The sequence below is a fragment of the Mycobacteroides saopaulense genome (assembly GCF_001456355.1).
Classification (GTDB): domain Bacteria; phylum Actinomycetota; class Actinomycetes; order Mycobacteriales; family Mycobacteriaceae; genus Mycobacterium; species Mycobacterium saopaulense.
Window position 1 is genome coordinate 3,917,368 of sequence record NZ_CP010271.1, and the last position, 113,061, is coordinate 4,030,428.

Here is a 113,061-nt window from a genome sequence, read left to right on the forward strand (position 1 = left end):
CTGGCCGCGTCCCTCGGGGCCGAGTCGCTCCCACGAAGGCTGCGCCTTGGCCAGCTGCGCGACGATTCCGGGGATATCCGACGGATCGGTCCAGTTCACCTGGCCGACAACCTGCCCATTCGCGGGATTACGCACGTCATGGGCGGTGACGCGGGAGGTGCCGGAGAGATTTTCAGACGTCGTTGTCATTGGTCGAGTCTAGGCACGAGGTGACCCACGTCGCATCCCCACTAGTTGGTTGGGATTATCCCCCGCAGGTAGGCGGCCTGGCCCAGATGCTGGGCGCAGTCATCCACGATGCTCACCAGCCGCACACTGGCGGTGACCGGCGGATCCCAATGCTCGTCGACCACGCGTGCGAGTTCGGAATCGCTGAGGGTGTCCACGTACCCCAGGGTCATCTCATGCACGTCCCGGTAGTAGCCGCTCAGCTGATCTCCGGTGGCGACCACCTTGGCCACGTCCTCGGGTGTGTGGCCGTAGCCATTGGAGTCGGCCGGTAGATCGAGCCCGAATCGGCGCTCCCAACCGCGGGCCGTCCACACCGGCTCGGAACCCGTGATGGCACAGATCTGCACATCCTGGCATCGCGCCGAATGCCAGATCAGCCAGGCGATGCTGTTCGCGTCGGGTGTGGGCCGGTAGGTCAACGCCGAATCGGGAAGGCCAGCGGTCACCTCACCGACGTGTTCGATGATCCGGGTAAAGCTGTCACGCAACAGCTCCCGCGCCGACGCGGCCGCCGCGACATCGGTATCCGTCATGGTTTGACGGTACGCCCGGATTTGCGGTTCGGGTCAGCCGCCGGCGTGGAAATCGCAAGCGCTCCCGCGGCACAACCGCAGATCAGCACCGCGAAGACCGGCAACACCAAAGCGGTGTTGAGAGACAACGCATCGGCAAGCCAGCCGATGAGGGCAGGGCCGCCGAGCACCGCGACGTAGCCGGTACCCACCACCCACGAAAGGACCCGCCCTTCGTGCTGTTCGTCGATATTGCCCGCGACGGTGAACACCTGCGGGACGCCGCCGGCGAGCCCGAGACCCACCGCGGCCCAACCCGCCATGGTGAGAGGAAGCATCGGCGACGAGATGACGACGAGGAGACCGGCCGCGGCCAAGGCGCAACCCCAGCGCAGCACCGCCACTCGCCCAATCCGTTCAACGAGCTTGTCCACGGTGAAACGACCTACCGTCATCGCCGACATGAACACTCCGAAGGTGAATGCTCCCCACGAATGGGAGGTGCCCAGGTGTTCCTGCGCGTGCAGACTGCTCCAGTCCGTCGCCGATCCCTCCGAGAGCATCAGCAGCAGTGCCAGGAGGCCGAGCAGGAAGACCTGACCGCGGCGGCACGTGACGGCGGGCGGCATCGTATACGGCACCGTATCGGGCGCCTCCGCCTCACCCGCTCGCAGCTTGTTCTGTAACAGCACACTGGCCGAAGACCCCAGCAGCGCCAGGCACAGCACAGTGACACCCAGGACGGTGACGATGACCGGCACGTGCAACGCGAACGCGACCGTTCCGATGCCGGCACCCACCACGTTGCCGACGGAAAACACTCCGTGGAACGAGGCCATGATCGGCCTGCCGTAGAAACGCTCCACGTCCACTGCGGCGGCGTTCATCGCGACATCGGTGACGCCGACCGTGATGCCGCACAGAAACGCGCCCGCTCCGGCGACCCACACGTTAGTGGCCGACAGCGGGATGTTGACCCCGAGCGCCATCGCGGCACCACCGGCGACGGCGATGGGCCCACTCCCGAACCGATCGACGAGCACGCCGCTGATCAGCATTCCCACTAGTGCGCCGCAGCCCAGGATCAGCACCACCACGCCGAGTATCGACGAGGACATCCCCGCGGCCTGCTTCATGGTCGGCAGATGTACAGCCCAGGTGGCTACCACGAGCCCGAACGACGCGAATACACCGATAACGGCCACCCGCATACGCAGCGGTTTCGTCAAGAAATAGTCCTCACCTCGGCGTTGATACGGCGATCCGCGCCCTCCGCCAACTCGGCGAGCAGCACTCACCGGTACCTGTTGACCACAGTACTGACCACGGCCACACCGAACCGCAGCGCCACACAGGCCAAAGCAGATATATCCCTTGCTATTCATATGAACATATGGTGATATAAGTCTGTGGACGCCTTCGCCGTGATCGCCGATCCGACTCGCCGCCGGATCATCGACACCCTGCGCGACGGGTCGGCCGATGTCACCACATTGATCGAACGGCTCGATCTCTCGCAGTCGCTGGTGTCCAAACACCTCGGCGTGCTCCGCGACGCCGGCACGGTTCGCGTCGAGGTCGCCGGGAAACGCCGCGTCTATCACCTGGCCGACGATCCATTGCCCGCCGTGCTCGCCTGGGTGACGCCGTATCACCGCACGTGGGCCAATGCCCTCGACCGCCTGGCATTTCTCATCGACAGCGATGCCGACCTCCAAGACCACACGAAATGAGGACCACCGTGACCAATCCCCTGGATGCCACTCTCGCGCCGTGCGATGACCACGCGGACAAATGGGTGCTCACCATGTCCCGCAACCTGAATCACCCGCCGGAGAAGGTGTGGCCCTGGCTCGTCGATCCGGACCGGCTGCGCCAGTGGTCACCGGCCATACCCGATCGCCCACTGGATTCCCCGGGGCCCGCACAGGTTCAGGAGACCGCGGCCGATCCGGTACTCGACGGCGAGGTGCTCACGGTCGACCCTCCACGCGAGCTGATCCATCGGTGGGGTCCGGACGACATCCTGCGCTGGCGAATCGAGCCCACCGGAAACGGATGCCGCCTGACCCTTGAGCATTCGATGTCCGATCGCGGCAATGCCTCCGGAAACGCAGGCGGTTGGCACATCTGCCTCGACACCCTCACTCTCGCGGTCGACGGCACCCCCCGAGGTCGCGTCGTCGGCATGGACGCCATGGAACATGACTGGCAACGACTCAACGACGGGTACGCAACGATGCTCGGCTGAGTTCCCACAGAGTTTGCGGATCAGTCTTCACCTCCACTGCTGGACACCAGTTAATCTGAGTACTGAATCGTACCTGAATTCGCAGATCATCATGCACTATGTGCGTAGTGGCCAATGTATCCAAATCGCTCGCTACGAGGCGTGCGGGTATAGCGGAATTGCTTTGCTCAAACTACTCTCATGCCACGCATTCGGCATCGGCGCCGAAGGCTGGCACGGGGAGGGCCGTCATGGCTGTGCGGTATTCGGTTTCGGGGAAAAGTCATTCACTCAAGCGTTCGGTCGCCACGGCGGCCGCGGTCGCGGCGACGTGCACTGTGCTGGCCCCCATCGCGATGGAGTCGAAAACCATCGCCGCGACACTGGCCTCATATGTCATCGGAGTCGGCGGCCGGGGCGACGGTCCGAGTGCGAACATCCCCAACAAACTCAATGGCCTCGACGGCCTCACACCCGCCGGAGCCCAGTACGTCGGCGTCAACTATCCCGGCACGATGTGGCCGATCGACGGCATTCAGTCCGCCACGTTCCGTCAATCGGTCACCGCGGGGCACACCGAACTCGACAAACAAATCGCCTCGCACGAGGGCGAGGGCATCACCATTGTCGGGTACTCCCTCGGCGCGGTAGTCGTCAACGAGTCCCGCAGAAATCTGAACGACAAGTATCCCGACGGAAATCCCAACATCCAGTTCGTCACGATCTCTAACGCGTACAAGCCCAATGGCGGCATCCTGGCCCGCTTCCCGGGTATTTGGATCCCGTTCATGGACATCAACTCGACCACCCCGTCCGCGCCGGGCCTCTTCACCACGACAGACGTCACCAATGAGTACGACACCATCGGAGATTTTCCCGCGTACTTCAACCCGCTCGCGATCGCCAATGCCCTTGTGGCATTTCCGTACACCCATCCAGATCAGTTCTATGACAACACCGATCTGACGAAGTACGACGATGCCGACGCCATCCCGGGCAAGACACAGACGGACGGGGACAAGACCACGTACTACTTCGCGGACGGCACCACCAAGACCGTCATCACCAACGCCAACAGCACCAAATCCACCTATTACGTGGTGCATACCGAACATCTGCCGCTACTGCGGCCGCTGCGCGATCTCATGAACCCGATAGGCGCGTCCTTCGTGCTCGACGCCATCGAACCCACCCTTCGAGTGTTCATCGATATGGCTTACGACCGCCAGATCAGCCCCGACACCGTGAAACCGTTCAGCTTCTTCACCCCGGCGAAGAACGTCGCCGAGGGGCTCAACAAGCTGCCGGGCGCCGTCGAACAAGGCGCCGAGAACTTCCAGGGCGGGTTGCCCGGCGCGGCACCCAAGCGACCGGCAACCGCCGAGAGGCCTGCGAATCCTCCTGCCACCGAGCCAGATCCCACGAAGTCGACATCTACCCAGGTCCACGCGCCCACACCCGAGGCAACCAGCGAACCGGCACTCACCCTCACCGCACCCGGGCCGACCGCTCCTCCCGCCCCGACCAAAGCCCCGGACCCCACCGCCATCGCCGTCAGCGCCAGCACCGGCACCGTCGCCGCTCCTGAACGCCGGCCCGAGGCAAATACTGACCAAAAGCCGAAGAACACCGTGAAGTCCACCCTGCGACTTCCCAAGCTTGCGGCGTCACAACCCGGAACCGCACCAAAGACCCCGAAGGTCCCGTCGCTCAAGGACCATCTCAGGTCGATCCCGGGCCTTGGCCAGAAGAAGCAATCAGCCCCGGAAGCACCAGGCACACCATCGGAGTCCACGAGCTCCTCCACCCATACCGGCGACAAGAATTCGACACACAACTCCGAAAAGCACAGCGACGCCGCGTGATCCGGATCAACGACCGGGTGGTGGTCCGGGCGGCTGCGCCCTACCCTGCATAGTGGTGGTGGGTCGGCCACGGAAGCAGCTCACCGAGTATGGATAGTCCGGAGTCATCACGTAGTGATAGGTCCGAACATCCCGGCCATCCATGCGCACGGCGCTCGTGATGCCGTGACATTCATCGAGATCCCTTGTGGTGAGTCCATTTCCGTCACGCACCCGCGCTCCCGTGATGGGAAAGCCGTCAAGCGCGTAGCCCACCACCTCGGCGACGTCTGCCTTCGCCAGACAAGGACTGGGCGTGTGGTAGTGGTAGCTGCCCGTCGGTTCCGGGTGGCCCGAACAGTCATCCTGCACCTCCCACGCCCCCGCGTCGCGTCCACCGGCGTCTAGGGCACTGAACAACACGACGCCCGAGAGCATCACCCCCACCTCGTGGCCGATGCACTGTGGGACGCCATAGGTGGGCGCGGCGGCCAACACGTAGGTCAGCTCCTGCGCGGTGATGGTGTTCGGGTTGCGGTCGTACTGGTACGCGGTGTCATCGGTCGCGACGGGAAACCGCCCGGTGGTGTGGTTCCGGGGTAGGTCATTGGTCTTGATGACCCGAACGCCCTCGGACGTGGTCTCGGAGAACGCGCCGTCGTGTTGTACGTGCCCGCGCACGTGCGCCTTCCGGTCCGGGTAGTACCACCGACCGTCCTCGGAGAACCAGGGTCCTGGGACCCCTGCGCCCGCGGCGGCACCGGCCGCGAAGCTCGCGGCGTAGCGCGGGCAGGCGTAGACATATCCCACGCGCGGACCCGTGGTGGCGATCTTTCCGTCCCCAACCGGCAGCCTGCCGTCGGCGAACAGATCGCCGTAGTTGCGAGACAAATCAAGTGTCAGGGGCTTCGGCCCCTCCGGCCGGGGCACCGCGCAGGCCCCCACAACGGCCACACAAATCAGCCAGATCACAACCCCCAGGTGCCGCACGGGGACAAGTCAAACATCACCCCTGCGGATAGAAAAGGAAAAGCACACATCCCTGTTCCGACTGCGGAATGTGCCAGGAACCGGCCGGCGCATGCAGGAAGGTACCCGCTGGATAGTCGTTGACTCCGTCGTTCAGCACCCCGGAGACGACATAGACCTCCTCCGGCCCGGGCCGATGATGGTCCTCTCCGGGCCACACCGTTCCCGGTGCGATGGTTGTGATCAGCGCTTTCGCGCCATTGTCGCCCTCCCAGAGCGGCTTAACGGTCACCCCGGGGAAAGGTTCGATCGGATCGACATCGGCGGCCGATTTCCACGCGTATCCGGGGGCGTTGGGGCCGAACTGAGTGGGATCTCCGTGGGCTGAGTCACCGCCATTTGACGGTCTGCGCATTCCTCGTGTGGGCCGCCGATATCGCGTCGCCTAGAATGGGGTAATGCCAGCCAAGACCGACCCAGCCGCGATCGACGAACTCGAGCCGCTGGCGGACGAGACTGCCCACCAGGCTCAGCGCGTCGTCGCCGCCTACGCGAACGATGCCGACGAATGCCGCATGCTGCTCGCGATGCTGGGCATCGGGCCAACCAAGGTCGACGCGTAACTCGATACGTTTCCCTTCCGAGAAACAACCATGGTGTCTCGAGCCGATGAACGATCGCCGGTAGAGACTGTCACCGGCACCTCAGACTTCGTCGTCGTCGCCAACCGGCTCCCCATCGATTTGGTGAAGCTGCCCGACGGCTCCACCACCTGGAAGCGCAGCCCGGGTGGGCTCGTCACCGCCATGGAACCGCTGTTGCGCAAGCGCCGCGGCGCCTGGGTGGGCTGGCCCGGTGTCCCCGATACCGACGTCGAACCGGTCTCCGAGGACGACATGATCCTCTATTCGGTACGGCTCTCCACCGAAGAAGTCGCCGAATACTACGAGGGCTTCTCCAACGCCACCCTGTGGCCGCTGTACCACGATGTGATCGTCAAGCCGGAGTATCACCGGGAGTGGTGGCAGGCGTACGTCGATGTGAACCGCAAGTTCGCGGAGGCGACGGCAGCGGTCGCGGCGCAAGGTGCGACGGTCTGGGTGCAGGACTACCAGCTGCAGCTGGTACCCAAGATGCTCCGCATGCTGCGCCCCGACCTGACGATCGGCTTCTTCCTGCACATTCCGTTCCCGCCCGTCGAGCTGTTCATGCAGATGCCGTGGCGCACCGAGATCGTCGACGGCTTGTTGGGTGCCGACCTCATCGGATTCCACCTTGCCGGTGGTGCCCAGAACTTCATGTACCTGGCACGACGACTGGTGGGCGCCAGTACATCTCGTGCATCGATCGGCGTGCGCTCCCGGTTCGGTGAGATCCGGGTGGGCTTCCGCACGGTGAAGGTGGGCGCATTCCCCATCTCCATCGACTCGACGCAGCTCGACAGCGTGTCCCGCAGCAAGCAGGTCCGCCAGCGCGCCAAAGAGATTCGCGCCGAGCTCGGTGGTCCGCGCAAGATCCTGTTGGGTGTAGACCGGCTCGATTACACCAAGGGCATCGATATCCGGCTGCGCGCCTATGAAGAGCTGCTCGCCGAGGGCCGCGCCAGCCGCGACGACACTGTCTTCGTCCAGCTCGCCACTCCCAGTCGAGAACGCGTGGACAGCTACAAGAAGATGCGCGGAGACGTGGAACAGCAGGTGGGCCACATCAACGGGGAGTTCGGCGAGGTCGGACACCCTGTGGTGCACTACCTACATCGGCCGGTGCCGCGTGAGGACCTCATCGCCTTCTTCGTCGCGGCCGACGTCATGTTGGTGACACCCCTGCGCGACGGCATGAATCTCGTGGCCAAGGAGTACGTCGCCTGCCGCAGCGACCTGGGCGGCTCGCTGGTGCTCTCCGAATTCACCGGCGCCGCAGCGGAATTGCGACAGTCTTACCTGGTAAATCCGCACGATATCGACGGGGTGAAGGACGGTATCGAGTCGGCACTCAACCAGACCCCCGAAGAGGGGCGGCGCCGGATGCGGGCGCTACGTCGACAGGTGCTCGCCCACGATGTGGATCGGTGGGCGCGTGCGTTCCTGGAGGCGTTGTCGACGCCGGCCACCGGCGAATCAATCGCCCCGGAGCAGCCCGCAGTCCTGGGCGGCGAGCCGCTTTAAAGCGGCGTGATGTAGGAGATCAACCATTTGTCTCCCACCCGCGTGTAGTCCACCTGGATCGATGACGAGTCGTACACCGGGGTGCGCGACTGGTCGGTGATGGTGCGATTCATATAGACCACTACCTGCGCCGAGTCGCGATGTGCGGCAATGATTCCGGTGCCCACAACACTGGTCTGGCTGACAATCTTGCGTTGTTTGGCCTGCGGGATGATCTCCCGGTTGGCCTTGTCTTCGAATTCACGCCGGTACTCGGGGGTCAGTCCGGCGTACTGCTCGTCGAGGCTGCGCTCGACGGTCTGGTAGTCGTATCCGAAGATGCTGCCGACCTGCTTACCGGCCTGCTTGATGAGCGTCTCTCCCGCAGCCCGGCTGGCCATCGTGTCGACCCTGTGCCAGTACATTCCGCCGGCCACAGCAGACAATCCCACCACGGCGCACACCACAATCGCGACGAAAACTCTTGTCAGCCAGCGCATCAGCTCTGCCCGTCCGGCCACCGCAGGTCATAGGCGGTCATATTGCCCTGCTGATCCTCGGCGACGATCATCCGCATGCGATACGACTTGGAGGGCTCGTTGACTCCCGAATCCGCGTTGGTCAGCGTCACACGCGCGGAGATGAGTATCGACGCCTTCTTGCTCACCTCGTCGACACTCTCCAAGCTCGCCTTCTTGATCACCACCTCGGAGCTGGTGCCGGTTTGGTGATACAGCGCCTTGAGATTGGCGGTGTTGTCGGGGTTGAACGTGCCCCGCAGCGGCCCACTGGTGCTGTTGACGAACTGGTCGACGTTTTTGTCGATGCTGTCCGGGCTGTAGGTCATCATGTTCGTCACCGACTGCACTGCGGTATCCACGAAACGCTGATCGCGCGCGGCCCGAAGATCGTCGTTGTGCTGAGCACGTCCCATCAGGGCCAAAGCCACCCCTAATGCGCCGATGAGCACCACCGCGAGCACCGCCGCCACCCTCAGCACGCCGCGCGTGTTGCCCGGTCGACGCGAATCGGCAACGGTGGGCTCGGGTTTCGACCGCAACTCGGTGCGGCCAAGCGACACACTGATCGGCTCGGCGCTGATCTCACCGGTCGGTCCCGCGGGCCGCGCCGCACGCCGACGCGCGGCCTGGGTCGGGCCCTTCGTCTCTTCGGTCATACCGGCTTCGGTCCCAGCATCAGATCTGCCCACGTCTCCGCCTCACTGCCGCGGTCCAGCGCGGGCGCGTACACACTCGGCTGATTGTTGGCGTCAAGAAACACACCATTCTTCGGATCATAGGCGCGTGCCGCCATCGGCTCTGATTTCGCCGCCGCCGGCATCACATCGCCACCGGCCGGCGGCGCTTCCGGAACGGGCGGGGGCAGCGTCGGCGTACCCGGGTCCGGCTCGGCACCCGGTGGAATATTGGGGAATTTGTTGGGCGGCAGGATATTCCGCGGATCCTCCACCGGTGTGCCGTATGGAACCGGCGGACCACGCCACGGGTTGCTCCCGATCGGCACGTACCCGCGCGGGTCACGGCACAACTGGATGGTCGGCGCACGCTTGCCGGGGAATTCCTGGCACGGGTAGTTGCGCGCACCGCGCACCGCACTGGGATCGTTCTGGGCGGTCTTGCAGTACATGTCCCTGGGCAGCTCGCGCAGGGTCTCGTCGGCCGGGGTACGCATCAGCGGGGCCGGCACGAAACCGGTCAGACACGGCGGCGGGTCACCCAGGTTCAACCGGAAGTCCAACTTCGCGCCCTCATCCATGGGTGCACCACCCGCCACGGTCAACAGCGCCGAGAACAGCGCGGGCAGGATCACCAGGGACTGCTCGATCGACTTGTTGTAGATGACGCCGACTCGACCCAAATTCGCCAGGCTGGCCGCCAGCACCGGGAACGACGGGCGGATACCCGCGAACAGCTCGGAGGCTTGCTCGGCGGCCCCCGGCGCCACCTTGAGGAACTGTCGCAGCTGCGGGTCGGCCTTGACGAAATGCTCCGTCAACGCCGCCAGGCTGGACACCGATCCGCGGATGTTGTCACCGCTGCGAATCTGGGCGTCGAGTAGCGGTCCCACCTGATCGATCAGTTTGGTCGTGCTGTCGTAGTTGCCATTGGCTTCCTGGATCAACAGCCGCGACGAGTCGATAAGCCGGGAAAGTTCCTGACCAGATCCGTTGAACGCCTTGAACGCCTCGGCCAGCACCTCGCGCAGCCGGGTGTCCGCAACCGTGTTCACCAGACCGTCCGCCTGGCGCAGCAGGGTGGAGACATCGGTGGGGATGGAGGTGCGATCGGTGCCGATGACATCGCCCGACCGCAGGGTGCCGACGGCACCCGTGGGCGGCGGCGTCAGATCCACGTACTGCTCACCGATGGCCGACACGCTCTTGACGGCGGCCAGCACATTGCCCGGCACCTTCACGTTGTCGTTGAGCCGCATGTTCGCGGTGACTCCCTGCTGAGTCAGTTCGACATCGGTGACGCGGCCGATCTGCACACCGCGGTAGGTGACATTCGCATTCTGGTAGAGGCCGCCGGTGGCGACGAACTGCGCCTTCACGTTGTGCTTTCCGATGCCGAGGGCCGTGGGCACTCTGAGGTAGAAGATCGCCATCAGCGCCACGCTGACCACCGTCACCGCCGCGAAGATCGCCAGCTGTATCTTGATCAGCCTTTCCATCAGCGACCACCTCCCTGCGGCGCGGCGGGCGCAGGCAAGTCGAAGGGGCTGGTTTCCTTGCCGTTCAGGTTGGCCATGGATCCGATGAGCCATTCCGGCGGATTCACGACGTCATTGAAGTGCTGCATGTTCGGGTCGAAGAACGACGTGGTGAAAAGCGTTTCGCCCAAACGCCGGGCGGTCAGATCGAACGTCACGAAGACGTTCAGGTAGTCGCCACGAACAGCGTTGCGCAGATACTTGGTGCTGAACGGGAAGGTGGGCAGCAGGTCGAGGCTGTCGATCAACACGTCTTTGTTCTCCGCGAGCGCCCGGACCACCGGGTATAGCCCCTTGAGATCGGCGACGATGTCTTCCTTGGTCGTCCGGAGCACCCGATCGGTGATCTTTGCGAGATTCCCCACCGAACGGAACGCCTCGACGATGTTGGCGCGATTCTCGTTGAGCACCTTCAGCGCGGGTTCGATCGAATCAATCGCCCGCCCAAGGCTTTCCTTGTGTTCGGCCAGGACTCGCGAAAACTTGTCGATGCCCTCGATGGCCGAGACGATGTCGGCCCGCTGGGAGTTCAGTGAGGCGATCAGCGTGGCGAGCTTGGGCAGCACCTGGGTCAGATTTCCGGTGCGCCCCTTGAACAAGTTGTAGGTCTCATCGGTGATGTCCTGTATCGCACCGAGATTGCCCTTGTTGACCACAACGGACAACGCGGAGAGCACCTCTTCGGTGCTGGGGTACTTGCCGGTTCGACTCAACGGAATGGTGGCTCCGCCGGTCAGCCTGCCCACCGCGGGCTCGCCGGTGGGCGCGGCCAGCTCGATGTGCTGCGAGCCGAGGAGGCTGGTCTGAGCGACCTTGGCGACGGCGTTGGCCGGCAACTGCACCTCGGGCCCCAACGAGACCTTGACCCCGGCATACCACGAGCCATCGGGCTTTTGGAAGGCATCGATACCCGACACACTGCCCACCGTCACGTCGTCCACCATGACCGGAGAGTTCTGCGGCAGCGTGGTGACATCGGGCAGCTCGACGGTGATCGTGTAGGACCGCGATCCGTGCCCGGCCGTACCGGGCAGGTTCAACGAATTCAATCCGTTGAACTGACACCCACTTGCGACGACGGCGACCCCGACACCCATGGCCACGCCGCGCATTACCTTCCGGCTCATCGCGGTCCTCCCGGAATCGGTGGCGGCGCAGCATCATCCGTGGTGACAGGGAAGCCCGGAGGTACCGGCCCCGGCTCCGCCGGCCGTAGCTCCGTACCCGGGGGCGGCGGCGCGTTGATCTCGTCGGGCCCGAGCATCAAGGAGCTCAAATCCTGCGAAGAGGGCTTCGGCGGTGGCGGTGCACCATTGGGCCGAACCCATACCAGATCCTCGCGGGGCGCCTCGGATTTCGCCTCGGTCTCCGGGGTGTCGTAGATGATCTGTCCCTTGTACGCCGAGATCTGGTTGATCGGATGCAGCAGGATCGGCGCGTAGTTGAAGGTCGCGCGACGCAGCACGGGCCCCATCCGTTCACGGCAGATCTCGGCCCGCTTCAGATACTCGGTCTTGGTGCCTGTTTCGAAGACACCACCGCAGATGAACTGCACCGGGTTGGCCAAGTTCGGAATCGAGAGCATGCCGTTCAGAGTTCCGGCCGCCGGGTTGTAGATGTTGTAGAAGTTGGCCAGACCGTTCGGTGCGACGTGCAAGATCTGTTCGACGTCGTCACTCTGGTCGGAGAAGATCTTCACGAAATCGCTCAGCTTGTTCACCGAATCGACGAGCGCAGAGTTGGTGTCTCCCAGGAAACCTCGTACGTCGGTGAGCGCCTGATTGAGTGCACCCAGGGTGGCACCCAGGTTCTCGGTGCTCGCCGCCAGCACCTTCGATACCGAGGCCAAATGGGTACTGAACTGCACGATCTGCTCGTTGGAGTTCGCCAACGCATCCACCAGCACCTGCAGGTTCTTGATGGTGCCGAACAGGTCTGTGCGCGAGTCGCCGAGCCGCCCGGCGGCCTGCGAGAGCTCGCGCACGGCATTGCGGAACGAGTCACCGTTGCCGTCGAAGGTGCTTGCCGCCTGGTTGATGAAATCGCTTACCGGGCCCTTAGATTCGCCCTGCGGGCCCAAACTGTCGCTGAGCTTGGCCAGCTCGGTCTTGACCTCATCCCATTCGATCGGGACCGCGGTCTTGTCCAGCCCCAACGATGCCCCGTCGGCGAGCGCCTGCCCCTCTGTGTACGCCGGGGTCAGCTGAACGAACCTGGCGGTCACCAGATTCGGCGCCATGATGATCGCCTGCGCGCCCTCGGGCACCTTGAACGTGTCCGGCAACTCCATGGTGACCTTCACGTCACCCTCACGCGGCTCGACGGCGGTGATGCGACCTGCCTTCACGCCGAGAATCCGAACGTCATCGCCCGGGTACAACCCGACCGCCGACGCGAAATGCCCGACGATCTTGTAGGTTCCGCGGCTGGGCCACACCCAGTACAGCAGTCCACCCACGAGTGCCACCGCGAGCATCGCGAAGACGCCCTTCTGAATCCAGGGTCTGAGACGGTTCCCTTGTGTTGTCATGGCGATTTCGGCCTCATGACTTGGCGTTCACCGATCAGACCGTTCAGGTAGTCGGAGAGGCTGGCCGGCAGCTTCCCGGGCTGGAAGTAGGTGTCGAACATGACGGCGGTCAGCGTCGCGGGCGGGAAACCGTAGACGTTGACGTGGAAGCCCGGCCCGGAGGACACGACCTCGCCCAGCGCCGTGCCGTATCCCGGAAGACGCTTGAGCGCCTCGCTGATGTGCGCCTTGCGGTCCAGCAGGTCATCGAGCACAAGGTTCAGCTTCTCCATGGTGGGCCGGAACTCCTGACGGTTGTCGGCCACGAATCCACTGATCTGCTGCGAGAGCCCCTGCACACGATTGATCAGCTCACTGATCGCCAAGCGCCGCTCGTCGAGCGCGGCGAAGAGTTGGTTGCCATCGGTGACAAGCTTGTTCACCTGCCCGGCGCGCTCGGAGAGAATCCCGCTCACGGCCTTGGCGCGGTTCAGCAGCTGTTCGAGGGCCGCATCGCGGGCATTCAGTGTGCGCGAGAGGGAGGCGACGCCGTCCAGGGCACCACGCAGCTGTGGGGTGGCATCACGCATCGCATCGGTGATGACCTGTAGCGATTGATCCAGCTGCGCCTTGTCTATCCCGCCCGCCGAGGCACCGAGGTCGCTCAGCGCGCTGTTGAGGGTGTACGGAGTCCTGGTGCGGCCCAAGGGAATCTCGGTGATACGACCCGCGCCGGCCGGCGTCACCGACAGCGACTTCTCACCCAGCACGGTGGTGGTCCTGATCGCGGCCAACGATTGGTCGCCCAGGCGAATCGAACGATCGACGGTGAAGTTCACCCGAACTTGGTTGCCCGCCAAGGACACATCTTTGACCTGCCCCACCTTGATACCCGAGACAAAGACGTTGCCGCCCGGCTCGAGGCCTCCGGAGTCCGCGAAGTAGCCGGTGTATTGCTTGCCCTGCGGCCAGAACGGCAGTCCCGTGTAGCCGAACGCGACCAGTACCAGCATCGCCACCACGGCGATACCGAAGATTCCGGTCCGTACCGGATCTTTCTCCTGTATGTCACTCATTTTTGAAGGCACACCTGCCCTTCGACGGGTCGGGCGGTCCACCGAACGGGATCAGCCAGTCGGTTCCGACGGGCCCGTTGACCTTGATCCGGATGGAGCAGTAGTAGATGTTGAAGAACGATCCGTAGGCACCAAGCGCGTTGAGCCGCAGGTAGTTTTCGGCCAGGTTCTCCACCACGACGTTGATGTCTGCCTTGCGCTCATCCATCCGGGTTGCCAGCTGGCGAGTCTGTTCGATGGTGCCCTTGATATACGGACGAGTGTCCTTGAGCACCGATTCCAGCGATGAGGCCGTCGAGGCAAGCGGCGGCAGCGCTCCGGCGATGACATCGCGCTGTTCTGCCAGGCCGGAGACGAGCTGCTGCAACTGGTCGACGCTCGAGGAGAACTGGCTACTCTTCGAGTCCACGGTGCCGAGCACTTCGTTCAGGTGGTTGATCACATCGCCGATCAACTGGTCGCGTTCGGCCAAGCCCGAGGTGAATGCGGATGTGTCACCCAATAATTGAGACAGCGTTCCACCCTGTCCCTGCAAGATCTGAATGAACGCGTTGCTGATCTCGTTGACCTTCGCGGCGTCGAATCCCTTGAGCACGGGCCGAAGTCCGCCCAGCAGCGCGTCCAGATCGAGAGCGGGCTGGGTGTGCTCCTTGTCGAGCGTTCCACCATCGGGCAGCTTGCGCAGCTCACCGGGGCCCGAGGTGATCTCCAGATACCGATCACCGACCAGGTTCTCGTACCTGATGATCGCGCGACTGGAGCTGTAAAGCTGATACTTCGAGTCGACGTCGAAGGTGACTTCGACATTGTTGTCCTTCGTGAGCGCCACGTCCTTGACGCGCCCCACCGGCACACCGGCGATGCGCACCTTCTGCCCGGACCGCAGGTCGGAAGCCGTGGTGAATACCGCGTGATACCGCTTGCCGGCACCGAATCGGAACTCGCCGAAGGTGATGATCAGCCCGGCCGCCACCAACAGCATCACCACGGTGAAGATGACGACCTTGAGCCGCGTCCCTGTGTTCATCGCTAGAACTCACTTCGCTTCGCGAAGGCGCCGTTGTAGAGGTACTGCAGGGTATCCGGAGCGTTGACTTGCAGCTCCTCCAACGGCTTGTACGGGATGTACGCGTTGTCGGTCACCAGGAAGGGCGATCGGTACCACGACCCGTTCTGCGCCTTGGTGGGAATGTTCGGTAGGCCACGGCAATTGGGGCCACCGGAGCCATTCACGATGGGCAGACTGTCCGGATAGGTGTACACCGGTGCGCCCAGCGGAAAGCTGTTGCTCAGGAACAGGCCGGGACGAACTCCACCGATGAGCGGGGTGAAGGTCACCAACGCCTTGGAGATCGCCTGCAGTGTGCAGGGAATCTCGGGTGAGTACCTACCGAGCAGAGTCGCGGGCGCCCGTAACCGCTGCAGCGCCGCGGTCAGATCCTTCTCGGCTGGAGCCAGCGTCTCGTATCCGTTGTTACCCAACCCAATTGCTGCGAGGAGCGTTGCCTTGAGGTCCTGCTGTTGGTCTACGACGGTACGGCTGAGCGGGGGCAGATTGTCGAGGATGCGCACGATGTTCGGTGCGGCATCGCCATAGATCTGCCCGACCTGTCCGGCCTTCTGGAAATCCTGTTGCAGGGTGGGGAGTTTGGGGTTGAGCTGGTCAAGGTACTGGTCGAGCTCGACCAGCCCCTGTCCGAAGTTGTCCCCGTTACCGCGCAGCCCCTCGCCGACGGCGGTCAGGGTGGCGTTGAGATTGACCGGATCGATCTTGCCGAGCAACCGGGTCAGGTTCTCGAACACGGTGTTGACCTCGAGCGCCACCGCCTCGGCGGTCACCGTCGCGCCCGGCCTCAGCGATGAATCGGATGGCTGTTGCGGGGCAAGAAATTCCACTGACTTGGCGCCGAACACGGTGGTACCGGCGATGCGCACGGTCGCGTTCGACGGAATCATGCGCAGATCCTTGGCGTTGACCGCCAGCTCCAGCTTGGCTTGCTCGTTGGCATAGGAGATCGACGTCACCTTGCCGATCTGCAGACCGTGGAACTTGACCTTGCCGCCCTCCTCCATCACCAGCCCCGCGCGCGGGGAGACGACGGTAATGGGCTTGGTATCGGCGAAGGCGTCGTTGTACGCCAGGTAGGTCAACACAGTCAGCGCCACCAACACGGCGGCGAGCACCGTGCCGGCTAGCCGGACAGACCGGCGCGTGGACGTATCGGACATCTCCTTCCTTATCCCCTAGCCCGAGAGATTGAAGTTGCCGGACCCGCCGTAGACGGCGAGTGAGATGAACAGGGTGACCAGCACAACCACGATGAGCGAGGTGCGCACAGCCTGACCGACGGCAACACCCACGCCCACCGGACCGCCGGAGGCGTTGAACCCATAGCTGGTGTGCACGAGCATCACCACCACGGACATGACGATCGCCTGGAGGAAGGACCACAGCAGGTCGGTCGGCACCAAGAAGGTGTTGAAGTAGTGGTCGTACACGCCCGGTGACTGACCGTTGATCATCACGGTGGTCGCGCGGGACGCGAAGAAGGCCGCCAGCACCGACAACGAGTACAACGGAATGATCGCGATGAGGCCCGCCACCAAGCGCGTGGACACCAAATAGGAAACGGCATGCACCGCCATGGTTTCCAGCGCGTCGATCTCTTCCGCGACACGCATGGCGCCCAACTGGGCCGTCGTCCCTGCGCCGATCGTGGCGGCCATCGCGATACCCGCCACCACCGGCGCGACGATGCGCACGTTGAGGAACGCGGACAGGAAGCCGGTGAGCGCCTCGATACCGATATTGCCCAGCGAGGAATAGCCCTGGACCGCGATGACACCACCGGAGGCCAGGGTGAGGAAGACGGCGACACCGACCGTGCCACCGATCATCACCAGGGCGCCGGTGCCCATGGTGATCTCGGCAAGCACCCGGATCGTTTCCTTGCGGTACTTGGTCAACGCCGCCGGGATATAGCTCAGCGACTGCGCGTAGAAGAGGGCCTGCTCACCGAATTTATCGAACGAGCGTCCCAGACCACGCATATACCGAACGGTATAGGAGGTAAGCGTGTGCGTCGAAAGATACGGTCCGGTCACTAGTGCTTCACCAGAACCCGCACACCGATGGCCGTCATGACCACGTTGATGACGAACAAACAAATGAAGGCGTAGACGACGGTCTCGTTGACCGCGTCGCCGACGCCCTTGGGTCCGCCCTTGACGGTGAGCCCGCGATAACAGCCGACCAGGCCGGCGAAGATGCCGAACAGGAATGCCTTGACTTCGGAGATCATCAGCTCACCCAGCCCGGTGAGCACGGTCAATCCGTTGATGAAGGCGCCCGGGTTGACTCCCTGTAGGAACACCGAGAACACGTAGCCGCCGACCATGCCGATGGCACACACCAGACCGTTCAGCAGCAGCGCGACGAATGTCGACGCCAGCACCCGTGGCACCACGAGCCGCTGGATCGGATCGATGCCCAGCACCTGCATCGCGTCGATCTCCTCGCGAATGGTGCGGGCTCCCAAATCGGCGCAGATCGCCGTGGCGCCGGCGCCCGCGACGACGAGCACGGTAACCACCGGACCGAGCTGGGTCACCGTGCCGAACGCGGTGGCGGCACCCGAGAGGTCGGCGGCTCCGATCTCGCGCAGCAGGATGTTGAGAGTGAATGCCACCAGCACGGTGAAGGGGATGGCGACCAGGAGCGTCGGCAGCAACGAGACCCGCGCGATGAACCAGGTCTGGTCCAAGAACTCCTGCCCTTGGAACGGGCGGCGGAAGATGTTGCGGAACGTGGCCAATGACATGGAGACGAAGCCGCCGACGGCGCGTGCGGGCGCCGCGAGCTGCTGCTTCAACCTTTACTCCTGTCTCACGCATCCCGGTACCGCCGGAGCCTCGCCCCAAAAGAACCGGTTAACGATCGGCGTGTACCTACCACACTGTGAGGCGCACCATACTAACGAGAAAAAATTCTTAGTGTCAATTCATGTACGAATAGACAAATCGCACGCCGTGTCCACTTTGTACTGCGGGTTTGGTGCGATAACTAGAACTCGTTCTATTAAAATCGCACCGTCACCCTCGTTGCTCGTTACTCCTCGGCCATCAGCGCAGTCGCCGAAAATGTGCGCTTCGGATCATGCCCAGCAAAGAAATCAGCCAGCGCTGAATTCAGTGCCGACGGGTCCCATGCGTCCGAATCCGCAGTGAACTTCGCCTCCACAGTAGGCGCCGCCAACAAGGTGACGGTAGGTCCGTAGACGATGAACAGCTGACCGTTAACTGCTTCCGCCGCGGGCGAGGCCAGATACCGCACCAGGGTCACGACATGCTCCGGGGAAAGCGGATCGATGGAGTCCTCGGGCGCGTCACCGAAAACGTCGGCCGTCATCGCGGTACGGGCGCGCGGGGCGATGGCGTTGGCCCGCACCCCGTAGCGGCCGAGGGCCCGCGCGGCCGACAACGTCAGCGCGGTGATGCCGGCCTTCGCGGCGCCATAGTTGGCCTGCCCCTCGGGACCGAGCAGGCCGGCTTCGGAGGACGTGTTGACAAGGCGTCCGTAGACGGGGGCACCCGCGGCCTTGGATGCGCCGCGCCAGTAGGTGGCGGCGTTGCGCGTCAACAGGAAGTGGCCGCGCAGGTGCACGTGGATCACGGCGTCGAACTCCTCGTCCGACATGTTGAAGAGCATCCGGTCACGGGTGATGCCCGCGTTGTTGACCACGACGTGCAGCCCACCGAGTGATTCGGCGGTGGAGATCAGCTCGTCGGCGGTCGCACGCTCACCGATATCTCCGGCAACGGTCACCCCCTTGGACCCGACCGCGGCGATCTCGTCGAGTACATCGCTCTTTTCCAGGGCGGGCGCGATGTCGTTGACCACGACGGTCGCTCCTGACCGGGCCAGACCGATCGCCTCGGCGCGGCCAAGTCCGGCGGCAGCACCGGTGACAATGGCGACGCGGCCACTCAGGTCGGCATCAGCAATCGCGCTCATACAAATTTCCCTTCAGTCCCATGCCTTCGACGCACCCCATCGCACCGGCTCCCGCGCCGTCGAGCGCGTGCGGGGCCGGAGATTTACGAATGCCTCTAGTCTTTGCGAATCAATGCGGCGCGCGGGCACTCCGCGATCGCCTGCTCGACCAGATCTTCCTGATCGGCCGGTACTTCCTCCTGCAGGATGACGACATAGTCATCGTCATCGACGTCGAACACCTCTGGAGCGATCCCGAGGCACACCAAGTTGCCTTCACAACGGTCAGGAACGACACCGACACGCATTGGAAACCTCTTTCCGGCTCCATGAGCCGACTCCGTTGTCTAGCTGGGCTGTATCGCCAGACTACGACACGTGATCGCCGACACAACCCCGGTGACGCCAGGATCTCTGGGCTGAGTTTGTGCGGTGGCGCCGCGTCTGGACTCCCTAGACTAGAACGTGTTACAACTCTTGTGTCAACGTGGGTCACACCTGAGAGCTCACGACACCGGACGGGCAACAGAAGGAACACACATGCATATCGCCTACACGCCCGAGCAGGAAGAGCTGCGCCGCGAGCTACGCGCGTACTTCGACAAACTGCTGACCCCGGAGCGGCGCGAGGCCCTTGCCTCGAATCAGGGTGAGTACGGCAGCGGCAACGTCTATCGCGAGACCGTCGAGCAGATGGGTGCCGACGGCTGGCTCGCACTGGGCTGGCCCAAGGAATTCGGTGGACAGGACCGGTCGGTGATGGATCAGCTGATCTTCACCGACGAGGCCGCGATCGCCGGCGCCCCGGTACCGTTCCTGACGATCAACAGCGTCGCACCGACCATCATGCACTTCGGCACCGAGGAACAGAAGAAGTTCTTCCTGCCCAAGATCGCCGCGGGCAAGCTGCACTTCTCTATCGGTTACTCCGAGCCCGGCGCGGGTACTGACCTCGCGTCGCTGCGTACTTCGGCGGTCCGCGACGGCGACGACTACGTCATCAACGGCCAGAAGATGTGGACGAGCCTCATCGAATACGCCGACTACATCTGGCTGGCGGTGCGCACCAATACCGAGGTGAAGAAGCACCGCGGCATCTCGATGCTCATCGTCCCCACCACCGCCGAGGGCTTCTCGTACACCAAGGTCCGCACCATGGCCGGGCCCGGCACCAGCGCCACCTACTACCAGGATGTACGGGTGCCGGTCACCAGCCGGGTCGGCGAAGAGAACGCGGGCTGGAAGCTAGTCACCAATCAGCTCAACCACGAGCGCGTGGCCCTGGTTTCCTCGGCACCGATCATCACCGCGCTGCGCGAGGTGCGTGAGTGGGCCCAGAACACCAAGGGCCCGGGCGGCCGCATCATCGATTCGGAATGGGTGCAGCTGAACCTGGCACGCGTACATGCCAAGGTCGAATACCTCAAGCTCATCAACTGGGAGCTGGCCTCCACCACCGATGCCGCGCCCTCTCCCGCCGACGCCTCCGCCACCAAGGTCTTCGGTACCGAGTTGGCCACCGAGGCCTACCGGCTGCTCATGGAGGTTCTCGGGACGGCGGCAACCTTGCGTCAGGACTCTCCCGGCGCCCAGCTGCGCGGCCGCGTCGAGCGGATGCACCGGGCCTGCTTGATCCTCACGTTCGGCGGCGGCACCAACGAGGTGCAGCGCGACATCATCGCGATGACCGCCCTCGGCCAGCCTGCGGCGACACGCTAGCTCCTACCCCTAGAAGGGCCCACAACACCATGGATTTCTCCCTTACCGAGGCACAGACCGACCTTGGTGGTCTGACCCGCACCATCGCGTCGGCCATCAGCACCCCGGAGCGGCAGAAGGAACTCGACAAGCAGGACAGCCGGTTCGACTGGCAGCTCTGGACCAAGCTGGTCGAGGCCGACATCCTGTCCACCGCAGCCCCCGAATCGGTAGGCGGCGGCGGTTTCGGCGTTCTGGAACAGTCATCGATTCTCGTCGAGCTGGGCCGTGAGCTGGCCGCCGTCCCGTATCTGGAGTCTGTCGTGCTGGCCGCCGGAGCGCTCGCCGCATTCGGCTCGGAAGCATTGCAAAGTGATTGGGCCGCACCGGCTGTCGCCGGCAAGAAGGTCCTGACCGTCGCGCTCGACGGTGAGCCCGGTGAGGGCCCGGTCGCCGCACGCACGGTGTCCTCGCCGGGGGCCGGCTATGTGCTCACCGGCAACCGCGTCCTGGTGCCGTTCGGCGTCGAGGCCGACGCGTACCTGGTGCCCGCCGAGACGGAGACCGGTACCGCGGTCTTCCTGGTGTCGGCCGAGGACGCCGGCGTCACCCAAGAGACGCTGCACACCACCGGCAAGGACAGCTCTGCTGAGCTGATCCTGTCCGAGGTTGCCGTTCCGGCCGAGCGCAAGGTCGGCGATGCGGAGGTGGTGCAGTGGCTGCGCCTCCGGGAATCTTTGGGACACAGCGCCTACCAGCTCGGCGTGCTGGAGCGGGCCCTTGAATTGACCGCCGACTACGCCCGCACCCGCGAGCAATTCGGCAAGCCGATCGGCGGCTTCCAAGCGGTGGCCCAGCGGCTCGCCGACGGCTACATCGACGTCAAGGGCCTGCGCCTGACGCTGTGGCAGGCCGCGTGGCGCGTCTCCGAAGAACTACCTGCCGATGTCGATGTCGCGACCGCCAAGTTCTGGGCCGCCGATGCCGGGCACCGTGTGGCGCACACCGCGGTGCACGTGCACGGCGGTGTCGGTATCGACGAAGATCACCCGGTACACCGGTACTTCCTGGCCGCCAAGCACAATGAGTTCGCCTCGGGTAGCGCGACGGAGCAGTTGCGCCGCATCGGGCGCGAGCTCGCCGACACACCTGCCTAGTATCGGGTCGTGAGCACGCCCGAAGACGCGACGGTCACCCAGCTGCTGCTGAACCTGGCCGATGTAGACGACCGGGGCCTGCATTTCGAAGGCTCGTTCACCTCGTGGCGTGATCATGTGACCGAAAGCCGCAGGCTCGCTTCGGTGTTGAAGAGCAAACTGGACCCCGGCAGGCCGCCGCACATCGCGGTGCTACTGGAGAACACCCCGGCGTTCTCATATCTGTTGGGAGCCGCGGCACTCGGCGGTCTGGTGTTGGTGGGCCTCAACCCCACCCGACGGGGATCGGCGCTGCGGCGAGACGTGGATCTGGCCGATTGCCAGCTGATACTCACCGACTCGGCGAGTTCTGCCCTGCTGGACGGGATCGACTACCTGGACATCGATTCGCTCGCCGCAGAATTCCAGGGATCCACCACGCCGGTGGAAGTCCCCGACGTGCGTCCGGATGATCTGTTCATGCTCATCTTCACCTCGGGCACCAGCGGCGACCCCAAGGCCGTCCAGATCACCCATGCCAAGGTGGCGTCCGCCGGAATCATGCTGTCCTCGCGGTTCGACCTCGGCCCGGCCGACGTCTGCTATCTCTCGATGCCGATGTTCCATTCCAACGCGGTGCTCGCGGGGTGGTCGGTCGCCGTAGCCGCAGGCGCCTCAATTGCGTTGCGGCGCAAGTTCTCTGCATCCGCATTCTTGGACGACGTGCGCACATACGGCGCGACATACGCCAACTACGTGGGTAAACCCATGTCGTACGTGCTGGCAACACCAGAACACCCCGACGACGCCCAGAACCCACTGAAGATCATGTACGGCAACGAGGCGGCGCCCGGAGACACCGACCGATTCGCCAAGCGTTTCGGCGCCTTCGTCGTCGACGGATTCGGATCCACCGAGGGCGGTATCGCGCTGGGGTGGGCGCCGGGTACTCCGCCGGGCGCGATAGGGCCACTGACCCCCGACGTTCGTATTCTGGACATCGAGACCGGAGAACCCTGTCCGCCTGCCATTTTCGATGACAGCGGCAAGGTGGTGAATGCCGCGGAAGCGACCGGCGAGCTGGTGAATGTCACGGGGCCAGGGCGGTTCACCGGTTACTACAAGAACCCCGAAGCCGATGCCGAGCGCATGCTCGACGGCAAGTATCGCAGCGGCGATCTGGCCTACGCCGACGAGAACGGATACGTGTACTTCGCCGGGCGCCTGGGCGATTGGCTGCGTGTCGACGGCGAAAATCTGGGCACCGCCCCGATCGAGCGGGCACTGCTGCGCCACCCGGATATCACCGAGGTCGCCGTGTACGGGATTCCGGATCCGACCGTCGGCGATCGGGTCATGGCAGCACTGGTCGTACGCAACGGGTTCCAGGCATCGGATCTCGGCGAATTCCTCTCCGCCCAGGAAGATCTCGGTCCCAAGCAGTGGCCGTCGTTCGTCAGGATCAGCACGAACCTACCCCGCACCGCGACATTCAAGGTGATCAAGCGGCAGCTGTCCGCCGAGGCGTTGGAGACCACCGACCCCCTGTGGGAGCGGTCGGGGGGTCGATACACCCAAACCTGATCACGGCGAGTGTGCGAATCCGGTCGAGTTCTCGCCCGAAATCGGCACGATCCGCACATTCGATGCTCAGCCGCGGATCTGATCGAGCCTGTCGACGGTGCTCTCGAACCCGGCCACCAGGTCGGCCACTATCTCGGCGGTTGGCCGGATCTCGTTCATCCGCCCCACGATCTGCCCCGCGGGGAAGCAGACCGTCTCCGGGTCGTGCGCACGATTCATCCGCTCGTGTGCCCCGCTCACCAGAATGTTCTGCAGCGGCATCGGCAACGGAGTCGGTGCGCCCTCCGCGTCCCACGCCTGTGTCCACTTGGTCTTCAGGAGCCGCGCGGGCTTGCCGGTGTAGATGCGGGTGCGCACGGTGTCACTGGAGGTCGCCTTCAACAGCGCCTGCTGAACGACGGAATCGCCACCGGCGGTGACGGTTCCGAGGTCATACTCGGCCGCGGTCAGCCAGATCGAGCCGGTCCACACACCGGAGGCCCCCAGCGCGAGGGCCGCCGCCGCCTGCCGCCCGCTTCCGATACCGCCCGCGGCCAGCACCGGGGCGCTGCCGTCGAGTGCGTCGACGATCTCTGGCCACAGCACCATGGATGCCACATCACCGGTATGCCCGCCGGCCTCATAGCCCTGCGCCACAACGATATCGACGCCGTTCTCGACATGGCGCTTGGCGTGCTCGGCCTTGCCCGCCAGCGCGGCAACCGGCACACCGTGCTCGTGGGCCTGATCGATCACGTCCTTGGGCGGCGAGCCCAGCGCGTTGGCGATCAGCTTGATCGGGTGCTTGAGGGCGACCTCCACATGGGAGCGCGCCACCGAATGCAGCCAGCCCAGCACACCGGTCGACTCACGCTCTCCCGGCAGCGGGGGCACGCCCAGGTCGGCAAGAGTCTTCTCGACGAAGTCCTTGTGCCCCTGCGGGATCAACTTGTCGATATCCACCGCGGTGCCCTCGGTGGGCACCTTGGCCGGCATCACGATGTCGACACCGTACGGCTTGCCGTCGGTGTTCTCGTCCATCCAGTTCAGGACGGCGTCGAGCTCGTCGGGATCGTTGAAACGGACGCACCCGAGCACACCCATGCCGCCCGCGCGGCTGATCGCGGCGGCGACCTTTTCCGAGGGTGTGAAACCGAAGATCGGGTAACGGATTCCGAACCGCTCACAAAGGTCGGTATGCATGACTCAGGCTCCCGTGTTGACGTGCTTGGTGTTCACCAGGTCCACCTTCTCGGTTTCCGAGACCTCCTTGGCCCAGCGGTAGTCCGCCTTGCCCGCCGGGTTGCGCTTGACCGAGTCCACGATCCAGACGCTGCGCGGCACCTTGTATCCGGCAATCTCCTTGCGCGCGTGGGTATCCAGATCTTCGAAGGTCAGCTCCACGCCCTCACGCACCGCGATCACCGCGCCCACGTGCTGACCCCACTTCTCGTCGGGCACGCCGACGACCACCGCGTCGAACACCGCGGGGTGACCCTTCAGGACGCTCTCGACCTCTTCGGGGAACACCTTCTCGCCGCCGGTGTTGATCGACACCGATCCGCGTCCGAGCATCGTCACGGTGCCGTCGGCTTCGACGGTCGCCCAGTCACCCGGGATGGCGTACCGCACGCCGTTGAACGTCTTGAACGTCTCGGCGGTCTTCTTCTCGTCCTTGAAGTACCCGACCGGGATGTGACCGCTCTTGGCGATGAGGCCGCGCACCCCCGAGCCGGGCTGGATCGGGTTGCCTGCCTCATCGAGAACCGTTGTGGTGGAACTGATCTTGACCGTCGGGCCACCGGGGTGCATCTGCCCCTTCGTGACGGTGGACAGCCCGCCGGTACCGGTTTCGGATGCTCCGATGGCATCGGTGATCACCCGGTTGGGCAGCAGCTCAAGGTAGCGCTCCTTGACAGTCTGGGAGAACAGCGCCGCGCTACTGGCCAACACCCACAACGAGGACAGATCGCGAGCGCGGCCCGTCTCGGTGTCCAGCGCGTCGATCAGTGGCCGGCCGATGGCGTCCCCGGCGAAGAAGAGCATGTTGATCTTGTGCTTCTCGATGAGTTCCCACACCTCTTCGGGGTTGAACTCGGGCGCGAGCACCGTGGTGCGCCCCTGGAACAGGGCCATAAAGGTCGCGGCCTGGGTGGCGCCGTGGATCATCGGCGGGATCGGGAAACCAACAAAGGGATCAGCACGGGCGCCATCTTTCGCCAGGTCCCACTCGCCCTCGATGTACTCGCCGGTGACATAGTTGATGCCGCCGAACAATGAGCGGTAGATGTCCTCGTGCCGCCACATCACACCCTTGGGGAAGCCGGTGGTGCCACCGGTGTAGATCAGGAAGATGTCATCGGGGCTGCGCTCTTCGAAGTCACGCTCCGGCGATCCCTGCGCGAGAGCGTCCTCGAAGGTGATTCCGCCGTACGACGAGTAGTCAAGATCCGTCCCGTCTTCGACGACGATCGCGGTCTTGACGTTCGGCGTGCTCGGCAGCACGTTGGCGACCTTGTCGCTGTACCGGCGCTCGTGCACCAGCGCCGCCATATCGGAGTTCTCGAAGAGGTAGTGCAGCTCGGCTTCGACGTAGCGGTAGTTCACGTTGACCGAGATGGCACGGATCTTGACGATGGCCGTCAGCGCGACGACGATCTCGATGCCGTTGCGGCAGTACAGGCCCACCTTGTCACCGGGGCCCACACCCTGGCTCTGCAGATAGTGCCCCAGCCGGTTTGACTGCTCCTCAAGCTCTGCGTATGTCAGCTTTCGGTCACCGGAAATGATGGCAACACGATCGGGCATAGTGTCGATTGCATGCTCAATGAGGTCGGCAATGTTAAGGGCCATGTCCATAAATTAGAACGTGTTACATTTTTAGACAAGCCCCGGCATCTTGGAGGACCTCAATGACCGAAGCTGACGCTCTTCGCGCAAGCGGCTCATCGCACACCGTGACCGAACAGGACGCCCCGCACGCCCTGGTGGAACTCCGCGATCACGTCCTCATCGTGACGATGAACCGTCCGCACGCGCGCAACGCCCTCTCCGGAGAAATGCTGGAGATCATGACGCAGGCCTGGGACCGCGTCGACAACGATCCCGAGGTCCGGGTCTGCATCCTGACCGGTGCGGGCGGGTACTTCTGCGCCGGCGCCGACCTCAAGGCCATGAACAAGCGCGCCCCGGGCGACCAGTTCTCCGACGGCAGCTACGACCCTTCGGTCATCCCCGGTCTGCTCAAGGGCCGCCGCCTGACCAAGCCGTTGATCGCCGCGGTCGAAGGTCCCGCCATCGCCGGTGGTACCGAGATCCTGCAGGCCACCGATATCCGGGTCGCGGGTGAGAGCGCCAAGTTCGGTGTCTCCGAGGTGAAGTGGAGCCTGTATCCGATGGGCGGATCGGCCGTGCGCCTTCCCCGCCAGATCCCCTACACGGTCGCCTGCGACATCCTGCTCACCGGACGGCACCTCAAGGCCCCCGAGGCCAAGGAAATCGGACTCATCGGGCACGTCGTGCCCGATGGTCAGGCGCTGGAGAAGGCGCTGGAACTGGCGAACCTGATCGCCAACAACGGTCCGCTGGCCGTGCAGGCAGTCCTCAAGACCATCCGCGATTCGGAAGGCCTGCACGAGAACGAGGCCTTCAAGGCCGACACCAAGGTCGGCATCGGCGTCTTCACCAGTAACGACGCCAAGGAGGGCCCACGCGCCTTCGCCGAGAAGCGCGCCCCCAACTTCACCGGTACCTAGACCAGCCCGCATAGTGTGGGCGGCGTGACGCCCATGTTCCCGCTGCAGTCGGTATTGCTGCCGGGTGAGCCCCTGCCGCTGCGCATCTTCGAGCCGCGCTATGTCGCACTGGTGCGCGATGTGATGGCCGCCGACCGCACCTTCGGTGTGGTGCTGATCGCCCGTGGCAGGGAGGTGGGTGGCGGAGACGTCCGCCACGATGTGGGGACCGCCGCTCGTGTCCTGGACTGCGAGTCTCTCGGCGCGGATCGCTTCGCGGTGCGCTGTGAAGGTGCACATCGAATCCGCATCACCGCGTGGCTCGACGACGATCCGTATCCGCGTGCCGAGATCGAGCCATGGCCCGATGAACCCGATGATCGGGTGCTGCCGTTGAGCGCACTCAACGAGACGCAGGCGCGCATCGAGAATCTGCTGCGACGGGTCGCGACTGCGCAACAGGTCCGACTCCCCCGCCGATGGTCGATCGCCACCGGTCTACCGAGCGGCGCCGAAAAACGGCTGTACACGTTGGCATCTCGGGTTCCGATGGGTCAGGCCGATCGCTACGCCGTGCTGTCGGCGCCCACGTTGGAAACCCGGGTCAACGCACTGAACGAAGCCCTCGACACCGTCGAGGCGATGCTCGATTTCCGGGAGTCCGAGCGTTAGGTCAGCGCCGAGAGCTGCTTGACGTGCTCGACGCTGCGGCAACCGACCACCAGCATGGTGACCCCGGCGGCCTCCCACACCTTGATCTGTTCGCGCACCTCGGCCTCGGTACCCACGATGGTGGTGTCGAGCACCAACTCGTCCGGAATCGCTTCGGCTGCTTTGTCCTTGCGATTAGTGCGGAACAACTCGGTGACCTCGTCGACCACCTCGCCGTAGCCCATCCGCCGATACACCTCGGCGTGGAAGTTCAGCTCGACAGCACCCATACCGCCGATGTACAAGGCGGAGAACGGCTTCAGCTGATCGAGTACGGAACGGCGATCCTCGGTCACGATCACCTGCGCGGTGGCGGCGATCTCGAAATCCTCGCGCGTGCGCCGCGCGCCGGGGCGCGAGAACCCCTCGTCGAGCCATTCGTTGTACATGTCCGCAAGCCGCGGCGCGTAGAACATGGGCAGCCAGCCGTCGGCGATCTCCGCCGTCAGAGCTACGTTCTTGGGCCCCTCGGCACCGAGAAAGATGGGGATGTCCGCGCGCAGCGGGTGCACGATCGGCTTGAGCGGCTTGCCCAGACCGGTGGCCTTGTCGCTGGTCAGCGGCAGCGGGTAGTGCGGGCCGGCACTGCGCACCGGTGCCTCACGGGCCAGCACCTGCCTGATGATGTCGATGTACTCACGGGTGCGGGCCAGCGGCTTGGGGAACGGCTGCCCGTACCAGCCCTCGACGACCTGGGGACCCGAGACGCCCAAACCCAGGATGTGGCGGCCGCCGGACAGGTGATCCAGCGTCAGCGCCGCCATGGCGCACGCCGTCGGGGTCCGCGCCGAAAGCTGAATAACCGAGGTGCCCAGACGAATCCGGCTGGTGTCCGACCCCCACCAGGCCAGCGGCGTGTACGCATCCGAACCCCAGGCCTCGGCGGTGAAGACGGCGTCGAAGCCGCCTTCTTCGGCGGCGGCCACCAGTTCACCCGCGTTGTCCGGCGGTGACGCCGACCAGTACCCCAGCTGCAATCCGAATTTCATGGCCCGACTTTAACCGGCCGGATATGCCATGACCACCGCCCTTGCGAAAAAAACTAGAACTTGTTCTACTCGGAGGTGTGACAGCCACCCAAAGCAGCACAACCGGGCCTTTGCCGCTTCTGACGGCACCCCTCGAACTGTCTTTTGATTACACCCGTTCGGTCGGCCCCACCCTGTCGAAGTTCTTCACCGCCCTGCGGGATCGGCAGATCGTCGGCACGCGCGGCAGCGACGGCACGGTGTACGTGCCTGCCGCCGAATACGACCCGGTGACCTACGAACCGTTGACCGACGTGGTCCCGGTCTCGAGCGTGGGCACCGTCGAGTCGTGGTCGTGGCAGCCTCAGCCGCTCGAAGGACAACCGCTGGCCAAACCGTTCGCGTGGGCGCTGATCAAGCTCGACGGCGCCGACGCCGCGCTGCTGCACGCGGTCGACGCCGGAGAAGCCAGCGCCATCGAAACCGGCGCACGGGTTCATGTGGTCTGGGCTGACGAGACCGTCGGCGCGATCACGGATATCGCCTACTTCGCACTCGGAGACAAGCCGCAAGCCACCCCCGCGCCCGCCCCGGATCAGGAGCCGGTGACCATGCAGGTGGCGCCGAGCCGGCTCGAAGTTCAGCACATCACCTCTCCCGAGGAGAGCGCCTATCTGCGGGCGCTGGCCGAGGGCAAGCTACTCGGCGGCCGCACCGGCGCGGGTGGGCGGGTGTACTTCCCGGCCCGCGGCGCCGACCCGCTGACCGGTGAACCGACCTCCGACCTGGTCGAGGTCTCCGACAAGGGCGTGGTGACCACCTTCGCCATCATCAACATCCCCTTCCCCGGACAGCGCATCAAGCCACCGTATGTCGCGGCGTATGTGCTGCTCGACGGCGCGGATATCCCGTTCTTGCACCTGGTCTACGACATCGACCCGGCGGATGTCCGCATGGGCATGCGGGTTGAGGCCGTATGGAAACCCAAGGACGAGTGGGGATACGGGATCGACAACATCCAGTACTTCCGACCGACCGGTGAGCCCGACGCCGAATACGAGACCTACAAGGACCGAATCTGATGAGTTCAGTCGCCCCCTCGGTAGCCATTGTGGGCTTCGCCCACTCCCCGCACGTGCGCAGCACGCAGGGCACCACCAACGGTGTCGAGATGCTGGTGCCCTGCTTCCGCCAGATCTACAGCGACCTGGGAATCACCAAGTCCGACATCGGTTTCTGGTGCTCCGGCTCCTCGGACTATCTGGCCGGACGCGCCTTCTCATTCATCTCGGCGATCGACTCGATCGGTGCGGTCCCGCCGATCAACGAGTCTCACGTGGAAATGGATGCCGCGTGGGCGCTGTACGAGGCCTATATCAAGATTCTGACCGGCCAGGTCGAGACCGCGCTGGTCTACGGATTCGGCAAGTCCTCCGCCGGAACGCTCCGCAGAGTTCTTGCCCTCCAGACAGATCCGTATACGGTCGCGCCGCTGTGGCCTGACTCCGTGTCGATGGCCGCGTTGCAGGCACGAGCGGGCCTGGATGCGGGCAAGTGGACCAAGGAACAGATGGCACAGGTTGCCCTGGATGCCTTCGGCCGCGCCGAGCGTGTCGACACCGAGGCACCCGCATCGAGCGTCGAGGAGCTGCTGGCCCGGGAGTACGTCGCCGATCCCCTGCACAAGCACGACATCGCACCGATCTCCGATGGCGCCTCCATCATGGTGCTGGCCTCGGCCGACCGCGCTCGTGAGCTGCGCGAGAACCCAGCCTGGATCACCGGTTTCGAGCATCGCATCGAGACTCCGATCCTCGGCGCCCGCGACCTCACCGTCTCGCCGTCCACGGCCGCATCGGCAGCCGCTGCGACCGGCGGTGATACCGGCTCGATCGAGGTGGCCGAGCTGTACGCCCCCTTCAGTCACCAGCAGCTGATCCTCGCAGAGGCCATCGGGCTCAAGGACTCCACCACCATCAACCCGTCGGGTGGCGCGCTGACGGCCAACCCGATGTTCTCGGCTGGGCTGGAGCGTATCGGCTTTGCCGCACAACATATCTGGAACGGTTCGGCGGGAAGGGTGCTGGCTCACGCAACCAGCGGACCCGTGCTGCAGCAGAACCTCGTCGCGGTGCTGGAGGGCAAATAGATATGGGTGCATCGAAGAACCTAGCTGCCGTCATCGGCACCGGGCAGACCAAGTACGTCGCCAAGCGTCAGGACGTCTCCATGAACGGCCTGGTGCGCGAGGCGATCGACCGCGCCATGACCGATGCGGGCGTCGGATGGGACGACATCGACGCCGTCGTCGTGGGTAAGGCCCCCGACTTCTTCGAGGGCGTCATGATGCCGGAGCTGTTCATGGCGGACGCGATCGGCGCGACCGGCAAGCCGATGATCCGGGTGCACACCGCGGGATCGGTCGGCGGATCGACCGGAGTGGTGGCCGCCAGCCTGGTGCAGTCGGGCAAGTACCGCAGGGTGCTCGCGCTGGCGTGGGAGAAGCAGTCAGAGTCGAATGCCATGTGGGCATTGTCGATTCCCGTTCCGTTCTCGGTGCCCGTGGGTGCCGGTGCCGGCGGCTACTTCGCACCGCATGTGCGCGCCTATATCGAGCGCTCCAAGGCGCCGCTGGACACCGGCGCCATCGTCGCGGTCAAGGACCGGCTCAACGCCGCCAAGAACCCACTGGCTCACCTACATCAACCCGATATCACCGTCGAGAAGGTGATGGCGTCCCCGATGCTGTGGGATCCGATCAGGTTCGACGAGACCTGTCCGTCTTCGGACGGCGCCTGCGCGATCGTCGTGGGAGACGAGGAAACCGCGGACGCCCGTGTGGCCAGCGGTCACACGGTGGCGTGGGTACATGCCACTGCGTTGCGCACCGAGCCGCTCGACTACACCGGGCGTGATCGGGTGAACCCGCAGGCCGGGCGGGATGCCGCTGCTGCCCTGTGGAAAGACGCCGGCATCACCAGCCCGATCGACGAGATCGACGCAGCCGAGATCTACGTGCCGTTCTCGTGGTTCGAACCGATGTGGTTGGAGAATCTGGGATTCGCGGCCGAGGGTGAGGGCTGGAAGCTGACTCAGGCCGGTGAGACCGCGATCGGCGGCAAGATCCCCGTCAACGCTTCCGGCGGCGTGCTCTCGTCGAATCCGATTGGTGCCTCTGGCCTTATCCGTTTCGCCGAGGCCGCCATCCAGGTGATGGGCAAGGGCGGCGATCACCAGGTGCCCGGCGCCAAGAAGGCGCTGGGTCACGCCTATGGCGGTGGCTCGCAGTACTACTCGATGTGGGTCGTCGGGGCCGACAAGCCCGCGGGGAAGGGACAGTAAGCATGAGCCTGGCAGATGAGGCGGGCAAGCGCTCCCGCGCAGCCGTCGAGGCCCGCGACAAGCAGGCATGGGTCGACAACTTCGCCGAGGACGGCGTCGTGCAGGATCCGGTGGGTCCGTCGCCGTTCAATCCCGACGGACAGGGGCATCGCGGCAAGGAGGCCATCGCGGCCTTCTGGGACAACATCATTGCCCCCACCGAGAAGTTGGACTTCATCTTCGACGCCACCTACGACTGCGGCACGCATCAGGCCAATGTGGGCCGGATCGTGACGACCATGAACGGCTATCAGATGACGGCGGAGGGTGTGTTCACCTACGAGGCCGATGCTGACGGCAAGCTCGTGGTGCTTCGCGCCTACTGGGAATTCGACAAGGTCGCCGGGACCGCGAAGAAGATCTAGCTAGACCGAACCAAACATAAAGCCCCCGCGCTCTAGGCGTCGGGGGCTTTATGTCTTCGCGCTAAGAGGCCTGGCGCCCGGCGCTGATCATCTCCTCGCGCGGTACCACTTTGATGCGTTCGCGACCCTGCTCTTCGCCGAGTGCCACCTCGTGAGCATCGAGCCGCTCCCACTCCTCCCAGGTGGTGTAGTCAATCCCGCTTCCCCGCAGGTGCGCGAATATCGCACCGGGATCGGAGATTTCGGCGGGTTGGATACCCGGGAGGTCTGCGAGCAGGCTGGCAATCGTCTCGGCGGCATCGGATTTGGTATGCCCGATCAATCCGACGGGCCCCCGCTTGACCCACCCGGTGACGTAGGTGGACTCGACCGGGATGCCGTCGATATCGAGCACCCGGCCTGCGTCATGCGGGACGACACCGGCGTGGTGGTCGAATGGCAGGTCGGCCAGATGCGAGGAGATGTACCCGACCGCGCGATAGACCGCCTGAACCGGCCAGTCGGTGAATTCACCTGTTCCCCTGACCGTCCCGTCGCCGACGAGCTCGGTGCGTTCGGTGCGCAGGCCCTCCACACTGTCGGTACCCAGCACCGCCGCGGGCGACTGGCACAGGTGGATGTGAATGCGGTGCGGCGCTCCGGTGGGCTCCTGATCCAGGTACTTCATCATGGTGTCGACGACGAGCTTGGTGGCCTTACTGGAATTGATGGCCAGCTGGCTGCCCTCGTCGATCTCGAATCCCTCCGGATGCACGATCACGTCCACACTCGGCGAATGCGACAGCTCACGAAACTCCATGGGGCTGAACTTGATCTGCGCAGGGCCGCGCCGCGCGAAGACGTGCACGTCGGTGGCCTGATTGAGCGCCAGACCCTGGTAGACGTTGGCGGGTATCTCGGTGCCCAGCTGCTCGTCGGCGGGCTTGGCCAGCATGCGCGCGATATCGAGCGCCACGTTTCCGGCACCGAGGACGGCGACGTTCTTGGCATTCAGGGGCCAATCCCTCGGCACATCCGGGTGACCGTCGTACCAGGAGACGAAGTCGGCGGCACCGTAGCTTTCCGGAAGATCGATGCCGGGGATGTCGAGTTCGCGATCGGCGCGCGCACCGGTGGAGAAGATCACCGCGTCGTAGAAGCGCCGCAGATCCGAAAGCTTGATATCCGTGCCGTAGTGCACGTTTCCGATGAATCTGACGGCACCGTTCTCGCCTCGTTCAAATACTCGGCGCAGCGCCTTGATGATCTCCTTGATGCGCGGATGATCGGGGGCCACGCCGTAGCGCACCAGGCCATACGGCGCCGGCAGCCGGTCAAAGACGTCGACCTGCGCCCGCTCGTACTCCTTGGTGAGGATGTCGGCGGCGTAAATACCGGCCGGACCTGCGCCGATGACCGCGACTCGGATCTTCCTCATGCCATCCCCTTGTAATTCGGAAACTATTAGGTAAGGCAAGCCTAAAAAGATTTCAGAGAGAAGTGGGACGCTCGTACAGAGATCCCCGTCACACCCCGATCGGATGCCAGTAGCCTGGTCGCGTGGTTGTCGCCCTGATCGCGATCGGTGTCGTCGTCGCACTCCCGCTCGTACTGTTCACGCTGGTCGTGGCAGGTATCCGCCTGCGGATACGTCCGATTCTCACGGCGATACGCCGGTTCAACCACGCGGTGACCAACCCCAAGATCATGGCCACCGCCGGAACAACCACCACCTCGACCGCCGTGATCCGGCATATCGGCCGGCGCAGCGGCCAGGCCTACGAGACGCCGGTCGAAGCCTTCGACGCCGACGGCGACACCGTCCTGATCCTGCTGCCGTACGGGCCGGCCGCCGACTGGGTACGCAATGTCACTACCCGGGGTGGCGCCGAGTTGGTACGTGCAGGCCGACAACTCACCCTGACCGACCCACGGGTCGTCCCCACCGCCGACGTACGGTCACAGCTCCCAGCAAGGGAGCAGCGGATGCAACGGCTCTTCAACGTCCCCGAATGCCTCCAGCTGACGAAAGCACCGGGACCGGCGTAAGCGCGCTACGTGTCCAAACCGGCCAGGTAACGCTTGCCCAGCTCCTGGTACGCCGCCGGCACGCCCTTGGTCAGGAACTCCGCCGGAGTGCCCGAGATGGGTCCCTTGACCTTGGCAGGCGAGCCCATCACGAGCACGTCCTCGGGAATGTGCGTGCCGCCCAGCACCATCGAGCCCGCGGCCACCATGGTGCGGGCTCCGACGGTGCAACGGTCGAGAACAGTGGCGTGGTTACCGATCAGGACGCCTGCCCCGATCGTCGAGCTGTGCACCAAGCACATGTGTGCGACCGTGGCGCCCTCACCGATGTCGACGGGCACGTCCGGGTCACTGTGCAGCACGGAGCCGTCCTGGACGTTGGCACCCGCGCGGATGATGATCGGCGCGTAGTCGGCACGAAGAACCGTGTTGAACCAGATCGAGGCGCCGGCCTCGACCGTGACATCTCCGACGAGGCAGGCGGTCGGCGCCACAAACGCCTCGGGGTGGACGTTCGGGCTTTTTCCGTCGAGTGAGTACAAAGGCATGCGCAGACCCTAGCCCGGCAGATTCACCCGCCTATCGGGCAGCAACTGATACAGCTCGACACCCTCCGTCGCCGCGGACACATCGACGGCAAACTGCTCGGCGAACTCGGCCAGCGCTGCCGATTCGTGGGGTGGGACGTCCTCGGAGGCCAGCGGCGTCGGGCCCGGTGCGCGCGCACTGATATCGCGCACCGCACGGTTGACACCGGCAAATCCGGTAGCCGATAACGCGGCGGGCCGCGCAACACCGACATCCTCGAGCCAACCGCCCGTGTCGACCTCCGACGTGCTGTTTGTGCTCGTAACGACCACATTTCTTGCGTCCCCGGGCACCAAAACTGTAACATGTTCTAGTTGGAGAAGGTCGCCACAGCGGCCAGCATCGAAACACTGGAGGCAGCCCCGCCATGAGCACAGACACCGCAGGAATCGGCGTTCGCGAGATCGATGTCGGTGAGCTTCCGACGCGTTATGCCCGTGGCTGGCACTGCCTGGGCGTGGCGGAGTCGTTCAGGGACGGTGAACCCCATGCGATCGACGCGTTCGGCACCAAGCTGGTGGTGTTCGCCGATACCCAGGGCGATATCAAGGTGCTCGACGGCTACTGCCGCCACATGGGTGGCGATCTGTCGCAGGGCTCCATCAAGGGCGACAATGTCGCCTGCCCGTTCCATGATTGGCGCTGGGGCGGCGATGGCAAGTGCAAGCTGGTGCCCTACGCCAAACGGACCCCCAAGCTGGCCCGTACTCGCAGTTGGATCACCGACGTCAAAAGCGGTCTGCTGTTCGTCTGGCACGACGCCGAAGGCAACGGTCCCACCGACGACGTCGAGATCCCGGAGATTCCGGAGTACTCCGACGACGGCTGGACCACCTGGGACTGGAACACCATCGTCATCGAGGGGTCCAACTGCCGCGAAATCGTGGACAACGTCACCGACATGGCGCACTTCTACTACATCCACTTCGGATTCCCGACGTACTTCAAGAACGTCTTCGAAGGCCACATCGCCTCGCAGTACCTGCGCACCGTCGGGCGCCCCGACGTGCAGCTGGGCGGCTCCTCGCAGTACACCGGCGAGCAGATCCTGGATTCGGAGGCCTCCTACTTCGGGCCCTCCTTCATGATCAACTGGCTGCACAACAACTACGGCGGCTACAAGGCCGAGTCGATCCTGATCAACTGCCACTACCCGATCGATCAGAATTCCTTTGTGCTGCAATACGGCGTCATCGTCCAAAAGCCCGCGGGCATGGACGAGAAGATGACCGGCAAGCTCTCGCGCGCGATGACCAAGGGTGTGGGGCAAGGCTTCCTGCAGGACGTCGAGATCTGGAAGAACAAGACCCGCATCGACAACCCGCTGCTGGTCGAGGAGGACGGCGCCGTCTACCAGATGCGCCGCTGGTACTCGCAGTTCTACGTGGACAAGGCCGATGTCACCGCCGAGATGACCGACCGCTTCGAACTTGAAATCGACACCACCAAAGCCAACGAGTTCTGGCACGGCGAAGTCGACGAAAACCTCAAACGCCAGGCCGAGGAGAAGGCTTCCGCAGAAGCTCAAGCCGAGGCCGAAGCTCCCGCCGAGGCGACGCAAAGCTAGTGCGATGACCGAAGTTTCAGCGAGGTCTTCCTTGACTGAGAAAAATACCAGCCCTCCGAGCGTGGAGGAGCTGGCTCAGTCGATGCTGGCCTTGCATGGCGCCCACGGGGAAGACGAAGCTCACGGATCCGCTGGATCCGGCAGGCCGAACGGCCAGTGGTCGAAGGCTCCCGCATTCGAACACAACCCAGAGCAGGCCGCACTTCTACACGAGGCGACCGAGAGCGACAAACAGCGATATCTGACCTCAGGCCTGCAAGAAGTCGACTGCCGGTTCTGCCACGGCTCGGTCATGGTGAAGAAGCTCGGCATCAACCACACTGCCGTGCAATGGAATACCGCAGCCTCGGGGCGATGCGCCTTCTTCGCGCAGATGCGGGAGGAAGGCGCCAACACGGCGCGGATACGCGGGTGCCCGCGCCTGTCCGACAGCATCGCGCATGCTGTTGCCGAGGGCTGCCTCGACCCGATCTGCACCGCTCCCCCTCCGGGCGACGGCTGAGCTAAAGCTCCAGCAGCACGGTCACCGGGCCGTCGTTGACCAGTTCCACCCGCATATGAGCGCCGAACACCCCGGCCTCCACCTGGGCACCCAGGTTCCGCAAGGCGTCTGCGAACGCCGCGACGAGCGGCTCGGCGACCTCGCCGGGCGCCGCCGCGTTCCATGCCGGACGTCGCCCCTTCTTGGTGTTGGCGTACAAGGTGAACTGGCTGACCACCAGAATGGGTGCCCCGAGATCCGCCGCGGACTTCTCGTCGTCGAGAATCCTCAACTGCCACAACTTCTCGGCGAGCTGAGCAGCCTTCGCCGCATCATCGTCATGGGTGACGCCCACCAGGGCAAGCAAGCCCTGCCCCGCTTTCGGGCGGATCGCGCCGACCACTTCCCCCTCGACGGTCACGGTCGCGTAGGCAACTCGCTGCACCAGCACACGCACGCTACGACCCTATCAGCGCCGCCAGGGCGTGCGCCTGTGCCCTGATTTCGGCGAAGGCTGTTGTCTCCCAGATGTTCCCACGCCGGAGAGGGCCGAGTGTCCATATCGGCGCATTCCCGGGCAGCAGTCTTCCGTCGGTGTCCGTGTCCAGCCCGAGGTTCAGCGGTCCGGGCCGCGCCAGACCATCGGCAAGCAACTGGCTCCACAACGGATCGGCGCCGGAGGTGACGTCGTATCGCGGGCCTGTGCAGTTGATCACCGCACTCACATCCAAGACCTCACTCGTGGAAAGCGTGACCCGAGACCCAGCGTCCGTGGCCTCGGCACCCGTCAGCTCCGCACGATGAATTCTCAGCTCACCTTCGGCTAGGTAGCCGTCTATCCGAGCGGCCGTCTGCGGAGCCATCCGATGTCGATGAATGTCCCACAGCCTGTGGTACTTCCGCAGGAACTGCCGGTGTTCGTCGGCGGTCATGGCGGCCCAGAGCTCGGCGGCACGAGGGCGCAGTGCGTCCACGGCCGCACATATGTCGCCACCCGTGGCGATCACCTCACGGATGTACCCCACGGAGCGCTGCAGTACCTGACCGTGTTCGGGGACGAAGTCCGGAGCGTCAACCGGCGGCAACGGCTGCGGTCGATGCACCTTGGGCAGCAGTCCACTTCGCGATATGGCATGGATGACCCGATGTGGCCGGGCCAACGTGCATGCCACATCGACCATGGTGAGTCCGGTTCCGACCAAGAGCAGATCGCCCTCGCCGGGAAGACCGTCGAGTGCGCCGACACGCCAGGGGTCACCGACGAAAAGCGTGCCGTCACGCAACCAACCTGGTGCCCATGATGTTCCGGGACCGCTGGGACCCGTAGCCAAGATCGCGGTGTCCGCACGCACACCATCCCCATCGCACAACGCGACCGAGAGCTCGTCGCCCTGCCGCCTCAGCCCGACGGCCCGAGAATGAATACGGGTCACGCGATCGCCACGCGCGTCCTCGAATGCATCGGACAGGTATTCCCCGAACAGCGCCCGCGGAACGAAATCCTCGGCGCTCACACCCGGCAGGCCGTTATCGTGCAGCCAGGTCACGAAATCCAGCGGCGCGACGGCGCTGACGCTGAGCTTTCCCGCAGGAACATTGAGGAGGTGCCATGGATCGGGTGTACGGTACGGAACTCCAGATCCGGTGCGTGCGTCGGGATCGATCACCGTCACGTGCAAGGCACGCGAATCGTTGTGCCGCAATAGGTGCAGTGCTGCCATTGTTCCGGCCGCACCCGCCCCTATCACGGCTACCCGGGTCACAGCCCTGCGAAGCGCTCCATCACCGCTTCCTTGCTCAGCCCGTAATCGGCCAAGGAATAGACGTGCTTCGGTGCACGCGGACCCCTTTGGCTTTCGTCGTTCATCTTCTGCATCTCGACCAGAGCAGACGCCGACAGTTCCAGCCCGAAGTGCCGGTAGATCGACTCGACCGTGCCGATCGGGTCGGAGATGAAGTCGAAGTAGTCGACATCGCAGAACTGCGCCTCGTCGTACTTGGTACGCGCGGACTTGAAGGACTCCAGGCCGCGGGCCCAGGTGTCCAGCTGATCGGCCCCCAGGGTCGCTCCGACAAAGGTCTCCGACCAACCTGCTGTCGCATGCTCGTTGAGCGAGCAGACCGAGGCGATGATGGTTTCGGCGGGGCGGTGCGTCTGGATGACCAGCGCATCCGGATACACCTCCATGAGCGCATCGAGCGCGAACAGGTGGCTCGGATTCTTGAGCACCCAACGCTTTTCGATGTCGTTGAGTCCGATCAACTGAAGGTTTGACTTGTAGCGCCGGTACGCCGGTGTCCAATCCTGCCGAGAGAGCCACTGGGCGTATGACGGCACATGGGCAAGACACTCGTAGGAGACCGAGTGCACCGACTGGCGCAACAGCTGCCAGCATTCCTCGACCTCAGTGGCCGACATGTAGTGCAACCCCATGAACTCCGGGTTTTCCACATGATGTTTCGAGAACTGCGCCTCCAGCTGTTGATACACCGGATTGCTATCCCAAGTGTCCCGAGCCGGGCGTGGCTGCGGGAAATCGGCTAGCCACATCTCCAGCCCCTGGTGCATCGGGTCGGCGTTGAGCAGGCGGTGCAGCGCCGTGGTGCCGGTTCGAGGCAGACCGGTGACAAAGATCGGGCGGTCGATGGCGACCTGCGCATAGTCGGGGTGCGCCTTGAAAGCGGCCTCGCTGAGTAGCCGTGCACCCAATGCGCCGCGCAGGAAAACCCGAGACATCTTGGAACCCAGGGGGGTCAGGCCGGCCTCGCCCTGGTACGAGTCCAACAGGACGCCAAGGGCCTCGCGGTAGTTGTCGACGGAGCCGTCCCCGAAGTCGTCGAGTCCGATGAGCCGGGTAGCCGACTCGTGCAGATCGTCGACGGTGCCGACGCTGGTGCGCTCTGCGCTTGATTCAAAGCTCATGGGAAACTCCTTGGCTAGGCGTGGAACTCGCCGCAGTTGACATCGAGGGCCTGGCCGGTGATACCGCTCGCCAGGTCTGACGCGAGAAACAGCACCGCGTTGGCCACCTCGTCGGTGGTCGGCAATCGCTTCAGGTCGGAATTGGCTGCCGTGTATTCGTAGATCTGCTCGACGGTGCCGCCGTATTTCTTGGCCTGGTGTTCGAAGTAGCCCTTGAGGTTCTCACCCCACATGTATCCGGGCACAACAGAATTCACGCGGACCCCCTGTGGCCCCAGCTCGGTGGCCAACGACTGGGACATGGCCAGCAGTGCCGCCTTGGCGATCTTGTAACTGCCATAGCGAACCTGCGAGTGCCGGATGACCATCGAATTGATGTTGACCACCGAGCCCTTCGCTTGGGCAAGGGATGCGGCCAACTGCTGGGTCAGCCGCAGCGTGCCCACCACGGTGAGCTCGACGCTATCGCGAATGTGCTGATAGTCCGTCTTCTCCAGGGACTTCATCGAAGGAATGCTGAACGCGTTGTTGACCAGAACGTCGATACTGCCGAAGGTTTCGGTCGCGCGCTCGACAAGATTGGCGACGCTGTCTTCATCGGTGATATCCGTGGCCACCGCCAGCGCCTTGCGTCCGGAGGCGGTGATCTGCTCGGCCACGTCATCCAGGCGCGACTGGGTACGCGCCGCGAGAACGACATCCGCACCGGCCTCCGCGAACTTGGTTGCCAGCGCGGCACCCAGGCCCGGACCGATGCCGGATACGACGACAACCTTGCCCTCGAAATTCAGGAGACTCATCAGCCCAACATCCTTGCGCCGATGGCCCGCTGACGCTCCGCGATACGACTGCGCCAGCCCTCCGCGCCGATCTGGTTCTGCTGGTAGTACGGCAGTCTGGTGGGCACGTCACCGATAGCGACCACCTCGACCGTCGGGCCGTCGGCCGCGGTGAGCTGCCGGTCGGCCCGCTGCCAGCGGAACTGAAGGTATGCCCGCCGGTGGCCCAGCGTTTCAATCCAGTTGGCGACACCGGGATTGGCGTTGCTCACCACCATCCGGATGTTTCCGTCCGGGTCGACCTGAGCCTGGCTTGCGTTGAGCGAGGTTTGGTGGTTGATGTAGTCGAGCGAGATGTACCAGAGGCTCCCCAGCTGGAAACCCTGGTACGGCGCATCCGATTTGGGGACGGTGATGATCATCGCCTGGTCGTCGGCCAGGTCATAGTGCCCCACCGAGGAGAACTGCGTGGCCAGACCGCCGGGCGTGAGTCGCGGCTCCGTCATGGTGTTGACAGGCAGGTTGTCGTAGAACCATTTGGGGAATTGCAGCCACGTCTTGACGCGGTTCACCAGCTGTCTACCCGCACTGGCGTAACGCTTTTCGATCTGTTCCCGGGTCAACGGAGGAGGCGCGGTGCCGGCGGTGTCGGCCCGCGCGATGGCGAGACTGCCCCGCTGCTCGCGCCAGTCGCTGTACACCTCGCGCATGACCAGCTGCGCCGGCCCCGGCGCCAAGGTGAAGTAATTGGGTCGCGATTCACTGGCAGATCCGGGGCCGAAGCGAACCTCGAAGCTGCCATCGCTCTCGATGTGGATCTCGCGGTCGTCGAAGGCGATGGCGCTGCCCGGGACGTTCTTGTCGGTGTAGTCACCGCCGCCGAGCACCTGAAAGCTCAAATCAGCAGTGGTGCCGCGCTTTCCGGTGACAACGTACTCGTACTCGCCGTTGACGCGTGCGCCGAAGTAGAGGGTGTCGGGGTTGTCCAGTCCCATCTTCGTGAACGGCCCGGTGCCCGAGAGCAGGAAAGGATGATCGCGGTCGGTGTGAAATGCCATGTGGGTACAGGCCGCAATGCCCTGCGCCAGATACTGAAGCCCCTCGAGGAGGTCGGCCTCTGTTTCTATGTGAGGCGCGGCGACGATCAGCTCCTCGGCTTCCGCGATGGCGGCGGTGAATGCCTGGCTGTACATGGCGCTCCTGACTGGTACAGATTTGTACCGCAGTGGTAGAATCTCTCCAGACATTAGAGCGCCTTGCCAGGTACGTCAAGAATGCCGGGAGCTGCACAGGGGCACAGGAGGTTTCGGTGGTGGTCGAAGATCGGGACAACGGGGCAGGCAGGACGTCGCCGCCCACCGAACGAGTCATGGCCGTGCTCGATTTCCTGGCGCGCCACCGCACCGAGCGCTTCGGACTCTCCGAGTTGGCACGCCGCCTCGGCCTGAGCAAGCCCACCTGCTTGGGCATCGTGACGACCCTGGCCGAGTCGGGGTTTTTGATCCGCGATGACCGCGACAAGACGTACAGCCTGGGCCCGGCACTCATCCGCATCGGTAGGGCCGCCCAGGAATCGCTGCGCGCCAAGCCCGCGAGCCGCGATCAATTGTTGACGCTCACCCGCGAATTCGGACACAGCGCGGCGCTATCCGCAGTGGTCAGCGATCGGGTGACCGTGTTGGAGGTGGTGAGCGATCCCGACCACCCGGTGCGGGTCGAAGTCGGGCAGAGCTACCCGTTCACTCCGCCGGTGGGCCTGATGTTCGTGCTCTGGGACACCGACGAGACCATTGCCGCCTGGCTGGCCAAGGACCCGACGGCCCCCGGCCGCACCGCCGATGACCGCCTGCGCAAGGTGATCGAGGAATGCCGCGCCGACGGCTACCTCGTCGAACTACTGACCCCCGCGGGCCGGCAGTTGTACTCGTTGATGGCCGGCGTACCGGGCGACATCCCCAACGAACTGCGCGCACTCCTCGGCGAGATCGTGTCGGGAATCGGCGAGCGCGTTTACCTGCGCAGCGAGAACTACACCGTCGGCTCCGGCGCGAAAGTGCGTCACCGGGTGAACGTCATGTCGGCCCCCGTCTACGACCACAACGGTAAGCAGGCCATGGTCGCGAGCCTCTACATCGCCGACGATCTCACCGACGCGGAGATCACCACCCGCGCCAAAGCCCTCGTGCGCTGCGCGGACGGAATCACCGAACACATCGGCGGTATCAAGCCCGCCTAGCCTTTCCCGCTCTCCGCCGAGTGCGTGCCACTGACACACACTCGGCGTTTTCGTGTGCTCGTACCGCGAGGCAGCCCGTTGACACCCCATGAGAACACGTTCTACTCTGGGCTGGACCGAATACGAACCGATACGGTACATATTTGGAACGAATGGAGTTGTGGACATGCCGACATCGCCCGATGTTCTTCGCCCAAGCGGCTCATCACCAGCCGAGTCATACGAGTTATCGCACTTGAACGCCCTGGAAGCCGAGGCGGTTTACATATTCCGAGAGGTGGCGGCAACCTTCGAAAGGCCGGTGCTGCTGTTCTCCGGCGGCAAGGACTCCGTGGTCATGCTGCACGTCGCGGCCAAGGCGTTCTGGCCATCGCCGCTGCCCTTCCCCGTCATGCACATCGACACCGGACACAACTTCGACGAGGTCATCGCCTTTCGCGACGAGACGGTCGCTCGCTACAACCTGCGGCTGGAAGTCGGCAGCGTGCAGGACGACATCGACTCGGGTGCGGTCGTCGAGGAGACGGGACCCGGCGCCACCCGTAACCGACTGCAGACCGCCACCCTGTTGCGCAGCATCACCGAACACCGTTTCGACGCGGTGTTCGGTGGCGCGCGCCGCGACGAGGAGAAGGCCCGCGCCAAGGAACGGGTGTTCAGCTTCCGCGATGAATTCGGTCAGTGGGATCCCCGCGCACAGCGCCCCGAGCTCTGGAACATCTACAACGGCCGTCACCGCAAGGGCGAGCACATTCGCGTGTTCCCGCTGTCCAACTGGACCGAGTTGGACATCTGGCAGTACATCGAATCGGAGAACATCGCCTTACCGACGCTGTACTACGCGCACAAGCGCAATGTGGTGGAACGCGACGGAATGCTGTTGGCGGACACCAGGTTCCTCACCCTGCTACCGGGTGAGGAACTCGTGGAGAAGTCGGTTCGGTTCCGCACCATCGGCGATGCCACCTGCACGGGTGCCGTCGAATCTGTCGCATCGACTCCCAGCGCGGTGGTGGAAGAGGTTGCCGCCACTCGCATCACCGAGCGGGGAGCCACCCGCGCCGACGACCGGATCTCCGAGGCCGGCATGGAAGACCGTAAGAAAGAGGGCTACTTCTGATGAGCGCATCGACCACCGAGACCGCCGAACCCACGCAGGAGCTCATCCGCATCGCCACCGCCGGTAGCGTCGACGACGGCAAGTCCACCCTCATCGGCCGCCTGCTCTACGACTCGAAGTCGATCTTCGCCGATCAGCTGGCCGCGGTCGAAGCCAGCAGCAGGGCCAAGGGCGAAACGCAGACCAACCTGGCCCTGCTGACCGACGGCCTGCGCGCCGAACGCGAACAGGGCATCACCATCGACGTGGCGCATCGCTACTTCTCCACGCCCGCACGCAAATTCATCATCGCCGACACACCGGGGCACGAGCAATACACCCGCAACATGGTCACCGGCGCCTCCACGGCAGACCTGGCGATCATTCTTGTGGATGCCCGCAACGGCCTGACCCAACAGACGCGCCGGCACGCATTCATCACCTCACTGCTCGGGGTCGAGCACGTGGTGCTGTGTATCAACAAGATGGACCTGGTCGACTGGTCACCTCAGCGATTCGACGAAATCAAGGAGGAGTTCCGGCGGTTCGCAACCAAGCTGGAACTGCACGACCTCACCGTGATTCCGGTGTCAGCGCTCCTCGGCGACAACATCGTCACCCGGTCAACCAACACTCCGTGGTACGAGGGTCCGTCACTGCTGCACCACATCGAGCAGGTGCACATTTCGTCGGACCGCAACCTGATCGACGCGCGCTTCCCCATCCAATACGTCATTCGCCCACAGGGCGGTGCGGCGGCCCCCGGCGCCGAGCAGATCACGGATCTGCACGATTTCCGTGCGGTCGCCGGAACCGTCGCCAGTGGCGTGTTCAAACCCGGTGACGAGATCGTCGCGCTGCCGTCTGGTTTCACCTCAACGGTCTCCGCGATCTGGGGCCCGGGTGGTTCCGTTGTGGACGAAGCCTTCGCCGGGAGTGCGGTGAGCGTGCAACTGGCCGACCAGCTGGATCTGGGCCGCGGTGACATGTTGTGCCGCCCGAACAACCGGCCGCTGGTCGGTGCGCAGATAGATGCCATGGTGTGCTGGTTCACCGACGTGTCCACCCTCTCCGAGGGGTCACGGTTCGTGATGCAGCACGCGAACTCGACGGTGAAGGCGGCCATCGCCGGGCTCGACTACCGCCTGGATGTGAACAGCCTGCACCGCGATCAGGAGGCAAAGGAACTCAAGCTCAACGAGATCGGGCGCGTACAGCTGCGACTGCAGCGTCCGATCATGTTCGATCCCTACCGACGCAACCGGACCACGGGCAGCTTCATCCTGGTCGACGAGGCCACCAACAACACCGTCGCGGCGGGCATGATTTCCGGTCCGACGCTGCACCAATCCAAGGTGGTCTGGCACTCGTCGGCGGTTTCTCGCGACGAGCGCTCCACCAAGGGCGGAACGATCTGGATCACTGGGCTCTCTGCCTCCGGAAAGTCCACGGTGGCTGTCGAATTGGAGCGCCGACTAGTGGCGATGGGGATCCCCGCCTACCGACTGGACGGCGACAATCTGCGCCACGGCCTCAATGCCGACCTCGGCTTTTCGGCGGCCGACCGAGCGGAGAACGTGCGCCGTGTCGGTGCCGTCGCCCAGATCCTTTCCGACTCAGGCGTTGTCGCGGTAGCCGCGCTCATCAGCCCATATCGCGCCGATCGAGACAAGATCCGTGCCCAGCATGAAAAGGCCGGGCTCCCGTTCGTCGAGGTGTTCGTCGACACCCCGGTCGAGGTCTGCGAGCAGCGCGATCCGAAAGGCATGTACGCCAAGGCCCGTGCCGGTGAGATCAGTGACTTCACCGGGGTCAACGCACCGTATGAGGCACCCGAAAAGGCCGAGCTGGTACTGCGCCCCGAAGAAGGAAACCCGGAACAGCAGGCCGCGGCGATCCTGGATTACTGGCTAGCGGTCTAACGCACGGGCTCCAATTCGTTGACCACCGAGTCCACGACCGCACCCAGATCGCCGTCGTGCTCTTCTGCCACGCGCCGCTGACGCTGGTAAGACCCGCCGTGCCGGTAGATCTGCTCCACCGCGGCCAGCTCCCTCTCGCATTCCAGCAGCCGTGCGATGGGCTGCAGCCGGGTCAGTAGATCGTCGAGGTCCTCGGTCACCAAACGCTCGTTGCTGTCCTCGTCCAGAATGATGACGGCATCGAGACCGTAACGCGCACTGCGCCACTTGTTTTCCTGCACATGCCAGGGCGGCATGGTGGGCAGTGACTCCCCCGCCTCCAGCTTGCGATCCAGATCCACCACCAGGCAGTGGGTGAGCGCTACCAGCGCCTCTAGTTCGGCGACATTGGATATCCCGTCGAAGATCCGCACCTCGACCGTGCCCAGTGCCGGTGAAGGCCTGATATCCCAACGGATCTCGTTGAGCTGATCGATGATTCCGGTCTTCATCTGATCGTCGACGAAGCCCTCGAACTGCTCCCAGGTTTGAAAGTGAAAGGGCAGCCCCGCGGTGGGCAGCTGCTGAAACATCATGGCCCGGTTACTGGCGTATCCGGTGTCCTGTCCCTCCCACATCGGTGAGGAGGCAGACAGCGCCAACAGGTGCGGGTAATAGTTGAGCATCGATGTGACGATCGGCATCACCTTGTGCTTGGAGGAGATACCGACGTGCACGTGCACGCCCCAGATCAGCATCTGCCGTCCCCACCACTGGGTGCGGGCGATCAGCTCGTCGTAACGCGGCGCATCGGTGAGCTGTTGGGCCGACCAGCGGGCGAAGGGATGCGTACCGGCACAAAACAGCTCCATGCCCATCGATTGCACGGTCGGCCGCACGGTGGCCAACGTCGCCTGGAGATCTTGCATCGCCTCGGGAACCGTCCCGCAGATGCCGGTCACCACCTCGATGGTGTTACGCAGCAGCTCTTTGTGCACGTGCGGGGTCTCGCCGATGGCCGCCAGCACCGCGGAGGCCTCATTGGTGAGATCCCGGGTTTGGGCGTCGACGAGCGCGAATTCCCACTCAACCCCCAGCGTGGGTCGCGGTGACCCGCGAAATTCAATCGGACGGGCCACTCTGGCGGCTAGCCCGCGTCGATGAGACCGCAGGCCACGCGCTTGCCCGCGTCGCCCGTCGCCTTGGTGGTGTCGTCGGGACCCGCGGTGCCGTTGGCCTGGGTGTACCGCTCCGGCGGAACGTTGGCGAAGTTGTCCGCCTTTTCGTGGATGATGATGGCGGTGCCGTTGCCGGCTGTCAGATCATCCTTGGTGAACGAGTCCGCGGTGGTAACCAGCTCGCCAGAGCCATCCTTGAGGATGTTCAGCGACACCAGGTCTCCGCTGGAGGGATGCCCGGTGTACCCGGGAACGTTGAAGTGCCCGCCCGCGGACAGGAAATCGCCCGGGGTGCCACCGGTCGGCGCGGTGGAGTTGGGTTCGCACTTCTTGAAGGAGTGGATGTGCAGCCCGTGGAATCCGGGAGTGAGCTTGCCGTTCTCGGTGGTCTTCACGGTGATGGTGGCGAAGCCGTCCTGGAACACGAACTCGGCCTTGGCCACCGGGGTGCCGTCGGCCAGCTTGAGCGTGGCGTTGAGTTTCTCGCCGGACGGGATCGGCTGCTCGCCGCCGCCGTGGCCGCCATGTTCGCCCGCCGTCGACGGCGCGGTGGAACCAGTCCACACCGGCGGCGTGGTGCCCGGCGTGGTGCTGGCGGGCTGATCCGGCGAGCATCCGCTCAGGGACAAGGCAACGGCAGCAAGGGTTCCGGTGGCGAGAACGGCGGGCTTAACCATGGGCCTCATCATGCCATCTCTCCTACAGCGCGTAGCACCCGCAGTGCCGATCCGTCAGATCGATCAGATGGCGACGGCGACGACGACACCCGGAGGCTGTTCGACGAGCTCGGGTGCACGTGGCGCGGCCTGAACGCCGAGCACCTTGGCGATTTCGTGGGCGGCTTCCTCTTCTCCGGCGGTCTTGCCGAAGAAGACGGTCGTCACATTCACATCGGGCATGGGCAGGTTGCCTACCTCGGCGACCTTCCATCCTGCGGCCGCGACCTGGTCGGCGGCACCGCGGGCGAGATCGGGCACCGAGGTGGTGTTGTAGACGCGCACCTCGGGCTTGGGAGCCGGAGGCGGGGTCGTCGACTTGGGGGCTGCGGCGGCGCTGACCGATGTGGACGTCGAGTCGGATGACGCAGACTTGTCGGACCCCAGGGCGTTGAACCCGACGAGCAGGAAGATCACTCCGAGAAACAGCAGCACCATCACCATGGCGCGCAGCGGGAGGCCATGAGAATCGGGTACGCGTTCGTTCATCGTGAATCCACTGTACGGTCCGTCGGCGCCAACACCTATTCAGCTGGCTGTGCCGAGATCGCTACGTGACCTCAAACCCCAGGCGGCGTGCCGCCCGAGCCTTCTGACGGCTGGCGCGCAGTCTGCGCAGCCTCTTGACGAGCATCGGGTCCGCGGCCAGGGCCTCGTGACGATCCACCAGGGCATTCAGCACCTGGTAATAGCGGGTGGCCGACATGCCGAAGAGTTCCTTGATGGCGTCTTCCTTGGAGCCCGCGTACTTCCACCACTGCCGTTCGAAGGCCAGGATGTCGTGCTCGCGCCGGCTCAGGCCAGCGGCGATCTCGACTCCGTCCGAGCCGACGGCAGGCGAATCCTCACCAGCGTTCGCAGCCTTTGACTGCTCAGCTCGCGCCTGGGCGCCGTCCATAAAAGCTCCTAGACCCAACCGGGGCATTCTTATCTGTTGATCGATCGCGATAACTACAACACTGTGGTTCGGCGATATTTAACCACGCTCAAACCGCCGCAGCGGCTAGCCAACCCCGCGCGTCGGCCCTCAATACCGAGCCGATAGCTTGCCTCCATTAGGTTTTACGGATGGCTATTGTTCCCATCCGCATTGTCGGCGACCCGGTGTTGCATACGCCCACCGAGCCCGTTCCGATCGGTCCCGACGGTTCGCTGCCCGCCGATCTGCCCGAGCTGATCGCGAACATGTACGAGACCATGGACGCCGCCAACGGCGTAGGGCTCGCCGCCAACCAGATCGGCGTGCCGCTGCGTCTGTTCGTCTACGACTGCGCCGACACCCGCGGCGGCGGGACCCGCCATCGTGGTGTGGTGATCAACCCGGTCCTGGAAACCTCCGCGATCCCCGAGACGATGCCCGACCCGGATGACGACGAGGAGGGGTGCCTCTCGGTACCCGGCGAGTCCTTCCCCACCGGACGTGCGGACTGGGCACGCGTCACCGGTCTGGACGCCGACGGTAAAGAGATCACCCTCGAGGGCCACGACCTGTTCGCGCGCATGCTGCAGCACGAGACCGGGCACCTCGACGGATTCCTCTATATAGACACCCTGATCGGGCGCAATGCCCGCGCCGCCAAGCGTGCCGTCAAATCCAACGGCTGGGGCGTGCCCGGATTGAGTTGGACACCAGGGCAAGTCGCCGATCCGTTCGGGCACTGAGAACGGCAGTGCGCTGTGCCCCTTCCTGACATCGGGACGCGGGTCGCCATCCGCAGCCGACGGCCTGCCGGTTCGGTACCCCCCTTCACCGACACCGTCGGCGAGCTGTTGGCGACGGGGCCGGTAGTGCAGGTACTACACAAATCCGGTGCGGTGGTGGATATTCCAGCCGACGAGATCGTCTCGGTGCGGGCGTTACCGCCGGTTCCCGTGCTCAATCGGGACATCCGATCGGCGCAACGGGCCGCGGCTTTCGCGTGGCCGGGTATCGAACACGCATGGGTGGACGGATGGTTCGTCCGGGCCGCGGGCGGACACACGCATAGGGGCAATTCAGCTGTACCACTGGAGCATTCGGCATCACCGGGCTCACTCGGCGAGATAATACGGTGGTATGCAGAGCGACGGCTGCCCGCCTTGGTGTGCCTGCCCGATCGCCTGGTGCACCCACCCGACGAATTGGCCACGAGTGACGAGACCGTGATGATGGTGCGGGATCTGGCCCCCGCACCATCCGCGTCGTTGCCCGCCACGCCCTCGACGGATTGGCTTGCCCTGCATGGGGATCACCATCCCCTGGTGGTGCCGGTGCTCACGGCGGTGGTGGACGGCGCGCTGGGATTCGCTTCGGTCTCCCTCGACGGAACCGTCGCGGCCATCGCGCGGGGCGCCGTCACCGCGGGCTGGCTCGGGATCTCGGCGGTGCGTGTGGCCGATGCCTATCGGCGGCGCGGGCTGGCGCGGCAGGTATGCCAGGTGCTGCTGGACTGGGGCGCCGGACACGGCGCGGCCCGTGCATACGTCCAGGTGCGCGTCGAGAACGGTGCCGCACTGGCGCTCTATCCGACGCTGGGTTTCGCCGAGCAACACCGCTATCGGTATGCGCACATCAACGCTGTCGGGCATGAAAAGTAGGGTGACGTCATGCGATTGGCCACCTGGAATGTGAACTCGATCCGTGCCCGTGCCGACCGGGTGATCTCCTGGCTGGAGCGCTCCGGCACCGACGTGCTTGCCATGCAGGAGACCAAGTGCTCTGACAAGCAGTTCCCCATGCAGGCATTCACCGATGCCGGGTACGAGGTGGCGCATGTCGGGTTGAGCCAGTGGAACGGGGTGGCCATCGCCTCGCGGGTGGGGCTCGATGATGTGACCGTCGGATTCGAGGGGCAGCCCGGATGGTCGTCGAGTGAGGATGTCGCGGAAGCCGCCGAGGCCCGCGCGCTGGGCGCCACCTGCAATGGGGTGCGGGTGTGGAGCCTGTACGTCCCCAACGGCCGAACCCTGGAGGATCCGCACTATCAGTACAAACTGCGGTGGCTCTCGGCATTGCGCGACGAGGCTGCCGGCTGGCTCGCAGCCGATCCCTCGGCACAGGTGGCACTGGTGGGCGACTGGAACATCGCTCCCACCGACGACGACATCTGGAGCGTGGAGGCATACCAGGGCAGCACCCATGTCTCCGAGCCCGAGCGCACCGCGTTCACGGCGATGAACGACGCCGGATTCGCCGACGTGGTGCGGCCATTCACTCCCGGCCCCGGCGTGTACACCTACTGGGATTACACCCAGCTGAGCTTCCCCAAGAAGCGCGGCATGCGCATCGACTTCGTGCTCGGCTCGCCGGAATTCGCCAAGCGGGTGGGTGACGCCCATATCGACCGCGAGGAGCGCAAGGGTAAGGGCGCGAGCGACCACGCCCCCGTGGTCGTCGACCTGGACTGACACCGACGCGAACCAGCACGCGGCAAATCCCGCCCGCGCTACCCTCAGAGAACTACTGATCGAGGGGGGTAGCGCATGATGCGCCGGTTCCACGCATTGGCGATCGCTCTGACGCTCGTCATGACCGCCTGTACGTCACCGCCCGACGACATCGAGATCGTGACCAACGGGGAAACACCGATGGGGCCGACGCCGTCGACCACCACCACGACGACAAAAGCGCGGCCCACGGTTCCACTGCCGCCTCCGACCGGCAACATCGGAGACGTCAAGCTGCGGCCACTTTTTTACGAAGCAATCCGGCTCTCCAGCTCGATTGTGGCGCCGACGATCGTCGACAGCCGGTTCAACGGCCCGGGTTGGCCGACTCTGCTCTATCGGCGGGACAAGGCCGAGGAACTGCTCGACTACGGATACGTGACCGGGGTGAGCATCTCGCGCGAGCCGGCCACTCCGAACAACGATGCCACCGCGCTGCTAGGAGCTACCGTCCGAGTCTTCAAAGACGACCCCTCCGCGGCAGCCGCAGCGGAGGCCCTGTTCAGCCTTCGCAACCAAAAGGACCCTGGAGACACCAAACGCGTAGAAACCCTGGAGATTCCGGGCTTTCCGGAAGCCAAGGCGTATGCCACACACAAGAACTACGGCCAGGCTGTCTACGCGGAGGCCGTGGCCTATCTGCAACGCGGCCCACTCGTGGTGCGGGTGGACGTCAGCCAGCAACCCGACGCCGAGGGCGCCGAAATCCTGGCCCGCTACCTCACCCGGCAACTCCAGGAGCTGGAACACTTCACGCCCACTCCGATTGACCAATTGAGTACCCTCACATCACCTTTCGACCCCGATGGATCGCTACTCAAGCTCGTCACCGACAAGACCTCATTCAGCCCAAGTGGATCCGGCGCCGTCTTCGACGCGCACGGTGCGGCGCTGTTTCACACCGACATCCCGGCGTGGCTTGAGACTTATCGCGAGACCGGCGTAGAGAGGTTCATCGTCGAAGACAGCAGTCGAGTGACACGCGCCGGAGATGAGACCGGCGCCCAACGTCTACTGGATGCACTGTGGTCAGAGTTAATGGCCAGGAAGGACTACGGGCCGCTGAACGCGCCGTCCACCGTGCCGAACGCGGAATGCCGTCAGTACACATCGGGGACGGATGACGACCCGCTCTTGACATGCCTATTCCAGCAGGGGCGGTACGTCGCGTGGGTGCAGGGAGCAGTGTCGGTGATCGGCCAGCGGGTCCAGGATCAGCGGAACCGACTCGGCTAACAGAAACCAGCTGCGAACAACCGTCTCGCCGTATGCTTCTGCGCATGGGTGGGGCCGATCCTGTCAGCGAACCTAACGAGCCAGAAAATCGCAGGTTCTTGGACCGCTATTCCCTGAAGCGGCTGCATCAGGTCGCGATCGTCGCGGTGTTGGCGACGACGGCCGCTTTCGGCGGGTTGGAAACGGCTGAGCCGATGACGCCGGTGGCACTGGGGTCGAGCTACTCCAACGGCGTCTACACGATCACGCCGCATCGTGTCACCCAGGTCTGTGACCCATCACGTCTGCCCACCCGAAACCAGTTGTTGTTGCAAAAGGCCGCCAAAGAGCGTCAGCTCGTGGCCCTGTTCGCGACCGTGGAGAACACCGCCGACTCGTCCGGGGTGGTGCTGCACGACCTCAAACCGAGCAACAACGCCGTATTCAGTCTCGCGGGGGACGATGTTCGAGATGAGGGTGCCTATGGGCCGTACGGCCTGGTGTCGGTGCTCCAGCCAGGAAAGGTCCAGGACGTGATCATCGTCTGGTCATTCCCGTTCGGGAGAGCACGGCCCGGAGATGACGTCACCATCAAGATGTCCGACTTCCAACGGGCTGCCGGGGTTGCCAACACCGTCACCACCTGGGGTGCCACCGGCCGTTACGGGGAGCTTCGCACCACCATCGGCAGGTGCGAGTGATGTGGCGAAATCGGGCCGCTGTTGCCGTCCAGGTGATTGCTTGCGCCCTGCTGCTCACGGGTTCGGCCTACCTGTATATGAACGTGCCGAAGCGCACCGATTCATATGCACCCCTCCTGGTCCACGGCACTGCGCCAGCGCCGACTGCCGGCCGCAATCTGTCGGTGACCGTCCATCGGGTGTTCTCGGCGCCCGAAGTTCGCGCGAAGTCTTCGGTGAGCGACTCCAGCATCGACACCTACCAGACCAAAGGCCGCTACATCGCGATCGATCTCTCCTATGAGACCGTCCGCATGCCCGACAGGATCGATTTGCAGCTCGAGGCCGACCACCTCAACATCGACCGGGAGAACTTCGCCGCCACCAAGGCCTTCGGCCAACCGGGTGTCAGCGTACGGAAGACATGGGTGTTCGACGTCCCCGCGCCTCCCAAGTCACTCAATCTTCTCGCAATCATCTTTCCGGATAATGAATTTCGCATGATGCAAGGCTGGGTGGACTCACAACTCCTGATCGCCATTCCGCCAGAGATGATTCACGAGCAGCCGCTGATAACACTCGTGAACGAGAGGGTTGTTCCATGAGTAACTGGCTGCGGCGCAACATCATCGGAGTAATCCTGATGATCGTCGGGGTGCTCACTTTCGGCGTCACGGTGGGTTACCCGTCATGGAAAGAGAACCTCGGTGCCGATGTACCGGCCGCTACCGTGCCAGCTGGTGCCACGGTCAAGATCGATGGCGTGCTGTGGCGGATGCGGGCTCTGGACATGCCCAACCCCACGTACTCCAAATACGACGACCCGCAGCCATCCGGAACCCGTCTTGTGGCGTTCGCATTCGACCGATCCAGGGACGGAAAACCAGCCGCTCTCGATAAGGGGTGGGCGATGTGTCGCGCCACATTTGTCGACCAGAGCTATCGCCACTGGTACGGGCAAATAGGGCTATTGCCGGGATCGGTGTCGGCATGGACACGGAAACAGGGCTACGACACCTGCAACACAGCCGGCGCATTTGCCGCCATCATGGTGGTGCCAGCGGACGCTGACATCACCGCGGTGGACGTCGAGTTCGCACCCGAAAAAGGCAGCGCCAAGAAATACCGCTTCGTGCGGTTCATGCCTCCGTCGTGACCAACGGCCGCGAAGCTCTTTCCACACAATGCCAATACATCGCCACCACAAGGCACGCCCGGAGCGGATCTATCAACGCGCCGATGGCCACCCTGAGGGCCTCGCGATAGGACGCCCACCACATCCACTCATGCGGACCTAACAGCATGGCCACTGCACGCCACATGTATCCATCGGTCACGTAGACGTTGAAGTAGGCGCCATTGGGATCCAGGACCACGGTGCCCATGAACGCAAAGACAAAGAAACAGAACGTCACTGGTCCGGAATGCAATGTAAGCCGGAGGGTGTCTCGCAGTTGATCGGCTATGCCCAGCAAGCTTCGGAAGATTTCGGACGCACGCGTCTGCACGATGATCGGCAGCCGCTGCCAACGGGCCTTCGCCTCGAGGCCCGTCCGGCTCGCTATATCGGTGACACGCGAGCCTTGAAGTTCCCCGAACGCCGCCCGTCCCACGCCGGCCCAGGTGGTGTCAGGCCGAACCGCATAGACGGTTCCCACGATGGCAATCCACGTCACCGCGAGTAACACCGCCAACACGGTCGGCCCCACTGCATCGGTGACCCTGTTCCACGCCTCGCCGAACCAGCCAAAATGTTCCAGCAGCCGCTCCTTCTGGTCGGTGTACCAGACGATAATCTTTCGCTCGGATATCCATTTCGGGCTTCCCACAAGACGATTCGTTGCCGCATTGAGTAACAAAACCACCCACAGGGCCTGTAGATAGACGGCCACCGGCTGAGTCCATGCGGGGAGTTTCTCCGCGTACTTGGTCAGGACACCCCGCGCCACGAACGCAACCAGTATCGCTAGATACGCCCGCCAGTCGCTGGGGGTCATGAACTCCTGGTACTGCGCCAAGGTCCTATCCGGGGCAAGACCAGAGTATTCGGCGTAGGCGAGGTCGGCATTCAACGATCCCAGGTACAACACGTAATCGGCCAAAATGAGCCGCCAGGCCGCGAAAAGCACGAACACCGGAAGAATTGCCTTGAGCACAATGCCCACGAAAGCCTGATATCGCGACTGACCCTCGGTGTTCTCATGGGTGAGGTCCGTTTCCCCACGCATCACCAGGTACATCGAGATATAGGTGACGAGCCTGACCAGCACCGCCAACGGCATGATCAGGTCGCCCCAGAACCCGCCAACGTGCACACCCACGTAGACGGCCAACTTGAACAACCAGTACCTGGCGAGCCAACCCACCAGCCAGATGCCGATCAGCCGTGGCCAGCAGCGCCACCACAAGGACCCGGTGCGGCGCAGCAGATCCACCGGACCGCTCATCCCCCATGTTGCCATGGGCAGATAGTAGCTAGCTCACTCCTCAGCGTGGGCGTACTTGCCGCCCGCACCCAGTGAGGCGAGCGCCGCGACCGCCATCATCAGCGCGGCGGCGATGAAGACCACGACCAGGCCGGCATGGAACGGCTCGGTGATCAGATTCGGGAAGAACGACTGTCCGGTCAGTTCGGCGGTATTGACACCCGGGTGGTCCAGAACCCCTGACGGGGCAAGCAATTCGCCGATCGGGTTGTACCCGAGGAACGCCGCGAACAGGCTGCCCACGGGCGGCATGGTGGACACCTCGGCGGCGGTGGCCGCCGGTACACCTTGCGCGGTCAACCCCGACTGCATCGCGGAGGGCATGGTGGCCGAAAGCCCGACGATCATGAGCGAGAAGAAGATTCCGATAGACAGTGAGCTGCCCGCGTTGAAGAACGTGCCGCGCACGCCCGAGGCCGCACCGCGCTGACGCGCCGGCACGCTGGACATGATGGCCGCGGTATTGGGCGCGGTGAAGATGGCCGACCCCAACCCGTTGAGGAAGATCAACGCCGCAAAAACCCAATAGTTGAAGTTCACCGGAATGGCGATGAGCGCCAGGAAGGTCACCGCCGACAACACCATGCCGCCGGTCGCGAAGGGCCGGGCTCCGTATCGGTCCGACAGCACCCCGGCGATCGGTCCGGCAACCAGGAAGCCAAGCGTCATGGGGAGCAAGAAGATTCCCGCCCACAAAGGTGTGGACTCATAGCTGTATCCGCGCAGCGGCAACCAGATGCCCTGTAGCCAGATGATGAGCATGAACTGCAGGCCGCCGCGGCCCACGGATGCCAACAGATTGGCCAGGTTGCCCAGACCGAAGGCTCGGTTCTTGAACAGCCCGATATCGAGCATCGGGTCGGCCACCCGGGTCTCGATCACGCAGAACAACACCAAGAGCGCGACTCCGGCGATCAGCGATCCGTAGACCAGCGGGTTACCCCAGCCGGTACTCGAATTGCCATAGGGCTGAATGCCGTACGTGATTCCCGTGAGCAGCACGGTGAGTCCCAGCGCCACGGTGACGGTGCCCGCCCAGTCCAGCCTTCCGGGTGTCGGCTGGTCTATCTCGATGAGCGACCGATACGACCAGACGGTGCCCAGCAGCCCCAACGGCACGCCCACCCAGAAGATGGCCCGCCAATCCCATTCCGAGAGCACCCCGCCGATCAGCAGCCCCAGGAAAGAGCCGGCCACCGCGGCCACCTGGTTGATGCCGAGCGCCAATCCACGTTGCGTGGACGGGAAGGCATCGGTGAGGATGGCCGACGAGTTGGCCATCAGCATGGCGCCGCCTATCCCCTGCACCACCCGCCACGCGATGAGCCACACCGCGCCACCGCCGTAGTGGAACGGGTCGAAGGAGAGCACCACCGCGGCGACGGTGAACACCACGAATCCCATGTTGTAGATCCGGACTCGTCCGTACATATCGCCGAGACGGCCGAACAGCACCACCAGAACGGCCGAGGCCAGCAGGTAACCCATGAGCATCCACAGCAGATAGCTCACGTTCCCGGCGGCCAGTGGGTTCAGCCCGATGCCGCGGAAGATCGCGGGCAGCGAGATCAACACGATCGAGGAGTTGATGGTCGCGAGCAGCACTCCGAGCGTGGTGTTCGACAGTGCGACCCACTTGTAGTGCGGATGGTCGCGGTCCACAGCAAGGACACGAGGCCGCGGTCCGCTGTCTTTGATGTCCGCAGCTGTTTCGTCGGTCCGTGTCATCAAGTCAGTCATCGTCACCCTTGTTGCGCGTTTCTCCCCGACGCGGGCAGCTCCGACCGGCCGTCTCTGGATACCACCGTGCACAACTTTAGCAAGGGAAACTATATTCCCAAAACCGCCGGCCCGCCGTCTGTCATGTCGAACTGACGATGCAATCTCCCCGTCACGTGCCACCCGGTAGGGCGGGCCGAGGTAGCGTGGCCAGTGTTCGTCAACGAACAGCCCCACAACACAAAACACGGGAGCGCTCACCAGTGCGCTGAGAGGACGGCTAGGGCCGTCGACCGTATGAACCTGACCGGGTAATGCCGGCGTAGGGAGGAGAAAAATGCCTGATCAGTCACGTACCCCAGAGACCGTCACCACGGGTCCCATCCAGGGCAGCGAGAAGATCTACCAGGAGCTCGGCAACGGACTGCGGGTGCCGCAGCGCCGCGTCAACCTGACCAACGGCGAGCACCTGGACCTGTACGACACCTCGGGCCCGTACACCGATACCCATGCCGTCATCGATCTGCAGAAGGGTCTGCCACCGCGCGCCGGGATCGTGACCGACCGGGGTACCCAGTTGCAACGTGCCCGCGCCGGTGAGATCACCGCCGAGATGGAATTCATCGCCGTCCGCGAGGGTGTACCCGCCGAACTGGTCCGCGTCGAGGTGGCCGCGGGCAGGGCCGTCATCCCGGCCAACCACAAGCACCCGGAGAGCGAGCCGATGATCATCGGTAAGGCCTTCGGCGTGAAGATCAACGCCAACATCGGCAACTCGGCCGTCACCTCCTCGATCGCCGAGGAAGTCGAGAAGATGGTGTGGGCCATCCGCTGGGGCGCCGACAACATCATGGACCTGTCCACCGGCAAGGACATCCACCAGACCCGCGAGTGGATCCTGCGCAACTCCCCCGTCCCCGTCGGCACCGTGCCGATCTATCAGGCGCTGGAGAAGACCAACGGCGACCCGGCCGCACTCACGTGGGAGCTGTACCGCGACACCGTGATCGAACAGGCCGAGCAGGGCGTGGACTACATGACCGTGCACGCCGGCGTGCTGCTGCGCTATGTGCCCCTGACCGCCAAGCGCGTCACCGGCATCGTCTCGCGCGGCGGCTCGATCATGGCGGCCTGGTGCCTGGCACACCACCGGGAATCGTTCCTGTACACGCACTTCGAGGAGCTGTGCGAGATCCTGGCGCGCTATGACGTGACCTTCTCACTCGGCGACGGCCTGCGTCCGGGATCGATCGCCGACGCCAACGACGAGGCACAGTTCGCCGAGCTGCGCACCCTCGGCGAACTGACGAAGATCGCGAAATCCCATGGCGTGCAAGTGATGATCGAGGGTCCCGGCCACGTGCCGATGCACAAGATCGTCGAGAACGTGAAACTGGAAGAGGAACTCTGCGAGGAGGCCCCGTTCTACACCCTGGGACCGCTGGCCACCGACATCGCTCCGGCCTACGACCACATCACCTCGGCCATCGGCGCCGCGATCATCGCGCAGGCCGGCACGGCGATGCTGTGCTACGTCACCCCCAAGGAACACCTGGGCCTGCCCGATCGCAAGGACGTCAAGGACGGTGTGATCGCCTACAAGATCGCCGCACACGCCGCCGATCTCGCCAAGGGGCACCCCCGCGCACAGCTGCGTGACAACGCATTGTCCAAGGCGCGCTTCGAGTTCCGGTGGGAGGACCAGTTCAACCTGTCACTGGACCCGGACACTGCCCGCGAATTCCACGACGAGACGCTGCCCGCCGAGCCCGCCAAGACGGCGCACTTCTGCTCGATGTGCGGCCCGAAGTTCTGCTCCATGCGCATCACCGCCGATATCCGCGAGTTCGCAGCCGAGAACGGTTTGGAGACCCAGGAGGACATCGACGCGATGCTGGCCCGCGGCATGGAGGAGAAGTCGGCAGAGTTCGCCGAACACGGCAATCGGGTCTATCTGCCCATCTCGTAGGCAGCGTATGAGTTCCATATTCCTGCCCCTCTCGGAGCCGGGCGTCACCCCGGTGCGGGCGATGACCATCGCCGGGTCCGACTCCGGGGGCGGAGCGGGCATTCAAGCCGACATGCGCACCATGGCGCTGCTGGGGGTGCACGGGTGCGTGGCGGTTACCGCCGTGACTGTGCAGAACTCGGTGGGCGTCAAGGATTTCCACGAGATACCGCCGCCCGTCGTGGCCGCGCAGATGGAGGCGGTGATCACCGACATCGGCATCCAGGCCGCCAAGACCGGGATGCTGGCCTCGGCCCCAATCATCGAGGCCATCGCCGACACGTGGCGCGCACTTGAGATGGCGGCGCCCTTGGTGGTCGATCCCGTCTGCGCATCCATGCACGGAGACCCACTGCTACACCCGAGCGCGCTGGACGCGCTACGCACACAGCTGTTTCCGTTGGCGACGCTCGTCACCCCGAACCTGGACGAGGTGCGTCTGCTGGTGGACGTGGACGTCGTCGACGAGGAGTCACAGCGGGAGGCGGCCCGGAGACTCCACGCTCTCGGCCCGCAGTGGGCCCTGGTGAAGGGCGGGCACCTGCGATCCAGTGACACCAGCACCGATCTACTCTTCGACGGCACCGAGTTTCACTACTTTCCCGTCGAGCGGGTGGACACCGGACACGATCACGGCGCCGGGGACACCCTCGCGGCATCCGTCAGTTGCGCGCTGGCACATGGACTTTCCGTCATCGAAGCCGTCGCGTTCGGAAAACGATGGATCACCGAATGCCTCAAGGCCGCCTACCCGTTGGGGCACGGCCACGGCCCGGTATCGGCCCTGTTCAGGCTGCACTCGCACGACGAGCCTTAGGCTGGCTGGGTGAGCACCGAGGAACTTCCGGACATCGCCGGAATCGCCCACCACCCCGACGGGCACCCCCACGGTGCGGTAGTACTCACCCACGGGGCGGGCGGCAGCTGCCACTCCCCCATGCTGCGCCTGCTGTGCACGGCGTGGGCCGAGCGTGGCTGGCTGGCGATACGGTTCGACATGCCATTCCGGCGCAACCGGCCAAGCGGCCCTCCCTCGGCCTCCTCCGCCGACAAAGACCGCGCGGGTATCGCCGAGGTGATCAACAAGGCTCGCGTCATGGTGGACGGCCCACTGCTGGCGGGCGGTCATTCGTACGGCGGACGCCAAACATCGATGCTCGTGGCCGAAAAGGGGCCCATCATCGACGTTCTGACCCTGTTCTCCTACCCGCTGCATCCGCCCGGTAAGCCCGACCGGCTGCGCACCGAGCATCTTCCCGATATCCAGGTTCCGACGGTCTTCACCCACGGCAGCTCGGATGCGTTCGGCACCATCGAGGAAATCAAAGAGGCGTCGGTACTGATCCCGGCAGGCGCCACGATCGTGGAGATCACCGGCGCGCGCCACGATCTGGGTTCCAAGACCATCGACGTGCCGACACTGGCCATCGACGCCGCGCTGGCCGCCCTGCAGGGCTAGAAGAACGCCACACTCCATTTTGTGTGATCCGCGTCATATTTTATGACCCGATGTCACAAAACCGACCTGGGCGGGATCTCAAGGGCATCACACCCCGAATGAATGGGAGCCCAGCATGACCGATCAGCACCCACACGTCATAGTCCTCGGTGGCGGTTACGCCGGAACGATGGCGGCCAACCGTTTACAGCAGAACACCGATATCGACATCACACTGATCAACCCGCGCGCCGACTTCGTTCACCGCCTGCGGCTGCACCAGTTCGCGGCCGGGACGGGTATCGCCACGGTCGACTACGCCCCACTGCTAGGAAGGCGCGTGCGACTCGTTGTCGACGGCGCCGCACGCGTCGACGCTCGCGCGCGCATGGTCCGCCTGGAGTCCGGAGACATTCTCGATTACGACTATCTCGTCTACGCGGTCGGCAGCACCGATTCGGCGCCCGCGGACATACCGGGTCTCGCGGAATTCGCTTATCCTCTTGCCGAATTCGAGTCAGCGCAACGTCTGCGCCAAGCTCTTGAAACAGCAGATCACGACGCCCCGATCACCGTGGTGGGGGCCGGCCTGACCGGGATCGAGATGGCCGCCGAGTTGGCCGATCTCGGTCGACAAGTGAGGCTGGTGTGCGGTGGCCGATTGGCGCCGGCATTCGGGGCGCCCGCACGGCGGTCGATCGCCATGTGGTTCGCTCGCCGCCGGGTCGACGTACTGGAGAATGCGACAGTTTCCGAGGTGCTACCGGACTCCGTGGTGCTCGCGGGCGGTGCGGCGCTACCCAGCACGATCACCATCTGGGCAGGCGGATTCGGGGTACCGAGCCTGGCCGCCCACAGCGGCCTGAGCACCAACGCCGACGGCCGGCTGCTCACCGATGAAACGCTCACCAGTATCGACGACGACCGGATTATCGGAGCCGGGGACGCCGTGACCACGTCGAGCCTGCCGACGCGCATGAGCTGCTACACGGCCAACACGACCGGCGCCGCGGCTGCCGACACGGTGCTGAGCCGCCTGTCGGGTGCCGAGCCCGCCGCGTTCCGCCTGGCGTATGTCGGGCAATGCCTGAGCCTTGGACGACACAATGCGGTTCTACAGTTCACGCACCAGGATGACAGTCCAGTCGGGTTCCATACCCGGGGCAGGCTGACGGCGTCGTTCAAGGAATTCGTCCTCAAGAGTGTCCCGTGGGGGCTGCGTCGGGAGGGCCGCAAGCCGGGGGCGAGCGTGTGGTTCAAGAGCCAGGCCCGCCACGCGTCAACCACTAGAGATCAGGCGGAGGCCACCACGTTGTGATCAACACCGACGAACATGCCGAACGATTTGTCCTACTGCGCCCCTTGCTGTTCACGATCGCCTACGAGATCCTAGGTTCGGCAACCGAATCGGACGACGTGTTACAGGACAGCTACCTACGGTGGGCTCAGGTAGACCTGACGACAGTACGAGACACCAAGTCCTATCTGGCACAGCTGGTCACGCGCCAAGCACTGAAGTCCCTGCGCACCAGCGCCCGCCGGCGCGAGGACTACATCGGCCCATGGCTGCCCGAACCATTGCTGCTCGACGAACACGACGGTTCTGCCGACCTACTGCTCGCCGAGTCCGTGTCGATGGCCATGATGGTGCTGCTGGAAACCCTCACGCCCGACGAGCGCGCAGTGTTCGTGCTGCGCGATGTGTTTGGCTTCGACTATGACGAGATCGCCGGTGCGGTAAGCAAATCCGCCACCGCGGTGCGGCAGATCGCACATCGAGCGCGCGAGCATGTACACGCGCGCCGCAGACGATTCCAACCCGTCGCCGCTCACGAGAGCGCGCGGATCGCCCAGCAGTTCCTCACGGCCACCGAGACCGGAGACGTCGAAGGCCTGATGGCGTTGCTGGCACCCGACGCCACCTGGATCGCTGATGGCAACGGGCGGGCCGGGGCAGTCCGACGGCCACTCACCGGCGCCGGCAAGCTGGCCCGCATATTCGCCGGCCCGTTCCGAAAGGGTATGGAGCACAGGAGGACAGAGGTAGTCATCGCCAATGCCTCACCGGCCATCGCGGTGTACTCCGGCGATGTTCTGGAAGCCATCATCACCATCGAGATCACCGGCGGCAGGATCAGCCGGCTCTACGCCGTCGCCAACCCCGACAAGCTGGTATCCGCGGCGACCCCTCGCGTAGTCGGTCGTTGATCGACGCGTTGCGACCGGCGCGTCAAGAGCCCAGCGCACGCCAGTCGCGCATCAACAGCTGTGATGCCCGGCGCAGATCGGCCTCGGCCTGCGCCACGGTGAGGCCACCATTGAGACACACCTGGATACAGCCGAACCACTGGTGCACCAGCAGCCTGATCACGGCCTCATCCTCATCGGTCGGATCGGATAGCCCGGCCACCTCGGATATCAGCTCATGGAACCGCTTCTCGATCTGCATCAGATCGGGAACCTCGGCCAGCGAGGCCGAGTTCGACGACCGGATCATCGCGATGGCCAGCATGCGCCGCCGTGTCAGCCCGCGCAGTGCCCGTACCAGCGCCTCGCCCACCCGGTCGGCGGGGGTCTGCTCGCCGTCGGGCAGCACCGGAATGCGGCCGACAAGCCGTTCGGACTCACGCACCAGAGCGGAGACGAACAGATGACGCTTCGTCGGGAAGTACCGGTACAACGTCCCGATGGCGACGTTCGCGTGCTTGGCGACGTCGTGCATCTGAACGTGGTCGAGCTCGCGGGTCATGGCGAGTTCCTCGGCCGCATCGAGCATGCGCTTGTACTGCTCATGTTGGCGCCGGGTCGACGGCATGGCGGCTGGCCGCACCGGTGACGCTTCAACCATGGCGCTCACGATCTATTCACCTGCATAAATAACCCCGAAACTGGAACCTGTTCTAGATAAGGTAGCACTACCCAGACCCAACGCAATGCGATTTCGCGGTCCTGATCTACTTCCCGGCGTCCGGCGTTCCCGCCAGCATCGCCAGCAGCAGTTCGGCGCGCACGCGCGCGATATCGAGGTCACAGGCCAGCAGCGACTGCGCGGTTTCAACGCGTTTGCGCAGCGTATGGCGATGCACGCCGACGGCCGCGGCCGCCGATTCCCAGTGACCGTTGGCCTCCAGATAGGCCCGTAGAGACGCCATCAGTTCAGCCCCGTGCATAGCGTCGAACTCGGCGAGGGGAGCCAATGTCGCGTTGGCGACGGCGATCAGCACCTCACGACTCGCGCCGAAAGACAGCAGCGCGCTGCCCGCCAACGAGGTGAACTCCAGCGGCGTCCCACCGCGATCGGCCACCGATGCGGCGAGCTTCGCGTTCTGCACCGCATCGACGAGTCGTCCCACCGGATGCGCCCCGCTCAGGCCCGCCCGCAACCCCTTCCTGGCGCGCCCGTCCACCTCCGCAAACAACTGCCGCGCGAATTCGAGGGTCTCCGAGCCGGGCAACACGACGGTGAGTTGGAACTCGGCGGTATGCGCGAAGACCACGTGACCCTCGGACTCCATGGCCCGGGTCACCGAGGACAGCACCTTGGGCAGCGCCGCCTGAGATTCGGCATTGACCACCAAGACCCGAATGCGCCCGCGCCCGTCGGCGGCCCGACTCAGTTGCGCCCACACCGGATCCAAATTCCGTTCGTTCCCCAGCAGTAGCCCCAGGACCTGCCCGTTCAGCTGCCGCTGCGCCTCCTGTAACCGCGATGGCTTGTCGAAGTCCAAGGCCAGCAACGAATTCGCATGCCCCAGCAGCACCTGGTCCACGAAGGTCAGAGGTGTCTTACTGACGACGGCCAACACTCCGTACGACGTGCCGCCCACACCGATCGCCTGTTGCGAGACGGCTATTCCCGGGCCCAGTTGTTGAGCGCCCGCCAAAGCACCCGGAGTCAGTGCGCCGCGAACCAGATTCACCGTCGCGACATCCAGATTGCGCGGATGACTGGCGACCACCGTGCCACCGGCGTCCAGCACCACCACGCTGGCCCGCAACGACCGCCCCAGTTCCGCGGTGACCGCCTGCACACCGCCGTTGACAATCGCCCGGGTGATCCTGGGCTGCGCGCGCGAGGCACGCAGCACCGCGTCGTATTCCAGTTCGGCGATGTGGGTGCTGACCGTCTTCACCACCGCCGCGAACGGGGTTCGCAGCGGCACCTCCAACACCGGCATGCCGAGCTCGTCGGCGGCCGCCACCAACTCCGCAGGCACCTCGTCGAAGGTCAATCCAGTGCCGAATCCCAATGCGGCGACATTGTTCTTGTCGAGAGCGTGTAGATAGCTCCGCCGTTCGCGGGCACTCGAGGGCAGACCGATGCCGGTGGTGAGCACCAGCTCTCCACCCGACAGCCATCGGGCCGGGTCAGCGAGTTCCGTGGTGAGCGCCAGGTTGATCTCGCGCCCCAGGCCCGCGGCACCGCCCTGAAGAGTGAGTTTCAGGTCCGGCTGGTCCAGCACCCAACGCACCGAAACAGTCACCTCACGGGACTGTACAGAATGGTGAAAAACACCGCGAAGATTCCCGAAATTGTCGGATGATCGGGGATGTGTCGTCGCGCACACTGATTCTCTGCGTGCTTAACGGGATTCCCTCGACGGATGGACGTGCGATATGCCGGACTCAGTACTCCAGAACTACATCGACGGACGGTTCGTCGATTCCAACTCATCGGAAACCATCGACCTGATCAACCCGGTCGATGAATCGGTGGTGGGCCGCGCCCCGGTCTCCAACGCCGAGGACGTCAACGCGGCCGTGGCGGCGGCCGAACGTGCCTTCGTCTCCTGGGGCAGATCCACCCCCAGCTTTCGGCAGCAGGCGTTGCTCAAGCTCGCCGACGCCATCGAGGCCCACTCCGACGAGATCGTCGAGGCGCAATGCCGCAACACCGGACAGCCCAAGGCGATCATCGCCGCCGAAGAGGTGGCCGTCAGCGCCGACCAAGTCCGGTTCTTCGCCGGTGCCGCACGGCTCGTCGAGGGCAAGTCGGCCGGCGAATACATGGAGGGTTTCACCTCCTACGTTCGTCGTGAGCCCATCGGGGTCGTCGGGCAGGTGACTCCCTGGAACTACCCGTTCATGATGGCGATCTGGAAGATCGGTCCCGCGTTGGCCACCGGAAACACCATCGTCCTCAAGCCCAGTGACACCACCCCCGAGAGCACGCTGGTGCTGGCTCGGCTGACCCAGGGCATCCTGCCCGACGGGGTCTTCAACGTCGTCTTGGGTACCGCGGCCACCGGCTCCGAATTGGTGAGTCACCCTGCTATCGGGCTGGTTTCGATCACGGGCTCGGTGCGCGCCGGTATCGCCGTCGCCGCGTCGGCGGCCGAACAGCTCAAGCGCAGCCACCTCGAACTCGGCGGCAAGGCCCCGGTCGTCGTGTTCGACGACGTCGATATCGACAAGGCCGCATTGGGTATCGCGCAGGCTGCCTTCTTCAACGCCGGCCAGGACTGCACGGCCGCCACCCGGGTGATCGTGCATCAATCGATCCACGACGAGTTCGTGAACGCCCTCAACTCCGCGGCTCAGACGCTGCGACCCGGCCCGCCCGACGATCCGGACAGCTTCTACGGGCCGATGAACAACGTCAACCACTTCACCGCTGTCACCAAGAAGCTCGAGAACCTGCCCGCGCACGCCATCGTCGTGACCGGCGGAAAACGCTGGGGCGACAACGGGTATTTCATCGAGCCCACCATTGTCACCGGCGTCCGGCAGGAAGATCCCATAGTCCAGGAGGAGACATTCGGGCCGATCCTGACCGTCCAGTCCTTCGATAGTGCGGACGAAGCCGTGCGCTTGGCCAACGGGGTGCGCTACGCCCTGGCTTCCAGCGTCTGGACCAAGGACCATGCCACCGCGGAACGGTTCACCCGCGAGCTCGATTTCGGATGTGTATGGGTCAACTGTCATATCCCGCTGGTTGCCGAGATGCCGCACGGCGGATTCAAGTACTCCGGTTACGGCAAGGACCTGTCCGCATACGGTGTGGAGGACTACACCCGGATCAAGCACGTGATGAGCGCCCACGCGTGACGACCGATACGTTTCACCCGCTTGATCCCTTGGCTGCGGACGAGTTCACCGCGGTCGCAGAGATTCTGGCGCAGACGCACGATGTCGGAAAGAGTTGGCGGTACACCTCCATCGAGCTGGCCGAGCCCTCCAAATCCGAGATCGCCGCATTCGACGGCAAGGGCACACGGCCCGATCGTCGAGCACTGGCCACCTGTTTGGACACCAACCAAAACGCGACCTACAAGGCGGTCATTTCTCTGACGTCCGGTGAGGTGTTGTCCTGGAGTCACATTCCGGGAGTACAGCCCAACTTCACCGTTGATGAATGGGAGGAGGCCGACGCGACCCTGCGTCGCCACCCCGACGTGATCGCCGCACTGGCCAAACGCGGTATCACCGACATGGACCTGGTGTTCATGGATACCTGGACGTACGGCGATGCGGTCATGCCAGAGAAGTACAAGGGCAGGCGACTGGGCTGGTCGGACACCTGGGTGCGTTCCAGCGAAGGCGCCAACCCGTACGCGGGACCCGTCAACGGATTCCATTGCATCATCGACATGAACAGCATGGAGCTGTTGGAGATCGAGGACACGTTCACCGTCGAGCGGCCCGAGATGATGGGCGAGTACGTGCCTCGACATGTACCGGAGCGCCTCCGCCGCCAGAGCACCCGTGAATCTCTGCAGCCACTGCACATAACACAGCCGGACGGACCCTCATTCACCCTCGAGGGCAACAAGCTCCAATGGCAGAACTGGTCGTTGCGCGTCGGATTCAACTACCGCGAGGGCATGACCCTGCATGCGGTGACCTACAACGACAACGGCCGGGTGCGTTCGGTCGCCCATCGCATGTCGTTCGCCGAGATGATGGTGCCGTACCGAGATCACTGCGAAGATCACTACCGGAGAACAGCTTTCGATATCGGCGAGTGGGGCATCGGGTTCATGACGACCTCGCTGGAGCTGGGCTGTGACTGCCTCGGCGAGATCCGGTACCTGGATGCGGTCCTGCACAACAGCAAGGGTGAGCCGTACACCATCAAGAATGCGATCTGCATCCACGAAGAGGACAACGCCGTCCTGTGGAAGCACGTGGACCACGATCACGGCGCCGAGGTGCGCCGGATGCGCCGGCTCACGGTGTCGTTCCACGTCACCGTCGCCAACTACGAGTACCTCACGTATTGGCGTTTCTATCAGGACGGAAACATCGAATGTGAGGTCCGCGCAACAGGAATCATGGTCGTCAGCAATCTTCCGGCCGGAGTTCACAGTGCGCACGGAACCCTCGTCGACAACCGGACCTATGCGCCCTATCACCAGCATTTCCTTGTCGCGAGGCTAGACCTCGATGTCGATGGCACCGAAAACACCGTGTACGCCACCGAAACCGAGATCGAACCCGTGGGCCCCGACAATCCGTATGGGCTGTCCCTGCGGCAGCGCAACACCCCGCTGCGCACGGAATCGGAAGGCAAACAGGATTTCCGCTGGGAGACCCAGCGCGCGTGGAAGGTCGTCAACGACAACACCCGCAACGGCATCGGCACTGCACCGGCCTACAAGTTGGTGCCCGGCGCGGCCATCCCGTCCATGTTCGATCCTTCCTCGCCGGTGCTGGCCCGCTGCCGCGCCATCGAGCACACCCTCTGGGTGACGCCCAACTCACCCGAGGAACGCTGGCCGGCAGGAGAATTCGTCACACAGAGCAAGGACGATCTGGGCCTGCCTAACTGGACCGCGAACAATCGCTCCATCGAGAACACCGACGTGGTGCTGTGGTACGTGTTCGGCATCCACCACATCACGAGGCCCGAAGACTGGCCCATCATGCCCGTCGACACCGTGAACTTCTGGCTCAAACCGGTCGGGTTCTTCGACCGCAACCCCTCGCTCGACGTCGCTCCCAGCCCACCGAAGAGCTGTCACGCACCAGGACACCAGGAGGCCTAGCCATGAACGATGCCGCCACGAGAGGTGCCAAGCGGATAGCCGTTGCGTATCTGGCCACCCCGGGCGGCGATGACGCGCTAGCCGTCGGAGCACAGATCGCGCGTTCTCTGGGCGCACACCTGGATCTGTGTATGGTGCTGCCCCTGGATCGCCCGATCCTTGCTCCGCTTCCGCAGCAGGAGCGCCAGGATATCCTGTCCGAGAACGCCACTCATTGGCTCAAGCATGCCGAGGCCACCATTCCCGACGACCTGACCGTCGAGACGCATATCAGCTTCCACGAATCGATCGCCGAGGGACTCATCGCGCAATGTGTGGACCTGGGGGCCGAGGCCATCGTGGTGGGCGGTTCTGGTGGCGGCCTGGTCGGCAGCTTGTCGCTGGGATCGGTGGTCAACGAGCTCGTGCACTCCTCCCCCATCCCGCTGGTGATCTCTCCGCGTGGCGCCCGCTATCAGAAGAACCTGCGCGTTCGGGAAGTCACCTGCGCCATGGGAACCCGGCCCGGCGCACACGTGCTGCTGGATACCGCGTTGCAGGCCTGCCAGCGCGCGAAAACACCGCTGCGCCTGGTGTCCTTGGTGTCGTTCGACCCGATCCCCGGGGGTGACGACGACCAGTCGGCGCGCGAACGCGCCTCCATCCACGCACAGCAGTCCCTGGAGACTGCCAAACTGATTCTGCCGCCGGATTTCCCGGTCACCTCGATGGTCGCCGAGGGACCCACCGTGGAGGCTGCCGTGAACAAGCTCGACTGGCATGAGGGCGACGTCATCATGGTGGGTTCCAGCCGTCTTGCGCAGCCGCGGCGGCTGTTCCTGGGATCGACGGCCGCCAAGATGCTTCGGGTGCTGCAGGTTCCGATGGTCGTGATCCCCAAGGAAGAGGCCAACCGTGATTGATGATCCGCTTGCGGGAAGACCATCTGGCACTGAGAGCGTTGCCCGCGCGGAGCTGGAACAGGCCGAGCAGACGGAGGGGCTCGTCTCGAAAGGCTTGGCCGCCGGGCGCATCGGAACCTTCACCGGCGCCGTCCTCGGCATCTCGACGGTGGCACCCGGATACACACTCACGGCCAGCATCGGCCTGATCGTCGCCGCCGTCGGCCTGAAGATGCCGGCCATTCTCATAGCCGGTTTCATCCCGATGTTTCTGACCGCCTACGCCTACCGCGAGCTGAATTCGCGCGCACCCGACTGCGGCGCCTCGTTCACCTGGTCCACCAAGGCTTTTGGCCCCTACGTCGGCTGGATGTGCGGCTGGGGCATGGTGATCGCCACCATCATCGTGTTGTCCAACCTGGCATCTATCGGTGTGCAGTACGGGTATCAGTTTCTGGGCGCCGTCTCCCACAACCAGACGATCGGCGAACTCGCCGACAACAAGGCCGTCAACATCCTCTCGACCGTGGCGCTGCTGGCGATCGCGACCTACATCTCCAGCCGCGGAATCACCACCAGCGAGAAGGTGCAATATGTTCTCGTCGGGTTCCAGATGATCGTGCTGGTGATCTTCGCCGTCGTCGCCATCGCCAAGGCACCGAGCGCGGCCGGACACCTCGACTTCGACCTGGACTGGTTCAATCCGCTCACGGGGCTGACCCTGAGCGCCTTCGTGATTGGGCTCGTCGGATCGATCTTCGCGTTCTGGGGTTGGGACACCTGCCTGACCCTGGGCGAGGAATGCAAGGATCCGACCAAGGTACCGGGCCGGGCCGGGCTGTTGTGCGTGCTGTCGATCCTGCTGACCTACCTGCTGGTGGCGGTGGCGGTCATGATGTTCGCCGGTGTCGGGGATACAGATTTGGGTCTGGCCAACGAGGAGAACAAGGACAACGTCTTCGGCGCCCTTGCCGACCCGGTGCTGGGCAGCTGGTTCGGCCCGCTGTTACTGCTCGCGATATTCGCCTCCGCGGTAGCGAGTCTGCAGACCACCTCGCTGCCCGCCGCCCGCACCATGCTCGCCATGGGCACCTACGGCGCCTTCCCGAAGCAGTTCGCAAATGTCAGCCCTCGATTCCTGACGCCCACCTTCAGCACCGTGGTGGCCGGTGCGGTCACCGCCGCCTTCTACACGATCGTCAGCCTGCTGTCGGATCGCACCCTGCTGGATACCATTGCCGCCCTTGGCATCATGATCTGCTGGTATTACGGCATTACCGCCTTTGCCTGCGTGTGGTACTTCCGCACTGAGCTTTTCCAGAACGCCCACAACGTGGTGTACAAGTTCCTCTTTCCGCTTCTGGGCGGGCTCATGCTGGCGGCGGTGTTCGTCATCTCCGTACGCGAGAGCATGGATCCCGAGAAGACCGGGAGCGGCGCTTCGATCGGCGGCATCGGCCTGGTGTTCTACCTGGGCTTCGGCATTCTGGCGTTCGGGGCGGTGCTCATGCTGATCATGCGCGTCAAGAGCCCGGACTTCTTCCAGGGACGCACCCTCACTCGCGACACCGCTCCGCTGACGGAATGACCAGCGCCGGCGCAGAACGTTCCGCGCCAAAACGGCGTAGTCACGGGTCGCCGATGGACAAACCGGCCATTCCCGGGCAGGCGCGACGAGAGCACACTGAGATCGCCGGATCGACCACAGGGAGCAGCATGACCGATATCACCTACCGCCTCGCTCAGAAGCGCAACATCGTGACGCCCCTGCCCGGCCCCCGCTCCAGCGCGTTGGCCGAGCGCCGTCGCGTCGCGGTCTCCGCGGGCGTCGGCTCCACCATGCCGGTCTACACCGTCGACGCCGACGGGGGTGTGATCGTCGACGCCGACGGCAACTCCTTCATCGACCTGGGATCGGGCATCGCGGTGACCACCGTCGGGGCTTCGCACCCCGCCGTCGCCGCCGCAATCGCCGACCAAGCAACGCATTTCACCCACACCTGTTTCATGGTGACCCCCTATGAGGGGTACGTACAGGTTGCCGAGCTCCTCAATGCCGTGACTCCCGGCGATCACGAGAAGCGCACCGCCCTGTTCAACTCGGGCGCCGAGGCCGTGGAAAACGCCATCAAGGTAGCGCGGCTGGCCACCGGCCGCCCGGCGGTCGTCGCGTTCGACAACGCCTACCACGGACGCACCAACCTGACGATGGCGCTGACCGCCAAGTCGATGCCCTACAAGTCGCAGTTCGGACCCTTCGCGCCCGAGGTCTACCGGATGCCGGCCTCCTATCCGCTGCGGGACGAGCCGGGGTTGACCGGCGAAGAGGCCGCCCGGCGGACGATCTCGCGCATCGAAACCCAGATCGGCGCGCAGTCGCTGGCCGCGATCATCATCGAGCCGATCCAGGGTGAGGGCGGATTCATCGTGCCCGCACCCGGATTCCTGTCCACACTCACCGCATGGGCCAAGGACAACGGCGTCGTCTTCATCGCCGACGAGGTGCAGACCGGATTCGCCCGCACCGGCGCCTGGTTCGCCTCCGAGCACGACGGCGTCGTCCCGGACATCGTCACCATGGCCAAGGGCATCGCCGGTGGCATGCCGCTGTCGGCCGTCACCGGGCGCGCCGATCTCATGGATGCGGTGTACACCGGCGGTCTCGGCGGAACCTATGGCGGTAACCCGGTGACCTGCGCGGCCGCCATCGCCGCGCTGGGTGTCATGCGTGAGCTCGACCTCCCGGCACGGGCCCGGGCCATCGAAACCTCGGTGACCTCCCGGCTGAGCGCGCTCGCCGAAGAGGTCGACGTCATCGGCGAGGTACGCGGGCGCGGCGCCATGCTGGCCATGGAGATCGTCAAGCCCGGTACCGGCAACCCTGGAGTACCCGACGCGGCACTGACCAAAGCCATTGCCGCCGAGGCCCTCTCCCAGGGTGTGCTGATCCTGACCTGCGGAACCTTCGGAAACGTCATTCGCTTGCTGCCCCCGTTGGTCATCGGGGACGATCTACTCGACGAGGGCATCACCGTCCTGTCCGACATCATCCGCGAGAAGGCGAGCCAGCAGTGACCGAGACCCACGTGGACCACCAAGCACTGATCGATGCCATCCCCACCGACCTGTGGATCGGAGGCAAGCAGGTCCCCTCGTCCAGCGGCGCCCGGTTCCCCGTCCACAACCCGGCCAACGGTGCCGTTCTGACCACCGTCGCCGACGCCACCAGCGCCGACGGAACCACCGCACTCGACGAGGCCGTCGCCGTGCAACAGACCTGGGCCGCCACTGCGCCACGTGAACGCGCCGAGATCCTGCGGCGCGCCTGGGAGTTGGTGATCGCGCGACGCGACGACTTCGCGCTGGCCATGACCCTGGAGATGGGCAAGCCACTGGCGGAGAGCCAGGGCGAAGTCGCCTACGGCGGAGAGTTTCTGCGCTGGTTCTCCGAGGAGGCGGTGCGCGTCAACGGGCGGTACACCTCGTCGCCGACCGGCGCCGGCCGAATCCTGGTGGCCAAGCAGCCCATCGGCCCGACGCTGGCCATCACCCCCTGGAACTTCCCGCTGGCCATGGGCACCCGCAAGATCGGGCCGGCACTCGCCGCCGGATGCACCATGATCGTCAAGCCCGCCGCCGAAACACCACTCACCATGCTGCTGCTGGGCCAGGTGTTCGCCGACGCCGGGCTGCCCGCAGGCGTGCTGTCCATCCTGCCCACCACCAGCGCCTCGGCATTGACCGGCCCGCTGATCGATGACGCCCGGCTGCGCAAGTTGACCTTCACCGGCTCTACCGCTGTCGGGAAGGTTCTGCTGTCCCAGTGCGCCACAAGGGTATTGCGCTCGTCGATGGAACTCGGTGGCAATGCACCGTTCGTCGTGTTCGACGACGCCGATGTGAGCGCCGCCGTCGACGGCGCCATGGCGGCCAAGATGCGCAACATCGGCGAGGCGTGCACCGCGGCCAACCGCTTCCACGTCGACAACGCCGTACGAGCCGAGTTCACCGAGAAGCTCACCGCACGCATGAGTGCACTCACCATCGGCCCGGGGGATCACAGCGGCGTGCAGGTCGGGCCGCTCATCACCGCCAAACAGCGAGCCTCGGTCGACGAGTTGGTACAGGACGCCGTCAGCAAGGGCGCCGTCATCACCACCGGTGGCGCCATCGCGGACGGTGAAGGCTACTTCTATCCGCCGACCGTGCTCACCGATGTACCAACGGATGCAAGGATTTTGCGCGAAGAGGTGTTTGGCCCCGTCGCCGCGATCACCGGATTTGACGGGGAGGAAGCGGGAATCGCCGCTGCCAACGACACCGAGTACGGACTCGCTGCCTACGTGTACACCACCAATCTTGATCGCGCGCTGCGTGTTTCGGAGGCGGTGGAGTCGGGGATGGTCGGCGTGAACCGCGGTGTGATCTCCGATGTGGCCGCGCCGTTCGGTGGGATCAAGGAATCAGGCATCGGACGCGAAGCAGGTAGCGAGGGCATCGAGGAATACCTCGAAACGAAATACATAGCGCTGCCCTAAATACCGCGACCTAGCCGGAATTTCCCACACCGGTGCAACCCGAGAGGCACACATGGCATGGCGGATGCCTGCGGAAACCGAACCGCACGAGCGGATCTGGATGGCGTTCCCGAAGCCCGGCCTCACGTTCGGCGACGATAACGCCGCGCTCGAGGCCGGCTATCTGGCCTGGACGGCGGTAGCGCACGCCGTGCGCGCCTTCACCCCCGTGACGATGGTGGTCGACCCGAGCCAGCACGAACGCGCCCGGCGAATGTTGTCGACGGAAATCGAGCTGCTTGTCGCGCCGCTCGACGACTTTTGGATGCGCGATATCGGACCGACGTTCGTCGTCGACGACACCACGGGTGAGCTGGGTGCCGTCGACTGGACCTTCAACGGCTGGGGATCGTCGACTCCGCAGGACTGGTCACACGATCGCGAGATCGGCCGCACGATCGCGGCCGCTGCCGGCGCGACCCTCGTATCGTCGTTACTGGTCAACGAGGGTGGCGCCATCCATGTCGACGGTGACGGCACCGTACTGCTGACCGAGACCGTACTGCTCGACCCGCTGCGCAATCCGCACGCCGACCGCAGCCGGGTCGAGGCCGAGCTGGCCCGCACCCTGGGCGCCACGCACACCGTGTGGCTACCACGCGGCCTCACGCGCGACTACGAGGCGCTGGGCACCAAGGGGCACGTCGACATGATCGCGACGCTGCCCTCACCCGGCACCGTCTTACTGCACGCACAAACCAATCCCGACCACCCCGATTACGACATATCCACACAACTGCGTGCTGCGCTCGCCGACGCGGTCGATGCCCGCGGTCGCGCGTTCGGCATCGTCGACGTGCCGGCGCCGGCGACACTGCGGGACGCCGACGGCTTTGTCGACTGGAGCTACATCAATCACCTTGTCACCGGAGACGGCGTGATCCTGTGTGGTTACGACGATCCGGCCGCCGACTCGCACGCCGCCCAGATCATCGCCGACGCTTATCCCGGCCGCGAGGTGGTACTGGTCGATGCGCGGCCGATCCTCGCCGGTGGTGGCGGTATTCACTGCATCACGCAACAACAGCCCAAGGTTCCCAAGGTTTAGGCAATGGACGTCGTCGAGGCAAGCATCGCCGATCTGCAGGCCGCACTCGCCGCCGGGGAAACGACGTCAGTCGCCCTGGTCGCCGAATATCTGCGCCGGATCGCCGCCTACGACCGCAGCGGGATCGCCCTCAACGCCGTGCCCGTCCTGGACCCGCACGCGTTCTCCGCTGCCGCCGAGTCCGATGCGCGTCGCGCGGCCGGTGCCACACTCGGCCCGCTCGACGGCATCCCATACACCGCCAAGGATTCCTACGCCGCGAAGGGGCTGCCCGTGGCGGCCGGATCTCCGGCCTTCGCCCGGCTCATCTCCCAGCGCGACGCGTTCACCATCGCACAACTTCGTGCCGGGGGTGCGGTGCTACTCGGGCTCACCAACATGCCACCGATGGCGAACGGCGGCATGCAGCGCGGCGTTTACGGCCGCGCGGAAAGTCCCTACAACAGCGAATATCTGACGTCGGCGTTCGGCTCGGGATCCTCCAACGGATCTGGTACCGCAACGGCCGCCAGCTTCGGCGCATTCGGGCTCGGCGAGGAGACATGGAGCTCCGGACGGGCACCGGCCTCGTGCAACGCGCTGGTGGCCTACTGCCCCTCGCGCGGGGTCATCTCGGTTCGCGGTAACTGGCCGCTCGTGCCCACGATGGACGTCGTCGTTCCGCATACCCGCAGCGTCGCCGACCTGCTGGCGCTCCTGGACGTCATCGTCGCCGACGACCCAGACCCGCGCGGCGACTTCTGGCGCCGCCAGCCGTGGATCGAGATCCCGGCGGCATCGACATTGCGGCCCGCAAGCTACCGCGCACTGGGCGATTCCGGCCCCCAGGCACTGCGTGGCGTCCGGCTGGGGGTGCCGCGGATGTATATCGGTGACACTTCCGGAGACCGGCCGGTGCAGACCCGTTCCAGCGTTGTCGAACTGTGGCGGCGCATCGCGGACGACCTGCGCGCGGCAGGCGCCGAGGTGCTCGAAGTGGACTTCCCCGCCGTCACCAATTACGAAGGCGCGGCGACGATGCTGGACCGCGGGCTCGTTCCGGCCGGATACGACGAGCGCGAACTGTGGGACCTTTCCATCTGGGGCTGGGAAGAGTTCCTACAGGTCAACGGCGATCCCGAGTTGTCGCATGTCCGCGAAGTCGACGGTGCGCTGATCTTTCCGCCGCCACCTGGTGCACTGCCCGATCAGTACGACCGGCATCAACTCGACCTGGAGGTCGATCTCGGCGAGTATCCGGCCCGTGCCGCCGCCGGCATCGCCGAGCTGGAACAGATCCCCCTGATCGCCGACGGCATCGCGGGGCTGGAGGCGACGCGCCGCATCGACCTTGAGGCGTGGATGGACGCGCTCGGACTCGACGCCGTCATCCATCCCGCGGTCGCCGACATCGGCCGCTCGGACGCCGACGTCAATCCGGCGTCGGCCGATACGGCCTGGCGCAACGGCACGTGGGTCGCCAACGGCAACCTCGTGCCGCGGCACCTCGGAATCCCCTCGGTCACCGTACCGATGGGCACCCTGGACGATATCGGGATGCCCGTCGGGCTCACGATTCTCGGACGCGGCTACGACGATGTCCGGTTGCTGCGCCTGGCCTGCGCCGTCGAGGCGACTCGCGATCGGCGCACCGTTCCCCCGCGGACGCCGGCCCTGGCGCCTATCGCATGGCCGGCCGCGGCGGCCGACGGCATCGCGCCGCAGTGCGTGCTTAGCCTCGAAGAGTCGGACCTCGGCGACGGCGACTGCACCGTCGCCATCACCCTTGCCGTCGACGGCATGCAGACCGACGCCGTAGCCGATGCCAGACTGTACGTCGACGGCGATGAGCTCACGCTCGCGCGGGGCGACGACACCTTTACCGCCACAACAACTCTACGCGCCAAGGTATCTCGCCCACGCCATTCGGTGTGGCGAGATGCCTACGGCTCCTTGATCGTGGCCTTGGTTCGCACCCACGACGGCCGAACCTCGGGAGCGTGGACGACAGCGTGCGGCATCGCCTGACAGATCAGGCGGCGAACAGCTCCAACCGGTGCGGCTTCTCGATAGCCGAGTAGTGGGTCGCGTCGCCGACGAGAATCTGGCTGCGCTCGCCATGGATGTCCACCGGCACATCGCCCGCCAACGTGACGCGGTGCAACTCACGCTGCTGCTCGCCGAAATCGGCGATGCCGTAGTGCTGAGTGGCCCGATTGTCCCAGATGGCCACGTCACCGAGGCGCCAATTCCACCGGAAGGTGTTCTCCAGCTTGGTGATACGTGCCTGTAATAGTTCGAACAGCGCGGCGAACTCGCTGCCGCGCAATCCCTGGAAACTCTTGACGAATTGGCCGAGCAGCAGGCTGCGTTCCCCGGTCTCCGGATGCACCCGCACCACAGGATGCAACGTCTCGTAGAGCGAGCTGGTGAACTCGGTGTAGTACGCGGCGCGACGCTCGGCGCTCACCCCGCCCGACGCCCCGGAGGATGCGTAGTCGTACAGGTTGGTATGCGTGGCCCACAGGTCCTCGACCAGGGAACGCAACGGTTTCGGGAGTTGTTCGTACGCGGCGACGGTCGACGCCCAGGTGGTCGCTCCCCCGTAGGACGGCAGTGTGACCGGCCGCAGCACCGACGCCTTGGGTATCCGGTCGACGAAGGTGACATCGGTGTGCCAGCCGTTCGCCGCCCCCTCCAGGTTCAACAGCTCGGTGCCATGCGAGGTCACCGTGGGATGGGGCAGGGTCGGCTCACCGAGTAGGCCGGCGAACGCATACTGCCCGTCGTCGTCGAGGTGGTGCTGCCCGGTGAACACCAGCACCTTGTTGACGGCCAGCGCGATGCGGATGGCCTCCACGCGTTCGGCCGGAACATCGGCGCCGAGTTTCACACCGTCGACCCGGGCACCGATGTGTTCCCCGAGCTTCTCGACGGTGATTCCGGCGTCCCGATAGATACCTCGTGTTTGGTCGTCGCTCATATCCGCATCACAGCAAGCCCGGCGCCGTATGCCCAGCTATAGAGCCAAGTCGATTCGAAAGGTCTGCCTTCTGCAACGACAGATATGGTCGAACGGTGATCGCATACGACGACGAACTGCGGGCCCGGATTCGCGGACATCTGGCGGGTCACGAACGCAGGACCGTCGACGACCCGGACAAACGGCGCGCGGCGGTGGCCGTGGTGCTGGTCGACTCGGACCTCGGCGAAGACCGCATCGACCCGGCACCGGTGGACGAGTGGATCGGCGGGCGGGAGATACCCGGGCAGGGCCTGGACGGCAGGATGGTGGATGTCTCCGGCGGCGCGGCATTCCTGTTGTGTCGCAGAACCTCCCGGCTCAATTCTCACGCCGCCCAGTGGGCACTGCCCGGTGGGCGGTTGGATCCGGGCGAGGACGCGGTGCAGGCTGCATTGCGCGAGCTGGACGAGGAGCTGGGTGTCGCGCTGCCCGACTCGACCGTGCTCGGGCTACTCGACGATTACCCGACACGTTCGGGATATGTGATCACGCCGGTAGTGGTGTGGGGCGGCGGACGTCTGCAATTGCGTCCCTCCCCCGACGAGGTGCTCGCCGCCTACCGGGTGGGATTGCACCAACTCCAACGCGAGGATTCACCGCGCTACATCGCGATTCCGGAAAGCCCGCGCCCGGTGGTGCAGATTCCGCTAGGCAACGACCTCATCCACGCCCCGACCGGAGCCGTCTTGCTACAGGTGCGGTGGCTCTGCTTGGAGGGCCAGAATGACCGGGTCGACGAGTTGGAGCAGCCGGTCTTCGCCTGGCGATAGGGTCCGGCGCCAGGACCTAGGACACGTCGGCGCGCGCCAACAAGGTCGGCGTGCCGTACGGCGTCTCCTGCTCTGCAACCCAGCCCGGCTCCAGATAGACCGAGTTGGACGCGACCACATTGCCGTCGCGCAGGATCTCACCGAGGTAGTTGCCGCCCTGGTCACTGAAGATGCTCACCTGCGCCTCGCGGGCGGTCATCGATATGTCATGTGTCCAGGGCACGAAGGGGTCGAGCCAGGTGTACTTGACCGCCTTCTCCCCCTTACCCGTGCGGTAGGAGATGACCACCTGACGATTGCTCCCCGGATCCTGGGCCGTCACGCGGTAGGTCATTTTCACCCCGGCATCGGCCTGCACCACCGCGGCGTCCGGCAGTCCGATCACAGCACCGAAGGTCAGCGCGACCAGCACAGCGAGAATTCTTCTCATGCGCTGGGATGCTAGCTGGCCCTAACGCTCCTGTGGCGAGTGTCGACGAACTTTGCGCTCCGGTACGCCGTTGGGCCCGGTCGTGGACAACGCATAGGTCCCAATTGCGAAGGCGACCGCCGAGCCGTTGATTCCCAGCGCCGCTTTGCCGACGTTCGCCAGGTTGTCCTTGGGACCGTGATAGTTGGGGTCGAACGGCTGGCCCGCGCGGCCCTGCCAGGTCTTGGCCTCGGGGCCGCTCATCCGGTCCAGCGCACCGGAGCTGATGCCGCCGACCGGGATGCCCGCAGACATGAAGGGCCCGTAGTCGGATCTGCCGTTGAACTCCTCGGCTGCCGGTCGCTTGCCTGCCAAGTTCAGATATCCGGCGAAGGTCCGTTCGATACCCGCGGATCCCTCGGGGATGTCCAGCGGCGGTCGATTGGGATCCGGCTTGGCGGCCGACTGATCGCCGTCGAGCACGAAGTACCCGGCGTTGGGCGACGCAAGCATGTCGAAGTTCAGATACAGCGCGATGTCGTTGAGTTCTTCGGCGCTGCGGCCCTTGGCATACTCCAGCGAGCCTGCCAGCCCGTCTTCTTCGGCGGCCCAGAAGGCGAACCTGACGGCATTGTTGACCACCGGCTTCGGGCCCATCTGCAGCGCAGTTTCCAGGACCGCCGCCACTCCGCTGCCGTTGTCGTTGATACCCGGCCCCTTCGGCACACTGTCCAGGTGAGCGCCGGCCAGCACCACGTTCGCGGGATCGCCCGTAGCCGTCTGGGCGATGATGGTGCGTGAGCGCACCTTCGCGACGTTCATATCCAGCACCAGCGATATCGGCGACGAGTTGCGCCGCAGGAGCGTATCGACGCCCGAGTCGATGATGCCCACCGGAATGGACAGCTGCTCATAGTAATTGGGGGTGAACAAGCCCTCGCCCGCACCGGCCTGCATGGTGACCAGCAGTGCCGCGGCGCCCCTCTCCTTGGCGACGTTGTGCTTGTCGACCACCGAACACCCGGCGCCGTCGACCACGGCGATCTGTCCGTCCATCTTCAGTGTGCCGTAATCGTCCGCAGCACAACCGCTGGCCTTCCCCGACGGACGGATGACGTTGGCCTTGAGCCCATCCTTGGGCGTCTGCGCGAAATAGGAGGCCTGATCCACCGCATAGGGACGGCCCCCGATGACGACGAGCGGCTTACCCTCGGCCAAGACCTTGAGCCTGGACAACTCGGGAGCCTGCACCTCGAACCCGCGATCCTTCAACGCCTTTGTCACATAGTCGGCACTCGCGTCATAGCCCGGTGTGCCCTCGGCACGGTTTCCGCCGTTCGCATCGGCTGCCTGCTGTAGCTGTTGCAGATGTGCCATCATGGCGTCCACTGTTACCGAACGCGCAAGATCGGCGGCGAGATTCACATTGGGAGCCGCCGGCGCCCCGGCACCTGGCGCAGTCGGATGTGCGCAGCAGCTCGCCAATGCCGCGATCGCAAGCAGGGAGCATCCGCGCGCCAGCCCCCGGGCGCGAAACAACGCCATCAAAAAAACCTCAATGAAACCTCTTTGGAACCCCAGTGGACTTATGCGAATCGAGCAATCGCACACGCTACCGCACCAACGTTGGTTCCCAAGGCCTTTCGGGGCGTTGCAACGAAGCTGTTACCGCAGACTCGACGGGCCGAAGCGAGATGCCCCGGGAATGCGTCAGTCCTTCAGCTTGTGACGCGTGCGGTCCTCGTGCACGGGGACGCCGTTGCGTCCATCGATGCTCTGCGCGTACAGGCCGATGGTGTAGGCCACGCCACCCGCGTTGATCTTCAGCGCATCCTTGTTCACGTTGGCCAGGGTGTCACCGGCCTGGTGGTAATTCGGATCGAACGGCTGGCCCTCCTTGCCGCCCCAATCCTTCGCCTCCTCGGCCGACATCTTGTCCTCGGCGCCGGAGAAGATGCCACCGGTCGGGATGCCTGCCCTACTGAATGCGTCGTAGTCCGAACGGCCGTCGTAACCCGTGTCATGGGCCTTCTTGCCCTGCTCGGCCAGGTAGGCGACCTCGGTGCGCTCGATGCCCGCCGAACCCTCGGGGATGCGCACCGGAGCCTCGTTCGGGTCCGGCTCGTCGGACTGGTCACCGTCGTAGGTGAGGTAGGCGGCGTTCGGCGACCCCAGCATGTCGTAATTCAGATACAAGGCAATATTTTTCAGCTCGTCCACGTCAAGGGACTTGACGTAGTCGGTCGAGCCGATCAGCCCTTCCTCCTCCGCGCCCCAGAACGCAAACCTCACCGCGTTTTTGACGTCCGGGGTCGGGCCCAGCTGCAATGCCGTCTCCAGAACCGCGGCGGTGCCGGTTCCGTTGTCGTTGATACCGGGCCCCTCGGGAACGCTGTCAAGATGCGCACCGGCCATCACGACATCCGTCGGGGCGCCCGTCTTGGTCTGCGCGATCACATTGCGCGCCTTGACATCCTTGGTCTCGGCATCGACCTTGAGGACAACCTGGTCGGGGTGGGCCCGCAGATCGGCCCCGACGGACTTGGTGACACCCACCACCGGAATCTTCGGACTGGAATCCTCACCGAGCGTGCCGCCCGTCTGGTTCTCCTCGACGTTGTCCGCGATGATCACGGCGACAGCGCCGCGCTCGGCGGCCACACGCTCTTTGTCGGCGAACGGGCACGATCCACGATCCACCAGGACCACCGCACCCTTGACATCGAGTCCGTCGTAATCCTCGACGGTGCATCCCGGCGATTCTTCCGCGCGCGCGGCCACGAGTCGCCCCTGCACCTGGCCGCCCGGCGAGTACGACAGCACTCCGGCGTCGACCTTCTTGGGTCCCACCGTCAGATCCAGGGACTTGGCCTGGAAGTACTTGAAGCTGAATTCGGGGGTCTGCACGTCGAATCCCTTGTCCTTCAGGGTCTTCACAACGTAGTCGACACTCTGATCGAAACCGGGGGTGCCAGCGGCCCGGGTGTTCTTGTTCTTCTCGGCGATCCCTTGAAGCACTTCAAGATGCTTCACGACGTTGTCGACGGTCACCTTCTCGTGCAGGGAATGCGCGAAGCCGACGGCCTCCTGAGATGCGGCCTGCGGCGCCGAGCGGGGCGCATCGCCGCCGCTGTCCCGATCGCATGCCGTCACAGTCGCCAATGCACATGTCGCGGATACCGCGACCGCATACAAAACCCGCGTGGTCCCCATTGTTCTCCCTTGTCCCGACCTCAAACGTCGCGTCGCTGCACGACGACCAGGGCCGCAGCGAGCGTGATGACAACCACGGTAGCAAAGTAAACGAGGGACCCGGTGGTGCCCCAAACGAAGCGGACGCCGTCCGAGGTGTACCACGGTACACCGGTAAATCGGATGCCATTGGCAAAAGGAAGGAAGGGCTGCAACGCCTTTCCGGCATCAGTGAGCCAGCCCAGCATCAGTTCAAGGACCGTCGGCCACAACAGCAGTACCGCGACAGCACCTGCGGTGTGCTTCAGCAACACACCCACCGCCACCGCGAGAACCGCGCACAAGAACGCGTACGCGGTGACCGAGCCGATCGTGTTCCACACCCCGGTGCTGTCCAGCGCCAGGTTCGCACCAGCCACCGGGCCGGCCATGGCCCGCACCAACGCGATCGAGGTCAGCGCGGTGGCCGCGGTGACCACCGCCACCCAGCACCCCGCCACCAGCGCCTTGGCACCGATCACCGTCAGCCGGTTTGGCGAGGCCTGAAAGGTGGTTCTTACCATGGCAGTTCGATTCTCATTGGTCACTGTCATCGCGGCCAGCACCATCAGGAGCGGCACCCCGACCAGAGTCGCCCCGCCTGCGGCGTCACCGGGTGAAACGGGCGCGAACACGGAAGCCGAGCCGCCCTGCAGGCCCGCCAGTCCCACACCCAACGCCAGCGCGAGCAGGCTGCACCACACCGCGGACCGCGAGGTGCATACCTTGATCCGTTCGGCCGCGACGACCCCCATCAGTGCGTGCCCTCCTCGTCGGCCACTGCGCCTGTCGCTCTTCCCGCAAGCGGATCATCGAGCTGGCTGCGGTATTGGACGGCGTCGTCGGTCAACGACAGGTACGCGTCCTCCAGCGAAACCCGTTGCGGGGCCAGTTCGTACAACGTGACACCGAGACGTGCGGCAAGCTCGCCGACCTGCTCGATGAGAGCACCACTGATCTCGAGCACACCGTGCTCTCCCATGCGTTCCGCGCCCACTACCGAAAAGCCGCTTTCCTCCGCCGCCGAACGCAGGGTGTCGATCTGGGGGCTACGCACCCGCACCACATCGGCTCCGGCCCGGCTCACAAACTCATGCATGGACGTCGCCGCGATCAACCGTCCGCGGCCGATGACCACCAATTGGTCTGCCGTGTTGGCCATTTCGGAAAGCAGATGACTCGACACCAGCACGGTGCGCCCCTGGGCCGCCAAGCTCTGCATCAGCGTACGGATCCAGTGGATGCCCTCGGGATCCAGGCCGTTGACCGGCTCGTCGAACAGAAGCACCTGGGGATCGCCGAGCAGGGCGACCGCAATGCCCAAGCGCTGTGACATACCCAGGGAGAAGGTGCCCGCATGACGACTGGCGACGTCGGTCAGCCCGACCATCTCCAGCACCTCGTCCACCCGCTGGGACGCAATGTCATTGGCGGCGGCGATCCACCGCAGGTGATTACGTGCCGAACGGTTGGGATGAAACTGCTTGGGATCCAACAGCGCACCGACCTCGCGCAGCGGATGGTCGATCTCGTGGTACTGCTTGCCGCCGATCGTCGCGGTCCCGGAGGTCGGGCGAGCCAACCCGACGATCATCCGCAACGTGGTCGACTTACCCGCCCCGTTGGGCCCCAGGAACCCGGTCACGACGCCGGGCTCGATGGTGACGGAGAGGTCGTCGACCGCCGGGGTCTGCCCATAGACCTTGGTCAGCGACCTCAGTTCGATCATGCGGCCCACTATGCCAGCTATTGCCAGGCCGGTCCGTCCGGAGCCGGGCTGGAGGCCTGCGCCCAGAATCGCCGCGGTATGCGACCCGCGTGACGCGCGAGGTGGCCGGCGGTTACCGCTGCCGCCATGGCCGCGGCCATGCGTTCTGGATCGGCGGCGCGGGTCACGGCCGTCGCAAGCAGCACGGCGTCGCACCCGAGTTCCATCGCCAGGGCGGCGTCGCTGGCGGTGCCGATACCCGCGTCCAGGATCACCGGCACGCTTGCGGACGCCACAATCATCTCGATGTTATGTGGGTTGGTGATGCCCAACCCGGTACCGATGGGCGCCCCGAGCGGCATGACGGCCGCACATCCCACGTCTTCCAATCTGCGGGCCAGCACCGGATCGTCGGTCGTGTAGGGCAGTACCACGAAGCCGTCGTCGACGAGCTGCTCGGCGGCGCGCACCAGCTCCACGGCATCGGGCAGCAGCGTGCGTTCGTCGGCGATGACCTCCAGCTTGATCCAGTTGGTCTGCAGTGCCTCGCGGGCCAGCTGTGCGGTCAACACCGCCTCCGCGGCGCCGCGGCATCCCGCGGTGTTGGGCAGCGGCACGATGTCGAGCCGCTTGAGCAGATCCAAGACGCCGGTGCCGCCCGCGACGTCGACACGGCGGATCGCGACAGTGGTCAACTCGGTGCCGGACGCCAGCAGCGCGCGTTCCAGAATCGAGAGGTTGGCGGCGCCGCCGGTGCCCATGATGAGCCGGGACCCAAAGCTGCGGCCCGCGATACAGAGTGATTCATCCACGCTCTTATCCACCCTGCACCGCCGTCACCACTTCAATCGTTGCCCCCGCGGAAACCACGGTGTCCCAATCGGATTTGGGCACCACGGTGTGATTGACGGCCACCGCGATGCCGCATTCGGGAAAGCCCAGCTGGTCGAGCAGCTGCCAGATGTTGGCGCCCTCGGCGACCTCACGCGCGTCACCGTTTACCTGGATGTTCATCGGGCCTCCTGACTGTGTGCCTTCTCAAACCGGCGGGGATCAACGGCGGTCGGCGACTCGCCACCGTCGAGCAGCTCCCCGATTGTCTTCGCCGTCCACGGCGCCAGCAGGAAGCCGGAACGGCCATGCCCGGCCGCGACGAGGACGCGGTCGTCGATCCTGCCCACCATGGGCAGGTTGTCCTCGGTCATCGGACGCAGACCCGCCGCGCATTCCGCGAACTCGTACTCGCCTAGGCAGGGCAACACCGTGCACGCGTCATCGAGCAGATCCCGCACTCCCGCGACGGCGGGTGCGGTGTCGTGGCCATGCTCGTACTGTGTGGCCCCGACGACGACGCCGTCCTCGCGAGGCACCAGATAGACATGGCGCCCGCGCACCCGGGCCCGAATGACGTGCGCCGGTGGTGGCATCGCGCCGGGCCGTCGTCGCAACCGCAATACCTCGCCCTTGACCGGGCGAACCGGCAGGTCCGCCAACGTCGACGCCTGCACCCCGTTGGCGATCACGACTTGGTCCGCGGACACGTCGTCGACCTGGCTGACCGCCGGCTCCCGGCGCACCTCGAGCGCCTGGCACTCCGCGGTGAGCACGTGCAGCACCGCGCGATTGTCGACGGCCAGTTCCTCGGGCGCGGTGAACCCGCGACGGATGTTCTGTGCCAGCAGTGGCTCGACATCACGGGCGTTCGCCGTCTCGGCCACGGTGTGGCCACGCCCCGCCAGCCAGCCCACCATGGTCCGCAGCTCGCCGACATCGGCGGTGTCGATCGCCACGGTGAGCGAGCCCCGTGCGGTGATCACCTGCTCGTCGATGAAGCCGCCGCGCCACAGCCCGAGGGACTCGATTCCCAGGTCCAGCAGGTCGTCCTCGCCCGGCCAGGCCTCGCTGTAGGGCGCCAGCATGCCACCGGCCACCCACGACGGACCCTCGCGGCCGTCGTCGTGCAGGGTGACCTGCCACCCGGCGCGGGCGGCCTCACGTGCCACGGAAAGCCCGATGACGCCGCCGCCGATGACGGCCAGCGAGCCTTGTCGAGACGACATCACGATCGGAGCCAACTCCCTTCGCCGGCATGACCCGGATCAGGTACGACGGTCAGAGCCGGGATAGGCGGCCCACTCTCAGCCCCATTGCCCTGGGGCTCCCGCGTTACTTACCCCTACAACGCTAGCGTCTTCGACTATGCACCCGCGTTCGGCCCGGCTTGGGTCCGCTCACCTCTATCTCTGCACCGATGCGCGTCGCGAGCACGGTGACCTCGCCGAGTTCGTGGACGCTGCCCTCGCCGGTGGAGTGGACATCGTGCAGCTGCGCGACAAGGGATCGGTGGGCGAGCAGCAGTTCGGCAGGCTGGAGCCCACCGCGGAACTGGAGTATCTGGCGATCCTGAGCGAGGCCGCGGCACGTCACGGCGCGCTGTTCGCGGTCAACGATCGGGCCGATATCGCCCGAGCAGCGGGTGCCGACATCTTGCACCTAGGCCAAGATGACCTGCCCCTTTCGGTCGCACGGGAGATCGTCGGACCCGATGTGTTGATCGGCCGTTCCACACACGATGCCGCACAGGCGCGTGAGGCGGCCGATGCTGCCGACGTCGCCTACTTCTGCTGCGGACCCTGCTGGCCGACACCCACCAAGCCGGGCCGCACCGCGGCCGGCCTGAGCCTGGTGCAGGCCGCGGCGAGCCTTGGCACCGCCAAGCCCTGGTTCGCGATCGGCGGCATCGACCAGGCGCGAGTGCCCGAGGTGGTGGCCGCCGGAGCCTCACGGATCGTGGTGGTGCGGGCGATCACGGCCGCGGTCGATCCTCGTCAAGCCGCGGCATCCCTTCGCGACCCGGTTCACCGAGCGCATACCGCACGCAGGTAAGTCACCGGAATCACCTGCACCCGGTATGCACTCGGCGTGGGTGCCCGAGCGTCAGGGCCAGATCTGAGCCGGGGCCTCCGGATACTTCGCCTTCCAGCCGGCCCACTGCTCGACGGTGGGCCCGATCGCGCTCTCCAGGACGTTCCACTTGGGTCCGGTCTTCTTGAGCAGACCCTCATAGCGCGGGGAGTTGGGATCGCCGGTGTCCCGCAGCTGGCCGTCGATGAGCGCCCAGTCGCTGGCGCTCTTGAACGTCTTCACATCCAATTTGACGGGTTTACCCAGCTCGGCCTCGATACGAGCGAGTGCCGTCGCTACCACCTCGTTGCGGTTGTCCGGCCCGCTCTCGGTCTTCTCCGAGCTGCAAGCGCCCATCGACAGGCCGATCGTCATCGCCAACAGGACAAGCAAGCCAGTGCGCATAGCCAAACGCTACGGGAGTTGCCAGGCGAAACGCCCGGGCTCGAGCTCGATAGTGCCCGGCCCGGCCAAGCCGTTCGACGCGCCCGGCAACGTCTGGACAACCCGCAACAGCGGCCACGCCGACTTGAATCCGGGATGCAATCGCATGCCCTCGATCTTTTCCTCGGGCACCCACCGCAGCTCGGTGCTCTCGTGATTGGCGGCCGTCGGCAACAATTCGGCCGCGTCGGCGATCACCGTGGTGTAGGTCCAATGCGCCTGACCGTCAATGCGTTTGGTCACCACCGAGGAGCGGATGGTCATCGCACCGGGATCGATCCCGGCCTCCTCGGCCGCTTCTCGCACGGCGGCCTCCTCGACGGACTCATGGCTATCCCGCGCACCTCCCGGCAACGCCCAGGTACCACCCTGATGGCTCCACCAGGCGCGGTGTTGCAGCAGTACAGCGGGCCGGCCGGTCGCCAGCGGCGCACGCAGCAGCAACCCCGCCGCGCCGAAGCGCCCCCAGAATCGCGCACCCGTGTCAGCGACAACCCATCCGTCACCGTCGCCACGCACAGAGTCCACAGTAGAGCCACCAATCCCTAAATATGCTCTTAGACTTCCCATTAAGGCCGGGGAGAGGAAGGTAAGAGGTGACTGTCGGGACGCCGCGGCTAGCGCACCCGTCGACCGAGCCCGTCGGCGCGACGACAACCGTCGTGCCGGCTCATCCGTGGTGGTGGTTTCTCAAGTCCACACCCGGCAAGATTCTGCTGCTCGGCATTGCCCTCGCCACCGCCGGCGTGCTGTCCGCGGTGGCCACCTCGGCGAGCGTGCAGAACCGGCAACTCGCCCTGAGCACGGTGCTCAACCACACCGAACCATTGGCCTTCTCGGCCGGACAGCTGTACAGCACACTGTCGGTCGCCGACGCCGCCGCGACCACCGCCTTCATCGCGGGTACCGAGCCGCAGGGGGTGCGGGAACGGTACGAACAGGCGATCACCGATGCCTCGACCGCGCTCGTGGCCGCTTCCAGTGGGCTCACCGATAGACCGATGCAAGAGCTGCTGAGCCGGATCAATGCCGAGCTGTCGGTGTACACCGGATTGATCGAGACGGCACGCACCAACAATCGGGCGAGCAATCCGGTCGGCGCCTCCTATCTGAGCGAGGCGTCCTCGTTGATGCAGCGCACGATCCTCCCGGATGCGCAGCTCCTCTATGAGGAAACGTCCAACCGCGTCGACCAGGAGACCAGCTCATCGACGCGGGTACCTTTCCCGGTCATCCTCATCGTGCTGTGCACCATGATCGGCGGGGTCTTCGGCCATCGCTGGCTGTCCAAGCGGACGCGGCGCATGATCAACCCCGGCATGCTGGCCGGCGGATTGGCCCTACTGCTTATGGTGGTTTGGGTGGGTATCGCACTGGCCGTCTCCGCCTCGTTGGGCACCGAGGCGCGCAATGGCGGCGCTCATTCACTCAAAACCATCACCCAACTGGTCATCTCGGCCCAGCAGGCCCGTGCCGACGAGACACTTGCGCTCATCCGCCGTGGCGACGAGAGCGTGCGCAAGAAGTCCTACTACGACCGCATCGACGAGATGGAACGCAAGATCGGCGACTACCTGTCGAATCCGGACGCCATTGCCCGCGCCGACCTGGAACGCGCCCAACAGCTGCTCACCAAGTGGCGCCAGGCCGATGATCGGATCAACGCGTACATCGGGGTGGGCAACTACCAGGCCGCGACCCAGGTGGCCCTGGGCAGCAGCGAGTCGGACTCGACGCCGGCCTTCGACAGCCTCGACGCCTCGCTGCGCAACGGTGCGCAGGACAGTCGCCGCCAGCTCCGGTCGGGAGTGCTCAATGCCGAACGCGCGTTGACGTTGTCGTCCGCGGGTGCCTTGATTCTCTCGGTGGGTGGCGCGATATGTGTGGGAGTCGGCCTGTGGCCGCGGCTGAGCGAGTACCGATGATGCGGCACGCGAAGCGGCTCGGGGCACTGGCGATCACCGCCGCCGTATTGGCGGGCTGCTCGTCGCCCGAGAACTCCACGCCGCTGCCACAACTGACCGTGCCGCGGCCGACCCCGGCGGAAATGACCGAGCAGGAGCCCAATCGCGCGCTGGTGGACAAGGTGGACACCTCGTGCGACCCCACGGCGAGTCTGCGGCCCACCAACGACCGGGTCGCCAATGACGACGCGGTCGCGGCGATCCGCAAGCGCGGCCGCCTCGTCGTCGGGCTGGATATCGGCAGCAACCTGTTCAGCTTCCGCGACCCGATCACCGGTGAGCTGACCGGATTCGACGTCGACATCGCAGGCGAGGTGTCCCGCGACATCTTCGGTACCCCCGAGCGGGTGGAGTACCGGATCCTGTCCTCCGCGGACCGCATCGCCGCGCTGAAGAACTCGACCGTCGACATCGTGGTGAAGACCATGACCATCACCTGCGCGCGCCGCAAGGAGGTCAATTTCTCGACCGTCTACCTGATGAATTACCAACGGATTTTGACGGCCCGCGACTCGGGCATCACCAACGCGCAAGATCTGTCCGGCAGACGCGTGTGCGCCGCGCGTGGAACCACCTCACTGAATCGGCTCTCACAGATCACGCCGCCCCCGGTCATCATCTCGGTGGTGACGTGGGCCGATTGCCTTGTGGCACTGCAGCAGCGGCAGGTCGACGCAGTCAGCACAGATGACTCCATTCTTGCCGGACTGATGTCCCAGGATCCGTATCTGCACATCATCGGACCGAACATGAGCGATGAGCCCTACGGGATCGGCATCAAGCTGGACAACACCGATCTGGTCCGATACGTCAATCGCACCCTGGAACGCATCCGGCGCGATGGGACGTGGAATGCCTTGTACCGCAAGTGGTTGAGCGTGCTGGGCCCCGCCCCGGCACCTCCGAGCGCAAAGTACCGGGACTGATGAGCGACGAACCGGACAACGTGGACGATCTGGCCGATGATTCCTCCCCGGCCGAGGGTCCGGGCACTCAGCCCGCCTCCCTGGCCGACCTGGATGTCGACTCTGCCTCGACGATGCGGCCCATTTCGACCCAGGCGGTGTTCCGTGCGCCGGACTCCACTCAACCGACGACGCAGCCCACCACTCGGCCCGAGGTGCGTGCCACCACCACCCGGGTGAGACTGTCCCCCACCCGGCGCCTGGGCGGCGGGCTGGTCGAGATCCCCCGGGTTCCGGAAATCGACCCGCTGGCTGCCCTGATGACCAACCCCGTCGTCGAGGAGTCCAAACGGTTCTGCTGGAACTGCGGCAAGCCGGTCGGACGTTCCTCACCCGACGGACCCGCCCAGAGCGAGGGCACCTGCCCCGCCTGTGGTTCCAGCTTCTCCTTTCTGCCACAGCTGAATCCGGGCGACGTGATCGCCGGGCAGTACGCCATCAAGGGGTGCATCGCGCACGGCGGTCTGGGGTGGATCTACCTGGCGGTGGACCGCAATGTGAACGATCGACCGGTGGTGCTCAAGGGCCTGGTGCACTCCGGCGATGCCGAGGCGCAGAACATCGCGATGGCCGAGCGACGCTTCCTGGCCGAGGTGGCGCATCCCTCGATCGTGAAGATCTTCAACTTCGTCGAACACCCGGACCAGCACGGCAATCCGGTCGGGTACATCGTGATGGAGTACGTGGGCGGAACCTCACTCAAACAACCCAAGGGCAGCACCCTTCCGGTCGCACAGGCGATCGCCTATATGCTGGAAATCCTGCCCGCACTGGGCTTCCTGCATTCGGTGGGGCTCACCTACAACGACCTCAAGCCCGAGAACATCATGGTCACCGAGGAGCAGCTCAAGCTCATCGACCTGGGTGCGGTGGCCGCAGTGAATGCCTACGGAAACCTGTACGGTACACCCGGTTACCAGGCACCCGAGATCGCCAAGACCGGTCCCACGGTTGCCTCGGATATCTACACGGTGGGACGGACCCTGGCGGTGCTCACCCTGAGAATGCCGACCCGCAAGGGCCGATACAAGGACGGACTGCCGAACGAAGACCCGGTGCTCGCCCGATACGACTCGTATCACCGGTTCCTGCGACGTGCGATCGATCCCGATCCGTCGGCACGATTTGGCAGCGCCGAGGAGATGGCCACCCAGCTGGTGGGAGTGCTGCGTGAGGTGGTGGCGCTGGATTCGGGTACTCCCCGGCCCGGTATGTCCACGCTGTTCAGCCCGTCCCGGTCGACATTCGGGGTTGACCTGCTGGTCGCGCACACCGATGTGTACGTTGACGGGCTTGCCCATCCGCCGAGCCTGACGGCGCCGGATATCGTGACGGCCCTTCAGGTTCCACTGCTTGACCCCACCGATGTGGGTGCCGCGATCCTGCAGGCCACCGTGTTGAGCCAGCCGATTCAGACCCTCGAATCGCTGAAGGCGGCACGACTGGGCCGCATCGACGCCGACGGCGTGGACCTGACCGAGTCGGTGGAACTGCCGCTGATGGAGGCCCGCGCGCTCCTGGACCTCGGCGACGTCGCCAAGGCAAACAGCAAGCTCGACCAGCTCGAGGACCGAGTGGGCACCCCGTGGCGGCTGACCTGGTACCGCGGCATGGCCGCACTCCTGAACGGCGACTACGACCAGGCCACCAAGCATTTCACTGCCGTGCTGGACTTCTTGCCGGGTGAGATCGCCCCCAAGATGGCCCTGGCCGCGACCGCCGAACTCGCCGGGGACGAAAAGAATCTCGACCTCTACCGCACCGTCTGGTCGACCGACAACAGCGTCATCTCCGCCGGATACGGATTGGCCCGCACCCTGGCTGCGCGCGGAGAACGGGCAGAGGCGGTACGCATGCTCGACAACGTGCCTCCCACGTCGCGTCACTTCACCACTGCGCGCCTCACCAGCGCGGTGACTCTGCTGTCCGGTCGCACACTCTCGGAGGTCACCGAGGACGATATTCGCGAGGCCGCCCGCAGGGTGGAGGCGCTACCCGAGACCGAGCCGCGCGTGCTGCAGATCCGGGCGCTGGTGCTGGGCACGGCGCTGGACTGGATCAAGACCAACCATTCGACCGGGCACCACCTCCTGGGTGTTCCGTTCACCAAACGCGGTCTGCGCCAAGGAGTTGAGCGAAGCCTGCGGGCGCTAGCCCGCCGGGCCACCGAACGCGCCCACCGCTATGCGCTGGTCGATCTGGCTAATGCCACGCGCCCGACATCGCTGCTCTGAGCCAGGCGGTTCAGACGGCGCCCACGGCCGCCCTGGCGATGGCCAACTCCTCGTTGGTGGGCACCACCAACACGGTCACCCGTGAGGCGTCGGTGGAGATACGGCGAATCTCACTGGACCGTAACTGATTTCGCTCGGCGTCTATTTCGATGCCGAGCACTTCCAGCCCGGCCATGGCATCGGCCCGTAGCACCGTGTCGTTCTCCCCCACCCCGGCGGTGAACGAGATGACGTCGGCACCACCCAACGTGGCGATGTAGGCGCCGATGTACTTGCGCAGCCGGTGCACATACACGTTGTAGGCAAGCTGCGCCGCGCCGTCACCGGCCTCGATCAGGCGGTGCACCTCACGAAAATCGTTGGCACCGCACAGTCCGAGCATCCCGGAGCGCCGGTTGAACACGGTGTCGATCTCGTCGATGCTCATCCCGTGACGTGCCAGGTGGAACACGATGCCCGCGTCGATGTCTCCGGTACGGGTGCCCATCACCAGACCTTCCAACGGGGTGAGGCCCATCGAGGTCTCCACCGCTCGACCGCGCAGGATCGCCGACGCCGAAGCCCCGTTGCCCAGATGCAACACGATCTGGTTGATGTCGGCGTACCCGCGCTCCAGGAATGCGGCGGCCTGCTGCGACACATACTGGTGCGAGGTGCCGTGGAATCCGTAGCGCCGTATGCCATACCGCTCGGCGACATCGCGATCGAGCGCGTAGATGGCCGCCGCCGGCGGCAGACTGTAGAAGAACGCGGTGTCGAACACCGCCACCTGCGTCACGTCGGGCAGCAGGCGTCGCGCCACCTCGATGCCCTGGACGCCCGCCGGATTGTGCAGGGGCGCCAGTGAGGACAGCTCGGCGATCTGCGCCACCACCGCGTCGTCGAGCACCGTCGGCTCATGGAACTTCTGCCCACCGTGCACCACGCGATGTCCGACGACCACGACGTCGTCGGTGTCGATGGAGTCGAAGACCAGCCGCAGCGCCTCGTCGTGGTTGCGAACCGGCTCTTCACCGATGAGGCTCTCGGACGAAGAGGAAACCGCACCGATGCGTTCCACCAGGCCATGCGCGTCCACTCGTCCCGAATTCGGTTCGATGAGTTGATACTTCACCGACGAGGAGCCGCAGTTGAGGACCAGCACGGCGGTCATCGGGTCAGGTCCTGTGCCTGGATCGCGGTGATGGCCACGGTGTTGACGATGTCCTCCACCAGTGCCCCACGCGAAAGGTCGTTGATGGGCTTGCGCAACCCCTGCAGCACGGGCCCGATGGCGATGGCGCCGGCACTGCGCTGCACCGCCTTGTAGGTGTTGTTCCCGGTGTTGAGGTCGGGGAAGATCAGCACCGTCGCCCGGCCCGCGACGGGAGAATCGGGCATCTTGGTGGCGGCCACCGACGGTTCGACCGCGGCGTCGTACTGAATGGGGCCCTCCACCAGCAACTCCGGCTGCCGCGTGCGGACCAGTTCGGTGGCAATGCGCACCTTCTCGACCTCGGCACCGCTCCCCGAGTTACCCGTCGAGTAGGACAGCATCGCGACGCGCGGATCGATGCCGAACTGCGCGGCGGTCCGCGCCGAGGAGATGGCGATATCGGCCAACTGCTCGGAGGTGGGGTCGGGCACGATGGCACAGTCTCCGTATGCCAGCACGCGATCGGCGAGGCACATCAGGAAGATGCTGGACACCGTGGAAACACCGGACATCGTCCTTATGACTTCGAACGCCGGCCTAATCGTGTGCGCGGTGGTGTGTGCCGCACCCGAAACCATGCCGTCGACCATGTCGTTGTACACCAGCATGGTGCCGAAATATGAGACGTTGCGCATGATCTCGCGCGCCCGGTCGGCCGTCATCCCCTTGTGCTTGCGCAGCTCGAAATACTGGCCCGCGAACTGTTCGGCGAGCTCACTCGTCTTGGGACTGACAACGACCGCGTTCGAGATGTCGACACCGAGCTCGGCGGCACGGGAACGGATTTCGGTCTCTTCACCCAGGATGGTCAAGTCCGCGACCTGACGTTGGAGCAGCCGCCCGGCCGCCTTGAGAATCCTGTCGTCATCGCCTTCCGGCAGCACGATGCGCTTGCGATTGTCGCGCGCCCGATCCAACAGCTGGTACTCGAACATCTGCGGCGTGGTCACCGAGGGAATCGGAATGGCAAGCTGCGCAATGAGTTCTGCGCCATCGACATACTTGTCCATCAGGGCGAGCGCGGTGTCGATCTTACGCGCCGAGGCAACGGTGACCCGGCCCCGCGCATGCGCCGCCGCACTCGCGGTCTCGAAGGTGCCCGAGTCGGTCGCGATGATGGGCAGCCGCAGGCCGATGCCGTCCACCAGGTCGGCGATCCGCGGATGCAGCTTGAGCCCGCCGTTGAGGATGATGGCAGACAGCGACGGAAATCCCTCCGCCACATGTGCGCTCGCCACCGCCAGCAGCACATCGGAGCGGTCGGCCGGGAAGATGACTGCCTGGCCCTCCTGCAGCCGCTCCAGGCAGTGCTCGGCCGTCATGCCCGCCACCATGAAGCTGGTCGCCTCGCGCGACAGCAACGCCTCGTCGCCACTGACCAAAGAGCCCTTGACCGCCTTCATCAGTTCTTCCACCGATGGCGAGACCAACAACGGCACCTCGGGCAGCACCCAAGCGGGCTTGTCGAAACGAGACAACGCCTGGCGCACGTCGTCCAACTGCTCGGGATTGCACCGGTTGGCGACGATGGCGGCGGTGTGCGCACGCTGCGCCTTGAGTTCCCCGAGACAGACCTCGGCAAGGGCCGCCACCTCTTCGGGTGTCCGATCGAATCCCTTGATGGTCAACAGAACCGGAGCGCCGAGGTTTACCGCGATGCGGGCGTTGGTGCTCAACTCGCTGGGGCTGGCCACATCGGTGTAGTCACTGCCGACGATCACCACGGCGTCGCAGCGCTCGGCGACCGCGTGGTACCTGTCCACGATCTGCGCGATCGCCGCATCCGGGTCCTGGTGCACGTCGTGGTACGAGACACCGAGACAGTCCTCGTATGCGATGTCGGCGGTGCTTTGTTCCAGCAGCAGTTCCAGGATGTAGTCCACGCTCTCCCCGGACCGCGCGATGGGACGGAAGACACCCACGCGCGCCACCGACGCCGCCAGCCGATGCATCACACCCAGTGCGACGGTGGATTTTCCGGTATCACCTTCGGGCGAGGCAATGTAGATGCTGGATGCCTTCGATGCTCTAGCCTCGGTCATGCGCGCCTTTCTACGCCGGGGAATCGCAGCGTCAGGATCTTGAACGGACGTAGTGTCAGGTGAATCTCGTCGCCGTCGAAACTGACCGCGTCGGATGAAGCGATGGGACGCTCCAGCAGGTCGGTGACGATCGCCTGCTGGTGGTCGAAGTTCGTGATGAGTGCTGCGTCGGCCCGTCCACCGCGTGACTCGTAGAGCCGCACGATGACATCGCCGGAACCGTCCAGCGCCAGCTTGACCGATTCCACTACCACGGCCGGGTTATCCAGGCTGACAAGAGGTTCGATGCTTGTCACCGCACCATCGCGCACCCGAGCATCGAGGTTGCGTCGATACCCCTCCTCGACCGCGTCGCCGATCGCAGCACCGGGTCGCACGGAGAATCTCAGCCGATGATGCCCCTGATCACACTCGGGATCCGGGAAGAGCGGCGCCCGCAACAGGGACATCCGCACCACGGTGGTGGACCCGCACCGGCTGATGTCGTGCCCGTACGTCGAATCGTTGGCGACGGCCACCCCGTACCCGGATTCACCCACGTGGACCCAGCGGTGCGCGCAGATCTCGAACTTGGCCTCATCCCATGAGGTGTTGGCGTGCGTGGGCCGGTACACATGGCCGAACTGGATTTCCGAGGCCGAGCGGTCGGCCTGCACGTCGAAGGGAAACGCCAACTTGAGCAGCTTCTCGGACTCATGCCAGTCGACGTCGATCTCGACGTCCAGGGACGGCGATCGGTCCCGCAGCGTGATGCGTTGCACCAGGCGTGAATTGCCGAATGTCCGCTCGATGACCAGCGCATCGTCCACGACGGTCACCGAGTCCGCCGAGCTCAGATCGGTCACGGTGTTGCGATAGAAGCCGTCGATATCCCAGGCATCCCACTGGTTCGGCGTATCCCGGTGCAGTTGCAGCAGGTTGCCGGGAGCCGCCATCGCCTCGCGCCCGGTGGCGCCGTCGACGAGCGAGACCAGCAGCCCGTCGGAATCGAACGCGGCGGCAAGAACGCCGTTGTCCAGCAGGAATCCCGCGCCGGATTTGGCGGGAGTGACCGGCTGCGGCAGCTCGACCGCCGCGGCGCCCAGGGCCGGCACCCCGTCACGATCGTGCGGCGCGGCGTTGAAGACCAATCTCCGGTCGCCCTCACCCGCCAAGGCACCGATCGCCGAGTCGATCATGGCCTCGAGTCTCTTCGCGATCGCCGCGTAGTTGCGTTCGGCATCCCTATGCACCCAGGCGATGGAGCTGCCGGGCAGAATGTCGTGGAACTGTTGCAGTAGCACCAGTTTCCAGATCTCGTCCAACTCGGCATACGGGTACTCGAACCCGGTGCGCAACGCGGCCGTCGCGGCCCACAGCTCGGCCTCGCGCAGCAGATGCTCGCTGCGACGGTTGCCCTGCTTGGTGTTCGCCTGCGAGGTGTAGGTGCCCCGGTGCAGCTCGAGATAGAGCTCACCGGACCAACGCGGAGGATTGACGTACTCGGCCCGGGCGGCCGCGAAGAACTCCGCGGGGGTGCCGAGAGCGACCGTCGGCGAGCCTTCCAGGGAGCGTTTCCTTGTTGCGTAGGCCAGCATTTCGCGGGTGGGGCCACCGCCGCCGTCCCCGTAACCGAAGGGCACCAACGACATGGTGCCGGCACCGGAGTCGCGATAGTTGCGCTGGGCGTGCGCAAGGTCGCCGCCGCCCAGATCGGAGTTGTAGGTGTCGACGGGCGGGAAGTGCGTGAACACCCCGGTGCCGTCGATCCCCTCCCAGATAAAGGTGTGATGCGGCATCCGGTTGACAGAGTTCCACGAAATCTTCTGGGTCAGAAAATATTCCGATCCCGACGCGGCGACAATCTGTGGCATGGCCGCGGAGTAGCCGAACGAATCGGGCAACCACACCTCGGGGGTGTCGATTCCGAACTCGTCGAGAAAGAACCGCTTACCCGCCACGAACTGGCGTGCCATCGCTTCCGAGCCCGGCATGTTGGTGTCGGCCTCGACCCACATGCCGCCGACCGGAATGAACTGCCCCGCAGCGACCTTCTCCTTGATGCGGGCGAAGAGGGTGGGGTACTTGTCCTTGATCCAGGCGTACTGCTGCGCCGACGAGCAGGCGAACCGGAAGTCGGGATGGCGGTCCATCAGGTCGACCATGTTGGAGAAGGTCCGCGCGCACTTGCGAACCGTCTCGCGCACCGGCCACAACCAGGCCGAATCGATGTGGGCATGACCGACCGCGGTGATCCGATGCGCGCTGGCATATGCCGGACGCGCCAGGACGTCGGCGAGCTCGGCGCGCCCGGCTGCCGCGGTACCGGCCAGGTCGTCGGGATTCACCGTGTCCAGCATGCGTTCAAGCGCGCGCAAGATTTCGTGACGGCGCGGCAGATCCTCGGGAAGGGTGTGCATCAGCCCGTCCAGGGTGGCGATGTCCTGCTGCAACCCCCACAGGTTCAGGTCGCGGAGCCCGAGATCGACCCCGCCCAGCCGATACAGGGCCTCCTCGCCGCTGGTGGCCTTGTCCCCCAAGGGCATCGGCGACCAGAAATGCTTACCGATATCCGGATTGGCGGCGGCCTCGATGTAGAAGTCGACAGGTGCTTGCGGGTCGTCGATGGGCACGAAGGCGTTGCGCGGCGCGATGCCCTTCACCACGGTGCCGTCGGGCCGATACACCAGGCCCTCGGCGTTGAAGCCCGGTCCACCGGTGAAGCCGAGCTCCACCCGCATTTCGGGGGCACCGTCGGAGCGCGTGCGCCATTGCTGCGGAACGGTGCCCGTCACATGCAGCCACATCGTGGACCACGGCGGCCCCCATGGGGTCCCCGGAGTGATCTCGTCGAACTCCTGCGTCACCGCCTCCGCGAACGGTACCGGCTCACCGGGCACGGCCCAGGCGGTCACCGTCAGCGGCGCCGAATCCACGTAGACGGCACAGTTCAGCCGCTTGTCGACGAAGCGCCGGATGCGGTCCTCAACGATTCGCCGGTCGTCATGCATGACCTGACCCTATCGGCTCGCCAACTTCGCTCAGACACTCTCGCCAAGACGAACGGTGACCGTCACGCGGCCGCTGTCGTCCTTCGTGGCGATTCCGTATCCGGGCACGTCAACCCCGTTGAGCCGGAGCTGTAGCGGCCTGCCCTCCCCGAGAAAGTTGCGCCACCACTTCTTGGATTCGGGGATGCCGACCCAGATCACGATGTCGTCGCCCGAACGCCAGTAGTTGACCGGCGTGCTGAAGATCTGCCCCGATCGCCGGCCCGTGTAGGTGACGATCGTGAAGTAGCGGCCCGCCAGACTGCGCAGGCCCGGCACGTTCAGTGCGATCACCGGCACGGTGTTGACCGCGTCGACAATGCGTCGGAGCAGGCTCATGCCCCGCTCATCCCAGCTTGCGCAGGCGCGGCTCGAGGTCGCTCTTGAACAACTCCAGGAATCGCTTCTGGTCGTGGCCCGGCGCGTGGAACACCAGGTGGTTCAGGCCCCAGCCGACATAGTCGGCGACCTTCTCGACCGCCTCGTCCGGATCGGAGGCGACGATCCAGCGCTTGGCGACCTGCTCGATGGGCAGCTCGTCGGCGGCACGTTCCATCTCGATCGGATCGTGGATGCTGTGCTTCTGCTCGGGGGTCAGCGACAACGGCGCCCAGAAGCGGGTGTTCTCCAGCGCCTTTTCCGGATCCGGGTCGTAGGAGATCTTGATCTCGATCATCCGGTCGATATCGTCGAAGCTGCGCTCGGCCAGCGCGGCACCTTCGCGGACCGCCGGAATGAGCTTGCCGGAGTACAGCTCCTCGCCCTTGCCCGAGGTGCAGATGAATCCGTCGCCGGCCCGCCCGGCGTACTTGGCGACGACGGCGCCGCCCGCGGCGATGTAGACCGGGATGCCGCCCTCGGGCACGTCGTAGATGGCCGCGCCCTGGATGCGGTAGTACTCGCCCTCGAAGTCGACGCGCTCACCGGTCCACAGCTCGCGCATGAGCCGGACGGACTCACGCAGCCGCGCGAAGCGCTCCTTGAACTCCGGCCACTCGCCGATGAAGCCGGTGGCGATCTCGTTGAGCGCCTCGCCGGTGCCGACCCCCAGGAAGATGCGGCCCGGGTACAGACACCCCATGGTGGCGAAGGCCTGCGCGGTGACGGCCGGGTTGTAGCGGAAGGTCGGGGTCAGCACCGAGGTGCCGAGTTGCAGCCGCTGGGTGCGCTCACCGACGGCCGTCATCCAGGCCAGCGAGAACGGGGCGTGGCCGCCGTTGTACCGCCACGGCTGGAAGTGATCGCTCACCGTCGCGCTGTCGAAACCGTGCGACTCGGTGGCGACCGCCAACTCCACGAGCTCACGCGGCGCGAACTGCTCCGCCGATGCCTTGTATCCCAGCTTCAGTTCTCGTGCCATCCGCGCGCTCCTCGCCTCATAGTGAGTTCTTCAACCACCCTAACCAAGGACTCATTACTCTCTATTTCATGGTCGAGGTCACCCAGGTCAGCGACGCCGTGCACGTGGTCAACGGGGAAGCCGTCAACTGGGTGATCGCCTCGGATGACTCGGGCATAACGCTCTTCGACTCCGGCTATCCGGGCGATCGCGACGACGTTCTGAAATCCATTGCCGCGCTGGGGCACAAGCCCCAGGACGTGCGGGCCGTGGTGCTGACCCACGGACACATCGACCACATGGGGACCGCCATCTGGTGGGCCGCCGAGCACGGGGTACCGGTCTACGCCCACAACGCCGAATTGGGCAACGTGCGACGTGACTATGTGGACCAGGCCGAGCCCTTCAAGGTGGTGCTGAATCTGTGGCGACCCGGCTGGCTGCCGTGGGTCATCCACGCGATGCGCCTCGGCGCCGGGGTGCGTGACGGCATTCCCACGGCGGCCCCGATCGGGCCCGAACTTGCCGACCTGCCGGGCGCGCCCGTCCCCATCCCGACTCCCGGGCACAGCGGCGGCCACTGCTCGTACCTGGTGGCCGGGCATGTGCTGGTAGTGGGCGATGCCATCATCACCGGGCATCCCATCGCGAAGCGCTCCGGGCCGCAGCTGCTCCCCACCCCGTTCACCAAGGACATGGACCAGGCACGCCGCAGCGCCGAGGCCCTTGCCGATGTCGACGCCGACGTGCTGGCCCCCGGCCATGGCCCGGCCTGGATCGGGTCACTGCGCGACGCGGTCCACCTCGCCCTGAGCGAATGAGTCGATGGGGTCCAGCACCAGGTGTTCGCGCAGCGTCTCATGCTCGTACCGGCTGCGAAAGGCGCCGCGTTCCTGCAGTAGCGGCACCACGGTGTCCACGAAATCGTCGAGTCCGCCCGGCGTCAGATGCGGCACCAGGATGAACCCGTCGCAGGCATCGGCCTGGATGTAGCGGTCCACCTCGGCGGCCACCTGCGAGGGCGTGCCGATGAACTGCTGCCGCGAGGTGACCTCCTTGATCAGCTCACGGATCGAGAGGTTCTTGGCCTCCGCGATCGCCCGGTACTTGGCCGCGATCTCACGCGGATCGCCGTGACGCGCCTTACCCCGGGTGATGGAGGCATCACCTGTCGGCTCGACGTCGGGCAACGGACCATCCGGGTCGTATTCGGAAAGATCACGACCCCATACCTGTTCGAGATAGGCGATGGCGGTCTGCGGGCCCACCTGTTGATCTCGGATGTGCGCCGCCTTCTCGATCGCCTCGTGCTCGGTGTCACCGAGGACGTAGGTGACGCCAGGAAAAACCTTGAGCTGGTCCGGGTTTCGACCATGTGCGACGGCACGGGCCTTGACGTCGGCGTAGTACTTCTGGCCCGCGGTAATCGAAGAATGGATGGTGAACAACGCGTCGGCATGCTTGGAGCCGAAATCGCGCCCGTCGGCCGAATCTCCCGCTTGAAGCAGCACGGGGTGACGTTGCGGAGAGGCGGGAGCCGTCGCGATGCCACGCACGGTGAACTGCGGGCCACGGTGGTTGACGAGGCGCGGCTCCTCGGCAGCGTCCCAGCTGTCCCAGAATTTGCGTGCCACGGTGAGGAATTCCTCGGCGCGGTGGTACCGGTCGGCGTGATCCAGGAATCCCCCGCGCCGGAAGTTCTCACCGGTGAAAGCATCGGATGAGGTGACCATGTTCCAGCCGGCCCGCCCGTCCGACAGATGATCCAGCGAGGCGAATTGCCTTGCGACATTGAAAGGTTCGTTGAAGGTAGTGTTGATGGTGCCCACCAGCCCGAGCCGCTCGGTGACGGCGCCCAGCGCCGCCAGCACCGTGAAGGTGTCCGGCCGCCCGACGACGTCCAAGTCGTAGATCCGGTCGCGGTGCTCGCGAAGACGCAGCCCCTCGGCGAGGAAGAAGAAGTCGAACAGGCCGCGTTCGGCGGTGCGCGCCAGGTGTACGAAGGAGGCGAAGTCGATCTGGCTGCCCGAGGCCGGATCGGACCACACGGTGGTGCTGTTGACCCCGGGAAAATGGGCAGCAAGGTGAATGGGTTTGCGGTCCTTACCCTCTCGGACCTGAACTGTCTCCGTTGGAGCGGTCATCAGATCAGCCCCCATTCCTTGGCGATCAGCTCATAGGACCTCAGCCGGTCTTCGTGCCGGTGCGTGATGGAGGTGATGACGAGCTCATCGGCACCGGTGACCCTGGCCAAGGTGTCCAGCCGCTCGGCCACCTGACCGGCATCGCCGACCAACTGGGTGTCGATCCTGTCCGCCGATTGCCGACGCTCCTCATCGGTAAGTGGTTGAGCACCATCGGGATTCGGGTAAGGAATGGCACCGTGCCCCGAACGAATCGAGTGCACCCAACGACCGAACGTACTGGTGAGGTGGCGAGCATTGGCCTCGTCATCGGCGGCCACCGCGTCCGCGGACACGACGACGTACGGCTCGGCCAGCGCCCGGGACGGCCGGAAAGCCGCTCGGTAGGCCTCGACGGCCTCCAGAGTGGACCAGGGGGTCACGTGATAATTCGCCACGAAGGGTAGGCCGCGCCGCGCGGCGATCTGCGCGGACTCACCCTTGCTGGAACCAAAGAGCCAAAGCGGTAGGTTGGCACCTTCACCCGGACGGATATGCAGCGCAACACCTTCCGGACTGACATAGCTGCCGTCGAGGAATGCCTGAATATCGGATACCTGCTGGTCGAAGTCGGCGATCTGTGCACCGGGCTGTTGCAGGGCGCTGACGGTGGCTCGCAGCTTCGGGTTGTCCTTGATCCCGAATTCGGTGGGCGCCTGTGGGATGAACAGACCGTCGACGTCATGCGCGGCTGCCGGTTCGGGCTTCTGTTCGTTTCCGGCAAGCCGGTCCCTGATGCGGTGCCCGGTGCGCCCGAGCCCGAGATCGATACGGCCGGGGTACAGCGCATCGAGGATGCCGAAGCTCTCCACGACCGCGGCGGCGGTGGTCGACGCGACCTGAACGGCGCCCGCGCCCACCCGGATCCGCTGAGTGGCCGCCGCGACATGGGCGATGACCAGGGCGGGAACGGTGCTCGCCACCGCGACGAAGTGATGCTCGGCCAACCAGTAGCGGCGATATCCCCATTGCTCCGCGTGCTGCGCCAGATCGATCGAGTGACGCAACGCCGTCGCGGCATCCGCCCCTTCGCTGACCGGGGACAGATCGAGCACAGAGAGTGGGACGTTCATGCCGACTTCCTTGCGTAGCGGTTGGTGGCGACGGGCAGGCCCAGCCGTTCGCGCAGGGTGCCGTTTTCATACTCGGCGCGGAACCCGTGATGGGCCTGAAGAAGGGGCACGAGTTCGTCAACTACGACCGGGACATCCAGCGCGTTGACGGCGGGCCTCAGACGCACACCGTCGATTCCCCATTCGTGCCATTGGGCGATGAGGTCGGCCAGTTCGGGTGCTTGTCCGGTGAATATGGCTGCATCCGAAGGGAACTCATCCTCACGACCGAATGAGACGACAAGATCCGCCAGCACCTTGATGACGCGATGACCAGCGGTGTTGTGCAGTCGGACGGGGATCTCGGCGGCCGAGGCGCCGTCGTGCGGGGTGACGAAGATCAGGTCGGCGTTCTTGGCGGCGAAGGCCTGGCCGGAGCGGCTACGCGCGAGCGCGGCGACGACCGATTGCCCCTGCGGGGACCTGGGCGTGATGGACGGACCCTTCACCGAGAAGAACCTGCCCTCGAAGTCGATGTAGTGCAGTTTGTCCCTGTCGATGAAGCGCCCCGTCGCCAGGTCCCGGATCTCGGCGTCGTCCTCCCAGCTGTCCCACAACCGCCGGACCACTTCCACGGAGTCGGCGGCCTCGTCGAGCAGATCTTGTAGTGGGAGCACCTTGGTGCGCCCGAATGCGTCGGCCTCGTCCTCGGTGTCGGCGATGGTCACCTGCCAGCCTGCCCGGCCGCCGGAGACGATGTCCAAGGTCGCGATCGATTTGGAGAGGTGGAACGGCTCGTTATGGGTGGCCGGCGCGGTAGGGATGAGCCCGACGTGGTTGGTCACCGGGGCCACCCGGGCGGCGGTCAGTATCGCGTCGAGGCGGCCGCCCGCGGTGCGGCCGAAGGAATCTTCGAACGACACGAAATCCAGCAGTCCTTGCTCGGCAAGCTGGACCTGTTGGACCCAATATTTGCCGGTCAAGGGCTGGCCGACGTGTCGATCCGCGGCCGGATGCCATCCGTGTCCGTCCAGGGCCAAGCCGAGCAGTGTCGTCACGGACTGTTCAACGTCCGAGAGCGCCTCGATGACGGCGTTAATCTCACGCTGAGGGAAACCAGCCGTCGGCGTGGCTCGTTCCCTCATGCGTTTATCCGCCGAACTCCTCGTCGGCGCGCGGCCGATAGTAGCTCCATGGTTGAAACCGCTCCGGGCGTTGCGAAACCATCTCGGACAACAGATCCAGCTGATAGCACGCCTTGTCTGCGTTCCGATCGTCGCCGATAGCGTCCAGTGTCGCCTTGATATCTGCGATGGCCTTACGAATCTGCCTGGGCATGTTCATATCCGGATCCACTACGCCTCCCAGTGCCGCCGGTAGGTCCGGACCAGCCAGTCGTCGATGACCGCAGAATCCGGTTGCTCGGGCAAATCGGCCGTCTCCGTCAGATGCTCCAGACGTGCCGTCACCTCATCGAGCCATGCCAGCGCCTCGACCACGGTGTACTTACCGTGCCGGACATCCACCAACTGGTCCCGTTCCGGCCGGGGCATGGGCAGGGTAATCCTGCCCTCTTCCATCAGCTCGATTCCCTGGATGCCCAGACGTATTGCGTGATAAGCGAATTTGGTGTCAAACCCGTATCGCTCGATTAGCTCGGGACGATTGGTCCGGTGCGACAAGTCGCCCGTCAGCCGTCTGCGCTGCGAGTTGAGGTAGCCCAGGAACTTGCGGCCGGCCATCCGCGAGAGGAACCGCTGCGGATGCCGTTGGATGTCCCGGCCCGCCTCGGTGTTGACCGTGAGCTCCTGATCGGGAATGAACAGCAGCAGAAGCACGGTCGGGTTCCCGGCCGCCGCGAGCCTCGCCCACTTACGCAAGGAGTACACGACCAGGTCCAGGTCGCCAGGACCCGACCTGACCCCTTCGGCCTGCGTCCGGAAGATGTACTGGTCGAATCGACGCAACCCGATCACGCATTCCGCGGGCTCGATGCACACGCCCATCTCGTCGCGGTCGCCGTCTCCGGTATTGACCCCGTGCAGGCCGGAGCCCACCTGTCCGCGTAGGACGGTGTTCCCTTCGGCAATCAGCCTGTGTGCCTCACTGGAGTGGATCATGCAGGCATTTCATCAGGAAAGGCCTGCATGAGCAATCGAAATTCGCAGCGAGCGCGGCCTACAGATCCTTCTCGAACGGATGAATGCCGACCTCCTCGGCGGACAGCGTCTGGTCATAGAGCGGTCGGTACCCCGCAGACAGATACAGCGCTTTCGCCTCCGGCTGGCGCGGGCCGGTGGTGAGGTAGATGCGCCGGTAACCGCGGCTGCGAATCTCCAGTTCCAAGGCGGCCAGGGTGCGCCCCGCCAGTCCTTGACGGCGGTGCGCACTGGAGGTCCAGATGCGTTTGAGCTCAGCGGTATCCGCGTCGTACCGCTGGAACGCGCCCCCGGTCACCGCTGCGCCTCCTTGTAATCCGACCAGCAACCCACCGTCTGGCGCGGAGAAGTGAGCGGCCGGATAGTTGACCAGAAGATCGTGGTGCTCGGCGAGGGTCCCGCCGTATCGCGTGCTGTACTCGACCGCCAACTCGGCGAGCAACGGAGCGGCCAGCGGATCCTGCTGCTGCACCGTCACGAACTGCAGCAGATCCTCACACGCCGTCATGTCATCCTTGTCTCGGTAGGCCGCGGGGATTGACTTCGGACTGCCTCACCGCCTCGTTCTCCAATCCCCAGCGCTGCAACACCTTACGATACGTGCCGCTGGCAATGGCATGGTTGACCGCATCGGCGATCGGGGCCACCAGCCCGTTGTCCTTCTTGGTGAGCACTGCGATCTCCCCCTGCAGCGCCTCCCCCGCACCCGAGAAGGTGCCGATCAATTTGGTCTGCCCGGTCGCCCCCGAATGGAAGACCGCCGTCGGGTTGGGTCCCACATAGGCGTCGATGCGCCCGGAGGCCAGTGCCAGGTAGTAGCCGGTGGTCTGCTGAAAGTACTTGAGATCGGCAGGGGGAAGACCTGCCGCGACATTCTCTTCGTTCCACCGGACCAACAACGCCTCCTGGTTGGTACCCGACCCGACACCGATGGTCCTACCGGCGATATCCCGGGCACCCTTGACTGTCCAATCCAGCGACCGTCGCGCCTCGAAGGTGACATTGTCCAAACGGTATGTCGCGAAGTCGAACTTCTCCTTGCGCTCCTCGGTAACCGTCACATTCGAGATGAACGCATCGACCTCACCGGAATCCACCTTGACGAAATTCTGCGCCCAATCGGCCGAACGCAGATCGACCCGCAGACCCAGAATATCGGCCACCAGATAGGCGATGTCCGTCTCGATCCCGATCATGGTCTTGTCGTCATCGGCGTAGAAACGCAGTGGCGGTGCGGAATTGGCGTCCCCGGTGACAATCAGGGTGCCGCGTTTACGGATCGCTTCAGGCACCTCGGCGGCGATCGCGTCCACCGTCGCGGCGCGCACCCGGTCCTGCTGCGGGCTCAGATTGAAGGCAGCGGACGTACCCGGCTCCGTGCTCTCGGCACACCCGGTGAGCGTGATCATCGCCGCGCAGCACAGTGCGATAAAGCTTTTCACGAAAGCACTTTCGACAAGAACCCGACGGTTCGCGGATGCGACGGATTGTCCAGCACGTGAGCAGGCGGGCCCTGCTCGACGATCGCACCACGATCCATGAACACCACCGTGTCGGCGATCTCCCGGGCCAGACCGATCTCATGCGTCACGATCACCAGAGTGGCGCCGTCCCGCGCGAGCTGACGGATCACATCGAGCACCTCGGTGACCAGCTCGGGATCGAGGGCCGAGGTGGGCTCGTCGAACAGAATCACCTTGGGCCGCATCGCCAGGGCTCGCGCGATCGCCACCCGCTGTTGCTGGCCGCCGGAGAGCCTGCGCGGATACTCCCCGGCCTTGTCGGCGACCCCGACGCGCTCCAGTAGGCGCGTCGCCTCGGAGATGAGTTCGGCCCGCGGCGCCCGCCGTGCGGCCAACGGCGCCTCGACGACGTTCTCCAGCACCGTCAAATGCGGGAAGAGATTGAAGTTCTGAAACACGAAACCGACCTGGGAACGCTGACGCAGAATGGCGCGCTCCGAAAGTTCGTAGAGCACCGACCCCCGCTGCCGGTATCCGATGAGCTCGCCGTCGATGCGAATCGTCCCCGCATCCACCTTTTCCAGGTGGTTCAGCGTGCGCAGCAGAGTCGACTTACCCGAACCCGACGGGCCGATGATGACCGTTACTTCCCCCTGCCGCACCGTCAGATCCACGTCCCGCAGCGCCGCGACCTGCCCATAGGACTTGCGCACCCCGCGTACCTCGATGGTGCTCACCGATGCGCCCCGCGACCGTAATGCCGTTCGATGTAGTACTGCACCACGGTCAGCACCGAGGTGATGACGATGTACCAGACCGTGGCCACCATGAGCAGGGGCACCACACGTCCGTTGCGCCCGAAGATGACCTGCACCTGGTAGAAGAGGTCGGCAATGGCCATGGTGGACACGATGGATGTGCCCTTGACCAGACTGATCACCTCGTTGGCCGCGTTGGGCATGACCGACCGCATGGCCTGCGGCAGCACGATCCGGAAGAACTGGCGGCGGCGGGGAATACCCAGGGCCGCGGCCGCTTCCAGCTGCCCCTCGTCGACGGACAGGATGCCTCCCCGGATGATCTCGGCGAAGTAGGCGCCCTGATGCAGGGTCAAGCCGATCACCGCTGCGGTAAGCCCGCTGAGCAATTCGTTGGTATCGACGGTGATCAGGCTCGGACCGAAAGGGATTCCGAAGCTGATGGTGTCGTACAGGTAGGCGATGTTGAACCAGAACAGCAGCTGCACGATCAACGGTATGGACCGAAAAATCCACACGTAGGTCCATGAGATCGCCTGTAACACACGGTTCTTGGAAAGACGTGCGGCCGCCAGCGCCACGCCGAGCACAAAGCCTAGTACCGTGCCGTAGATGGTCAGCCGGATGGTGAGCCACAATGCGGCCAACACCGATTTGGCGGTGAAGTACCGCGCGAAGGTGGACCAATCCCATCCGGGGTTGCGCACCAGACCGTGCACGAACATGGCGACCAAGAGCAGCGCCACGGCCGACAGGATCCAATTACCCGGCCGCGGCCGCCGCCGCACCCGCAGCACCGGCTCGGCGGACTCCACAGACACCTGAGCACGTGGCGGCGCAGCAGGTGCCGATGTCATGTCGTCGAACCTAGGAACACCGACCAGTGCACAACAGTCTTTGGCTCCCGGCGAATCGAACGGCGACTATCCGTCAGGTTCGCACCCGGGAAGCATCCGTGCCCCTCCGGTGTTCAAATGGACCATGCCAGAAATCCCCGCAGGCTTCGAAGATCTCCTGGAACAACGGCTCTACGGCCATTTGGCCACGGTCGGTGGCGACGGCTCCGCGCAGTCCAGCCCCATGTGGTTCAGCTGGGACGGCGAGCGGGTGCGATTCACCCACACCAACAAGCGGGCCAAGTTCCGCAACGTCCAGGCCGAGCCGCGGGTCGCCTTCTCGATCCTGGACCCCACCAACCCCTACCGGTACCTGGAAGTGCGGGGCACCATCGACCAGATCGACGATGACCCGACGGGATCGTTCATCCAGGAACTGGCGCATCTGTACCAGGCACCATGGGCCGGGCAGAGCACCGGCGACGAGGCCGACCGAGTCATCCTGTACCTGCGGCCCACCAAGTTCGTGAGCCACGGCTAGGGCAGCGGCCCCAATACCTGCATACACATATCGGTTGCTCTGACACCAAGATCTGCTGCGCTACACCTATTTTCATCGCTGAGCCAATCTTCCATCATGAGGGTAACGCCGCCCACGCAGAACACAGCGGCATCGTGCTTGGCGACGTGCTCTCGCTCATCGGGGGTGATGGTCAGCAGTATCGCGTGCGCTATCCGATGCTGGATCTCACGCCGTTGGGCGACCAAACCCGCGAATCCGGCGAGATCGGACGTCAGTATCCGTAGCACCGCACCGTCTGCCACGGAGTGCTCCAGGTAGGCGGTGAGCCCGGCGGTGAGCTGGGCATGCGGGTTATCGGGAGCCTTCATTCCCGCCTCCGTCATGGCCCCGAACAACTCGGTGAAGACTTCCTCCACAATCTTGAGTACCAGGTCATGGACCGTGGCGAACTCTTCGTAGAAATATCGGTCCGTCAGCCGGGTCCGGGCACAGACGCCGCGTACCGTCACCGCGCCCAATCCGTTGTCACGCCACAACTCTCGACCGGCCAACACCAGTGCGGTGCGCCGCTCGTCGCGCCGCTGCTCCCGCGTCTTTCCTCCGTACTTGCGGTGCACCTGCCCATTCATCACACTCCGCCGTCTTTCGTATTGACATCCACAAGCTACTCGGCCAATACTGAGGACACCTGTCATCAGAAAGAGCAGACACCGCCGTCTAGGAGCACTCATGACACTCGCCCCCGAACATTCGACCGCGGAATCAGGCTTCGACGACCTGATTTCCCGGCCGTTCGAGTCGCAATTGCGTGAGTTCGACTACGAGGTCACCCATGTGGACGGCAAGCTCCCGGAGGGTCTGACCGGAACCCTGTTCCGGATCGGACCAGGGAAGTTCGAGGTCGGCACAACGGTATTGCGGACGATGTTCGACACCGACGGCATGGTCTCCCGTTTCGTCCTCGACGGTTCCTCGGTGCGCTTCACCAACCGGTATGTACGCACCGCGCAGTTTCGCGACGGACTGCAGAACGCACCGATGCGACGACGCGGCATCACCACCAACGTGCCCGGGAAGCTCTTCGCCAATCTGAGGCCACCCGCCAACACCGCCAACACGAACATCGTGCCCCTCGCCGGAGAAATGCTGGCCCTGTGGGAGGGCGGTCCACCGCATCGCCTCGACCCGGACACCCTGGAAACACTGGGCACTCACGATTTTGACGGCAGATTGGGCTACGTCGGCGCCTTCTCCGCCCACCCGAAATGGGACCCGGTCACCGGCGAGATGTTCAACTTCGGCGTGGACGTGTTTCCCACCCCGCGTCTGCGCTGCTATCGCGTGGGCACCGATGGGAAACTTTCCCAGATCAATTCGGTGACGTTGTGGGACATGGGCTGGAATCACGACTTCGCGCTGACCGAGAAGTACCTGGTCTTCGTCCTGGACCCGATCCGGCCCAACATCGGACAGCTTCTGCGCGGCAAGCGATTCGACGAAAGCCTCGAGTACCAGCTCACCAACGGGAGCACCAAGTTCATCCTGGTACCCCGCGATGGCTCCAAACCCCTGGTATTCGAACATGACCCGCAGCTGCACATCCACGTCACCAACGCGTTCCAGGACGGGCCCGATGCGGTGGTGGAGTTCGTGCGGTACGAGAGTCTGAATTTCCTGCGGCGGTCGCTGACGGCCGCATTGAAACCCGCGCCCCACTCAAACCCTCACCATCACCTGGTGATCAGGCAGTGGCCCGACAGTCACCTGGTGCGTTTCCGCATCTCACCGGCAGGCAGGATCACCGAAGAAGTGGTCTCGCAATCAGCGAAGATCGAATTCCCGCAATATGATTGGCGACAGTCCACCCGCAATCACCAGATCACTTACTGCGCTGGAACGTTGGCACACGACGGCCACTACAACGGCATCTTCAAGTTCGATCACCGCGCCGGCGCCATGACGCATTGCGGCTTCGGAACGGCATCGGTATGCGAGCCCATCTTCGTGCCGCGCGACAAGGGCACCGCACAAGATGACGGCTGGCTGCTGGCCGTCAATCACGACCTGGTCGAAAACCGTTCACAACTGGTCATACTGGATGCCCGGGACCTCGAGAGAGGCCCGCTGGCGGTAGCCCATCTGACCCATCATCTGCCGATCGGCTTCCACGGGACCTTCACTCGGCGGGTCGCGGACCCGTCTGCGCCACTACCTCATCCGGCCCTGTTGCCTTAGGCCTTGGACGGCCACCAACTGAGCTTGCCGAAGGCCTGCGCCAGCGTCGGCACCATCAGGGTCCTGACGACGAAGGTGTCCAACAGGATGCCCACGCCGATGATGAATCCCATCTGCACCATCTGATTGACCGACCCGACCATCATGCCCAACAGGCTGGCGGCGAACACCAGCCCCGCCGAGGTGATCACCGACCCGGTCTGCCGCACGGTCCGGATGATGCCCACTCTCATGTTGCGGGCGCTCTCCTCGCGCAGGCGAGAGATGAATAGCATGTTGTAGTCGGCCCCGACCGCCACGATGAGTACGAAGGTCATCGCCGGAACCGCCCAATCCAGTTGTTGGCCAAGAAGTACCTGGAATACCAACACGCCGATGCCCAGTGAGGCGATATAGGTCAGGAGCACGGTGCCCAGTAGGTACAGCGGCGCCACCACGGCCCGCAGCAGCAGGCACATCACCAGGAAGATGATGAGCAACGTGACGACGATGATCTCCCGCAGATCGCTGTCATAGGCCTTCTTCAGGTCCGCGTTGATGGCAGGAAACCCACCCACCGACACCTTGGCACCGGCCAGCGCGGTGTTGGGTGTGGCCTCGTTGCCGACGCGCTCCATATCGCGGCTCAGCTGCATCGCTTCTGGCCCATAGGGGTTGAGCGGTGATTGGACGAGGTACATGGCGGTATGCCCACCGTCCTGCAGGAATGCCGAACTCAGCTCCTTGAACCCCGGATTCTGCAACATCGCCTCCGGCACGGAAAAGCCTGATGCCGCAGCTGAATTGGAGTCCCTCCCGATGGCCTGCAGGGTCACGGCGGCCTCACCCATCGACCGTACGGTGTCTTCGAGCTGGGTGTTCAGGTCCCGGATGCGC

The 113,061-nt window shown here is 64.8% G+C and carries 111 protein-coding genes and 2 riboswitches (2 of these 113 cut by a window edge); of the genes, 48 read left to right on the forward strand and 63 right to left on the reverse strand.

From position 1 onward, the window contains the following. The 3 genes in view from MYCSP_RS19605 to MYCSP_RS19615 are tightly spaced (at most 41 nt apart) and all read right to left on the reverse strand, a layout consistent with a single transcriptional unit that may run on beyond the window. On the reverse strand, window positions 1–189 hold the 5' end (the start) of the coding sequence (locus MYCSP_RS19605) for an aldehyde dehydrogenase family protein (protein WP_070909121.1). The gene continues 1,341 nt to the left of window position 1, outside the view; 189 of the gene's 1,530 nt are visible here — the first part of the coding sequence; the start codon lies at window positions 187–189; its stop codon lies beyond the left edge, outside the window. Window positions 190–230: 41 nt separating this feature from the next. Further along, window positions 231–764 carry a mycothiol transferase gene (locus MYCSP_RS19610; protein ID WP_083014776.1) on the reverse strand — a complete coding sequence of 178 codons (534 nt, stop codon included), beginning with the start codon at window positions 762–764 and terminating at the stop codon, window positions 231–233. Beyond that, complete coding sequence (locus MYCSP_RS19615) at window positions 761–1,954, reverse strand: MFS transporter (protein ID WP_157886212.1); 1,194 nt, start codon at window positions 1,952–1,954, stop codon at window positions 761–763. Before MYCSP_RS19615 ends, MYCSP_RS19610 begins: the two co-directional genes overlap by 4 nt. 198 nt (window positions 1,955–2,152) lie before the next feature. On the opposite strand from MYCSP_RS19615, the gene MYCSP_RS19620 reads away from it, so the two are divergent. The 3 genes from MYCSP_RS19620 to MYCSP_RS19630 all read left to right on the forward strand — a co-directional run bounded on the left by MYCSP_RS19620 (window position 2,153) and on the right by MYCSP_RS19630 (window position 4,838). Next, complete coding sequence (locus MYCSP_RS19620) at window positions 2,153–2,476, forward strand: ArsR/SmtB family transcription factor (RefSeq protein ID WP_088414820.1); 324 nt, start codon at window positions 2,153–2,155, stop codon at window positions 2,474–2,476. A gap of 74 nt (window positions 2,477–2,550) precedes the next feature. After that, window positions 2,551–2,994, forward strand: a complete 444-nt coding sequence (locus MYCSP_RS19625; protein ID WP_234809135.1) for an SRPBCC family protein — start codon at window positions 2,551–2,553, stop codon at window positions 2,992–2,994. 230 nt (window positions 2,995–3,224) lie between these two features. Continuing rightward, entirely contained in the window at window positions 3,225–4,838 is a 1,614-nt protein-coding gene (locus tag MYCSP_RS19630) for a PE-PPE domain-containing protein (protein ID WP_088414822.1), read from the forward strand. 6 nt (window positions 4,839–4,844) lie between these two features. Here the strand turns inward: MYCSP_RS19630 and MYCSP_RS19635 are convergent, their stop codons facing one another. Together MYCSP_RS19635 and MYCSP_RS19640 are read right to left on the reverse strand one after the other, a co-directional pair. After that, on the reverse strand, window positions 4,845–5,798 hold the full coding sequence (locus MYCSP_RS19635) for a YHYH protein (RefSeq protein WP_088415681.1): 954 nt from the start codon (window positions 5,796–5,798) through the stop codon (window positions 4,845–4,847). A 25-nt stretch (window positions 5,799–5,823) separates the two neighbouring features. Beyond that, window positions 5,824–6,201, reverse strand: a complete 378-nt coding sequence (locus MYCSP_RS19640) for a cupin domain-containing protein (protein ID WP_088414824.1) — start codon at window positions 6,199–6,201, stop codon at window positions 5,824–5,826. A 43-nt stretch (window positions 6,202–6,244) separates the two neighbouring features. On the opposite strand from MYCSP_RS19640, the gene MYCSP_RS23360 reads away from it, so the two are divergent. After that, a complete protein-coding gene (locus MYCSP_RS23360; RefSeq protein ID WP_070909115.1) occupies window positions 6,245–6,409 on the forward strand; it encodes a hypothetical protein in 165 nt (54 codons plus the stop codon). 30 nt (window positions 6,410–6,439) lie between these two features. Next, the gene (locus tag MYCSP_RS19650) at window positions 6,440–7,951 is read left to right on the forward strand and encodes an alpha,alpha-trehalose-phosphate synthase (UDP-forming) (RefSeq protein ID WP_083019061.1); all 1,512 of its coding nucleotides are present in this window, start codon (window positions 6,440–6,442) and stop codon (window positions 7,949–7,951) included. Here the strand turns inward: MYCSP_RS19650 and MYCSP_RS19655 are convergent. From MYCSP_RS19655 to MYCSP_RS19710, 12 genes are all read right to left on the reverse strand, one after another. Next, window positions 7,948–8,451, reverse strand: a complete 504-nt coding sequence (locus MYCSP_RS19655; protein WP_083019063.1) for a mammalian cell entry protein — start codon at window positions 8,449–8,451, stop codon at window positions 7,948–7,950. The two genes, MYCSP_RS19650 and MYCSP_RS19655, sit on opposite strands and share 4 nt — an antisense overlap. After that, on the reverse strand, window positions 8,430–9,107 hold the full coding sequence (locus MYCSP_RS19660; RefSeq protein WP_070909113.1) for a mammalian cell entry protein: 678 nt from the start codon (window positions 9,105–9,107) through the stop codon (window positions 8,430–8,432). Before MYCSP_RS19660 ends, MYCSP_RS19655 begins: the two co-directional genes overlap by 22 nt. Further along, window positions 9,104–10,624 carry an MCE family protein gene (locus MYCSP_RS19665; RefSeq protein ID WP_088414826.1) on the reverse strand — a complete coding sequence of 507 codons (1,521 nt, stop codon included), beginning with the start codon at window positions 10,622–10,624 and terminating at the stop codon, window positions 9,104–9,106. Before MYCSP_RS19665 ends, MYCSP_RS19660 begins: the two co-directional genes overlap by 4 nt. Next, a complete protein-coding gene (locus MYCSP_RS19670) occupies window positions 10,624–11,790 on the reverse strand; it encodes an MCE family protein (RefSeq protein ID WP_088414828.1) in 1,167 nt (388 codons plus the stop codon). The genes MYCSP_RS19665 and MYCSP_RS19670 overlap by 1 nt, the downstream gene beginning before the upstream one ends. After that, entirely contained in the window at window positions 11,787–13,193 is a 1,407-nt protein-coding gene (locus tag MYCSP_RS19675; RefSeq protein ID WP_088414830.1) for an MCE family protein, read from the reverse strand. Before MYCSP_RS19675 ends, MYCSP_RS19670 begins: the two co-directional genes overlap by 4 nt. Further along, entirely contained in the window at window positions 13,190–14,248 is a 1,059-nt protein-coding gene (locus MYCSP_RS19680) for an MCE family protein (protein WP_083019067.1), read from the reverse strand. The genes MYCSP_RS19675 and MYCSP_RS19680 overlap by 4 nt, the downstream gene beginning before the upstream one ends. Then, window positions 14,241–15,275 carry an MCE family protein gene (locus tag MYCSP_RS19685; RefSeq protein ID WP_088414834.1) on the reverse strand — a complete coding sequence of 345 codons (1,035 nt, stop codon included), beginning with the start codon at window positions 15,273–15,275 and terminating at the stop codon, window positions 14,241–14,243. Before MYCSP_RS19685 ends, MYCSP_RS19680 begins: the two co-directional genes overlap by 8 nt. A 2-nt stretch (window positions 15,276–15,277) precedes the next feature. Beyond that, the gene (locus MYCSP_RS19690; RefSeq protein WP_083019071.1) at window positions 15,278–16,477 is read right to left on the reverse strand and encodes an MCE family protein; all 1,200 of its coding nucleotides are present in this window, start codon (window positions 16,475–16,477) and stop codon (window positions 15,278–15,280) included. Window positions 16,478–16,492: 15 nt separating this feature from the next. Next, window positions 16,493–17,299 carry an MlaE family ABC transporter permease gene (locus MYCSP_RS19695; protein ID WP_043076719.1) on the reverse strand — a complete coding sequence of 269 codons (807 nt, stop codon included), beginning with the start codon at window positions 17,297–17,299 and terminating at the stop codon, window positions 16,493–16,495. Between the two features lie 53 nt (window positions 17,300–17,352). After that, on the reverse strand, window positions 17,353–18,120 hold the full coding sequence (locus MYCSP_RS19700; protein WP_005071300.1) for an MlaE family ABC transporter permease: 768 nt from the start codon (window positions 18,118–18,120) through the stop codon (window positions 17,353–17,355). 236 nt (window positions 18,121–18,356) lie between these two features. Continuing rightward, on the reverse strand, window positions 18,357–19,262 hold the full coding sequence (locus tag MYCSP_RS19705) for a 3-oxoacyl-ACP reductase (RefSeq protein WP_083019073.1): 906 nt from the start codon (window positions 19,260–19,262) through the stop codon (window positions 18,357–18,359). 95 nt (window positions 19,263–19,357) lie between these two features. Further along, entirely contained in the window at window positions 19,358–19,549 is a 192-nt protein-coding gene (locus tag MYCSP_RS19710; RefSeq protein WP_005062259.1) for a ferredoxin, read from the reverse strand. A 232-nt stretch (window positions 19,550–19,781) separates the two neighbouring features. On the opposite strand from MYCSP_RS19710, the gene MYCSP_RS19715 reads away from it, so the two are divergent. The 3 genes from MYCSP_RS19715 to MYCSP_RS19725 are packed head-to-tail and all read left to right on the forward strand — an operon-like array spanning window position 19,782 to window position 23,659. Continuing rightward, window positions 19,782–20,960, forward strand: a complete 1,179-nt coding sequence (locus tag MYCSP_RS19715) for an acyl-CoA dehydrogenase family protein (RefSeq protein WP_070909105.1) — start codon at window positions 19,782–19,784, stop codon at window positions 20,958–20,960. A gap of 29 nt (window positions 20,961–20,989) precedes the next feature. Beyond that, complete coding sequence (locus MYCSP_RS19720) at window positions 20,990–22,096, forward strand: acyl-CoA dehydrogenase family protein (protein WP_088414836.1); 1,107 nt, start codon at window positions 20,990–20,992, stop codon at window positions 22,094–22,096. Window positions 22,097–22,105: 9 nt separating this feature from the next. After that, complete coding sequence (locus tag MYCSP_RS19725; RefSeq protein WP_088414838.1) at window positions 22,106–23,659, forward strand: long-chain-fatty-acid--CoA ligase; 1,554 nt, start codon at window positions 22,106–22,108, stop codon at window positions 23,657–23,659. Between the two features lie 66 nt (window positions 23,660–23,725). Here the strand turns inward: MYCSP_RS19725 and MYCSP_RS19730 are convergent, their stop codons facing one another. Together MYCSP_RS19730 and MYCSP_RS19735 are read right to left on the reverse strand one after the other, a co-directional pair. Continuing rightward, window positions 23,726–24,841 (reverse strand): NAD(P)H-dependent flavin oxidoreductase, encoded by a 1,116-nt coding sequence (locus MYCSP_RS19730; protein WP_088414840.1) that lies wholly within the window; start codon window positions 24,839–24,841, stop codon window positions 23,726–23,728. A gap of 3 nt (window positions 24,842–24,844) precedes the next feature. Then, entirely contained in the window at window positions 24,845–26,497 is a 1,653-nt protein-coding gene (locus MYCSP_RS19735; protein WP_162266271.1) for an acyl-CoA synthetase, read from the reverse strand. A gap of 53 nt (window positions 26,498–26,550) precedes the next feature. Here MYCSP_RS19735 and MYCSP_RS19740 point away from each other — a divergent pair, with 53 nt between their 5' ends. Beyond that, window positions 26,551–27,393: a crotonase/enoyl-CoA hydratase family protein gene (locus tag MYCSP_RS19740; protein ID WP_083019090.1), complete on the forward strand. Its 843-nt coding sequence runs from the start codon at window positions 26,551–26,553 to the stop codon at window positions 27,391–27,393. Window positions 27,394–27,408: 15 nt separating this feature from the next. Further along, window positions 27,409–28,044, forward strand: a complete 636-nt coding sequence (locus MYCSP_RS19745; RefSeq protein WP_162266272.1) for an LON peptidase substrate-binding domain-containing protein — start codon at window positions 27,409–27,411, stop codon at window positions 28,042–28,044. Here the strand turns inward: MYCSP_RS19745 and MYCSP_RS19750 are convergent. Further along, window positions 28,041–29,072 (reverse strand): LLM class F420-dependent oxidoreductase, encoded by a 1,032-nt coding sequence (locus MYCSP_RS19750; RefSeq protein ID WP_070909099.1) that lies wholly within the window; start codon window positions 29,070–29,072, stop codon window positions 28,041–28,043. The genes MYCSP_RS19745 and MYCSP_RS19750 overlap by 4 nt on opposite strands. A 77-nt stretch (window positions 29,073–29,149) precedes the next feature. Between MYCSP_RS19750 and MYCSP_RS19755 the strand changes: the two genes are divergently transcribed. From MYCSP_RS19755 to MYCSP_RS19770, 4 genes are read left to right on the forward strand one after another with little or no spacing between them, the layout of a single operon-like run. Continuing rightward, the gene (locus MYCSP_RS19755; RefSeq protein ID WP_088414842.1) at window positions 29,150–30,133 is read left to right on the forward strand and encodes a Zn-ribbon domain-containing OB-fold protein; all 984 of its coding nucleotides are present in this window, start codon (window positions 29,150–29,152) and stop codon (window positions 30,131–30,133) included. Then, window positions 30,133–31,200: a thiolase domain-containing protein gene (locus MYCSP_RS19760; protein ID WP_070909097.1), complete on the forward strand. Its 1,068-nt coding sequence runs from the start codon at window positions 30,133–30,135 to the stop codon at window positions 31,198–31,200. Before MYCSP_RS19755 ends, MYCSP_RS19760 begins: the two co-directional genes overlap by 1 nt. Window positions 31,201–31,202: 2 nt before the next feature. Further along, window positions 31,203–32,393 carry a thiolase domain-containing protein gene (locus MYCSP_RS19765; RefSeq protein WP_070909096.1) on the forward strand — a complete coding sequence of 397 codons (1,191 nt, stop codon included), beginning with the start codon at window positions 31,203–31,205 and terminating at the stop codon, window positions 32,391–32,393. A gap of 2 nt (window positions 32,394–32,395) precedes the next feature. After that, window positions 32,396–32,797 carry a nuclear transport factor 2 family protein gene (locus MYCSP_RS19770; protein WP_070909095.1) on the forward strand — a complete coding sequence of 134 codons (402 nt, stop codon included), beginning with the start codon at window positions 32,396–32,398 and terminating at the stop codon, window positions 32,795–32,797. A 61-nt stretch (window positions 32,798–32,858) separates the two neighbouring features. Here MYCSP_RS19770 and MYCSP_RS19775 read toward each other — a convergent pair whose 3' ends face one another. Then, complete coding sequence (locus tag MYCSP_RS19775) at window positions 32,859–34,214, reverse strand: FAD-dependent oxidoreductase (RefSeq protein WP_088414844.1); 1,356 nt, start codon at window positions 34,212–34,214, stop codon at window positions 32,859–32,861. Window positions 34,215–34,336: 122 nt separating this feature from the next. Between MYCSP_RS19775 and MYCSP_RS19780 the strand changes: the two genes are divergently transcribed. Continuing rightward, window positions 34,337–34,825: a nitroreductase family deazaflavin-dependent oxidoreductase gene (locus MYCSP_RS19780; protein WP_088414846.1), complete on the forward strand. Its 489-nt coding sequence runs from the start codon at window positions 34,337–34,339 to the stop codon at window positions 34,823–34,825. A 5-nt stretch (window positions 34,826–34,830) separates the two neighbouring features. Here MYCSP_RS19780 and MYCSP_RS19785 read toward each other — a convergent pair whose 3' ends face one another. Both MYCSP_RS19785 and MYCSP_RS19790 read right to left on the reverse strand, forming a co-directional pair. After that, complete coding sequence (locus tag MYCSP_RS19785) at window positions 34,831–35,352, reverse strand: gamma carbonic anhydrase family protein (RefSeq protein ID WP_070909092.1); 522 nt, start codon at window positions 35,350–35,352, stop codon at window positions 34,831–34,833. A gap of 9 nt (window positions 35,353–35,361) precedes the next feature. Then, complete coding sequence (locus MYCSP_RS19790) at window positions 35,362–35,664, reverse strand: hypothetical protein (protein ID WP_083019100.1); 303 nt, start codon at window positions 35,662–35,664, stop codon at window positions 35,362–35,364. A 95-nt stretch (window positions 35,665–35,759) separates the two neighbouring features. Between MYCSP_RS19790 and MYCSP_RS19795 the strand changes: the two genes are divergently transcribed. Together MYCSP_RS19795 and MYCSP_RS19800 are read left to right on the forward strand one after the other, a co-directional pair. Then, window positions 35,760–36,959: a Rieske 2Fe-2S domain-containing protein gene (locus MYCSP_RS19795; protein ID WP_083019102.1), complete on the forward strand. Its 1,200-nt coding sequence runs from the start codon at window positions 35,760–35,762 to the stop codon at window positions 36,957–36,959. A 61-nt stretch (window positions 36,960–37,020) separates the two neighbouring features. Beyond that, window positions 37,021–37,461, forward strand: a complete 441-nt coding sequence (locus MYCSP_RS19800) for a hypothetical protein (RefSeq protein ID WP_083019103.1) — start codon at window positions 37,021–37,023, stop codon at window positions 37,459–37,461. 1 nt (window position 37,462) lies between these two features. On the opposite strand, the gene dtd is transcribed toward MYCSP_RS19800, so the two are convergent. The 5 genes from dtd to MYCSP_RS19825 are packed head-to-tail and all read right to left on the reverse strand — an operon-like array spanning window position 37,463 to window position 42,335. After that, window positions 37,463–37,897 (reverse strand): D-aminoacyl-tRNA deacylase, encoded by a 435-nt coding sequence (dtd, locus tag MYCSP_RS19805; RefSeq protein WP_083019105.1) that lies wholly within the window; start codon window positions 37,895–37,897, stop codon window positions 37,463–37,465. Between the two features lies 1 nt (window position 37,898). Then, window positions 37,899–39,203 (reverse strand): FAD/NAD(P)-binding protein, encoded by a 1,305-nt coding sequence (locus MYCSP_RS19810; protein ID WP_088414850.1) that lies wholly within the window; start codon window positions 39,201–39,203, stop codon window positions 37,899–37,901. Then, entirely contained in the window at window positions 39,200–40,363 is a 1,164-nt protein-coding gene (locus MYCSP_RS19815; protein ID WP_083019109.1) for a sulfotransferase family protein, read from the reverse strand. Before MYCSP_RS19815 ends, MYCSP_RS19810 begins: the two co-directional genes overlap by 4 nt. 14 nt (window positions 40,364–40,377) lie before the next feature. Next, the gene (locus MYCSP_RS19820) at window positions 40,378–41,163 is read right to left on the reverse strand and encodes an SDR family oxidoreductase (protein WP_083019111.1); all 786 of its coding nucleotides are present in this window, start codon (window positions 41,161–41,163) and stop codon (window positions 40,378–40,380) included. After that, window positions 41,163–42,335: a hypothetical protein gene (locus MYCSP_RS19825; RefSeq protein WP_088414852.1), complete on the reverse strand. Its 1,173-nt coding sequence runs from the start codon at window positions 42,333–42,335 to the stop codon at window positions 41,163–41,165. The genes MYCSP_RS19820 and MYCSP_RS19825 overlap by 1 nt, the downstream gene beginning before the upstream one ends. Window positions 42,336–42,454: 119 nt before the next feature. Here MYCSP_RS19825 and MYCSP_RS19830 point away from each other — a divergent pair, with 119 nt between their 5' ends. The 3 genes from MYCSP_RS19830 (at window position 42,455) to cysC (ending at window position 46,399) form a co-directional block, all read left to right on the forward strand. Then, window positions 42,455–43,378 carry an IclR family transcriptional regulator gene (locus MYCSP_RS19830; protein ID WP_070909083.1) on the forward strand — a complete coding sequence of 308 codons (924 nt, stop codon included), beginning with the start codon at window positions 42,455–42,457 and terminating at the stop codon, window positions 43,376–43,378. A 166-nt stretch (window positions 43,379–43,544) separates the two neighbouring features. After that, a complete protein-coding gene (gene cysD, locus MYCSP_RS19835; RefSeq protein ID WP_083019142.1) occupies window positions 43,545–44,498 on the forward strand; it encodes a sulfate adenylyltransferase subunit CysD in 954 nt (317 codons plus the stop codon). After that, window positions 44,498–46,399 (forward strand): adenylyl-sulfate kinase, encoded by a 1,902-nt coding sequence (cysC, locus tag MYCSP_RS19840; RefSeq protein ID WP_088414854.1) that lies wholly within the window; start codon window positions 44,498–44,500, stop codon window positions 46,397–46,399. Before cysD ends, cysC begins: the two co-directional genes overlap by 1 nt. Here cysC and MYCSP_RS19845 read toward each other — a convergent pair. The 4 genes from MYCSP_RS19845 to MYCSP_RS19860 form a co-directional block, all read right to left on the reverse strand. Beyond that, the gene (locus MYCSP_RS19845) at window positions 46,396–47,517 is read right to left on the reverse strand and encodes a glutamate--cysteine ligase (protein ID WP_070909079.1); all 1,122 of its coding nucleotides are present in this window, start codon (window positions 47,515–47,517) and stop codon (window positions 46,396–46,398) included. The two genes, cysC and MYCSP_RS19845, sit on opposite strands and share 4 nt — an antisense overlap. Window positions 47,518–47,525: 8 nt before the next feature. After that, entirely contained in the window at window positions 47,526–48,245 is a 720-nt protein-coding gene (sodC, locus tag MYCSP_RS19850) for a superoxide dismutase[Cu-Zn] (protein WP_070909078.1), read from the reverse strand. Window positions 48,246–48,296: 51 nt separating this feature from the next. Beyond that, entirely contained in the window at window positions 48,297–48,761 is a 465-nt protein-coding gene (locus MYCSP_RS19855; RefSeq protein ID WP_070909077.1) for a LytR C-terminal domain-containing protein, read from the reverse strand. 61 nt (window positions 48,762–48,822) lie between these two features. Next, window positions 48,823–49,170, reverse strand: coding sequence for a DUF3263 domain-containing protein (locus MYCSP_RS19860; RefSeq protein WP_070909966.1), 348 nt, complete (start codon window positions 49,168–49,170; stop codon window positions 48,823–48,825). Between the two features lie 170 nt (window positions 49,171–49,340). Between MYCSP_RS19860 and MYCSP_RS19865 the strand changes: the two genes are divergently transcribed. The 7 genes from MYCSP_RS19865 to MYCSP_RS19895 all read left to right on the forward strand — a co-directional run bounded on the left by MYCSP_RS19865 (window position 49,341) and on the right by MYCSP_RS19895 (window position 54,749). Further along, on the forward strand, window positions 49,341–49,934 hold the full coding sequence (locus tag MYCSP_RS19865; RefSeq protein ID WP_088414856.1) for a peptide deformylase: 594 nt from the start codon (window positions 49,341–49,343) through the stop codon (window positions 49,932–49,934). A 15-nt stretch (window positions 49,935–49,949) separates the two neighbouring features. Then, complete coding sequence (locus MYCSP_RS19870; RefSeq protein ID WP_083019125.1) at window positions 49,950–50,849, forward strand: N-acetylglutamate synthase, CG3035 family; 900 nt, start codon at window positions 49,950–49,952, stop codon at window positions 50,847–50,849. A 9-nt stretch (window positions 50,850–50,858) separates the two neighbouring features. Beyond that, window positions 50,859–51,659, forward strand: a complete 801-nt coding sequence (locus MYCSP_RS19875; protein ID WP_070909074.1) for an exodeoxyribonuclease III — start codon at window positions 50,859–50,861, stop codon at window positions 51,657–51,659. A gap of 75 nt (window positions 51,660–51,734) precedes the next feature. Further along, window positions 51,735–52,934, forward strand: a complete 1,200-nt coding sequence (locus tag MYCSP_RS19880; protein ID WP_235629498.1) for a DUF7373 family lipoprotein — start codon at window positions 51,735–51,737, stop codon at window positions 52,932–52,934. Window positions 52,935–52,966: 32 nt separating this feature from the next. Next, window positions 52,967–53,614 (forward strand): hypothetical protein, encoded by a 648-nt coding sequence (locus MYCSP_RS19885; RefSeq protein ID WP_162266273.1) that lies wholly within the window; start codon window positions 52,967–52,969, stop codon window positions 53,612–53,614. Next, a complete protein-coding gene (locus MYCSP_RS19890; RefSeq protein WP_088414858.1) occupies window positions 53,614–54,198 on the forward strand; it encodes a hypothetical protein in 585 nt (194 codons plus the stop codon). The genes MYCSP_RS19885 and MYCSP_RS19890 overlap by 1 nt, the downstream gene beginning before the upstream one ends. Further along, window positions 54,195–54,749, forward strand: coding sequence for a hypothetical protein (locus tag MYCSP_RS19895; RefSeq protein WP_088414860.1), 555 nt, complete (start codon window positions 54,195–54,197; stop codon window positions 54,747–54,749). Before MYCSP_RS19890 ends, MYCSP_RS19895 begins: the two co-directional genes overlap by 4 nt. Here MYCSP_RS19895 and MYCSP_RS19900 read toward each other — a convergent pair. Then, window positions 54,733–56,055 carry a hypothetical protein gene (locus MYCSP_RS19900; RefSeq protein ID WP_088414862.1) on the reverse strand — a complete coding sequence of 441 codons (1,323 nt, stop codon included), beginning with the start codon at window positions 56,053–56,055 and terminating at the stop codon, window positions 54,733–54,735. The genes MYCSP_RS19895 and MYCSP_RS19900 overlap by 17 nt on opposite strands. Window positions 56,056–56,073: 18 nt before the next feature. Next, window positions 56,074–57,819: an MFS transporter gene (locus MYCSP_RS19905; RefSeq protein ID WP_088414864.1), complete on the reverse strand. Its 1,746-nt coding sequence runs from the start codon at window positions 57,817–57,819 to the stop codon at window positions 56,074–56,076. 216 nt (window positions 57,820–58,035) lie between these two features. Continuing rightward, window positions 58,036–58,144, forward strand: a riboswitch (TPP riboswitch). Here MYCSP_RS19905 and thiC point away from each other — a divergent pair. From thiC to MYCSP_RS19930, 5 genes are all read left to right on the forward strand, one after another. Then, the gene (gene thiC / locus MYCSP_RS19910; RefSeq protein WP_070909071.1) at window positions 58,136–59,767 is read left to right on the forward strand and encodes a phosphomethylpyrimidine synthase ThiC; all 1,632 of its coding nucleotides are present in this window, start codon (window positions 58,136–58,138) and stop codon (window positions 59,765–59,767) included. (Overlaps the previous riboswitch by 9 nt.) 7 nt (window positions 59,768–59,774) lie before the next feature. Next, on the forward strand, window positions 59,775–60,623 hold the full coding sequence (gene thiD / locus MYCSP_RS19915) for a bifunctional hydroxymethylpyrimidine kinase/phosphomethylpyrimidine kinase (protein WP_088414866.1): 849 nt from the start codon (window positions 59,775–59,777) through the stop codon (window positions 60,621–60,623). Between the two features lie 9 nt (window positions 60,624–60,632). After that, window positions 60,633–61,265, forward strand: coding sequence for an alpha/beta hydrolase family protein (locus tag MYCSP_RS19920; RefSeq protein WP_083018227.1), 633 nt, complete (start codon window positions 60,633–60,635; stop codon window positions 61,263–61,265). A gap of 115 nt (window positions 61,266–61,380) precedes the next feature. Further along, a complete protein-coding gene (locus MYCSP_RS19925; RefSeq protein ID WP_088414868.1) occupies window positions 61,381–62,562 on the forward strand; it encodes an NAD(P)/FAD-dependent oxidoreductase in 1,182 nt (393 codons plus the stop codon). Further along, entirely contained in the window at window positions 62,559–63,452 is an 894-nt protein-coding gene (locus tag MYCSP_RS19930) for an RNA polymerase sigma-70 factor (protein WP_083018223.1), read from the forward strand. The genes MYCSP_RS19925 and MYCSP_RS19930 overlap by 4 nt, the downstream gene beginning before the upstream one ends. A gap of 22 nt (window positions 63,453–63,474) precedes the next feature. On the opposite strand, the gene MYCSP_RS19935 is transcribed toward MYCSP_RS19930, so the two are convergent. After that, window positions 63,475–64,092, reverse strand: a complete 618-nt coding sequence (locus MYCSP_RS19935; protein WP_083018221.1) for a TetR family transcriptional regulator — start codon at window positions 64,090–64,092, stop codon at window positions 63,475–63,477. Between the two features lie 106 nt (window positions 64,093–64,198). Beyond that, window positions 64,199–65,716 carry a PucR family transcriptional regulator gene (locus MYCSP_RS19940; RefSeq protein WP_088415684.1) on the reverse strand — a complete coding sequence of 506 codons (1,518 nt, stop codon included), beginning with the start codon at window positions 65,714–65,716 and terminating at the stop codon, window positions 64,199–64,201. A 145-nt stretch (window positions 65,717–65,861) separates the two neighbouring features. Here MYCSP_RS19940 and MYCSP_RS19945 point away from each other — a divergent pair, with 145 nt between their 5' ends. The 8 genes from MYCSP_RS19945 to MYCSP_RS19980 all read left to right on the forward strand — a co-directional run bounded on the left by MYCSP_RS19945 (window position 65,862) and on the right by MYCSP_RS19980 (window position 77,745). Continuing rightward, window positions 65,862–67,292 carry an aminobutyraldehyde dehydrogenase gene (locus MYCSP_RS19945; RefSeq protein ID WP_088414870.1) on the forward strand — a complete coding sequence of 477 codons (1,431 nt, stop codon included), beginning with the start codon at window positions 65,862–65,864 and terminating at the stop codon, window positions 67,290–67,292. Continuing rightward, window positions 67,289–69,232 carry a primary-amine oxidase gene (locus tag MYCSP_RS19950; RefSeq protein ID WP_083018217.1) on the forward strand — a complete coding sequence of 648 codons (1,944 nt, stop codon included), beginning with the start codon at window positions 67,289–67,291 and terminating at the stop codon, window positions 69,230–69,232. Before MYCSP_RS19945 ends, MYCSP_RS19950 begins: the two co-directional genes overlap by 4 nt. Before the next feature lie 2 nt (window positions 69,233–69,234). Further along, window positions 69,235–70,134, forward strand: a complete 900-nt coding sequence (locus MYCSP_RS19955) for a universal stress protein (RefSeq protein WP_083018215.1) — start codon at window positions 69,235–69,237, stop codon at window positions 70,132–70,134. After that, the gene (locus tag MYCSP_RS19960; protein WP_235629499.1) at window positions 70,127–71,701 is read left to right on the forward strand and encodes an APC family permease; all 1,575 of its coding nucleotides are present in this window, start codon (window positions 70,127–70,129) and stop codon (window positions 71,699–71,701) included. The genes MYCSP_RS19955 and MYCSP_RS19960 overlap by 8 nt, the downstream gene beginning before the upstream one ends. A gap of 128 nt (window positions 71,702–71,829) precedes the next feature. Further along, a complete protein-coding gene (gene gabT, locus MYCSP_RS19965; RefSeq protein WP_083018213.1) occupies window positions 71,830–73,188 on the forward strand; it encodes a 4-aminobutyrate--2-oxoglutarate transaminase in 1,359 nt (452 codons plus the stop codon). A gap of 26 nt (window positions 73,189–73,214) precedes the next feature. Further along, on the forward strand, window positions 73,215–74,651 hold the full coding sequence (locus MYCSP_RS19970) for an NAD-dependent succinate-semialdehyde dehydrogenase (RefSeq protein ID WP_088415686.1): 1,437 nt from the start codon (window positions 73,215–73,217) through the stop codon (window positions 74,649–74,651). Window positions 74,652–74,703: 52 nt separating this feature from the next. Next, complete coding sequence (locus MYCSP_RS19975) at window positions 74,704–75,738, forward strand: agmatine deiminase family protein (RefSeq protein ID WP_088414872.1); 1,035 nt, start codon at window positions 74,704–74,706, stop codon at window positions 75,736–75,738. Window positions 75,739–75,741: 3 nt separating this feature from the next. Then, complete coding sequence (locus MYCSP_RS19980) at window positions 75,742–77,745, forward strand: amidase (RefSeq protein WP_088414874.1); 2,004 nt, start codon at window positions 75,742–75,744, stop codon at window positions 77,743–77,745. A gap of 4 nt (window positions 77,746–77,749) precedes the next feature. Here MYCSP_RS19980 and MYCSP_RS19985 read toward each other — a convergent pair whose 3' ends face one another. Next, window positions 77,750–78,700 carry a TauD/TfdA dioxygenase family protein gene (locus tag MYCSP_RS19985; RefSeq protein ID WP_083018206.1) on the reverse strand — a complete coding sequence of 317 codons (951 nt, stop codon included), beginning with the start codon at window positions 78,698–78,700 and terminating at the stop codon, window positions 77,750–77,752. Window positions 78,701–78,795: 95 nt separating this feature from the next. On the opposite strand from MYCSP_RS19985, the gene MYCSP_RS19990 reads away from it, so the two are divergent. Next, complete coding sequence (locus tag MYCSP_RS19990; RefSeq protein ID WP_083018204.1) at window positions 78,796–79,512, forward strand: NUDIX hydrolase; 717 nt, start codon at window positions 78,796–78,798, stop codon at window positions 79,510–79,512. Window positions 79,513–79,528: 16 nt separating this feature from the next. Here MYCSP_RS19990 and MYCSP_RS19995 read toward each other — a convergent pair whose 3' ends face one another. From MYCSP_RS19995 to thiO, 8 genes are all read right to left on the reverse strand, one after another. After that, on the reverse strand, window positions 79,529–79,924 hold the full coding sequence (locus tag MYCSP_RS19995) for a hypothetical protein (protein WP_083018202.1): 396 nt from the start codon (window positions 79,922–79,924) through the stop codon (window positions 79,529–79,531). Between the two features lie 39 nt (window positions 79,925–79,963). Then, window positions 79,964–81,466, reverse strand: a complete 1,503-nt coding sequence (locus MYCSP_RS20000) for a M28 family metallopeptidase (protein WP_088414876.1) — start codon at window positions 81,464–81,466, stop codon at window positions 79,964–79,966. A 165-nt stretch (window positions 81,467–81,631) separates the two neighbouring features. Next, the gene (locus MYCSP_RS20005; protein WP_088414878.1) at window positions 81,632–83,134 is read right to left on the reverse strand and encodes a M28 family metallopeptidase; all 1,503 of its coding nucleotides are present in this window, start codon (window positions 83,132–83,134) and stop codon (window positions 81,632–81,634) included. A 20-nt stretch (window positions 83,135–83,154) separates the two neighbouring features. Then, window positions 83,155–83,907, reverse strand: a complete 753-nt coding sequence (locus MYCSP_RS20010; protein WP_088414880.1) for an ABC transporter — start codon at window positions 83,905–83,907, stop codon at window positions 83,155–83,157. Continuing rightward, complete coding sequence (locus MYCSP_RS20015) at window positions 83,907–84,881, reverse strand: ABC transporter ATP-binding protein (protein WP_088414882.1); 975 nt, start codon at window positions 84,879–84,881, stop codon at window positions 83,907–83,909. Before MYCSP_RS20015 ends, MYCSP_RS20010 begins: the two co-directional genes overlap by 1 nt. Window positions 84,882–84,898: 17 nt before the next feature. Beyond that, window positions 84,899–85,621, reverse strand: a complete 723-nt coding sequence (gene thiG, locus MYCSP_RS20020; protein ID WP_234809197.1) for a thiazole synthase — start codon at window positions 85,619–85,621, stop codon at window positions 84,899–84,901. 55 nt (window positions 85,622–85,676) lie between these two features. Continuing rightward, window positions 85,677–85,874, reverse strand: a complete 198-nt coding sequence (thiS, locus tag MYCSP_RS20025; protein ID WP_070909054.1) for a sulfur carrier protein ThiS — start codon at window positions 85,872–85,874, stop codon at window positions 85,677–85,679. Then, window positions 85,871–86,920, reverse strand: a complete 1,050-nt coding sequence (thiO, locus tag MYCSP_RS20030) for a glycine oxidase ThiO (RefSeq protein ID WP_083018240.1) — start codon at window positions 86,918–86,920, stop codon at window positions 85,871–85,873. Before thiO ends, thiS begins: the two co-directional genes overlap by 4 nt. After that, window positions 86,920–87,035: riboswitch (TPP riboswitch) on the reverse strand. (Overlaps the previous gene by 1 nt.) Window positions 87,036–87,059: 24 nt before the next feature. Here thiO and thiE point away from each other — a divergent pair. Next, complete coding sequence (gene thiE, locus MYCSP_RS20035; RefSeq protein ID WP_070909053.1) at window positions 87,060–87,746, forward strand: thiamine phosphate synthase; 687 nt, start codon at window positions 87,060–87,062, stop codon at window positions 87,744–87,746. Window positions 87,747–87,797: 51 nt separating this feature from the next. Here the strand turns inward: thiE and MYCSP_RS20040 are convergent, their stop codons facing one another. Both MYCSP_RS20040 and MYCSP_RS20045 read right to left on the reverse strand, forming a co-directional pair. Further along, window positions 87,798–88,169, reverse strand: coding sequence for a hypothetical protein (locus MYCSP_RS20040; protein ID WP_083018187.1), 372 nt, complete (start codon window positions 88,167–88,169; stop codon window positions 87,798–87,800). A 9-nt stretch (window positions 88,170–88,178) separates the two neighbouring features. Next, entirely contained in the window at window positions 88,179–88,727 is a 549-nt protein-coding gene (locus tag MYCSP_RS20045) for an NUDIX domain-containing protein (protein ID WP_070909957.1), read from the reverse strand. A 77-nt stretch (window positions 88,728–88,804) separates the two neighbouring features. Here MYCSP_RS20045 and MYCSP_RS20050 point away from each other — a divergent pair, with 77 nt between their 5' ends. Genes MYCSP_RS20050 through MYCSP_RS20060 form a run of 3 tightly spaced genes read left to right on the forward strand, consistent with a single transcriptional unit; the run spans window position 88,805 to window position 93,371 of the window. After that, window positions 88,805–90,133, forward strand: a complete 1,329-nt coding sequence (locus MYCSP_RS20050) for a hypothetical protein (protein ID WP_070909051.1) — start codon at window positions 88,805–88,807, stop codon at window positions 90,131–90,133. Continuing rightward, window positions 90,130–91,098 carry a glutamate ABC transporter substrate-binding protein gene (locus tag MYCSP_RS20055; protein WP_083018185.1) on the forward strand — a complete coding sequence of 323 codons (969 nt, stop codon included), beginning with the start codon at window positions 90,130–90,132 and terminating at the stop codon, window positions 91,096–91,098. Before MYCSP_RS20050 ends, MYCSP_RS20055 begins: the two co-directional genes overlap by 4 nt. Continuing rightward, window positions 91,098–93,371, forward strand: a complete 2,274-nt coding sequence (locus MYCSP_RS20060; protein ID WP_088414884.1) for a serine/threonine-protein kinase PknG — start codon at window positions 91,098–91,100, stop codon at window positions 93,369–93,371. The genes MYCSP_RS20055 and MYCSP_RS20060 overlap by 1 nt, the downstream gene beginning before the upstream one ends. Before the next feature lie 10 nt (window positions 93,372–93,381). Here the strand turns inward: MYCSP_RS20060 and MYCSP_RS20065 are convergent, their stop codons facing one another. From MYCSP_RS20065 to fgd, 5 genes are read right to left on the reverse strand one after another with little or no spacing between them, the layout of a single operon-like run. Beyond that, window positions 93,382–94,524: an acetate kinase gene (locus tag MYCSP_RS20065; RefSeq protein ID WP_088414886.1), complete on the reverse strand. Its 1,143-nt coding sequence runs from the start codon at window positions 94,522–94,524 to the stop codon at window positions 93,382–93,384. Beyond that, the gene (gene pta, locus MYCSP_RS20070) at window positions 94,521–96,608 is read right to left on the reverse strand and encodes a phosphate acetyltransferase (protein ID WP_070909047.1); all 2,088 of its coding nucleotides are present in this window, start codon (window positions 96,606–96,608) and stop codon (window positions 94,521–94,523) included. Before pta ends, MYCSP_RS20065 begins: the two co-directional genes overlap by 4 nt. Next, entirely contained in the window at window positions 96,605–99,598 is a 2,994-nt protein-coding gene (locus MYCSP_RS20075; protein WP_083018181.1) for an alpha-mannosidase, read from the reverse strand. Before MYCSP_RS20075 ends, pta begins: the two co-directional genes overlap by 4 nt. 30 nt (window positions 99,599–99,628) lie before the next feature. Further along, window positions 99,629–99,976 carry a nitroreductase/quinone reductase family protein gene (locus MYCSP_RS20080; protein ID WP_070909045.1) on the reverse strand — a complete coding sequence of 116 codons (348 nt, stop codon included), beginning with the start codon at window positions 99,974–99,976 and terminating at the stop codon, window positions 99,629–99,631. A 7-nt stretch (window positions 99,977–99,983) separates the two neighbouring features. Further along, window positions 99,984–100,997 (reverse strand): glucose-6-phosphate dehydrogenase (coenzyme-F420), encoded by a 1,014-nt coding sequence (gene fgd / locus MYCSP_RS20085; protein ID WP_088414889.1) that lies wholly within the window; start codon window positions 100,995–100,997, stop codon window positions 99,984–99,986. A gap of 68 nt (window positions 100,998–101,065) precedes the next feature. Between fgd and MYCSP_RS20090 the strand changes: the two genes are divergently transcribed. Next, window positions 101,066–101,797, forward strand: coding sequence for an MBL fold metallo-hydrolase (locus MYCSP_RS20090; RefSeq protein WP_070909043.1), 732 nt, complete (start codon window positions 101,066–101,068; stop codon window positions 101,795–101,797). Here the strand turns inward: MYCSP_RS20090 and MYCSP_RS20095 are convergent. The 9 genes from MYCSP_RS20095 to MYCSP_RS20135 all read right to left on the reverse strand — a co-directional run bounded on the left by MYCSP_RS20095 (window position 101,759) and on the right by MYCSP_RS20135 (window position 109,448). After that, window positions 101,759–103,135, reverse strand: a complete 1,377-nt coding sequence (locus MYCSP_RS20095; protein WP_407661562.1) for an NtaA/DmoA family FMN-dependent monooxygenase — start codon at window positions 103,133–103,135, stop codon at window positions 101,759–101,761. The two genes, MYCSP_RS20090 and MYCSP_RS20095, sit on opposite strands and share 39 nt — an antisense overlap. Next, on the reverse strand, window positions 103,120–104,232 hold the full coding sequence (locus MYCSP_RS20100) for an LLM class flavin-dependent oxidoreductase (protein ID WP_088414893.1): 1,113 nt from the start codon (window positions 104,230–104,232) through the stop codon (window positions 103,120–103,122). Before MYCSP_RS20100 ends, MYCSP_RS20095 begins: the two co-directional genes overlap by 16 nt. Continuing rightward, window positions 104,229–105,269, reverse strand: a complete 1,041-nt coding sequence (locus tag MYCSP_RS20105) for an LLM class flavin-dependent oxidoreductase (RefSeq protein ID WP_083018238.1) — start codon at window positions 105,267–105,269, stop codon at window positions 104,229–104,231. Before MYCSP_RS20105 ends, MYCSP_RS20100 begins: the two co-directional genes overlap by 4 nt. Window positions 105,270–105,360: 91 nt before the next feature. After that, entirely contained in the window at window positions 105,361–105,549 is a 189-nt protein-coding gene (locus MYCSP_RS20110; RefSeq protein WP_234809194.1) for a hypothetical protein, read from the reverse strand. A 17-nt stretch (window positions 105,550–105,566) separates the two neighbouring features. Beyond that, window positions 105,567–106,331 (reverse strand): DNA polymerase beta superfamily protein, encoded by a 765-nt coding sequence (locus MYCSP_RS20115; protein ID WP_088414895.1) that lies wholly within the window; start codon window positions 106,329–106,331, stop codon window positions 105,567–105,569. A 58-nt stretch (window positions 106,332–106,389) separates the two neighbouring features. Then, window positions 106,390–106,878, reverse strand: a complete 489-nt coding sequence (locus MYCSP_RS20120) for a GNAT family N-acetyltransferase (RefSeq protein ID WP_083018173.1) — start codon at window positions 106,876–106,878, stop codon at window positions 106,390–106,392. Window position 106,879: 1 nt separating this feature from the next. Continuing rightward, the gene (locus MYCSP_RS20125; protein WP_088414897.1) at window positions 106,880–107,779 is read right to left on the reverse strand and encodes an ABC transporter substrate-binding protein; all 900 of its coding nucleotides are present in this window, start codon (window positions 107,777–107,779) and stop codon (window positions 106,880–106,882) included. Window positions 107,780–107,808: 29 nt separating this feature from the next. Further along, entirely contained in the window at window positions 107,809–108,570 is a 762-nt protein-coding gene (locus MYCSP_RS20130) for an amino acid ABC transporter ATP-binding protein (RefSeq protein ID WP_070909037.1), read from the reverse strand. After that, a complete protein-coding gene (locus MYCSP_RS20135; protein ID WP_070909036.1) occupies window positions 108,567–109,448 on the reverse strand; it encodes an amino acid ABC transporter permease in 882 nt (293 codons plus the stop codon). Before MYCSP_RS20135 ends, MYCSP_RS20130 begins: the two co-directional genes overlap by 4 nt. 124 nt (window positions 109,449–109,572) lie before the next feature. On the opposite strand from MYCSP_RS20135, the gene MYCSP_RS20140 reads away from it, so the two are divergent. Continuing rightward, entirely contained in the window at window positions 109,573–109,968 is a 396-nt protein-coding gene (locus tag MYCSP_RS20140) for a PPOX class F420-dependent oxidoreductase (RefSeq protein WP_070909035.1), read from the forward strand. Here MYCSP_RS20140 and MYCSP_RS20145 read toward each other — a convergent pair. Beyond that, window positions 109,965–110,579 (reverse strand): TetR/AcrR family transcriptional regulator, encoded by a 615-nt coding sequence (locus MYCSP_RS20145; RefSeq protein ID WP_070909034.1) that lies wholly within the window; start codon window positions 110,577–110,579, stop codon window positions 109,965–109,967. The two genes, MYCSP_RS20140 and MYCSP_RS20145, sit on opposite strands and share 4 nt — an antisense overlap. A gap of 100 nt (window positions 110,580–110,679) precedes the next feature. Here MYCSP_RS20145 and MYCSP_RS20150 point away from each other — a divergent pair, with 100 nt between their 5' ends. After that, on the forward strand, window positions 110,680–112,185 hold the full coding sequence (locus tag MYCSP_RS20150; RefSeq protein ID WP_088414901.1) for a carotenoid oxygenase family protein: 1,506 nt from the start codon (window positions 110,680–110,682) through the stop codon (window positions 112,183–112,185). Here the strand turns inward: MYCSP_RS20150 and MYCSP_RS20155 are convergent. Beyond that, window positions 112,182–113,061 carry the 3' portion of an MMPL/RND family transporter gene (locus MYCSP_RS20155; protein WP_162266274.1) on the reverse strand. The gene runs 2,114 nt beyond the window's last position, so the window shows 880 of its 2,994 coding nt (coding positions 2,115–2,994); the start codon falls outside the window, past its right edge; the stop codon is at window positions 112,182–112,184. The two genes, MYCSP_RS20150 and MYCSP_RS20155, sit on opposite strands and share 4 nt — an antisense overlap.

What these genes read in the sequence shown, in the direction of transcription:
- MYCSP_RS19815 (WP_083019109.1), bottom strand. Translation starts at nt 40,363, where the DNA reads ATGAGCTTTGAATCAAGCGCAGAGCGCACCAGCGTCGGCACCGTCGAC.
- MYCSP_RS20060 (WP_088414884.1), top strand. Translation starts at nt 91,098, where the DNA reads ATGAGCGACGAACCGGACAACGTGGACGATCTGGCCGATGATTCCTCC.
- thiC (WP_070909071.1), top strand. Translation starts at nt 58,136, where the DNA reads ATGCCTGATCAGTCACGTACCCCAGAGACCGTCACCACGGGTCCCATC.
- sodC (WP_070909078.1), bottom strand. Translation starts at nt 48,245, where the DNA reads ATGATGAGGCCCATGGTTAAGCCCGCCGTTCTCGCCACCGGAACCCTT.
- MYCSP_RS23360 (WP_070909115.1), top strand. Translation starts at nt 6,245, where the DNA reads ATGCCAGCCAAGACCGACCCAGCCGCGATCGACGAACTCGAGCCGCTG.
- MYCSP_RS19935 (WP_083018221.1), bottom strand. Translation starts at nt 64,092, where the DNA reads ATGGTTGAAGCGTCACCGGTGCGGCCAGCCGCCATGCCGTCGACCCGG.
- MYCSP_RS19855 (WP_070909077.1), bottom strand. Translation starts at nt 48,761, where the DNA reads ATGAACGAACGCGTACCCGATTCTCATGGCCTCCCGCTGCGCGCCATG.
- MYCSP_RS20055 (WP_083018185.1), top strand. Translation starts at nt 90,130, where the DNA reads ATGATGCGGCACGCGAAGCGGCTCGGGGCACTGGCGATCACCGCCGCC.
- MYCSP_RS20100 (WP_088414893.1), bottom strand. Translation starts at nt 104,232, where the DNA reads ATGAACGTCCCACTCTCTGTGCTCGATCTGTCCCCGGTCAGCGAAGGG.
- MYCSP_RS20005 (WP_088414878.1), bottom strand. Translation starts at nt 83,134, where the DNA reads ATGGGGACCACGCGGGTTTTGTATGCGGTCGCGGTATCCGCGACATGT.
- MYCSP_RS19785 (WP_070909092.1), bottom strand. Translation starts at nt 35,352, where the DNA reads ATGCCTTTGTACTCACTCGACGGAAAAAGCCCGAACGTCCACCCCGAG.
- MYCSP_RS19770 (WP_070909095.1), top strand. Translation starts at nt 32,396, where the DNA reads ATGAGCCTGGCAGATGAGGCGGGCAAGCGCTCCCGCGCAGCCGTCGAG.
- MYCSP_RS19985 (WP_083018206.1), bottom strand. Translation starts at nt 78,700, where the DNA reads ATGAGCGACGACCAAACACGAGGTATCTATCGGGACGCCGGAATCACC.
- MYCSP_RS19825 (WP_088414852.1), bottom strand. Translation starts at nt 42,335, where the DNA reads ATGTACAGCCAGGCATTCACCGCCGCCATCGCGGAAGCCGAGGAGCTG.
- MYCSP_RS19675 (WP_088414830.1), bottom strand. Translation starts at nt 13,193, where the DNA reads ATGACAACACAAGGGAACCGTCTCAGACCCTGGATTCAGAAGGGCGTC.
- MYCSP_RS20095 (WP_407661562.1), bottom strand. Translation starts at nt 103,135, where the DNA reads ATGGGGGCTGATCTGATGACCGCTCCAACGGAGACAGTTCAGGTCCGA.
- MYCSP_RS20090 (WP_070909043.1), top strand. Translation starts at nt 101,066, where the DNA reads ATGGTCGAGGTCACCCAGGTCAGCGACGCCGTGCACGTGGTCAACGGG.
- MYCSP_RS19720 (WP_088414836.1), top strand. Translation starts at nt 20,990, where the DNA reads ATGGATTTCTCCCTTACCGAGGCACAGACCGACCTTGGTGGTCTGACC.
- fgd (WP_088414889.1), bottom strand. Translation starts at nt 100,997, where the DNA reads ATGGCACGAGAACTGAAGCTGGGATACAAGGCATCGGCGGAGCAGTTC.
- cysC (WP_088414854.1), top strand. Translation starts at nt 44,498, where the DNA reads ATGAGCGCATCGACCACCGAGACCGCCGAACCCACGCAGGAGCTCATC.
- MYCSP_RS19895 (WP_088414860.1), top strand. Translation starts at nt 54,195, where the DNA reads ATGAGTAACTGGCTGCGGCGCAACATCATCGGAGTAATCCTGATGATC.
- MYCSP_RS20040 (WP_083018187.1), bottom strand. Translation starts at nt 88,169, where the DNA reads ATGCGCACTGGCTTGCTTGTCCTGTTGGCGATGACGATCGGCCTGTCG.
- MYCSP_RS20010 (WP_088414880.1), bottom strand. Translation starts at nt 83,907, where the DNA reads ATGGGGGTCGTCGCGGCCGAACGGATCAAGGTATGCACCTCGCGGTCC.
- MYCSP_RS19640 (WP_088414824.1), bottom strand. Translation starts at nt 6,201, where the DNA reads ATGCGCAGACCGTCAAATGGCGGTGACTCAGCCCACGGAGATCCCACT.
- MYCSP_RS19820 (WP_083019111.1), bottom strand. Translation starts at nt 41,163, where the DNA reads ATGAGTCTCCTGAATTTCGAGGGCAAGGTTGTCGTCGTATCCGGCATC.
- MYCSP_RS19735 (WP_162266271.1), bottom strand. Translation starts at nt 26,497, where the DNA reads ATGGACATGGCCCTTAACATTGCCGACCTCATTGAGCATGCAATCGAC.
- MYCSP_RS20110 (WP_234809194.1), bottom strand. Translation starts at nt 105,549, where the DNA reads ATGCCCAGGCAGATTCGTAAGGCCATCGCAGATATCAAGGCGACACTG.
- MYCSP_RS19925 (WP_088414868.1), top strand. Translation starts at nt 61,381, where the DNA reads ATGACCGATCAGCACCCACACGTCATAGTCCTCGGTGGCGGTTACGCC.
- MYCSP_RS19875 (WP_070909074.1), top strand. Translation starts at nt 50,859, where the DNA reads ATGCGATTGGCCACCTGGAATGTGAACTCGATCCGTGCCCGTGCCGAC.
- MYCSP_RS19955 (WP_083018215.1), top strand. Translation starts at nt 69,235, where the DNA reads ATGAACGATGCCGCCACGAGAGGTGCCAAGCGGATAGCCGTTGCGTAT.
- MYCSP_RS19665 (WP_088414826.1), bottom strand. Translation starts at nt 10,624, where the DNA reads ATGGAAAGGCTGATCAAGATACAGCTGGCGATCTTCGCGGCGGTGACG.
- MYCSP_RS20150 (WP_088414901.1), top strand. Translation starts at nt 110,680, where the DNA reads ATGACACTCGCCCCCGAACATTCGACCGCGGAATCAGGCTTCGACGAC.
- MYCSP_RS19945 (WP_088414870.1), top strand. Translation starts at nt 65,862, where the DNA reads ATGCCGGACTCAGTACTCCAGAACTACATCGACGGACGGTTCGTCGAT.
- MYCSP_RS19615 (WP_157886212.1), bottom strand. Translation starts at nt 1,954, where the DNA reads ATGCGGGTGGCCGTTATCGGTGTATTCGCGTCGTTCGGGCTCGTGGTA.
- MYCSP_RS19710 (WP_005062259.1), bottom strand. Translation starts at nt 19,549, where the DNA reads ATGCGTGTCGGTGTCGTTCCTGACCGTTGTGAAGGCAACTTGGTGTGC.
- MYCSP_RS19670 (WP_088414828.1), bottom strand. Translation starts at nt 11,790, where the DNA reads ATGAGCCGGAAGGTAATGCGCGGCGTGGCCATGGGTGTCGGGGTCGCC.
- pta (WP_070909047.1), bottom strand. Translation starts at nt 96,608, where the DNA reads ATGACCGAGGCTAGAGCATCGAAGGCATCCAGCATCTACATTGCCTCG.
- gabT (WP_083018213.1), top strand. Translation starts at nt 71,830, where the DNA reads ATGACCGATATCACCTACCGCCTCGCTCAGAAGCGCAACATCGTGACG.
- MYCSP_RS19715 (WP_070909105.1), top strand. Translation starts at nt 19,782, where the DNA reads ATGCATATCGCCTACACGCCCGAGCAGGAAGAGCTGCGCCGCGAGCTA.
- MYCSP_RS19610 (WP_083014776.1), bottom strand. Translation starts at nt 764, where the DNA reads ATGACGGATACCGATGTCGCGGCGGCCGCGTCGGCGCGGGAGCTGTTG.
- thiD (WP_088414866.1), top strand. Translation starts at nt 59,775, where the DNA reads ATGAGTTCCATATTCCTGCCCCTCTCGGAGCCGGGCGTCACCCCGGTG.
- MYCSP_RS19860 (WP_070909966.1), bottom strand. Translation starts at nt 49,170, where the DNA reads ATGGACGGCGCCCAGGCGCGAGCTGAGCAGTCAAAGGCTGCGAACGCT.
- thiE (WP_070909053.1), top strand. Translation starts at nt 87,060, where the DNA reads ATGCACCCGCGTTCGGCCCGGCTTGGGTCCGCTCACCTCTATCTCTGC.
- MYCSP_RS19885 (WP_162266273.1), top strand. Translation starts at nt 52,967, where the DNA reads ATGCTTCTGCGCATGGGTGGGGCCGATCCTGTCAGCGAACCTAACGAG.
- thiO (WP_083018240.1), bottom strand. Translation starts at nt 86,920, where the DNA reads ATGTCGTCTCGACAAGGCTCGCTGGCCGTCATCGGCGGCGGCGTCATC.
- thiG (WP_234809197.1), bottom strand. Translation starts at nt 85,621, where the DNA reads ATGGGCACCGGCGGCGCCGCCAACCTCTCGATTCTGGAACGCGCGCTG.
- MYCSP_RS19765 (WP_070909096.1), top strand. Translation starts at nt 31,203, where the DNA reads ATGGGTGCATCGAAGAACCTAGCTGCCGTCATCGGCACCGGGCAGACC.
- MYCSP_RS19750 (WP_070909099.1), bottom strand. Translation starts at nt 29,072, where the DNA reads ATGAAATTCGGATTGCAGCTGGGGTACTGGTCGGCGTCACCGCCGGAC.
- MYCSP_RS20145 (WP_070909034.1), bottom strand. Translation starts at nt 110,579, where the DNA reads ATGAATGGGCAGGTGCACCGCAAGTACGGAGGAAAGACGCGGGAGCAG.
- MYCSP_RS19865 (WP_088414856.1), top strand. Translation starts at nt 49,341, where the DNA reads ATGGCTATTGTTCCCATCCGCATTGTCGGCGACCCGGTGTTGCATACG.
- MYCSP_RS19890 (WP_088414858.1), top strand. Translation starts at nt 53,614, where the DNA reads ATGTGGCGAAATCGGGCCGCTGTTGCCGTCCAGGTGATTGCTTGCGCC.
- MYCSP_RS19880 (WP_235629498.1), top strand. Translation starts at nt 51,735, where the DNA reads ATGATGCGCCGGTTCCACGCATTGGCGATCGCTCTGACGCTCGTCATG.
- MYCSP_RS19900 (WP_088414862.1), bottom strand. Translation starts at nt 56,055, where the DNA reads ATGGCAACATGGGGGATGAGCGGTCCGGTGGATCTGCTGCGCCGCACC.
- MYCSP_RS19685 (WP_088414834.1), bottom strand. Translation starts at nt 15,275, where the DNA reads ATGAACACAGGGACGCGGCTCAAGGTCGTCATCTTCACCGTGGTGATG.
- MYCSP_RS19795 (WP_083019102.1), top strand. Translation starts at nt 35,760, where the DNA reads ATGAGCACAGACACCGCAGGAATCGGCGTTCGCGAGATCGATGTCGGT.
- MYCSP_RS19660 (WP_070909113.1), bottom strand. Translation starts at nt 9,107, where the DNA reads ATGACCGAAGAGACGAAGGGCCCGACCCAGGCCGCGCGTCGGCGTGCG.
- MYCSP_RS19650 (WP_083019061.1), top strand. Translation starts at nt 6,440, where the DNA reads ATGGTGTCTCGAGCCGATGAACGATCGCCGGTAGAGACTGTCACCGGC.
- MYCSP_RS19905 (WP_088414864.1), bottom strand. Translation starts at nt 57,819, where the DNA reads ATGACTGACTTGATGACACGGACCGACGAAACAGCTGCGGACATCAAA.
- MYCSP_RS20135 (WP_070909036.1), bottom strand. Translation starts at nt 109,448, where the DNA reads ATGACATCGGCACCTGCTGCGCCGCCACGTGCTCAGGTGTCTGTGGAG.
- MYCSP_RS20080 (WP_070909045.1), bottom strand. Translation starts at nt 99,976, where the DNA reads ATGAGCCTGCTCCGACGCATTGTCGACGCGGTCAACACCGTGCCGGTG.
- MYCSP_RS19730 (WP_088414840.1), bottom strand. Translation starts at nt 24,841, where the DNA reads ATGCATACCGACCTTTGTGAGCGGTTCGGAATCCGTTACCCGATCTTC.
- MYCSP_RS19740 (WP_083019090.1), top strand. Translation starts at nt 26,551, where the DNA reads ATGACCGAAGCTGACGCTCTTCGCGCAAGCGGCTCATCGCACACCGTG.
- MYCSP_RS20015 (WP_088414882.1), bottom strand. Translation starts at nt 84,881, where the DNA reads ATGATCGAACTGAGGTCGCTGACCAAGGTCTATGGGCAGACCCCGGCG.
- MYCSP_RS20125 (WP_088414897.1), bottom strand. Translation starts at nt 107,779, where the DNA reads ATGATCACGCTCACCGGGTGTGCCGAGAGCACGGAGCCGGGTACGTCC.
- MYCSP_RS19680 (WP_083019067.1), bottom strand. Translation starts at nt 14,248, where the DNA reads ATGAGTGACATACAGGAGAAAGATCCGGTACGGACCGGAATCTTCGGT.
- MYCSP_RS20115 (WP_088414895.1), bottom strand. Translation starts at nt 106,331, where the DNA reads ATGATCCACTCCAGTGAGGCACACAGGCTGATTGCCGAAGGGAACACC.
- MYCSP_RS20140 (WP_070909035.1), top strand. Translation starts at nt 109,573, where the DNA reads ATGCCAGAAATCCCCGCAGGCTTCGAAGATCTCCTGGAACAACGGCTC.
- MYCSP_RS19775 (WP_088414844.1), bottom strand. Translation starts at nt 34,214, where the DNA reads ATGAGGAAGATCCGAGTCGCGGTCATCGGCGCAGGTCCGGCCGGTATT.
- MYCSP_RS20120 (WP_083018173.1), bottom strand. Translation starts at nt 106,878, where the DNA reads ATGACGGCGTGTGAGGATCTGCTGCAGTTCGTGACGGTGCAGCAGCAG.
- MYCSP_RS19630 (WP_088414822.1), top strand. Translation starts at nt 3,225, where the DNA reads ATGGCTGTGCGGTATTCGGTTTCGGGGAAAAGTCATTCACTCAAGCGT.
- MYCSP_RS19690 (WP_083019071.1), bottom strand. Translation starts at nt 16,477, where the DNA reads ATGTCCGATACGTCCACGCGCCGGTCTGTCCGGCTAGCCGGCACGGTG.
- MYCSP_RS19695 (WP_043076719.1), bottom strand. Translation starts at nt 17,299, where the DNA reads ATGCGTGGTCTGGGACGCTCGTTCGATAAATTCGGTGAGCAGGCCCTC.
- cysD (WP_083019142.1), top strand. Translation starts at nt 43,545, where the DNA reads ATGCCGACATCGCCCGATGTTCTTCGCCCAAGCGGCTCATCACCAGCC.
- MYCSP_RS19980 (WP_088414874.1), top strand. Translation starts at nt 75,742, where the DNA reads ATGGACGTCGTCGAGGCAAGCATCGCCGATCTGCAGGCCGCACTCGCC.
- MYCSP_RS20075 (WP_083018181.1), bottom strand. Translation starts at nt 99,598, where the DNA reads ATGCATGACGACCGGCGAATCGTTGAGGACCGCATCCGGCGCTTCGTC.
- MYCSP_RS20065 (WP_088414886.1), bottom strand. Translation starts at nt 94,524, where the DNA reads ATGACCGCCGTGCTGGTCCTCAACTGCGGCTCCTCGTCGGTGAAGTAT.
- MYCSP_RS19975 (WP_088414872.1), top strand. Translation starts at nt 74,704, where the DNA reads ATGGCATGGCGGATGCCTGCGGAAACCGAACCGCACGAGCGGATCTGG.
- MYCSP_RS20000 (WP_088414876.1), bottom strand. Translation starts at nt 81,466, where the DNA reads ATGGCGTTGTTTCGCGCCCGGGGGCTGGCGCGCGGATGCTCCCTGCTT.
- MYCSP_RS19760 (WP_070909097.1), top strand. Translation starts at nt 30,133, where the DNA reads ATGAGTTCAGTCGCCCCCTCGGTAGCCATTGTGGGCTTCGCCCACTCC.
- thiS (WP_070909054.1), bottom strand. Translation starts at nt 85,874, where the DNA reads ATGAACATCCAGGTAAACGGTGACGCGCGTGAGGTCGCCGAGGGCGCC.
- MYCSP_RS19625 (WP_234809135.1), top strand. Translation starts at nt 2,551, where the DNA reads ATGTCCCGCAACCTGAATCACCCGCCGGAGAAGGTGTGGCCCTGGCTC.
- MYCSP_RS19705 (WP_083019073.1), bottom strand. Translation starts at nt 19,262, where the DNA reads ATGAGCGCGATTGCTGATGCCGACCTGAGTGGCCGCGTCGCCATTGTC.